110 protein-coding genes (1 of these 110 cut by a window edge) are annotated in these 110,071 nt (G+C 71.3%); 40 read left to right on the top strand and 70 right to left on the bottom strand.

The window, feature by feature from the left end; all coding sequences use genetic code 11:
• Nucleotides 1-84: 84 nt before the first annotated feature.
• From ACZ6JY_RS22845 to ACZ6JY_RS22865, 5 genes are all read right to left on the bottom strand, one after another.
• Nucleotides 85-831 (bottom strand): hypothetical protein, encoded by a 747-nt coding sequence (locus ACZ6JY_RS22845; protein WP_469198212.1) that lies wholly within the window; start codon nt 829-831, stop codon nt 85-87.
• Nucleotides 828-1,169, bottom strand: coding sequence for a PadR family transcriptional regulator (locus ACZ6JY_RS22850; protein WP_447036646.1), 342 nt, complete (start codon nt 1,167-1,169; stop codon nt 828-830). Before ACZ6JY_RS22850 ends, ACZ6JY_RS22845 begins: the two co-directional genes overlap by 4 nt.
• Before the next feature lie 15 nt (nt 1,170-1,184).
• A complete protein-coding gene (locus ACZ6JY_RS22855; protein WP_469198214.1) occupies nt 1,185-1,919 on the bottom strand; it encodes a CPBP family intramembrane glutamic endopeptidase in 735 nt (244 codons plus the stop codon).
• A gap of 138 nt (nt 1,920-2,057) precedes the next feature.
• Nucleotides 2,058-2,900 carry an HAD family acid phosphatase gene (locus tag ACZ6JY_RS22860; RefSeq protein ID WP_469198216.1) on the bottom strand — a complete coding sequence of 281 codons (843 nt, stop codon included), beginning with the start codon at nt 2,898-2,900 and terminating at the stop codon, nt 2,058-2,060.
• A 162-nt stretch (nt 2,901-3,062) separates the two neighbouring features.
• Nucleotides 3,063-3,650 (bottom strand): TIGR03086 family metal-binding protein, encoded by a 588-nt coding sequence (locus tag ACZ6JY_RS22865; RefSeq protein WP_469198218.1) that lies wholly within the window; start codon nt 3,648-3,650, stop codon nt 3,063-3,065.
• A 153-nt stretch (nt 3,651-3,803) separates the two neighbouring features.
• Between ACZ6JY_RS22865 and ACZ6JY_RS22870 the strand changes: the two genes are divergently transcribed.
• Nucleotides 3,804-5,012 carry an MFS transporter gene (locus ACZ6JY_RS22870; RefSeq protein WP_469198220.1) on the top strand — a complete coding sequence of 403 codons (1,209 nt, stop codon included), beginning with the start codon at nt 3,804-3,806 and terminating at the stop codon, nt 5,010-5,012.
• Here ACZ6JY_RS22870 and ACZ6JY_RS22875 read toward each other — a convergent pair.
• From ACZ6JY_RS22875 to ACZ6JY_RS22885, 3 genes are all read right to left on the bottom strand, one after another.
• Nucleotides 4,987-6,360, bottom strand: a complete 1,374-nt coding sequence (locus tag ACZ6JY_RS22875) for a S28 family serine protease (protein WP_469198222.1) — start codon at nt 6,358-6,360, stop codon at nt 4,987-4,989. The two genes, ACZ6JY_RS22870 and ACZ6JY_RS22875, sit on opposite strands and share 26 nt — an antisense overlap.
• 62 nt (nt 6,361-6,422) lie before the next feature.
• Nucleotides 6,423-7,583 (bottom strand): hypothetical protein, encoded by a 1,161-nt coding sequence (locus ACZ6JY_RS22880; protein ID WP_469198224.1) that lies wholly within the window; start codon nt 7,581-7,583, stop codon nt 6,423-6,425.
• Entirely contained in the window at nt 7,580-8,560 is a 981-nt protein-coding gene (locus ACZ6JY_RS22885) for a 5-dehydro-4-deoxyglucarate dehydratase (RefSeq protein WP_469198226.1), read from the bottom strand. The genes ACZ6JY_RS22880 and ACZ6JY_RS22885 overlap by 4 nt, the downstream gene beginning before the upstream one ends.
• 232 nt (nt 8,561-8,792) lie before the next feature.
• Here ACZ6JY_RS22885 and ACZ6JY_RS22890 point away from each other — a divergent pair, with 232 nt between their 5' ends.
• The 8 genes from ACZ6JY_RS22890 (at nt 8,793) to ACZ6JY_RS22925 (ending at nt 16,420) form a co-directional block, all read left to right on the top strand.
• Complete coding sequence (locus ACZ6JY_RS22890; protein ID WP_469198228.1) at nt 8,793-9,602, top strand: NAD-dependent epimerase/dehydratase family protein; 810 nt, start codon at nt 8,793-8,795, stop codon at nt 9,600-9,602.
• A gap of 229 nt (nt 9,603-9,831) precedes the next feature.
• The gene (locus tag ACZ6JY_RS22895; RefSeq protein WP_469198230.1) at nt 9,832-10,602 is read left to right on the top strand and encodes a DeoR/GlpR family DNA-binding transcription regulator; all 771 of its coding nucleotides are present in this window, start codon (nt 9,832-9,834) and stop codon (nt 10,600-10,602) included.
• Nucleotides 10,603-10,702: 100 nt separating this feature from the next.
• Nucleotides 10,703-12,067, top strand: coding sequence for an ABC transporter substrate-binding protein (locus ACZ6JY_RS22900; RefSeq protein WP_469198232.1), 1,365 nt, complete (start codon nt 10,703-10,705; stop codon nt 12,065-12,067).
• Complete coding sequence (locus ACZ6JY_RS22905; RefSeq protein ID WP_469198234.1) at nt 12,064-13,014, top strand: carbohydrate ABC transporter permease; 951 nt, start codon at nt 12,064-12,066, stop codon at nt 13,012-13,014. Before ACZ6JY_RS22900 ends, ACZ6JY_RS22905 begins: the two co-directional genes overlap by 4 nt.
• Nucleotides 13,014-13,880, top strand: coding sequence for a carbohydrate ABC transporter permease (locus tag ACZ6JY_RS22910; protein WP_469198236.1), 867 nt, complete (start codon nt 13,014-13,016; stop codon nt 13,878-13,880). The genes ACZ6JY_RS22905 and ACZ6JY_RS22910 overlap by 1 nt, the downstream gene beginning before the upstream one ends.
• The gene (locus ACZ6JY_RS22915) at nt 13,877-14,866 is read left to right on the top strand and encodes a zinc-dependent alcohol dehydrogenase family protein (RefSeq protein WP_469198238.1); all 990 of its coding nucleotides are present in this window, start codon (nt 13,877-13,879) and stop codon (nt 14,864-14,866) included. Before ACZ6JY_RS22910 ends, ACZ6JY_RS22915 begins: the two co-directional genes overlap by 4 nt.
• A 42-nt stretch (nt 14,867-14,908) precedes the next feature.
• Nucleotides 14,909-15,130, top strand: coding sequence for a hypothetical protein (locus ACZ6JY_RS22920; protein ID WP_469198240.1), 222 nt, complete (start codon nt 14,909-14,911; stop codon nt 15,128-15,130).
• Between the two features lie 75 nt (nt 15,131-15,205).
• The gene (locus ACZ6JY_RS22925) at nt 15,206-16,420 is read left to right on the top strand and encodes a TerD family protein (RefSeq protein WP_469198242.1); all 1,215 of its coding nucleotides are present in this window, start codon (nt 15,206-15,208) and stop codon (nt 16,418-16,420) included.
• Between the two features lie 101 nt (nt 16,421-16,521).
• Here the strand turns inward: ACZ6JY_RS22925 and ACZ6JY_RS22930 are convergent, their stop codons facing one another.
• Together ACZ6JY_RS22930 and ACZ6JY_RS22935 are read right to left on the bottom strand one after the other, a co-directional pair.
• Nucleotides 16,522-16,749: a CarD family transcriptional regulator gene (locus tag ACZ6JY_RS22930; RefSeq protein WP_062771760.1), complete on the bottom strand. Its 228-nt coding sequence runs from the start codon at nt 16,747-16,749 to the stop codon at nt 16,522-16,524.
• 205 nt (nt 16,750-16,954) lie between these two features.
• Nucleotides 16,955-18,415 carry an alkaline phosphatase PhoX gene (locus ACZ6JY_RS22935; RefSeq protein ID WP_469198244.1) on the bottom strand — a complete coding sequence of 487 codons (1,461 nt, stop codon included), beginning with the start codon at nt 18,413-18,415 and terminating at the stop codon, nt 16,955-16,957.
• A gap of 269 nt (nt 18,416-18,684) precedes the next feature.
• Between ACZ6JY_RS22935 and ACZ6JY_RS22940 the strand changes: the two genes are divergently transcribed.
• The 3 genes from ACZ6JY_RS22940 to ACZ6JY_RS22950 all read left to right on the top strand — a co-directional run bounded on the left by ACZ6JY_RS22940 (nt 18,685) and on the right by ACZ6JY_RS22950 (nt 20,594).
• Entirely contained in the window at nt 18,685-18,882 is a 198-nt protein-coding gene (locus ACZ6JY_RS22940; RefSeq protein ID WP_469198246.1) for a hypothetical protein, read from the top strand.
• Between the two features lie 68 nt (nt 18,883-18,950).
• Nucleotides 18,951-20,117, top strand: coding sequence for a chymotrypsin family serine protease (locus ACZ6JY_RS22945; protein WP_469198248.1), 1,167 nt, complete (start codon nt 18,951-18,953; stop codon nt 20,115-20,117).
• A gap of 27 nt (nt 20,118-20,144) precedes the next feature.
• Entirely contained in the window at nt 20,145-20,594 is a 450-nt protein-coding gene (locus tag ACZ6JY_RS22950; protein WP_469198250.1) for a hypothetical protein, read from the top strand.
• A gap of 59 nt (nt 20,595-20,653) precedes the next feature.
• Here ACZ6JY_RS22950 and ACZ6JY_RS22955 read toward each other — a convergent pair whose 3' ends face one another.
• Nucleotides 20,654-22,105: a hypothetical protein gene (locus ACZ6JY_RS22955; RefSeq protein ID WP_469198252.1), complete on the bottom strand. Its 1,452-nt coding sequence runs from the start codon at nt 22,103-22,105 to the stop codon at nt 20,654-20,656.
• A 220-nt stretch (nt 22,106-22,325) separates the two neighbouring features.
• On the opposite strand from ACZ6JY_RS22955, the gene ACZ6JY_RS22960 reads away from it, so the two are divergent.
• On the top strand, nt 22,326-24,179 hold the full coding sequence (locus ACZ6JY_RS22960; RefSeq protein WP_469198254.1) for an endonuclease/exonuclease/phosphatase family protein: 1,854 nt from the start codon (nt 22,326-22,328) through the stop codon (nt 24,177-24,179).
• A gap of 21 nt (nt 24,180-24,200) precedes the next feature.
• Here the strand turns inward: ACZ6JY_RS22960 and ACZ6JY_RS22965 are convergent, their stop codons facing one another.
• From ACZ6JY_RS22965 to ACZ6JY_RS22990, 6 genes are all read right to left on the bottom strand, one after another.
• The gene (locus ACZ6JY_RS22965) at nt 24,201-24,959 is read right to left on the bottom strand and encodes an SRPBCC family protein (protein WP_469198256.1); all 759 of its coding nucleotides are present in this window, start codon (nt 24,957-24,959) and stop codon (nt 24,201-24,203) included.
• Nucleotides 24,960-25,057: 98 nt separating this feature from the next.
• Entirely contained in the window at nt 25,058-25,795 is a 738-nt protein-coding gene (locus ACZ6JY_RS22970; protein WP_469198258.1) for an antibiotic biosynthesis monooxygenase, read from the bottom strand.
• 99 nt (nt 25,796-25,894) lie between these two features.
• A complete protein-coding gene (locus ACZ6JY_RS22975; RefSeq protein ID WP_469198260.1) occupies nt 25,895-26,695 on the bottom strand; it encodes an SGNH/GDSL hydrolase family protein in 801 nt (266 codons plus the stop codon).
• A gap of 137 nt (nt 26,696-26,832) precedes the next feature.
• Complete coding sequence (locus ACZ6JY_RS22980) at nt 26,833-27,099, bottom strand: DUF4235 domain-containing protein (RefSeq protein ID WP_447036670.1); 267 nt, start codon at nt 27,097-27,099, stop codon at nt 26,833-26,835.
• Nucleotides 27,096-27,719, bottom strand: coding sequence for a DUF3618 domain-containing protein (locus ACZ6JY_RS22985; RefSeq protein WP_469198262.1), 624 nt, complete (start codon nt 27,717-27,719; stop codon nt 27,096-27,098). Before ACZ6JY_RS22985 ends, ACZ6JY_RS22980 begins: the two co-directional genes overlap by 4 nt.
• Nucleotides 27,716-28,138, bottom strand: a complete 423-nt coding sequence (locus ACZ6JY_RS22990; RefSeq protein ID WP_469198264.1) for a phage holin family protein — start codon at nt 28,136-28,138, stop codon at nt 27,716-27,718. The genes ACZ6JY_RS22985 and ACZ6JY_RS22990 overlap by 4 nt, the downstream gene beginning before the upstream one ends.
• Nucleotides 28,139-28,296: 158 nt before the next feature.
• On the opposite strand from ACZ6JY_RS22990, the gene dapA reads away from it, so the two are divergent.
• Entirely contained in the window at nt 28,297-29,241 is a 945-nt protein-coding gene (dapA, locus tag ACZ6JY_RS22995) for a 4-hydroxy-tetrahydrodipicolinate synthase (RefSeq protein WP_469198266.1), read from the top strand.
• Here dapA and ACZ6JY_RS23000 read toward each other — a convergent pair.
• The 5 genes from ACZ6JY_RS23000 to ACZ6JY_RS23020 all read right to left on the bottom strand — a co-directional run bounded on the left by ACZ6JY_RS23000 (nt 29,181) and on the right by ACZ6JY_RS23020 (nt 33,319).
• Entirely contained in the window at nt 29,181-30,413 is a 1,233-nt protein-coding gene (locus tag ACZ6JY_RS23000; protein ID WP_469198268.1) for a YncE family protein, read from the bottom strand. The two genes, dapA and ACZ6JY_RS23000, sit on opposite strands and share 61 nt — an antisense overlap.
• On the bottom strand, nt 30,410-30,973 hold the full coding sequence (locus ACZ6JY_RS23005; RefSeq protein WP_469198769.1) for a SigE family RNA polymerase sigma factor: 564 nt from the start codon (nt 30,971-30,973) through the stop codon (nt 30,410-30,412). Before ACZ6JY_RS23005 ends, ACZ6JY_RS23000 begins: the two co-directional genes overlap by 4 nt.
• Before the next feature lie 205 nt (nt 30,974-31,178).
• Entirely contained in the window at nt 31,179-32,168 is a 990-nt protein-coding gene (dapD, locus tag ACZ6JY_RS23010; protein WP_469198270.1) for a 2,3,4,5-tetrahydropyridine-2,6-dicarboxylate N-succinyltransferase, read from the bottom strand.
• Between the two features lie 285 nt (nt 32,169-32,453).
• Nucleotides 32,454-32,999, bottom strand: a complete 546-nt coding sequence (locus ACZ6JY_RS23015; RefSeq protein WP_469198272.1) for a TetR/AcrR family transcriptional regulator — start codon at nt 32,997-32,999, stop codon at nt 32,454-32,456.
• On the bottom strand, nt 32,999-33,319 hold the full coding sequence (locus ACZ6JY_RS23020; protein WP_469198274.1) for a DMT family transporter: 321 nt from the start codon (nt 33,317-33,319) through the stop codon (nt 32,999-33,001). Before ACZ6JY_RS23020 ends, ACZ6JY_RS23015 begins: the two co-directional genes overlap by 1 nt.
• 366 nt (nt 33,320-33,685) lie before the next feature.
• On the opposite strand from ACZ6JY_RS23020, the gene ACZ6JY_RS23025 reads away from it, so the two are divergent.
• Entirely contained in the window at nt 33,686-34,594 is a 909-nt protein-coding gene (locus tag ACZ6JY_RS23025; protein WP_469198275.1) for a DUF7847 domain-containing protein, read from the top strand.
• Between the two features lie 112 nt (nt 34,595-34,706).
• Here ACZ6JY_RS23025 and ACZ6JY_RS23030 read toward each other — a convergent pair whose 3' ends face one another.
• From ACZ6JY_RS23030 to ACZ6JY_RS23065, 8 genes are all read right to left on the bottom strand, one after another.
• Complete coding sequence (locus ACZ6JY_RS23030; RefSeq protein WP_363247051.1) at nt 34,707-35,054, bottom strand: metal-sulfur cluster assembly factor; 348 nt, start codon at nt 35,052-35,054, stop codon at nt 34,707-34,709.
• Entirely contained in the window at nt 35,051-35,524 is a 474-nt protein-coding gene (gene sufU, locus ACZ6JY_RS23035) for a Fe-S cluster assembly sulfur transfer protein SufU (RefSeq protein ID WP_469198278.1), read from the bottom strand. The genes ACZ6JY_RS23030 and sufU overlap by 4 nt, the downstream gene beginning before the upstream one ends.
• A 15-nt stretch (nt 35,525-35,539) precedes the next feature.
• Nucleotides 35,540-36,808, bottom strand: a complete 1,269-nt coding sequence (locus tag ACZ6JY_RS23040) for a cysteine desulfurase (protein ID WP_469198280.1) — start codon at nt 36,806-36,808, stop codon at nt 35,540-35,542.
• On the bottom strand, nt 36,805-37,569 hold the full coding sequence (gene sufC, locus ACZ6JY_RS23045) for a Fe-S cluster assembly ATPase SufC (protein ID WP_469198282.1): 765 nt from the start codon (nt 37,567-37,569) through the stop codon (nt 36,805-36,807). Before sufC ends, ACZ6JY_RS23040 begins: the two co-directional genes overlap by 4 nt.
• Before the next feature lie 5 nt (nt 37,570-37,574).
• Nucleotides 37,575-37,907 carry a non-heme iron oxygenase ferredoxin subunit gene (locus ACZ6JY_RS23050; protein WP_469198284.1) on the bottom strand — a complete coding sequence of 111 codons (333 nt, stop codon included), beginning with the start codon at nt 37,905-37,907 and terminating at the stop codon, nt 37,575-37,577.
• On the bottom strand, nt 37,904-39,085 hold the full coding sequence (sufD, locus tag ACZ6JY_RS23055; protein WP_469198286.1) for a Fe-S cluster assembly protein SufD: 1,182 nt from the start codon (nt 39,083-39,085) through the stop codon (nt 37,904-37,906). The genes ACZ6JY_RS23050 and sufD overlap by 4 nt, the downstream gene beginning before the upstream one ends.
• A gap of 63 nt (nt 39,086-39,148) precedes the next feature.
• Nucleotides 39,149-40,570 carry a Fe-S cluster assembly protein SufB gene (gene sufB, locus ACZ6JY_RS23060; protein WP_469198288.1) on the bottom strand — a complete coding sequence of 474 codons (1,422 nt, stop codon included), beginning with the start codon at nt 40,568-40,570 and terminating at the stop codon, nt 39,149-39,151.
• A complete protein-coding gene (locus ACZ6JY_RS23065; RefSeq protein ID WP_469198290.1) occupies nt 40,567-41,307 on the bottom strand; it encodes a helix-turn-helix transcriptional regulator in 741 nt (246 codons plus the stop codon). Before ACZ6JY_RS23065 ends, sufB begins: the two co-directional genes overlap by 4 nt.
• Nucleotides 41,308-41,524: 217 nt before the next feature.
• On the opposite strand from ACZ6JY_RS23065, the gene ACZ6JY_RS23070 reads away from it, so the two are divergent.
• The 3 genes from ACZ6JY_RS23070 to ACZ6JY_RS23080 all read left to right on the top strand — a co-directional run bounded on the left by ACZ6JY_RS23070 (nt 41,525) and on the right by ACZ6JY_RS23080 (nt 44,352).
• A complete protein-coding gene (locus ACZ6JY_RS23070; protein ID WP_469198292.1) occupies nt 41,525-42,448 on the top strand; it encodes an ABC transporter ATP-binding protein in 924 nt (307 codons plus the stop codon).
• Nucleotides 42,445-43,215, top strand: a complete 771-nt coding sequence (locus ACZ6JY_RS23075; protein ID WP_469198294.1) for an ABC transporter permease — start codon at nt 42,445-42,447, stop codon at nt 43,213-43,215. The genes ACZ6JY_RS23070 and ACZ6JY_RS23075 overlap by 4 nt, the downstream gene beginning before the upstream one ends.
• 114 nt (nt 43,216-43,329) lie before the next feature.
• Nucleotides 43,330-44,352, top strand: a complete 1,023-nt coding sequence (locus tag ACZ6JY_RS23080) for a COX15/CtaA family protein (RefSeq protein WP_469198296.1) — start codon at nt 43,330-43,332, stop codon at nt 44,350-44,352.
• Here ACZ6JY_RS23080 and ACZ6JY_RS23085 read toward each other — a convergent pair.
• The 3 genes from ACZ6JY_RS23085 to ACZ6JY_RS23095 form a co-directional block, all read right to left on the bottom strand.
• Nucleotides 44,349-45,440 carry an amidohydrolase family protein gene (locus ACZ6JY_RS23085; RefSeq protein ID WP_469198298.1) on the bottom strand — a complete coding sequence of 364 codons (1,092 nt, stop codon included), beginning with the start codon at nt 45,438-45,440 and terminating at the stop codon, nt 44,349-44,351. The two genes, ACZ6JY_RS23080 and ACZ6JY_RS23085, sit on opposite strands and share 4 nt — an antisense overlap.
• Nucleotides 45,441-45,647: 207 nt before the next feature.
• Nucleotides 45,648-45,995, bottom strand: a complete 348-nt coding sequence (locus ACZ6JY_RS23090; RefSeq protein WP_469198300.1) for a hypothetical protein — start codon at nt 45,993-45,995, stop codon at nt 45,648-45,650.
• 95 nt (nt 45,996-46,090) lie between these two features.
• Complete coding sequence (locus ACZ6JY_RS23095) at nt 46,091-47,044, bottom strand: heme o synthase (protein ID WP_469198771.1); 954 nt, start codon at nt 47,042-47,044, stop codon at nt 46,091-46,093.
• Between the two features lie 418 nt (nt 47,045-47,462).
• On the opposite strand from ACZ6JY_RS23095, the gene tkt reads away from it, so the two are divergent.
• Genes tkt through pgl form a run of 5 tightly spaced genes read left to right on the top strand, consistent with a single transcriptional unit; the run spans nt 47,463 to nt 54,041 of the window.
• Entirely contained in the window at nt 47,463-49,550 is a 2,088-nt protein-coding gene (tkt, locus tag ACZ6JY_RS23100; protein WP_469198302.1) for a transketolase, read from the top strand.
• A gap of 35 nt (nt 49,551-49,585) precedes the next feature.
• Nucleotides 49,586-50,704, top strand: coding sequence for a transaldolase (gene tal, locus ACZ6JY_RS23105; protein WP_469198304.1), 1,119 nt, complete (start codon nt 49,586-49,588; stop codon nt 50,702-50,704).
• 6 nt (nt 50,705-50,710) lie between these two features.
• Complete coding sequence (gene zwf, locus ACZ6JY_RS23110) at nt 50,711-52,234, top strand: glucose-6-phosphate dehydrogenase (protein WP_469198306.1); 1,524 nt, start codon at nt 50,711-50,713, stop codon at nt 52,232-52,234.
• Nucleotides 52,231-53,280 (top strand): glucose-6-phosphate dehydrogenase assembly protein OpcA, encoded by a 1,050-nt coding sequence (gene opcA / locus ACZ6JY_RS23115; protein WP_469198308.1) that lies wholly within the window; start codon nt 52,231-52,233, stop codon nt 53,278-53,280. Before zwf ends, opcA begins: the two co-directional genes overlap by 4 nt.
• A complete protein-coding gene (pgl, locus tag ACZ6JY_RS23120) occupies nt 53,277-54,041 on the top strand; it encodes a 6-phosphogluconolactonase (RefSeq protein ID WP_469198310.1) in 765 nt (254 codons plus the stop codon). The genes opcA and pgl overlap by 4 nt, the downstream gene beginning before the upstream one ends.
• A 42-nt stretch (nt 54,042-54,083) precedes the next feature.
• Here pgl and ACZ6JY_RS23125 read toward each other — a convergent pair whose 3' ends face one another.
• The 14 genes from ACZ6JY_RS23125 to ACZ6JY_RS23190 form a co-directional block, all read right to left on the bottom strand.
• Nucleotides 54,084-54,368, bottom strand: a complete 285-nt coding sequence (locus ACZ6JY_RS23125; protein WP_469198773.1) for a DUF2087 domain-containing protein — start codon at nt 54,366-54,368, stop codon at nt 54,084-54,086.
• Between the two features lie 294 nt (nt 54,369-54,662).
• Nucleotides 54,663-56,315 carry a glucose-6-phosphate isomerase gene (gene pgi / locus ACZ6JY_RS23130; protein WP_469198312.1) on the bottom strand — a complete coding sequence of 551 codons (1,653 nt, stop codon included), beginning with the start codon at nt 56,313-56,315 and terminating at the stop codon, nt 54,663-54,665.
• A 168-nt stretch (nt 56,316-56,483) separates the two neighbouring features.
• Nucleotides 56,484-56,819 carry an RNA polymerase-binding protein RbpA gene (locus ACZ6JY_RS23135; protein ID WP_003957010.1) on the bottom strand — a complete coding sequence of 112 codons (336 nt, stop codon included), beginning with the start codon at nt 56,817-56,819 and terminating at the stop codon, nt 56,484-56,486.
• 159 nt (nt 56,820-56,978) lie between these two features.
• Nucleotides 56,979-57,209 (bottom strand): preprotein translocase subunit SecG, encoded by a 231-nt coding sequence (gene secG / locus ACZ6JY_RS23140; protein WP_030784160.1) that lies wholly within the window; start codon nt 57,207-57,209, stop codon nt 56,979-56,981.
• Nucleotides 57,210-57,332: 123 nt separating this feature from the next.
• The gene (gene tpiA, locus ACZ6JY_RS23145; RefSeq protein WP_469198314.1) at nt 57,333-58,109 is read right to left on the bottom strand and encodes a triose-phosphate isomerase; all 777 of its coding nucleotides are present in this window, start codon (nt 58,107-58,109) and stop codon (nt 57,333-57,335) included.
• Between the two features lie 6 nt (nt 58,110-58,115).
• Nucleotides 58,116-59,327, bottom strand: a complete 1,212-nt coding sequence (locus ACZ6JY_RS23150; protein ID WP_469198316.1) for a phosphoglycerate kinase — start codon at nt 59,325-59,327, stop codon at nt 58,116-58,118.
• A gap of 100 nt (nt 59,328-59,427) precedes the next feature.
• Complete coding sequence (gene gap, locus ACZ6JY_RS23155) at nt 59,428-60,438, bottom strand: type I glyceraldehyde-3-phosphate dehydrogenase (RefSeq protein WP_469198318.1); 1,011 nt, start codon at nt 60,436-60,438, stop codon at nt 59,428-59,430.
• 189 nt (nt 60,439-60,627) lie between these two features.
• Nucleotides 60,628-63,588, bottom strand: coding sequence for a M14 family metallopeptidase (locus ACZ6JY_RS23160; RefSeq protein ID WP_469198320.1), 2,961 nt, complete (start codon nt 63,586-63,588; stop codon nt 60,628-60,630).
• A gap of 251 nt (nt 63,589-63,839) precedes the next feature.
• Nucleotides 63,840-64,829: a DNA-binding protein WhiA gene (gene whiA, locus ACZ6JY_RS23165; RefSeq protein ID WP_447036702.1), complete on the bottom strand. Its 990-nt coding sequence runs from the start codon at nt 64,827-64,829 to the stop codon at nt 63,840-63,842.
• Entirely contained in the window at nt 64,820-65,842 is a 1,023-nt protein-coding gene (locus tag ACZ6JY_RS23170) for a gluconeogenesis factor YvcK family protein (protein WP_469198322.1), read from the bottom strand. The genes whiA and ACZ6JY_RS23170 overlap by 10 nt, the downstream gene beginning before the upstream one ends.
• Entirely contained in the window at nt 65,839-66,774 is a 936-nt protein-coding gene (rapZ, locus tag ACZ6JY_RS23175; RefSeq protein WP_469198324.1) for an RNase adapter RapZ, read from the bottom strand. Before rapZ ends, ACZ6JY_RS23170 begins: the two co-directional genes overlap by 4 nt.
• Complete coding sequence (gene uvrC / locus ACZ6JY_RS23180) at nt 66,771-68,921, bottom strand: excinuclease ABC subunit UvrC (RefSeq protein ID WP_469198326.1); 2,151 nt, start codon at nt 68,919-68,921, stop codon at nt 66,771-66,773. The genes rapZ and uvrC overlap by 4 nt, the downstream gene beginning before the upstream one ends.
• Nucleotides 68,922-68,993: 72 nt before the next feature.
• Nucleotides 68,994-69,827: a hypothetical protein gene (locus ACZ6JY_RS23185; protein WP_469198776.1), complete on the bottom strand. Its 834-nt coding sequence runs from the start codon at nt 69,825-69,827 to the stop codon at nt 68,994-68,996.
• A 5-nt stretch (nt 69,828-69,832) separates the two neighbouring features.
• Nucleotides 69,833-70,459 carry a papain-like cysteine protease family protein gene (locus tag ACZ6JY_RS23190; RefSeq protein WP_469198328.1) on the bottom strand — a complete coding sequence of 209 codons (627 nt, stop codon included), beginning with the start codon at nt 70,457-70,459 and terminating at the stop codon, nt 69,833-69,835.
• Between the two features lie 229 nt (nt 70,460-70,688).
• On the opposite strand from ACZ6JY_RS23190, the gene ACZ6JY_RS23195 reads away from it, so the two are divergent.
• Nucleotides 70,689-71,672 carry a hypothetical protein gene (locus tag ACZ6JY_RS23195; protein WP_469198330.1) on the top strand — a complete coding sequence of 328 codons (984 nt, stop codon included), beginning with the start codon at nt 70,689-70,691 and terminating at the stop codon, nt 71,670-71,672.
• Between the two features lie 37 nt (nt 71,673-71,709).
• Here the strand turns inward: ACZ6JY_RS23195 and ACZ6JY_RS23200 are convergent, their stop codons facing one another.
• On the bottom strand, nt 71,710-72,132 hold the full coding sequence (locus ACZ6JY_RS23200) for a Rieske (2Fe-2S) protein (protein ID WP_469198332.1): 423 nt from the start codon (nt 72,130-72,132) through the stop codon (nt 71,710-71,712).
• Nucleotides 72,133-72,333: 201 nt separating this feature from the next.
• On the opposite strand from ACZ6JY_RS23200, the gene ACZ6JY_RS23205 reads away from it, so the two are divergent.
• Nucleotides 72,334-73,263, top strand: coding sequence for a carbohydrate kinase family protein (locus tag ACZ6JY_RS23205; RefSeq protein ID WP_469198334.1), 930 nt, complete (start codon nt 72,334-72,336; stop codon nt 73,261-73,263).
• A gap of 1 nt (nt 73,264) precedes the next feature.
• Here ACZ6JY_RS23205 and ACZ6JY_RS23210 read toward each other — a convergent pair whose 3' ends face one another.
• The gene (locus ACZ6JY_RS23210; protein WP_469198336.1) at nt 73,265-74,122 is read right to left on the bottom strand and encodes a helix-turn-helix transcriptional regulator; all 858 of its coding nucleotides are present in this window, start codon (nt 74,120-74,122) and stop codon (nt 73,265-73,267) included.
• Between the two features lie 101 nt (nt 74,123-74,223).
• Here ACZ6JY_RS23210 and ACZ6JY_RS23215 point away from each other — a divergent pair, with 101 nt between their 5' ends.
• Entirely contained in the window at nt 74,224-74,808 is a 585-nt protein-coding gene (locus ACZ6JY_RS23215) for a YceI family protein (RefSeq protein ID WP_469198337.1), read from the top strand.
• Between the two features lie 8 nt (nt 74,809-74,816).
• Here the strand turns inward: ACZ6JY_RS23215 and ACZ6JY_RS23220 are convergent, their stop codons facing one another.
• Nucleotides 74,817-75,584, bottom strand: coding sequence for a crotonase/enoyl-CoA hydratase family protein (locus ACZ6JY_RS23220; RefSeq protein WP_469198339.1), 768 nt, complete (start codon nt 75,582-75,584; stop codon nt 74,817-74,819).
• 201 nt (nt 75,585-75,785) lie between these two features.
• Nucleotides 75,786-78,863, bottom strand: coding sequence for an excinuclease ABC subunit UvrA (gene uvrA / locus ACZ6JY_RS23225; RefSeq protein ID WP_469198341.1), 3,078 nt, complete (start codon nt 78,861-78,863; stop codon nt 75,786-75,788).
• Between the two features lie 228 nt (nt 78,864-79,091).
• Here uvrA and ACZ6JY_RS23230 point away from each other — a divergent pair, with 228 nt between their 5' ends.
• Nucleotides 79,092-79,775: a maleylpyruvate isomerase family mycothiol-dependent enzyme gene (locus ACZ6JY_RS23230; RefSeq protein WP_469198343.1), complete on the top strand. Its 684-nt coding sequence runs from the start codon at nt 79,092-79,094 to the stop codon at nt 79,773-79,775.
• Nucleotides 79,776-79,785: 10 nt separating this feature from the next.
• Nucleotides 79,786-80,442: an MBL fold metallo-hydrolase gene (locus ACZ6JY_RS23235; RefSeq protein ID WP_469198345.1), complete on the top strand. Its 657-nt coding sequence runs from the start codon at nt 79,786-79,788 to the stop codon at nt 80,440-80,442.
• A gap of 58 nt (nt 80,443-80,500) precedes the next feature.
• Here the strand turns inward: ACZ6JY_RS23235 and aroQ are convergent, their stop codons facing one another.
• Complete coding sequence (aroQ, locus tag ACZ6JY_RS23240) at nt 80,501-80,974, bottom strand: type II 3-dehydroquinate dehydratase (RefSeq protein WP_469198347.1); 474 nt, start codon at nt 80,972-80,974, stop codon at nt 80,501-80,503.
• A gap of 76 nt (nt 80,975-81,050) precedes the next feature.
• Between aroQ and ACZ6JY_RS23245 the strand changes: the two genes are divergently transcribed.
• Nucleotides 81,051-82,109 (top strand): S66 family peptidase, encoded by a 1,059-nt coding sequence (locus tag ACZ6JY_RS23245; RefSeq protein WP_469198349.1) that lies wholly within the window; start codon nt 81,051-81,053, stop codon nt 82,107-82,109.
• Nucleotide 82,110: 1 nt separating this feature from the next.
• On the opposite strand, the gene ACZ6JY_RS23250 is transcribed toward ACZ6JY_RS23245, so the two are convergent.
• The 6 genes from ACZ6JY_RS23250 to ACZ6JY_RS23275 all read right to left on the bottom strand — a co-directional run bounded on the left by ACZ6JY_RS23250 (nt 82,111) and on the right by ACZ6JY_RS23275 (nt 90,427).
• The gene (locus ACZ6JY_RS23250) at nt 82,111-83,211 is read right to left on the bottom strand and encodes a calcium:cation antiporter (protein WP_469198351.1); all 1,101 of its coding nucleotides are present in this window, start codon (nt 83,209-83,211) and stop codon (nt 82,111-82,113) included.
• Nucleotides 83,212-83,255: 44 nt separating this feature from the next.
• Nucleotides 83,256-84,263: a TerC family protein gene (locus tag ACZ6JY_RS23255; RefSeq protein WP_469198353.1), complete on the bottom strand. Its 1,008-nt coding sequence runs from the start codon at nt 84,261-84,263 to the stop codon at nt 83,256-83,258.
• A 291-nt stretch (nt 84,264-84,554) separates the two neighbouring features.
• Nucleotides 84,555-86,483: a TerD family protein gene (locus ACZ6JY_RS23260; RefSeq protein ID WP_469198355.1), complete on the bottom strand. Its 1,929-nt coding sequence runs from the start codon at nt 86,481-86,483 to the stop codon at nt 84,555-84,557.
• Nucleotides 86,484-86,579: 96 nt separating this feature from the next.
• Nucleotides 86,580-87,158 carry a TerD family protein gene (locus ACZ6JY_RS23265; RefSeq protein WP_469198357.1) on the bottom strand — a complete coding sequence of 193 codons (579 nt, stop codon included), beginning with the start codon at nt 87,156-87,158 and terminating at the stop codon, nt 86,580-86,582.
• A 165-nt stretch (nt 87,159-87,323) separates the two neighbouring features.
• Nucleotides 87,324-89,471, bottom strand: a complete 2,148-nt coding sequence (gene uvrB / locus ACZ6JY_RS23270; protein WP_469198359.1) for an excinuclease ABC subunit UvrB — start codon at nt 89,469-89,471, stop codon at nt 87,324-87,326.
• An 86-nt stretch (nt 89,472-89,557) separates the two neighbouring features.
• Nucleotides 89,558-90,427 carry an MHYT domain-containing protein gene (locus ACZ6JY_RS23275; RefSeq protein ID WP_469198361.1) on the bottom strand — a complete coding sequence of 290 codons (870 nt, stop codon included), beginning with the start codon at nt 90,425-90,427 and terminating at the stop codon, nt 89,558-89,560.
• 274 nt (nt 90,428-90,701) lie between these two features.
• On the opposite strand from ACZ6JY_RS23275, the gene ACZ6JY_RS23280 reads away from it, so the two are divergent.
• The 3 genes from ACZ6JY_RS23280 to ACZ6JY_RS23290 all read left to right on the top strand — a co-directional run bounded on the left by ACZ6JY_RS23280 (nt 90,702) and on the right by ACZ6JY_RS23290 (nt 93,648).
• Complete coding sequence (locus tag ACZ6JY_RS23280; protein WP_469198363.1) at nt 90,702-91,637, top strand: glycerophosphodiester phosphodiesterase; 936 nt, start codon at nt 90,702-90,704, stop codon at nt 91,635-91,637.
• Between the two features lie 39 nt (nt 91,638-91,676).
• The gene (locus tag ACZ6JY_RS23285; protein WP_469198365.1) at nt 91,677-92,231 is read left to right on the top strand and encodes a methylated-DNA--[protein]-cysteine S-methyltransferase; all 555 of its coding nucleotides are present in this window, start codon (nt 91,677-91,679) and stop codon (nt 92,229-92,231) included.
• 154 nt (nt 92,232-92,385) lie between these two features.
• The gene (locus ACZ6JY_RS23290) at nt 92,386-93,648 is read left to right on the top strand and encodes an MFS transporter (RefSeq protein WP_469198367.1); all 1,263 of its coding nucleotides are present in this window, start codon (nt 92,386-92,388) and stop codon (nt 93,646-93,648) included.
• A gap of 111 nt (nt 93,649-93,759) precedes the next feature.
• On the opposite strand, the gene ACZ6JY_RS23295 is transcribed toward ACZ6JY_RS23290, so the two are convergent.
• A complete protein-coding gene (locus ACZ6JY_RS23295) occupies nt 93,760-94,125 on the bottom strand; it encodes a cupin domain-containing protein (RefSeq protein ID WP_469198370.1) in 366 nt (121 codons plus the stop codon).
• 144 nt (nt 94,126-94,269) lie between these two features.
• Here ACZ6JY_RS23295 and corA point away from each other — a divergent pair, with 144 nt between their 5' ends.
• On the top strand, nt 94,270-95,415 hold the full coding sequence (corA, locus tag ACZ6JY_RS23300; protein WP_469198372.1) for a magnesium/cobalt transporter CorA: 1,146 nt from the start codon (nt 94,270-94,272) through the stop codon (nt 95,413-95,415).
• Nucleotides 95,416-95,448: 33 nt separating this feature from the next.
• On the opposite strand, the gene ACZ6JY_RS23305 is transcribed toward corA, so the two are convergent.
• Nucleotides 95,449-95,868 (bottom strand): CBS domain-containing protein, encoded by a 420-nt coding sequence (locus ACZ6JY_RS23305; protein ID WP_469198374.1) that lies wholly within the window; start codon nt 95,866-95,868, stop codon nt 95,449-95,451.
• 64 nt (nt 95,869-95,932) lie between these two features.
• Nucleotides 95,933-96,601 carry a nucleoside/nucleotide kinase family protein gene (locus tag ACZ6JY_RS23310; RefSeq protein WP_469198376.1) on the bottom strand — a complete coding sequence of 223 codons (669 nt, stop codon included), beginning with the start codon at nt 96,599-96,601 and terminating at the stop codon, nt 95,933-95,935.
• A gap of 72 nt (nt 96,602-96,673) precedes the next feature.
• Here ACZ6JY_RS23310 and ACZ6JY_RS23315 point away from each other — a divergent pair, with 72 nt between their 5' ends.
• Together ACZ6JY_RS23315 and ACZ6JY_RS23320 are read left to right on the top strand one after the other, a co-directional pair.
• Nucleotides 96,674-97,381, top strand: a complete 708-nt coding sequence (locus ACZ6JY_RS23315; protein ID WP_469198378.1) for a DUF2293 domain-containing protein — start codon at nt 96,674-96,676, stop codon at nt 97,379-97,381.
• A 284-nt stretch (nt 97,382-97,665) separates the two neighbouring features.
• Nucleotides 97,666-98,145: an anthrone oxygenase family protein gene (locus ACZ6JY_RS23320; RefSeq protein ID WP_469198380.1), complete on the top strand. Its 480-nt coding sequence runs from the start codon at nt 97,666-97,668 to the stop codon at nt 98,143-98,145.
• A gap of 90 nt (nt 98,146-98,235) precedes the next feature.
• On the opposite strand, the gene ACZ6JY_RS23325 is transcribed toward ACZ6JY_RS23320, so the two are convergent.
• The 3 genes from ACZ6JY_RS23325 to ACZ6JY_RS23335 all read right to left on the bottom strand — a co-directional run bounded on the left by ACZ6JY_RS23325 (nt 98,236) and on the right by ACZ6JY_RS23335 (nt 100,272).
• Nucleotides 98,236-99,033, bottom strand: coding sequence for an SAM-dependent methyltransferase (locus tag ACZ6JY_RS23325; protein WP_469198382.1), 798 nt, complete (start codon nt 99,031-99,033; stop codon nt 98,236-98,238).
• A gap of 68 nt (nt 99,034-99,101) precedes the next feature.
• Nucleotides 99,102-99,317, bottom strand: coding sequence for a DUF397 domain-containing protein (locus ACZ6JY_RS23330; protein WP_447041915.1), 216 nt, complete (start codon nt 99,315-99,317; stop codon nt 99,102-99,104).
• Between the two features lie 94 nt (nt 99,318-99,411).
• Nucleotides 99,412-100,272, bottom strand: a complete 861-nt coding sequence (locus ACZ6JY_RS23335) for a helix-turn-helix domain-containing protein (RefSeq protein WP_469198383.1) — start codon at nt 100,270-100,272, stop codon at nt 99,412-99,414.
• A 158-nt stretch (nt 100,273-100,430) separates the two neighbouring features.
• Here ACZ6JY_RS23335 and ACZ6JY_RS23340 point away from each other — a divergent pair, with 158 nt between their 5' ends.
• Together ACZ6JY_RS23340 and ACZ6JY_RS23345 are read left to right on the top strand one after the other, a co-directional pair.
• On the top strand, nt 100,431-100,928 hold the full coding sequence (locus ACZ6JY_RS23340; protein ID WP_469198384.1) for an ATP-binding protein: 498 nt from the start codon (nt 100,431-100,433) through the stop codon (nt 100,926-100,928).
• Between the two features lie 116 nt (nt 100,929-101,044).
• Entirely contained in the window at nt 101,045-101,464 is a 420-nt protein-coding gene (locus tag ACZ6JY_RS23345; RefSeq protein ID WP_469198385.1) for a hypothetical protein, read from the top strand.
• Nucleotides 101,465-101,545: 81 nt separating this feature from the next.
• Here the strand turns inward: ACZ6JY_RS23345 and ACZ6JY_RS23350 are convergent, their stop codons facing one another.
• The 4 genes from ACZ6JY_RS23350 to ACZ6JY_RS23365 all read right to left on the bottom strand — a co-directional run bounded on the left by ACZ6JY_RS23350 (nt 101,546) and on the right by ACZ6JY_RS23365 (nt 105,224).
• On the bottom strand, nt 101,546-101,743 hold the full coding sequence (locus ACZ6JY_RS23350; protein ID WP_469198386.1) for a hypothetical protein: 198 nt from the start codon (nt 101,741-101,743) through the stop codon (nt 101,546-101,548).
• Between the two features lie 182 nt (nt 101,744-101,925).
• On the bottom strand, nt 101,926-102,609 hold the full coding sequence (locus ACZ6JY_RS23355) for a DUF899 domain-containing protein (RefSeq protein WP_469198388.1): 684 nt from the start codon (nt 102,607-102,609) through the stop codon (nt 101,926-101,928).
• Nucleotides 102,610-102,710: 101 nt separating this feature from the next.
• Entirely contained in the window at nt 102,711-104,132 is a 1,422-nt protein-coding gene (locus ACZ6JY_RS23360) for an amidohydrolase (protein WP_469198389.1), read from the bottom strand.
• A gap of 18 nt (nt 104,133-104,150) precedes the next feature.
• Complete coding sequence (locus ACZ6JY_RS23365; RefSeq protein WP_469198390.1) at nt 104,151-105,224, bottom strand: phosphatidylinositol-specific phospholipase C domain-containing protein; 1,074 nt, start codon at nt 105,222-105,224, stop codon at nt 104,151-104,153.
• A 405-nt stretch (nt 105,225-105,629) separates the two neighbouring features.
• On the opposite strand from ACZ6JY_RS23365, the gene ACZ6JY_RS23370 reads away from it, so the two are divergent.
• From ACZ6JY_RS23370 to ACZ6JY_RS23380, 3 genes are all read left to right on the top strand, one after another.
• Nucleotides 105,630-106,196: a 2'-5' RNA ligase family protein gene (locus ACZ6JY_RS23370; RefSeq protein ID WP_469198778.1), complete on the top strand. Its 567-nt coding sequence runs from the start codon at nt 105,630-105,632 to the stop codon at nt 106,194-106,196.
• Between the two features lie 140 nt (nt 106,197-106,336).
• Nucleotides 106,337-106,813, top strand: coding sequence for a DUF3574 domain-containing protein (locus tag ACZ6JY_RS23375; protein ID WP_469198391.1), 477 nt, complete (start codon nt 106,337-106,339; stop codon nt 106,811-106,813).
• Between the two features lie 59 nt (nt 106,814-106,872).
• Nucleotides 106,873-107,526 carry a DUF4291 domain-containing protein gene (locus tag ACZ6JY_RS23380; RefSeq protein WP_469198392.1) on the top strand — a complete coding sequence of 218 codons (654 nt, stop codon included), beginning with the start codon at nt 106,873-106,875 and terminating at the stop codon, nt 107,524-107,526.
• A 25-nt stretch (nt 107,527-107,551) separates the two neighbouring features.
• On the opposite strand, the gene ACZ6JY_RS23385 is transcribed toward ACZ6JY_RS23380, so the two are convergent.
• Entirely contained in the window at nt 107,552-109,051 is a 1,500-nt protein-coding gene (locus ACZ6JY_RS23385) for an SWIM zinc finger family protein (protein WP_469198393.1), read from the bottom strand.
• Nucleotides 109,048-110,071 carry the final stretch of a DEAD/DEAH box helicase gene (locus ACZ6JY_RS23390; protein WP_469198394.1) on the bottom strand. Its footprint extends 2,039 nt past the window's final position, so 1,024 of the gene's 3,063 nt are visible here — the last part of the coding sequence; the start codon falls outside the window, past its right edge — the gene reads right to left on this strand; it ends in the stop codon at nt 109,048-109,050. The genes ACZ6JY_RS23385 and ACZ6JY_RS23390 overlap by 4 nt, the downstream gene beginning before the upstream one ends.

A 110,071-nucleotide genomic window follows, 5' to 3' on the forward strand; every position in this document is an offset into this window, starting at 1 on the left:
GCAGAGGAGGAGGAGGGGAAAAAATGCCGGAAAAAACGGGAAGATCCCTGGCCTCCCCCCGGGACTTTCGTGCAGCGCCCCCCCCTACGACCTCCGCCCGCGGCAGAGCTGGAGGCCCCAGGCCGCCGCGGCACCTGCGAGGCCGCCCGTCACGAACCCCAGGCCGCTGGTCGCGTCACCGGCGTCCACGGCCACCGCGACGCCCGCCACGACCAGCGCGGCGGCGAGCACGGCGAGGAGCGCGTAGAACTTCCGGCTGAAGAAGCTGGACCGCTCCGGTACCGGCGGCGGGCACTCGACCCGCGCCGCGGGCCCGAGGCTCGCCGCGCGGGGCCGCTTGAAGTAGGCGTAGACCACCCAGTTCCCGCAGGCCTCCCAGCCGTCGGGGGCGAGCCGCTCGTCGAGGCCCTCGCGGCCACGGGTGACCAGCTCGCGCCGGTACTCCCAGCGCTGCGGCTGCGCCAGGTCGCGTTGGCTCACGAAACGTCCGACGGCGTCGACGCGCTGCACCTCCCAGCCCTCGTCGCCGAAGCGGTTCAGGAGCTGTTCGTCGACGTAGGTGTCGGCGGTCCAGCGCCAGGTCTCCACCTCGTCGCCCGGAGCAGCCGGTGCCCGCACCCCCGTGGCGGGCACCAGCTGCCGGGCGAACTCCTCCGCCGGGCCGAACTCGGCCTCCGCGTCCTCGGCGCCGGACTCCGCCAGGTGCGCCTCAAGGTCCATGACGGTCGCCTCGACGCGGTCGGCGGGCAGGCCCTGCGCCAGCAGCCGCTCGGCGAGGTCGAGGAGGTAACCGTCCCGCTGGTGGCGGGCGTTCACTTCTGCCGCGCTCATCGTGTCTCCACTCCTGCCTTGGCGAGGACTTCGCGTACGGAGGTGTCGAAGGCGAGCCAGAGCCCGCCCTGCTCACCGAGGGTCGCGCGGCCCTCATCGGTGAGCCGGTAGTAGCGCCGCCCCGGCCCCTTCTCCGTGGCCCGGAACTCCGCGTCGACCAGGCCCGCTTCCTCCAGGCGGTTCAGGACGGGGTAGAGCGTGCCGCCCTTGATCTGGCCGAAGCCGGCGGCGCCGAGGAGTTTGGCAATCTCGTAGCCGTAGCTCTCGCCGTCGGTGAGGGCGGCGAGCACGAGGAGGTCGAGCACTCCCTTGAACCAGCTGGCTCGGCGGTCGGTCACGTGGGTCTGCCTTTCTCAGGCGGCGGCCGCGGCGAGCGGCTTGTCCGGCGCGGGAAGCGTCAGGTCGCGTACGGCGAGGACGACGTGCACGGCGACGGGGAGCAGGAGGCTGTCGGTCGCGAGGTAGAGGCCGGTGAGGAGCGCCCCGAAGACGGCGAAGACGAGGACGCCCTGGCGGCCCTGGTAGAACCCGGCGGCCGCGTGGACGACGACGGAGAGGGCCGCCGCCGCGTAGAGGTCCAGGCCGAGGGCGCCCACGCCGAAGGCGATCAGGAGGCCCCGGTAGACCAGTTCGGCGCAGACGCCGTCGGTGACGGCCACGGCGACGGCGAGCCGGCGCTCCTCGGCGGTGCGCGGCAGCATCGCCTCGATGGCGGCGCGTCCCGGCACGTTCTTGCCCTGCCTGGCGAGCTGGTGGAAGTTGCGCGCCGACGCCACGGCGATCGCGGTGACGAGGAGGATCCCGGTCACCACGTACGCGGGCCGCTCCGGTGCCACGAGGCCGAAGTCGGCGGCGCTCGCGCCCGGTGACAGGAGCAGTGCGCCGACGGCGAGCGCGGCGAACGTCCACCACAGGGCGAGCGAGAGGCCGAAGTAGCGGACCAGCGCGCGGGGTTCGGTGTCCCTGCGCCGGGCCAGCGAGCCGTACATCCGCCGGCCCGCCCACGGCTCGCCCAGCAGCAGGTATCCGGTGAGCGCGGCCGTGACAGCCGTCGATGCGGCCGAGAAGTCCGGCGAAATGGTGGTCATGGGTTCCCCCTACCCTGAGCGTCTGAGCTACCTAGACCGTATGGCGATCTAGTCAGGATTGCAACCTATCTCGCTACGCCGACTCCTCGGCCGATTCCCCGGCCGCTCCCCCCGGCCGCTCCCCGGCCGATTCCCGGGCTAGCCGACGAAGTACGTCGGGTTCGGCAGCTTGTACGTCTTGTCCGCGTAGCCGCCCGCGAGGTCGGAGACCTGGTCGCCGAAGCTGCCGACGATGTCGTAGCCGGTGGACTCGATGTGCTTGCGGGTGCCCTCCTTGAACTGGACGGTGGTGCAGTTCCAGGCGGCGGCCGTGGCGCAGTTCTTCAGGTACGACGGCGGGTTCTTCTTGTCCTTGGTGTAGACGTGCGCGCGGTCCAGGCGCGTGTCGTAGCCCGCCCTGGCGAGGTTGGTGACGGCGCCCTCGCGCTGCGTCTCGGCCAGGCCGGTGAGGAAGAAGACCTCCACGCCCTGGCTCTTGGCGTACTTCACGAGCTCCGGCATGCCGAAGACCGCGGGCCGCTTGGCGGCCTTGACGTAGGCGTCCCAGGTGTCGTTGTCGTACGTGTAGTTGGCCGACTTCTCGTAGTCGAAGCTGAGCAGCGCGGTGTCGTCGACGTCGAGGACGATCGCGGGCTTCTTGCCGTGGCCGCCATGGCCGCCATGGCCGCCATCGCCGTCGTGGCCGTCGTGGCCGTGGTGGGCCTTGTGGGCGGCCTTCTTGATGTCCTTCTTGGCCTTGGCCTGGATGCGGGCCAGGTCCTTGGCGTAGGGGCTGTCGGGCGAGGACTTCCACATGCCGTCGGCGCCCTTGGTCGCGCCGTAGTAGGCGTCGATCTCGCCGACCAGGAGACCTATGTTGTGCGGCTCCTTGGTGGGGCGGTGCTCGGCCTGGTCGGCACTGGCGGCGCCGGTGGCGTAGAGGGCGGCGCCGGCGACGGTGCATGCGGTGGCCAGGCCGGCCACGCGTAGGGTCTTGCGCATTCGTTGCGTCTCCGCATCAGGTGATCGGGCAGGTCAAGGCTTGTCTACGCGCATCAACCAGGGTGTGGGGAGGGCCAGGCGGGACCCTTTACCCGATCCATACCCGGCACGGGGAAGCCCTTGCCCTTCGCTCCCGCCTCGCCCCGCCCCGCCCCGCCGCCGTCAGCCGCCCGCGGTCCACCCCGGGTCACGGCCGCTCAGCCCGATGACCTGATCCAGCAGGGGCGCGTCCTGCGGCACGGGCACCGGCCGCCCGAACGGGCCGTCCCCGCCCCCGCCCGCGGCGGGCGCCAGGAACGCCCGCGCGCCCTCCAGGCTCGCCTCGTCGGGCGCGTACTCCTGGCCGGTGGCGCGCGCCAGGTCCCAGCCGTGCACGACCAGTTCGTCGAGGACGACCAGGGCCGCGACCTCGCCCGGCAGGTCGACGCCGCCCGCGCGGGTCATGCCCTGCCGGGCCGCCGGGTCGCGCCACGCCTCGACGACGGCGTCCAGCGCCTTCGGCAGCTCGCCGCGCCAGCCGGGGCCGATGTCCGGCACGACGCTGCCGGGATCCCTGTCCAGCTCCGGCCGGAAGTCCTTCCGGGCGGCCAGCTCGAAGGCCTGGGCGAGGCCGATCAGATGCCCGAGGAGGTTGCGTACGGTGAACTCGGGGCAGGGCGTGGGCGCCGCGAGCTGGTCGTCGCCGACGCGTTCGGCCACGCGGGCCACCAGGCGGGCCTGCGGGCCGAGGTCGAAGGTGTCGTCGGTCATGGTGCCTCCAGATGTCTTCGAGGCGGGTGCCTCTGAGGCGGCGGCCTCAGTACGTCTCCCCGGTAGACCCGCCGCGCGCCCGTAACTCATCGCCCGCCGCTAGGGAATCCGCCCGATCCCGCGGCGGGGGCCTTAGAACCACCATGACCAGGCATGACATCGACGACGATCGGGCGCGTCCTGCGGGACCGCAACGCGGCGCTCTACCTGGGCGCGGTGGTGGTGTCCGGCTTCGGGAGCACCGCGCTGTGGCTGGTCTCCGGCATCTGGGTCAAGGAGCTGACCGGCTCCGACGGCCTGGCCGCGCTCTGCCAGTTCGCGCTCTGGGCGCCCACCCTCATCGGCCCGCTGCTGGGCACGCTCGCCGACCGCACGCGCCGCAGACCGCTGCTCGTGGCCGCCAACCTCGCGCTCGGCGCGCTGCTCCTCTCCCTGTTCGCCGTCGACACCGCGGGACGGCTGTGGATCCTCTTCGCGGTGCTCCTCGTCTACGGGGCGTGCGGCGTCGTCACCGACGCGGCGGAGGCGGCCCTGGTCCCGGCGGCCGTCGGCAAGGAGCTGCTCGGCGACTTCAACGGCCTGCGGATGTCGGCCAACGAAGGCATGAAGCTGGTGGCGCCCCTCGCGGGCGCGGGCCTCTTCGCCGCGTACGGCGGGCCCCGGGTGGCGCTCCTGGACGCCGTCACGTTCGCGCTCGCCGCGGGGATGTACGCGCTGCTGCGGGTCCGCGAGGCCGCGCCGGTCACCGAGCGCACATCACTGCGGGCGAGGACCGCCGAGGGGGCCCGGTACCTGTGGGGCGACGAACGGCTGCGGCCCCTCGTCGTGGCGGGCGGCCTGACGATGCTGACCTCGGGCGTGAGCGGCGCGGCGGTCTACGCCATCGTGGAGGGGCTCGGCCACGCGCCCGCGTACACGGGGGTGCTGTACGTCGTGCAGGGCGCGGGGTCCGTCGCGGTGGGCGTGGCGTCGGGCGCCCTGATGCGGCGCTTCGGCGGGCGGCGGTTCGGCGGCGCGGGCATCGCGCTGACCGGCGCCGGCCTGGTGCTGAGCGCGCTGCCGAGCGACGCGGCGGTCCTCGCGGGCAGCTTCGCGAACGGTGTCGGGCTGCCCTGCGTGCTGATCGCGGGGCTCACGGCCGTGCAGCGGGAGACGCCGGACGCGCTGCTCGGCCGGGTTGCGGCGACCGCCAATACCCTGATGTTCGCGCCGACCGCGCTCGGCATCGCGGCGGGGGCGGCGCTGGTGGAGAGCGTCGACCTCCAGGTGCTCCTCGCGCTGCTCGCGGGGGCGCGGCTGCTGATCGCCGCGCCCCTGCTGCGCCCGGCCCGGAGGGTCACTTCACGTCGGCCCACCGCTTGATCGTCGCGACGGCCTTCGACTGCTGCGGCTCGGGCAGCTTGGCGATCGACGCGCCGTGGTTGGCGCCCGGCACCTCGTAGCGGTAGGAGTCGTGGCGGCTGGGGGCGAAGCGCTCGGCGCTCCAGGGGTCGTTCTGGCCGTAGATGAACATCATGCGCTGTCCGCGCTTCTTCACCCAGCGGTCGACGTCGGCGATGGTCTTGTTGTTGTACGTGCCGCGCATGTCGGCGGGCAGCACCGAGTTGGGCTGGTAGACGTCCGGGTGGTGGCGGACGTCCTTGAGGTGCTTGAACTTCAGGTCGGCCCAGCCGAGCTGGGTCGCGGCCTGGTGGTAGTACGGTCCCGATCCGTTGGTGCCGAGCTCCTGGTCGCGGTAGACGCTGAAGCCGTGCTCCTTCGACCAGTCGTACAGCTCGTCGTCGGTGGCCTTCTTCGCGTCGGGGACGGTCGGGCAGTCGGCCGCGGTGCCGCTCTGCCAGAAGTTCCACACCTGGTCGAGCACCGCGAACTCATAGGCGCGGTCGGTGGTGCCGAGAGTCTTGTCGAAGGTGCTGCCCTCGGCCTTCGCCTCCTTCTCGAACCGGGGGAGCAGGTCGGCGCGGCGTACGAGCATCTCACGCTGCACGGCGTTCAGGGCGGCCCGGCACTCCTTGGTGCCGACCGTCTCGAAGAAGCGCTCGTATCCGCTGTCGTCGTGGTTGTTGGCGTCGTTGGGCGCGACGAAGGCCACGACGGCGTCGAGGTCCTCCGGGTAGAACCGCTCGTGGTAGGTGGCCGTCATGCCGCCCTTGCTGGCGCCGGTGCCCAGCCACTTGCCCTTCTCGACCGTGCGCAGGGCGCGGGTCAGGCGGTGCTCGTCGGCGGCTTCCTGCTGGACGGTCATCTTGGACCAGTCGTCGCCCGCGGCGCCCTTGGGCCGCGACTCGCCGAAGTAGCGGTGCTCGACGCTGACCTGGTTGGCGTCGATCAGCCTGGTGAGGGAGGCGGTGCCGCCCGCGAGGGTGTAACCGCCGGTGTAGAGCACGGTCGGCTTGGCGGTGGACTTGTGCCAGAGCGTGGCGCGCTGCGTGAAGGTGGCGCCGTGGGGCCTGCGGTGGTCGACGGGCTGGCGGTACGTCAGCGTGTAGAGGGGGTAGCCCTCTCTGTCCTTGACGGAGACGACCTTCATGCCGGGCAGCTTCTCGAGCCGGGCCTTGATGTCGGCCGTGTCGGCCGCCGTGTGTCCTGTCGGACCGGCCGCCCGCGCCGCCGTCGACGCTTGTGCGGTGGCGGGCGCCGCGCCGGCCAGCACGGCGGCACCCGCCATCAGTCCGGCACAGGCCAGCGCGGATATCCCCTTGTTGCGCACCTTGTCTCCCTTGTCCCCGTGGTACTGGAGCGACCGTTGTGGTGCGCGGATCGTATCGGCGATCACTCCAGGCGCGACAGGGCTTCCGCGACCAGCGTGAGGTCGCTGTCCGAAGCCAGTCCCGCGTGGTAGAGCCGCAGTTCGGTGGCGCCGTGCTCGGCGGCCCGTGCCGCGTCGGCGGCGAGGGCCGCGGGGCTGCCGCCCATCCCGGCGACGACGGGGAAGTTGGCGGCGAGGACGCCCCCGCCGTGGCCCCCGAAGGGCGTGAGCAGCTCGGGCCCGCCCCCGCAGGGCACGACCACGCCGTCCGCCACGCCGAGGATGTGCTCCGGGTCGACGCCCGCGTTCGCCCCGCAGTGGTACGAGACGGGGTCCGCGTGCAGCAGCACCTGAAAGCCCGGGGGGGCCGCCGCGCGGACCGCCTCGACCGCCGCCTCCTGGAGCGTGCGGGCCGTCTCGTCGCGCCACGCGCGCGTGGCCGCCGCCCGGTCCGCCCCGAGGAGCTTCTCGACCCCCGCCCAGCCCGGGTCCTCGCCCGCGCCCTGCCAGACGGGCTCAAGGGCGTCCCGCACGGTGGCCGCCAGCGCGTCCGGATCGAGGCCCGCTCCCCCGTACCCCGCCCGGCAGGAGCCGCAGAAGCACAGGGACATCAGGTACTGGCCCGCCTCGCCGAGCCCGACGCCCGCGGTCTTGTCATGGGCGTGCAGATGCGCGAGGCCGTACCAGCCGCACGACTCCAGCTCGGTGCCGCGTGCGCCGGGGCGCGCGGCGGCCTCGGCGGCGAGGTCGACGAGGTACGCGCGCGTGGCGGGCTGCGCGATGCAGGGCGCCCAGGGGTAGTGGTCCCCGTAGGCGTTGACGACGGAGGTGTCGGGGTGGTCGTCGCCGAGGCGGGAGCTGTGGGCGAGGACGACCCAGCTGTGGACGTCGATCCCGGCGGCGTCCAGGGCTTCGGTGGCCTGTCCGTAGGCGTCGCCCCACGCCCAGTCCCCCGCCTCGTACGGCCGGAGCCGCCGCCCTTGCCAGCGCTCGCCCGGCGGGTAGAGCACGGCGGCGTGCGCGGCCGTGACGATGCGGTGGCGGGGGTGGCGCGGGGTCAGCGCGCGCGTGGAGTGGTAGGCGGCGGCGAGGGTGACCTGCCGGATGCCGAGGTCGGCGATGCGGCCGGGGGCCCCGGGGTCGCCGACGACGTCCCAGGGGTAGAGGAACGCGGCGGCCTTCACGCGTCGCCCCGGCGCGCGTCCCGGCCCGGCAGCTCGTCGCCGAGCAGCGCCCGGCCGCGCTCGACGAGTTCGGCGAGGCGCTTGACGTGTTCGGCTGCGGGTTCGTTCAGCGGCGGGCGCACCCCGCCGACGTCGAGACCGCTGAGCCGCACGCCCGCCTTGACGAGGGAGACGGCGTAGCCGCGGCCGAGGGCGCGCAGCTCGACGAAGGGCCGGTAGAAGCCGTCGACGAGGCGGTTCACGGTGGCGTCGCCCTCGGCCGTCCGGGCATTGAGCGCCCGATGGAAGGCGAGCGCGATGTCGGGAGCGAAGCAGAACACGGCCGACGAGTAGAGGCTGACGCCGATGCCGCGGTAGGCGAGGCCGGTCAGCTCGGCGGTCGGCAGGCCGTTGAAGTACAGGAAGTCGCCGGGCACCTCGCTGCGGACGGCGCTGACGGTGCGCTGCATCAGGTCCATGTCGCCGAGGCCGTCCTTGAAGCCGATGACGCCCTCGGCGCGGGCGAGTTCGACGACCGTCTCCGGGGTGAGGACGGCGTTGTCGCGCTGGTAGACGATGACGTCGAGGGAGGTGGCCGCGGCGAGCTCGGTGTAGTGCCGGATCAGCCCCTCCTGTCCGGCGACCACGAGGTAGGGCGGCATGGCGAGCAGCCCGTCGGCGCCCGCGTCCTCGGCCAGGCGCGCGTACCGCACGGCGAGGGCCGTGCCGTATCCGGCGCCCGCGACGACCGGCACCCGGCCCGCCGTCTCCTCGACGGCGGCGGCGACGCAGCTCTGGAACTCCTCGGGGGTCAGGGCGTGGAACTCGCCCGTGCCGCAGCAGGCGAAGACGGCCGCCGCGCCGGCGTCGATGCCCGCGCGCACATGGGCGCGGAAGGTCTCCAGGTCGATGGAGCCGTCCGGCCCGTAGGCGGTGACGGGGAAGAACAACGGCCCGCTGGGAACGCGGAGTCGGGAAGCGAGAGGGGCTGACGTCACGGGCTCTCCCTAGCGTGCACGTTTCTGATTGATGTCTATATCTCTGAACGCGACCACGCTAAGGCGCCCTCTCGGCCCTGGTCAAGCGGATCGACCGTGCACAGAGGAGCGGATTCCCCGCCTCCGCGCGACACTTGACGCGACGCCATCGAGATCCTTAGCGTGTCCACGGATGTGAATTCTGTACGCGAATGAGTACGCGCCCGCGCACGGCCGCCCGAGGAGATCCCGCATGCCCGCTTCCCGCACCGTCCTGCTGACCGGCGCCGCCGGAGGCCTCGGCACCCTGATGCGCGGGCTGCTCCCGGCCTACGGCCACGATCTGCGCCTGCTGGACGTGCGCGGCCTCGACGGCACGCCCGGCGCGATCACCGCCGACCTCGCCGACAGGGACGCGCTGCGCGAGGCCGTGCGCGGCGTCGACGCGGTCCTGCACTTCGCGGGCATCTCCCTGGAGTCCACCTTCGAGAAGATCCTCAGGGCCAACATCGAGGGGACGTACAACCTCTACGAGGCGGCCCGTGAGGAGGGCGTGCGGCGGATCGTCTTCGCCTCCTCCAACCACGCGGTGGGCTTCACGCCGCGCCCCGAGGGCGACGACCCGCTCATCCCGCTCGACACCCCGCGCCGCCCCGACACCTTCTACGGCCTGTCCAAGTCCTTCGGCGAGGACCTCGCCCAGTTCTACTGGGACAAGCACGGCATCGAGACCGTCTCGGTCCGCATCGGCTCGTGCTTCCCGGAGCCGACGAGCGTGCGGATGCTCTCGGTCTGGATGAGCCCGGGCGACGGCGCGCGGCTCTTCCACGCGGCGCTCACCGCCGAGGACGTCGGGCACACCGTGGTCTACGGCTCCTCCGCCAACACCCGCCTGTGGTGGGACCTCTCCTCCGCCCGCGCGCTCGGCTACGAACCGCAGGACGACTCCGAGCAGTACGCGGAGAAGCTCATCGCCGAGCAGGGCGAGCTCGACCCCGCCAACCCCGATCACGCCCATCTCGGTGGCCCCTTCTGCACCGACCCGCCGGTCTGGCCGTACTGAACCGACGGCGGCACGGGAAGACCCGGGCCCGAACGGGCGGCAAGCGGGCGCCCCGGGCCCGCCGTACGGGCACGAACGGCGCCCGTACCCCAGGCCAACGCCGCGTGATCCGGGCACATACGGGCAGCATCACGCCCGCTTGGCACCTTCTCTCGTTCATGCGGGCGCTGTAGAACTTCCCCCAAGGCCCGAACGGGCACAGCGAGACCAGGGGAAGCAGGTGGCGCCGATGACCGCGGAGGAGCGTCAGCGGCGGATCGTCAGCGCGGCACGGACCTCCGGCTCCGTCGACGTGACGGAGCTCGCCGCCCGGCTGGGCGTCGCGAAGGAGACCGTCCGCCGCGACCTGCGCGCCCTGGAGGACCACGGCCTGGTCCGCCGCACCCATGGCGGCGCCTATCCCGTGGAGAGCGCGGGTTTCGAGACCACCCTCGCCTTCCGCACGACCATGCACGTCCCCGAGAAGCGGCGCATCGCCGCCGCCGCGGCCGACCTGCTCGGGGACGCCGAGACCGTCTTCGTGGACGAGGGCTTCACGCCCCAGCTCATCGCCGAGGCGCTGCCCGACGTGGCGGGCGGGCGCCCGCTGACCGTGGTCACCGCCTCGCTGGCCACGGCGGGCGCCCTCGCCGAGGCCGAGAACATCGCCGTACTGCTGCTCGGCGGCCGGGTCCGCCCGGGCACCCTCGCCACCGTCGACCACTGGACGACGCGCATGCTGGCCGGCTTCGTCATCGACCTGGCGTACATCGGCGCCAACGGCATCTCGCGCGAGCACGGCCTGACGACGCCCGACCCCGCGGTGAGCGAGGTGAAGGCGCAGGCCATCAGGGCATCGAGGCGCACCGTGTTCACGGGCGTGCACACCAAGTTCGGGGCGACGAGCTTCTGCCGGTTCGCCGGCATCGGCGACCTCGAAGCGATCGTCACCAGCAGCCGCCTGCCGGCCTCCGAAGCCCACCGCTACTCCCTCCTCGGACCGCAGGTTTTGCGCGTCTGACGGCCGCCCCTCCCCATCCCCGTACGGCCGCACTGGGCCACCGCACACCCCGACGCGCCCGAAAACCCCCGATATGACCCCTCTACGTCCAGGAGCACTCATGCGAACCCCGAGCCGACGGAGGTCGCGCGCGCTCGCCGCTGCCGCCGCAGGGACGCTGCTCGCCCCGCTGCTCACCGGCTGCTGGGCCGGCGCGGGCGGGACCGGTTCAGGCGACTCCCTCAACGTCCTGATGGTGAACAACCCGCAGATGGTGGAGTTGCGCAAGCTCACCGCCGCCCACTTCACCAAGGAGACGGGCATCAAGGTGAACTTCACCGTTCTGCCCGAGAACGACGTCCGCGACAAGATCAGCCAGGACTTCGCCAACCAGGCGGGCCAGTACGACATCGCCACCCTCAGCAACTACGAGATACCCATCTACGCGAAGAACGGCTGGCTCCACGAGGTCGGTTCCTACGCGCGCAAGGACACCGCGTACGACGAGAAGGACATCCTGGCGCCGATGCGCCAGTCCCTCACCGGAGAGGACGGCAAGCTCTACGGACAGCCCTTCTACGGGGAGTCGTCCTTCCTGATGTACCGCAAGGACGTCTTCGAGAAGGCCGGCCTGACCATGCCCGAACACCCCACCTGGCAGCAGGTGGCCGATCTCGCCGCGAAGGTGGACGGCGAGGAGCCGGGCATGAAGGGCATCTGTCTGCGCGGCCTGCCCGGCTGGGGCGAGGTCATGGCGCCCCTGACCACCGTCGTGAACACCTTCGGCGGCACCTGGTTCGAGAAGGACTGGAAGGCCCGCCTGGACTCCCCCGAGTTCGAGAAGGCGACCCGCTTCTACGTGGACCTCGTGCGCGAGCACGGCGAGTCGGGCGCCGCCCAGTCCGGATACGCCGAGTGCCTCAACAACCTCACCCAGGGCAAGACCGCCATGTGGTACGACGCGACGGCCGCCGCCGGGTCCCTCGAATCCGCCAAGTCACCGGTCAAGGGAAAGATCGGCTACGTCTCCGCCCCGGTGGCGAGGACCGAGAACTCCGGCTGGCTCTACACCTGGGCCTGGGGCATGCAGAAGGCCTCGCGCAACCCGGACAAGGCGTGGAAGTTCATCTCCTGGGCCTCCGGCAAGGAGTACGAGAAGCTCGTCGGCGAGAAGATCGGCTGGTCGAACGTCCCCGCGGGCAAGCGCGCCTCGACCTACGCGAACCCCGCCTACCGCAAGGAAGCCGGCGCCTTCCAGGACGTCACCCGCGCCGCCATCGAAGGAGCCAGGCCCCGCGACCCCGGCGTACAGCCGCGGCCCGCGCCCGGCATCCAGTTCGTCGGCATCCCCGAGTTCACCGACCTGGGCACCAAGGTCTCCCAGGAGATCAGCGCGGCCATCGCCGGACGCCAGTCCGTCGCTTCGGCCCTGGAGAAGTCACAGGAGCTCGCCGAGAAGATCTCCGAGGAGTACGAGGGACGATGACCGCCACCGCGAGCACCACCACCGTGCGGCACACGCGCGTGCCCGCCGCGAAGACACCCCCGTCGGGCCGGCTGCGCGCCTGGGCGACCAGGGCGCCCCTGCTCCCCGCCCTCATCTTCATGATCGCCGTGACCCAGCTGCCCTTCGTGGCGACCCTGGTGATCTCCTTCTTCGACTGGAACGCCCTCTACCCCGACGCCCGCAGCTTCGCCGGGTTCGCGAACTACACCGAGGTCCTCACCGACCCCGACCTGCGCAAGTCCGTGCTGACCACGATCCTGCTCACCGCCTCGGTCGTGCTGGCCAGCCTGGTCATCGGCCTCGGCCTCGCGCTGCTGCTCGACCGGAGGTTCAAGGGGCGCGGGTTCGTCCGTACGCTGCTCATCGCGCCGTTCCTGCTGGTCCCCGTGGCCGCCGCGCTGCTGTGGAAGCACGTGCTCTACAACCCCGAGTACGGCCTCTTCAACGGCCTGCTGCGCTGGGTGGGCGGTGACTCCGCGGCGCAGCCCGACTGGATCTCCAACACCCCGCTGCTGGCGATCGAGGCCTCCCTGGTGTGGCAGTGGACGCCCTTCATGATGCTGATCCTCCTCGCCGGGCTCCAGAGCCGTGACAGCGAGCTGATCGAGGCGGCCCGCATGGACGGGGCGAGCGACTGGCAGGTCTTCCGCCATCTGACCCTGCCGCACCTGCGCCGCTACCTCGAACTGGGCGCGCTGCTCGGCTCGATCTACATCGTGCAGAACTTCGACGCCGTCTTCACCATCACCTCGGGCGGTCTCGGCACCGCCAACCTGCCCTACACCGTCTACCAGAGCTTCTACCAGGCGCACGAGAACGGCCTGGCCTCCGCGGCCGGGGTACTCGTCGTCATCGGCTCGCTGATCATCGCGACCTTCGCGCTGCGGGTCGTCTCGTCCCTGTTCCGTGAGGAGGCGTCCCGCTGATGGCCGCTGTTACGGCGAAGACCGCCACCGAGGCGAAGGCCCGCCCACGCGCGCGTGGGTCCCTGATCGGCCTGGCCGCCTGGGTCGCCGGCACCCTGTTCTTCCTGCCCATCGCCTGGATGGCGCTGACCTCCTTCCACTCGGAGGAGGACGCCGCCACCAACCCGCCCTCGCTCGCCGCCTCGCTCACCCTGGACGGCTACCGCGAATTCTTCGGGGCGGGCGGCGGCGCGAGCCCCTGGCCCTCCCTCATCAACTCCACGGTGGCCTCGCTCGCCTCGACGCTGCTCGTGCTGGTGCTGGCCCTGCCCGCCGCGTACGCCCTGTCGATCAGGCCCGTGAAGAAGTGGACGGACGTTCTCTTCTTCTTCCTCTCCACCAAGATGCTGCCGGTCGTGGCGGGTCTCCTGCCGATCTACCTGTTCGCCAAGAACACCGACTTCCTCGACAACATCTGGCTGCTCGTCATCCTCTACACCTCGATGAACCTGCCGATCGCGGTGTGGATGATGCAGTCCTTCCTCGCCGAGGTGCCGAAGGCCATCATCGAGGCCGCCCAGATCGACGGGGCACGGCTGCCCACCATCCTCGCGCGCGTGGTGGCGCCCATCGCGCTGCCCGGCATCGCCGCGACCTCGCTGATCTGCTTCATCTTCAGCTGGAACGAACTGCTCTTCGCCCGGGTGCTCACGGGCGTCGTCGCCCAGACCGCGCCCGTCTTCCTGACCGGCTTCATCACCAGCCAGGGCCTGTTCCTGGCGAAGGTGTGCGCCGCGTCGCTCGTGATCTCCCTGCCGGTGCTCGCCGCGGGGTTCGCCGCCCAGGACAAGCTGGTCCAGGGTCTGTCGTTGGGAGCTGTGAAATGAAGGCCGCGATCGTCGAGTCGGTGGGCAAGGTCGTCGTCGGCGAGGTGCCCGACCCGACGCCGGGCCCCCGCGAGGTCGTCGTGGAGGTCGCCGCGTGCGGCCTGTGCGGCACCGACCTGCACATCAAGCAGGGTGAGTTCGCCCCGACCCTGCCCGTGGTGCCGGGCCACGAGTTCGCCGGCACCGTCGTCGCCCTCGGCGGCGACGTGCGCGGACTCGCCGTCGGCGACCGGGTCGCGGTGGACCCCTCGCTGCACTGCCACGAGTGCCGCTTCTGCCGGGTGGGGCGCGGCAACATGTGCGAGCGCTGGGCCGCGATCGGGGTGACCACCGCGGGCGGCGCCGCCCAGTACGCCAAGGCGCCCGCCGCCAACTGCGTGCGCCTGCCCGACCATGTGCGCACCCAGGACGCCGCCCTCATCGAGCCGCTGTCCTGCGCGGTGCGCGGCTACGACGTGCTGCGCTCGCAGCTCGCCTCGCACGTGCTGATCTACGGCTCGGGCACGATGGGCCTGATGATGCTGGAGCTGGCCAAGCGGACCGGCGCGGCAAGCGTCGACGTGGTCGACCTCAACCCCGAGCGGCTCGCGACGGCGAAGCGGCTCGGCGTCTCGGCGTCGGCGGCCGGGGCCGACGAACTCGACCGGCCCGGCGGCTGGGACGTGGTGATCGACGCGACGGGCAACGCGGCCGCCATCCAGGACGGCCTCGGCCGGGTCGCGAAGGCGGGCACGTTCCTCCAGTTCGGTGTCGCGGACTACGCCACGCGGGTGGAGATCGACCCGTACCGCATCTACAACCAGGAGATCACCATCACCGGGTCGATGGCGGTCCTGCACAGCTACGAGCGGGCCGCCGAGCTGTTCGCGGCGGGCGTCCTCGACCCGGAGGTGTTCATCAGCGACCGGTTGCCGCTGGACGACTACCCCCGGGCGCTCGACCAGTTCGCCGCCGGGGTCGGCCGGAAGATCGTCGTCGTGCCGTAATCCGGTGTCGCGCGGGCGTGGCCGGGGTCTACGCTCCCGGCCATGCCGAGACCTCAGGGATTCTCCTACGCCCGACGCCCCGACGGAAGCGTCACCATCACGCACGGTGGGCGCGGAGCGGGGACGCTGCGCGGCGCCCGCGCCGAGCGGTTCCTCGCCGAGGTCGAGGGCGGCGACCCGCAGCTCGTGATGGCCCGCTGGACGGGCAACTACAAGCACGGCAACGAACGGACGGCGCGCGACCACCCGCGCAACCGCGGCTGAGGCATGTGCGGCCTCCCGGAAAAAACCTGCCGCGGGTAAGGGAACGGCAAAGCGGGGTCGTTCGTTACCCCATGCATGACAGCTATGACCCCCGGCTCGAACATCCCCCTGACCGCCGCCCGCGTGGCGGTGGACGTCGCCGCCCCGGTGCGGCTCGACGTATCGGGCCTGCTGCTCACCGCCGACGGCAAGGTGCGCTCCGACGACGACTTCATCTTCTTCAACCAGCCCTCGGGCCCCGGTGTGACGTATCAGTCGGGCGGCGGCTCCACTCCCGACAAGATCATCGTGGACACGGCGGCCGTGCCGGCCGGTATCGAGAAGATCGTCGTGACCGCGAGTCCGGACGCCGCGGGAGCGACCTTCCAGGGCGTCGAGCCCACCGCGACCGTCCGCAACGCGGACGACGGCTCCGTGCTCGCCACGTTCACACCGCCGAAGCTCGGCACCGAGACCGCCCTGGTGATCGTCGAGGTCTACCTGCGCAATGGCGCGTGGAAGGCCCGCGCGGTCGGCCAGGGGTACTCCAACGGCCTCGCGGGCATCGCGACGGACTTCGGCGTCTCGGTCGAGGAGCCCGCCGCTCCGACGCCCGCCCCGGCTCCCGCGCCTGCCGCGGCGGCCCCCATGGCGCCGCCGGTGGGCCAGCCGGTGCAGGGACCGCCCCCGCCGGCCGCGGCTCCGGCCGCCGCCGCGCCCGCGCCCGGCGCCGGGAAGATCAACCTCGACAAGGGCCGGGTCAACCTCCAGAAGAACCAGACGGTGTCCCTGGTCAAGGGCGGCAAGCCGCTGCTCTCGCAGGTCAAGATGGGCCTCGGCTGGGAGCCCGCGTTCCGCGGCAAGGACATCGACCTCGACGCCTCCGTCATCGCGTACGGCCCGCAGCGCAACCACGTCGACAGCTGCTATTTCGGCAAGCTGTCGATCGTGAAGGGCGCGATCAAGCACTCGGGCGACAACCTCACGGGTGAGGGCGGCGGTGACGACGAGGTGATCGTCGTCGACCTCGGCCGTCTCCCCCAGGACGTCACGGGCCTGGTCTTCACGGTGAACTCGTTCTCCGGCCAGAAGTTCACCGAGGTCGCCAAGGCCTACTGCCGCCTGATCGACGCGGCCTCCGGCGAGGAGCTGGTCCGCTTCGACCTGACCAACGCCGAGGCGCAGACGGGCGTCATGATGGCGAAGCTGATCAAGCAGTTCACCGGCGAGTGGGAAATGACCGCGATGGGGCAGTTCGTCAAGTCGCGCACGGTCCGCGGCATGGTGAAGCCGGCGGCGCAGTCGCTCTGAGCAAGCGCCGCGCACGGCGGACGAGAGGGCAGACGAAAGGGGCGGCGGGCCGCGCGACGCGGCTCGCCGCCCCTTCGGCGGGTCAGGAGCGATTCAGCGGATCAGAGCTTGGCCAGCTTGGGATAGGGGCTCAGGAACCGTCCCTGACGGCCCGCGAAGTCGATGACGACCGCTTCCTCCCCCTCGACACCGACGATCCTCCCGAGGCCGTACTGGTCGTGGGAGACACGGTCACCCACGGCGAACTGCTCTACGGGTGGGGCGGGCGGTGCGGGCACGTTGAAGGGACTGTTCGGCAGATGGCGGCGCGAGCCGGCGGGCCTCGTCATGTTTGCAGTATGCGCCCCCGGACGCCCGCCGCACCATGCTCCGACCTCACACCGCCCTCACATCGGTATGGAACAGACACACAAACCGCAGCCGAAACGCCACGCCCAGCGCCCCTGTAAATCACCCTAAAGGGGTACTCCCGTGACGTTCCGGCCCCGGATATCGACGCCACGTGACCGTTATGTCACCTACGGCCAGAAGGCCCTAGTGCCGCTGCCGCTTCCAGGGACCCGTGATCGCCAGCAGGATTCCGGGCGTCTGGATGCTGGCGTAGAGGGTCCTGCCGTCGGGCGAGAACGTGACGCCCGTGAACTCGCTGTACGACGGGTCGTCCTCGGTGCCGGCGTTGAGTTCGTTGCGCGCGATGGGGTACGTGCGCCCGCGCTCGGTCGCGCCGAAGAGGTGCTGGATGCCGTCGCCGTCCTCGGCGATGACCAGACCGCCGTACGGCGAGACGGTGATGTTGTCGGGGCCGTCGAAGGCGCCGTCCTTGTCCGGGTCGGGGTTCACGCCGAGCAGCACCTTCAGGGTGAGGGTGCGGCGGCCGGGGTGGTAGAACCACACCTGTCCGTCGTGCTGGGCGGGGCTCTCGCCGCGGGCGAAGGAGGAGACGATGTAGACGCCGCCGTCGCCCCACCACATGCCTTCGAGCTTGCGGGCGCGCGTGATGTCGCCGTCGTCGAACTGCTCGCGCACCGGCACGGTCCGCGCGTCACGGTCGGGGACCTCCACCCAGTCCACGCCGTACACCGTGCCGGTCCTGGTGGCGCGCGAGAGGTCGTCGACGAAGCGGCCGCCGGAGTCGTAGCACTTGGGCGCCTTCAGGACACCCGCGTCGTCGGCGAGGCCGCGCAGCCTGCCGCGGCCGTGCTCGAAGCCGTGCGGCGGGGTCCAGCGGTAGAGCAGGCCGTTCGGGCCCGAGGCGTCCTCGGTGAGGTAGGCGTGGCCGCGCCGGGGGTCGATGACGACGGCCTCGTGGGCGTAGCGGCCGAAGGCCTTGATCGGCTTGGGGTGACGCCCGGCGCGCCGGTCCTGGGGGTCGACCTCGAAGACGTAGCCGTGGTCCTTGGTCATGCCGTTCTGGCCGGCCTTGTCCTCGGTCTCCTCGCAGGTGAGCCAGGTGCCCCAGGGGGTGCTGCCGCCCGCGCAGTTCGTGGCGGTGCCCGCGATGCCCACCCATTCGGCCACGTGGCCGTCGCGCCGGATCTCGACGACCGTGCAGCCGCCGGCCGCGGCCGGGTCGTAGACGAGCCCCTCGGTGAGCGGGACGGGGTGCTTCCACTTGGTGCGGGCGCCGCCGAGCTCGTGGTTGTTGACGAGGTAGGTGGTGCCGCGCGGGCCGCGGAAGGCGGCGGTGCCGTCGTGGTTGGAGGGCGTGAACTCGCCGCTCTCCAGCTTGGTGCGCCCGCTGTACGTGAGGACGCGGTACGAGAATCCGGCGGGCAGCGCGAGCAGCCCCTCGGGGTCGGGGATGAGCGGGCCGTAGCCGGGGCCGTGGTGGCCGTGGCCGCGGGACCCGTCCTCGCCCGTGACACCGGCCTCCTCGGTCTCGGAGGCGGCGAGCGCGCCGGGCGCGGTGGCGAGCGCGCCGACGCTGCCGGCCAGGACGACCCCCGCCCCGGTGATCGCGGAGCGTCTGGTGAGATCCCTGTGGGTGAGCGGCATGGTTACTCCTGGGTGCAGGCGCGAAGCGCGAGGGGCCTGGCTGCTGTAGCGGAAACGGTCGCTCCCGCTTCTGAACGGCGGTTTAACGGCGCACGACCGCGGAGGGCCACCTTCGGTGAACCTGGTCCTGGACCGGCAATCGGCGCGGCACACCTTGACCCGGGCGGTCCCTGGCAATAGACAGCACGTACGTGCAACCGCAGCACCCACGCGGGGAGGCGGGCCGAGTGGACGCACATCAGGCGCGCAGCCTCCATGAGGACCGGCTCATGAAGCTGGCCAATGTCACCGGCGTCGGCACAGGACGGGACGAACACTCGGGCCAGGACGTGATCGTCGTCTTTGTCACCCACCGAGTGCCCCGTGAGCGGCTCCGCGACGAAGACGTGGTTCCGGACGTGCTGGAAGGTGTCCCCGTGAGCGTGCTCGCCATCGGCGAGGTCGACGCGCAGAGCGGCGGCACGTAGCGGGGAGCGGCACCTGAGCGCGCCCCCGGAACCCTCACCCTGCATCCAAGGTGAAGAGGTGGTCTGGCGTGGAAAGCCAGCCCGAACTGATGCGAGGACCCACCGGCGGTCAGCTGAGCGACAGCTCCCGTCAGCAGGCGGTCTCCGACTTCCTGCGGCCCCAGCAGCCGCTCGCCAACGTCGTCGGCTTCGGCCACGGCGTGAAGTGGACGAGCGGCCGGCCCACCGGCGAACCCGCCGTCCTGATCTTCGTCACCCAGAAGGTCCCGGACTCCATGCTGCCCGAGCGGGACGTCGTCCCGAGCCGGATGGACGACGGCACCCCGACCGATGTCGTCGCGGTCGGCCACATCGCGGCACAGCGCAGGCAGAGCAGGCCGGGCGGTCGCCGGGCCGAGGACCGCGCCCCGGTGGCGTACGGCCCCGACGGCGGCGTCAGCGAGCAGCTCTCGGGCCTCGGCCAGCCGCAGCTGGAGGAGCTCGGGGGGCTCGGCGCGTTCGAGCCGCAGCTCCTGAAGCGCCGGATGCGCCCGTGCCCCTCCGGTTTCTCGGTCGGCAACGTCCGGGTGACCGCGGGCACGCTCGGCAGCGTGGTCTACGACTTCCTGCCCGGCGCCTCCGTCGATCCGCCGGGCTCCGGGCTCGGCGTCCCGGCGAAGTTCTACGTCCTCTCCAACAACCACGTCCTTGCCGACTCCAACCGGGCGCAGCTCGGCAGCGCGATCGTGCAGCCGGGCGTCTTCGACGGCGGCCAGGACCCGGCGGACCGCATCGCGGTCCTCGAACGGTTCATCACCATCCAGTTCGCCCCGCAGATCCCGCTGGAGCGGCACAACAACGTCGTGGACGCGGCGCTCGGCTCGGTCGACTTCCAGGACGCGACGCGTGAGCAGTACTTCAGCGGTGCGCCGCGCGCCTGGCGGCGCAAGGCGAACGTGGCCGTCGGCGACCTGGTGAAGAAGACCGGGCGTACGACGAACATCAGCTTCGGCCGGATCATGGCGGTCGACGCGACCATCGACGTCAACTACGGCACGGCGGGCACCGCCCGCTTCAAGGACCAGATCCTGACGACGAACATCTCCGCGGGCGGCGACTCCGGTTCGCTGGTCACCTCGCAGGACGACGTCGCGGTGGGCCTGCTCTTCGCCGGGTCGTCGACCGTGACCGTGGTCAACCACATCGAGAACGTCCGCGCGCTGCTGCGCGTGGAGATCGCCGAGCTGCTGGCCTGACGGTCAGGACTGGAAGGAGGATTTCCCATGACCACACAGGCACGCGGGGAGAAGGGCCGGTCGCGGACGGAGCGCCGCTTCCACAATCCGCAGGGCGCCGAGGTCAAGACGCGCGACGAGGCGTTCGCCTCGCGGATCGCCGACGTGTCGGCGCAGGACCTGTCGACGGGGTGCAGGCTGACGCTCCACAGCGGCCAGGTCACCTTCGCCATCGAGGTGAAGTACAACCCCAACACCTATCCGCACGTGGTGACCGGCGGGCAGATCACCGCCGGCATCTGCGGCGCGCCGTGGGACATCACGGGCGGCACGGTCGGCGAGACGCTCCGCCTGGACGCCAAGCGCGCCGGTCAGGGCAGCTGTGCCTCGACGATCACGATCGTGGGCGAGTACCAGAACCCTCCGGCCTACCGGGGGACCTACGGTTTCGACGGGGCGACGTCGTCCTTCAAGCACACGACGCGGTACGAGTGCTGACGCCCGCGGCACGGTGAGCGGACGCCGGGCGGGCCCTGCTGTGCGGGGCCCGCTCCGGTCTACAGCCCCTGCTGCGACCTGGCCTTGAAGGCCGCCTTGCGGGCCTCCTTCGCCACCTTCTTGTCCGGGTGCAGGCGGCCCATCGCCTCCAGGACGTCCGCCGTGGCGGGGTGCTCCACGCGCCACGCCGTGGCGAAGAAGCCGCTGTGCTGCTGCGCGAGGCCCTCGACCAGGCCCTGGAGCTCGTCGGAGTTGCCCTCGGCCGCGAGCTGCGCGGCCAGGGTGTCGATGGTCAGCCAGAAGATGAGCGCCTCCGAGGGCGCGGGCACGTCCGCGGCCCCGTGCTCGGTCAGCCAGACCCTGGCGAGCCCTCCGAGCTCGGCGTCGTCGAGCACCTCGCGCAGCGCGGGCTCGGCCTCGCCGCCGACCAGGGAGAGTGCCTGCTGGCAGCGGAGCCGCCGCAGCGGCGCGTTCTCGTCGCCGCCGCGGGCCGCGGCGAGCAGCTCCCGTGCCGCGTCCAGCGGTTCGTGCCGGGCGAGCCACTGCACGATCTCGGCCTGCGCGGCGCCCTGCGGGAAGCCGGAGGTGCCTTCGAGGAGCGCGTCGGCGCCCTTGTCCGCGAGGTCGCCGACGGCGGGCGCGTCGACGCCGGCCTCCAGCATGCGGGCCCGGACGCCGTACAGGCCGAGCGGGGTGAGCCGGACCATGCCGTAGCGGGAGACGTCCTCGTCGTCGACGGGGGCGGGCTCCTCCGCGTCGTCGATCTCGGCCATGAGGGCCTCGTCCACCGGCTGGTACTCGACGAGGCCGAGCGGTTCGAAGAGCCGGAACTGGTCGTCGAGCTTCATCATGGCGTCCGACACCTGCTCCAGGACGTCGTCCGTGGGTTCGCCCATGTCGTCGGGGACGATCATCGAGGCGGCGAGCGCGGGCAGCGGCACCGGTCCCTCCCCGCCCGCGGCGTCGCCCACGGTGAGCAGGTAGAGGTTGCCGAGGACCCCGTCGAGGAAGTCGGCCTCGGCCTGCGGGTCCCAGCCGAGCTCGGCGAAGTCGACCTCGCCGTTCTCCTCCAGGACGTCGAGAAGGTTGTCCATGTCGGGCACGGTGGCGTCCGCGTACACAGTGTCCAGGGCGCCGAGCCAGACGGCGAGGACGTCCTGCGGACTGCCCCCGGAGAGCACCGCGAGGTCCTCGCCCTGGGTGACGGTGCCCTCCGCGCCCTCCTCCTCGGCGTCCGTGACGTCGATCAGCCCGGTGTCCACGGCGATCCGCCAGGCCTCGCTGGCGTGCGCGGCGGCGTCCGGGTCGTCGGCCGCGAGGCCGAGTTCGGCGGCGGCCGCGGGGAGCTGGGCGTCGACGAGCTCACCGCCCGCGCCGACCCGGGTCCCGGGCCCCGCCCAGCGGGCGAGCCTCACGGCGCGGGAGAGCAGCGGGGTGGCGAGCGCGGCCCGCGCGAGCTCCGCTTCGGAGTGCAGCAGCACCGGCGGCAGGGTGGCGGGGCTTACGGACATCGGCTGGTTCTCCTCCGGAGGTACGGGCTCTGCAGTGCGCAAGCCTAGACGGATTTGGCACCATGCCGCCCGGTTCATGTCCCCGTCAGGAAACGTACAGCGCGGGAACACCCGTACAACCTTGACAACTCCCCTGGTCAGGCAAGAGATTGACGCGCGTAGAGCACCCGGTCGGCCCTGTGCCGCAGCTTCGTTCCTCCACCCTCATCCGGAGTCCCAGATGCCTCACATATCGACGCCCCGCCTTCCGAGATCCGCCGCCGTCAGCGCCGTGCTCGCCACTGCCCTGGCGGCCGGCCTGCTCGCCGTCACCTCGTCCGCGGCCGTTGCCGACGCGGTCCGCATCCATGACATCCAGGGCGACACCCGTACGTCGCCCCTGGCGGGGCAGCAGGTCAGCGACGTGTCCGGCATCGTCACCGGCGTGCGCGGCTACGGCTCCAAGGGCTTTTGGATCCAGTCCCCCGACGGCACGGCGGACGGCGACGCGGCCACCAGCGAGGGCGTCTTCGTCTTCACCGGCTCGGCGGCGCCCACGGTCGAGCCGGGCGACGCGGTACGGGTCTCGGGGACGGTCGGGGAGTACGTGCCCGGGGGCACCGGCTCCGGCAACCAGTCCCTGACGCAGATCACCAGGCCGACGGTGACCGTGGAGTCCTCCGGCAACGCCCTGCCCGCGCCGGCAACGATCACCGCCAAGTCCGTGCCCGACCGCTACGCGCCCGCCGGTGACCCCGCGCGGGGCGGCAGCATCAACGCGCTGCCCCTGCGGCCCAGCCGTTACGCCCTGGACCGGTACGAGTCCCTGGAGGGCATGAACGTACGGATCGGCAGCTCGCGCGTGGTCGGCGCGACCGACCGGTACAACGAGCTGTGGGTGACGGTGAAGCCGCACGAGAACGCCAACCGGCGCGGCGGCACCGTCTACGGCTCCTACTCCGCGCAGAACGGCGGCCGGCTCCAGATCCAGCAGCTCGCCCCGGTCTCCGAGCGGCCCTTCCCGAAGGCGGACGTGGGGGACGTCCTGCGCGGCACCACCGAAGGCCCGCTGGACTTCAACCAGTTCGGCGGCTACACCCTGACCGCCCGTGAGCTGGGCGACGTCCGGGACAGCGGCCTGGAGCGGGAGAAGACGCGCAAGCAGGGCAAGGGCGAGCTCGCGGTCGCCACGTACAACGTCGAGAACCTCGACCCGACCGACCCGCAGACGAAGTTCGACGCGCTCGCGGGGGCCGTCGTCGAGAACCTCGCGTCGCCCGACATCGTCGCCCTGGAGGAGATCCAGGACGACAACGGCGCCAAGAACGACGGCACCGTGTCGGCGGAGACGACCCTGAGGAAGTTCACGGACGCGATCGTCGCCGCGGGCGGGCCGCGCTACGCCTGGCGCTCCATCGACCCGGAGAACAACAAGGACGGCGGCGAGCCCGGCGGCAACATCCGTCAGGTCTTCCTCTACAACCCCGCGCGCGTCTCGTTCACCGAGCGCTCCGGCGGCGACGCGACGACGCCCACCGAGGCCGTACGGGAGAAGGGCCGCGCCGCGCTGACCCGCTCCCCGGGCCGCGTCGACCCGCAGAACGCGGCGTGGACGAACAGCCGCAAGCCGCTGGCCGGTGAGTTCGTCTTCCGGGGCCGCACGGTCTTCGTGATCGCCAACCACTTCGCGTCCAAGGGCGGCGACGAGGGGCTCACCTCGCACCACCAGCCGCCGCGGCGCTCGTCGGAGGAGCAGCGGCTGCTCCAGGCGCGGGCCGTGAACGGCTTCGTGAAGGACATCCGCGAGGCGCAGCGGAACGCGGACGTCGTCGTGCTCGGCGACATCAACGACTTCGAGTTCTCGGGCACCACCGAGGCCCTCACCGACGGCGGCGCCCTGCGTCCGGCCGTCGAGTCGCTGCCGAGGAGCGAGCGGTACTCGTACGTCTACCAGGGCAACGCGCAGGTCCTCGACCAGATCCTGACGAGCCCCGGCGTCGGGAACCGCTTCAGCTACGACAGTGTGCACATCAACGCGGAGTTCGCCGAGCAGAACAGCGACCACGACCCGCAGGTGCTGCGCTTCCGCCCGTAGGCCGCCCGGGGCGGGGCCGGCTCAGCCGTAGAGGTGGTGCAGCCAGTCCTGCCAGGCCAGTTCGGTGCGCTTGGCGTCGGCGTGCGCCCCGAAGTCGTGGACGCTCAGCGCGACCGGCGCGCCGAAGTGGTTGCGGCCGAAGAAGCGGTGCATGGTGTCGTCCGTCCGCAGCCCGATGAAGTACCGACTGCGGAAGTCGATTACGCAGTTCAGCTCCTCGCCCGGTCCCCCGGCGCGGACCCGGGCGCCTTCGGTCGCGTCGTCGGGGATGCCGAGCGCCCGGGCGAGGCGGACGAAGGCGTCGGGGGCGCGTGACGCGGGCGGGCCGTTGAGGCCGGAGTAGACGGCCTGGCGGTCCACGAAGTGCGCCAGGTACTGGGCCAGGGTGTGCAGGTGGAAGTCGGTGTGCTTGACGGCGCCGTCGTACTGGCTGTCCCAGTCGCCGGTGAAGACGCCGCTGTGCACATGGCGCAGCCGGCAGCGGCGGCCGCCGTCGCGGGGCTCGATGGTGTGGTCGACCTGGTCCAGGCTCTGGCCCGGCACCGCGTCCGGGTCCTCGACCCGGGCGGTCAGGCGGTGGGGCGGGTCCCAGCGGACGACGGTCCCGCCGTGCGGGGCGCTGCCGCCCTCGCACGGCTCGTAGAGCATGGGCCGGAGCCAGCCGCCGGTGCCGGTGGTGAGCGCGGCCCAGACCTGCGCCGGGGAGCCCTCGACCTCGAACTCCCGGGCGATCTCGAACTCCTTGCCGGTGCCGGACCTGCCGGTTCCGCTGCCGCTCATGCCGACTCCCTGGGGTGGAGTCTCCACCGTCCCGCCGCCGTCTGGGCCTGTCCAGGCGGGTGCGGCGGTCGGCGGCGGGGCGAGCGGGGAAACTACGCTCAGCTCGGTAGGAAGCCGTAGGCGAACCGGTGGCGGGAGACCGCGTCGTCCTGGACGACGCCGGGGAACTCCCGCACCCTTCGCCACTCGGGTGTGGGTGATCCGATCCCTTCGCCGGCCGCGGCGAGCGCGTCGGCGTGGGCCTGCTCGCTCTCCCACTCGGCGTAGTTGATCACCGTTGCACCGTCGGTGCTGACGTGGAAGTGGGCACCGAGCAGCCCCGGCCTCTCGACCGGATCGCCGCCGAGGGCGTCCAGGACGCCGTCCACCCAGGCGCGGGCACGGCCGGGGTCGGGGGCGTCGAAGTCGACCCGCACGGTCACGATCGCGCCGGGCTCGCGCCGCGCCCGGTGGTCACCGGGCCCGCTGCGGTACAGCCGCGTCCTGGTCAGTCCGAGGCGCTCGATGCCCGGCACGGCCGCGTCGATGTCGGCGTTCCGCGCGTCCCTGCCGTTCCCTGAGTGCGCGAAGAACTCCCCGTAGGCCTCCTCGTCCCGCCACTGCGAGTAGTGCATGACCGTGGAGCCGTCCGAGCCCGCGTACACGTTGTACGAGAGGAGCCCCGGGTGCGGCCACGGGCGGCTCTCCCAGGCCCGCGCGATGGCGATCAACGTGTCCCGCTGCCGCTCGGGCGAGCCGGTGCGCCAGGTGCTGACGAAGGTGAGGCCCACGTCGGCGCGGGCGGGGTCGGGGTGGGTGCCGGTGCTGAGGGTCTGGGGTGTGCTGGTCGCAGACATGGCTGTCGTCCGTCCGTCGGCTTCGGTGGGCGCGAGTGCCGGGCCCTGCGGGGCCGGCGCCTCGTACGCACCACGTTCCGACCTCAAGCGCGCTTCAGGTCAAGCCTTTTCGTGATCCGGCGCGGACACCTCGGCGAGATCGGGGCGCTTGGGCACCCGGCCGTCCCCCGATGAGCGGCCGCGCAGGCGCCGCCACAGCCACGGGCCCATGAACCCCGCGAGCCAGCGGGCCTCGCCCGTGACCTCGCCGAGGACGGACATGGGCGGCAGCGGCGGCAGTGTCCCGCGCCAGCCCTCGTGCCCCGGCACGCCGAGCGCGTCCGCCATCCCGGCGGCGATGCGGGCGTGGCCCAGCGGGCTCGCGTGCAGGCGGTCGCCGCTCCAGAGCCGTGGGTCGGTGGTGACGCGGTGCGGGAACGTGTCGAGCACGACCACGCCGTGCCGGTCGGCGGCCGCCCTGATCCGGGCGTTGAGTTCGAGGACGCGGGGCAGCGCCCGGCGGGCGAGGGGCACGATCCGCCCGATGTCGGGGAAGGTCACGGTGGCCACCCGCGCGCCCGCCCCGGTGAGTTCGGTGAACATCTCCTCGATGTCGGCGGCGATCCGCGCGGCGTCGAAGCCGGGGCGCACCAGGTCGTTCATGCCCGCCATGACGGTCACCAGGTCCGGTTTCAGCGCGAGGGCGGGCCCGAGCTGCTCCGCCTTGATGCGCGCCGTCAGCCGGCCGCGCACGGCGAGGTTGGCGTAACCGAAGTCCGGCCGCCCCTCGGCGAGGATCTCGGCGAGCCGATCGGCCCACCCCCGGTACCCCAGGGCGTCGTCACCGTCTCCGACGCCCTCGGTCTGGCTGTCGCCGATCGCCACGTAGCGCGTATAGGGATGCGGTTCCGCAAAGCTCATGGCCCGAGCTTCCTCCGCGCCTCCGGCCCCGTCAACGCGGCCTCGCACACACCACGGACGGCCGCGCCCCGCCCGGGGACACGGCCGTCCGACGGCTCAGCGGGGCCGACTGTCCCATCCGGCCCGGCTGCTCGCGCTCAGCCCGGCCAGCGGCCGGTGACGCGGCGCACGCCGACCGCGCCGCCGCGGTCCACCGCCGCCTTGACCACCGCGAAGATCGCGCCCTGCAAGGCCGCAGCGGCGAGGATCTCGCCCCAGGCGCGGTCCTCGTCGTGGGCGTCCGGGGCGTCGTCCTGGCCGGCCACCGCCTTCCAGGCGCGGTCGAACAGCGCGCTGGCGAGCATGCCGCCGAGCAGGCCGAAGCCCATGCCGAGCGGCTTGTAGAGGATCTTCGTCTTGCTCATCGGCGGCCGGCCTTCCCGCGGCGGCGCAGTGCCATCCAGACGATCAGCGCCCCCGCGCCCGCCGCGGCGAGCTTCCCCGGGTGGCGGCCGCCGGTGCGGACGACGTTGTCCGCGGCGGTCCTGACCGGCTCGGGCGCGTTCTCCCGCACCCGGCGCGCGGTCTCGGCGACCTTCTGCTCGGCCTGCGTCACGGCGGGGCTCTCCTCCGCCCGCGCCTTGACGCCGAGCACGGCCTCCTTCGCCAGGGCAGCCCCTTGGACGGCCTTGCCCTTCGCCAAGGCGGCACCATCGGCAGCCTTGCCCTTCGCCAGGGCGGCACTCTCGGCAGCCTTGCCCTTGGCCAGGGCGGCGCCCTCGGCGGCCTGGCCCTTCTCGTCCGACGCCTTGTCCTTGACGCGTGCCGCCTGCTCCGTGACCTTCTCCCGCACCTGCGCCGCCGTTCCTCGTACCTGGCCCTTGACCACGTCCGCCCGGTGCCGGGCGCGGGCCTTCACATCCGTCTTCGCGGCCAGTTCCTCGACGGTCTCGCCGAGCTGTCCGCGGGTCTCCTCGATCTGCCGGCGCAACTCGTCCGGCCCCTTCGCACCCGTGTTCTTCGGGCCCTCGGGCGTCTTCGTCATCGGTGCGCCCTCTCCTTGATCTCCTCGACGTCCGCCTTGACGCTGTCCATCGCCCCCTGCGGCGTGGGCGGAACCGCGCGGGCCAGCTGCCCGCGTCCCAGCACCGCGAGTACCCCGGCCACGGCGAAGAGCACGCCGGTGACGATCAGGGCGGAGGCCCACACGGGCAGCGCGAGCGAGAGCGCCGCGACGGCCGTGGCCGCCAGGGCCATGAGCCCGACGTACGAGACCGCGCCGGCCGCTCCGAGGAGCCCGCCGCCGCGCCCCGCGCGTTTGCCCTTCTCCGTCAGTTCCTGCCCGGCGAGCCGCATCTCCTGCCGTACGAGGTCCGAGAGCTGTGTGGTGGCCCGCTCGATGAGCTCTCCCACCGAGTGCTGTGCCTGCTCGTGCGCCGGCCGCTCGTCCATGGTCCCGGTCACGTGTGCCGCCTCCCTTCTGGGCTGGGGGCCCGGGTACCCGGGCCGCGCCCGGCTATCCCCGGTCGCCCAGCACCGCTCCGCACCTCGTAGCATTACTGTCATTCACCTCGTAGAAGAATTAAGTGGAGCTTCAGCGTCGGCGGGCCGAGACTTGCCGCATGACCGCCTCAGCGACCACTCGCGCCCCCGCTCCCTTCGGCCGCGCCCTCTGCGCGATGATCACGCCCTTCACGCAGACCGGCGCCCTCGACCTCGACGGCGCTCAGCGGCTGGCCGCTCACCTGGTGGCCGAGGGCTGCGAGGGTCTCGTCCTGTCCGGCACGACCGGCGAGGCGCCGACCACGACGACCGCCGAGAAGTCCGCCCTGATCCGCGCCGTCACCGAGGCGGTCGGCGACCGCGCCCGGATCGTCGCAGGCGTCGGCAGCAACGACACCCGGCGGACGGTGGAACAGGCCCTGGCGGCCGAGAAGGCGGGCGCGCACGGCCTGCTGGTGGTCACGCCGTACTACAGCCTGCCCCCGCAGGACGCCGTGGCGGCGCACTTCCGCACGGTCGCGGACGCCTGCGGGCTGCCGGCCCTGCTCTACGACATCCCCGGCCGCACGGGCACCCGTATCGACCCCGAGACGGTCCTGCGCCTCGCGGACCATCCGCGGATCGTCGGCGTGAAGGACTGCGCGTACGACATCCTCGGCAGCCAGAAGGTCATCGCCCGGACGGACCTGGCGTACTACGCGGGCTGCGACGAGTACAGCCTGGCGCTGTACGCGGTGGGCGGGGCGGGGTGCGTCAGCACGGTGGCCAACGCGATCCCCGCGCATGTACGGGCGGTCCTCGACGCGTACGACGCGGGCGACACGGCGGCCGCGCGCGAAGGCCAGCTCGCGGCCACCGGGCTCATCGAGCTGATGATGGCCGCGGGCCTGCCCGGCACGGTCACCGCGAAGGCCCTGCTCACCGAGCTCGGCCTCCCCGCGGGCCCGGTGCGGCCACCGCTGCTGCCCGCGTCCCGCGCGGTGACCGAGGGGCTGCTCGCGGCCTACCGGGCGGCGAAGACCGGGTACCAGCGCCCTGCCGAGCCGAAGTCCGGCGACCGGTAGCCGCTCAGCGGGACGGTCTTCCCGCTCCCGATGGTGACGAGGACGAGGCGCTGCCGGTACTCGTTCGAGCCGGAGGCGATGTCCCAGGCGATGAGCCGCTTCTCGTCGGCCCAGGCGACGAGTTGCTGGCCGGGCACCTTGGCGACGCGCTTGCCGGTGACGGAGTCGATGATCTCGGACGCCGTGGTCCTGGAACTGCCCACGAAGCCGCCATCGGCGAGTTTCCCGCTCGGCGAGAGGCCGGCCGTGTCCATCCAGTGCAGATGCCGCTCCTTCGCGGGAGTGCTCCTCTCACGGCCGCCGAAGTCGTAGTACTGCTGGTGGGGCGCCGACGTGAGGCCCGACCAGAGCAGGCTGCCGTCCCGGCTGAAGGCGAAGTCCTGACGGGTGTTGATGCTCGCCGGGCCGAGCTTGACGGCCTTCGTCTTCACCGCGCTCCAGGCGGAGTCGCCCGACGCCGCGTCGATCACGTAGAAACCGGTCCTGCTGGGAGTGGCGGGGCCGGGTTCCTTGCCCTCGCCGTCGGACATGGGATTGTCCATGTCGAACCGGTCCGGGTTCTCCCCGTACGTCGTCACCGCCAGCTTCGTGCCGTCCGGCGAGAACTCGACGCCGCCGGCCCCGCGAGGCGTCTCGATCCACCGTTCGACCTTGCCCGTGACCATGTCGAGGAGACCGACCCGCCGGGCGGGCAGCTCGCGTTCGAGGACGGCCGCGGTGCGCATGCCCGGCGCTACGGCCAGCACGGACCACCGGGTGTCCTTCTTGTAGGTGCCGGTCTTCTGGTCGAGCAGCCGGTAGGTGCGGGTGTTGATCTCGACGCCCTTGCCCTGCGGCACGCGCTTGGCGGTGCTGTAGGCGGCGAGCGCCATGTCACCCGCCGCGATCAGTTCGCGTGGCGGCGTCTGTCCGGGGTGCGCGACGACGTCGCCGGCCCGCAGCTCGCTGGCGGTCCGCGTCTCCTGCCGCCCGGCATCCGCGTCGAGGCCCGGCACCGCCACCGCCACGACGGTGGCCGCCGCGACGGCGAGCGAGGCGCCCGCGATCGTACGGTTCCTGCGGCGCCGCCGCGCGGCGAGCACCCGGCCGGCGAAGTCCCCCGGCAGGGGGCCGCCCTGCTCGGCCTGCTCCTTCAGCGACTCGCGCACCAGCTCTTCCACGTTCACGGTCATACCTCCATGGGCGAGAAGTCGGTGGAGTGCGGACGGGTGCCGGTGTCCGGCCCGTCCGGCCCGTCCAGCCGCGCCAGTTCGGGGGCGAGGCTCCTGAGCCGGGCGAGGGAGCGGTGCGTGGTGCTGCGCACGGTGCCGACGGTGCAGCCGAGAAGCCGGGCGACCTCCGCCTCCGGCAGGTCCTCGAAGTAGCGCAGGACCAGCACGGTCCGCTGGCGCGCGGTCAGTTTGGCGAGCGCGCCGCGCAGCACGATCCGCAGCTCGGCGGCGGACGTGCCGTTCTCGGCCGACGGGCTCTCGGGCGGCTCGGCGACGGCCAGTTCGCGGCGGGGCCACTTCAGCCGCCACCGGCTCACCTGCTGGCGGTACAGGATCCGCCGTACGTACGCCTCCGGCTCGTCGATCCGACGCCACCGGCCCGCCGCCTTGACGAGGGCGTTCTGGAGCAGGTCCTCCGCCGCGTGCCGGTCGCCGCCGCTGAGCAGCACGGCGGTCTTCAGCAGGGCCGACGATCGGGTCTCCACGAACTCCCGGAAGCTGTTCTGCTCTTCGGCATCCATCGTCACCTTCGCTCCCTGGTGGGCCTGTTGCCCTCCCGCACAGGTGAGGACGGGTCCGGACGCTCCCCGCTATGCCTGCCCGCGGAGAAATATCCGCCGGGCGTCCGCCGGGCAAGAGAAAGAGCGGCCACCTCTCAGGGTGGCCGCTCCGGTGAAGCGAGCGGGGTCCGGCGCGCGGCGGGGAAGCCGGGCCGTTCCGCGTGCGTCAGTTGTGGCTGTGCAGGATGTCGTTCAGGCCGCCCCAGACCGCGTTGTTCGGGCGGGCCTCGACCGTGCCCGTGACCGAGTTGCGGCGGAAGAGGATGTTCGAGGCGCCGGAGATCTCGCGGGCCTTGACGATCTGTCCGTCGGGCATCGTCACGCGGGTGCCCGCGGTGACGTAGAGGCCGGCTTCGACGACGCACTCGTCGCCCAGCGCGATGCCGACGCCCGCCTCCGCGCCGATGAGGCAGCGCTCGCCGATGACGATGCGGACGTTGCCGCCGCCGGAGAGGGTGCCCATGGTGGAGGCGCCGCCGCCGATGTCGGAGCCGTCGCCGATGACGACACCGGCGGAGATGCGGCCCTCGATCATCGAGGTGCCGAGGGTGCCCGCGTTGAAGTTCACGAAGCCCTCGTGCATGACCGTGGTGCCCTCGGCGAGGTGCGCGCCGAGCCGGACGCGGTCGGCGTCGGCGATGCGGACGCCCTTCGGCGCGACGTAGTCCGTCATGCGCGGGAACTTGTCGACGGACGTCACGGCGAGGTGCAGGCCCTCGGCGCGGGCGTTGAGCCGTACCTTCTCGACGTCGTCCACGGCGACCGGGCCGAGCGAGGTCCAGGCGACGTTGGCGAGGAAGCCGAACTGTCCGTCGAGGTTCACGCCGTGCGGCCTGACCAGGCGGTGGCTGAGCAGGTGCAGGCGCAGGTAGACGTCGTGGGCGTCCAGCGGCTTGTCGTCCAGGGACACGATGACCGTACGTACGGCGACGATCTCCACGCCACGGCGGGCGTCGGGGCCGATGGCCTTGGCGGCGCCCTCGCCGAGCAGCTCCACGGCGCGCTCGGCGGTCAGCCGCTCGCTGCCGGCCGGGCCGGCCTCGGCGACGAGCTCGGGCGCGGGGAACCAGGTGTCGAGGACGGTGCCGTCGGCGGCGATGGTGGCAAGGCCTGCGGCGACGGCGCCGGTGGTACGAGTAGCAGTCGTGTCGGTCATGGGTGAAACCTAACCGGAGCGGCGCCGCGCGGGCGAACCGGTCTCATGCTCCGAGCCGGGAAGCCGTCACCCCCGGCGGGATCAGCCTCCCGGCGGAACCAGACGCCCAGCGGGAGCAGCCTCCCAGCGGGATCGCCCGCCCGGCGCGAGCGGCCTCCCAGCGGGAGCACCCGCTCGGCAGGATCGACCGCCCGGAGGGATCAGCCTCCCGGCGCGAGCAGCCTCCCTGCGGAACCAGACGCCCAGCCGGAGCAGCCGCCCAGCTGGATCGCCCTCCCGGCGGGATCAGCCGCCCGGCGCGAGGAGCCGGTTCAGCATCTCTCGCGCGTACGCCTCGTCGTACGGTGTGTCCGTCAGCAGCACCTGGAGGCAGATGCCGTCCATCAGGGCGACCAGCGCCCGCGCCGTGACCGGATCGACGCGTCCCGCGAGCTCGTCGCCGATGCCCTGGCACCACTCGGCGGCCACCGGCCGCAGCGCGGGCCTGCGCAGGGCGGCGAGATACAGCTCGTACTCCAGCTCGACGCCCGCGCGCTCCCCGGCCAGCCACTCGCCGAGCAGCGCGGCGAGCTCACCCGCGAGGTCGGCCCGCGGGTCCTCGAAGGCGCCGCTGGCGACGACCGCCTTGGCGAAGCCCTCGTTGGCCTGGCGCAGGGCGGCCACGAGCAGTTCGTCCAGCGTCTTGAAGTGGTACGTCGTCGAGCCCAGCGGCACGTCCGCCTCGGCCGCCACCGAGCGGTGGCTGAGCCCGCCGATCCCCTTCGCGCCGGTCACCCTGATCGCGGCGTCGATGATCCGCTGCCGGCGCTCGGGGTCGTAGCGACGGGGCATCAGTGGGAACCTCCCAGGTTGAGCACGACGACGCCGGCGATCACCAGCGCGATGCCGGCCACCTTGACCGCACTGGTGCTCTCCCCCAGGAACAGCATGCCGATCCCGGCGACGGCCGCCGTCCCGATGCCCGCCCAGATCGCGTACGCGGTGCCCACGGACAGCGTCTTCAGGGTCTGCGCGAGCAGCGTGAACGCCACCAGATACGCCGCGACCGTGATCAGTGACGGCCACAGCCTGCTGAACCCCTCGCTGTACTTCATGGCCGTGGTCCCGGCCACCTCCGCCGCGATGGCCGCGGCCAGCAGTGCGTATCCCATGCGTACGAGTGTACATAACGTTGCGTACGGGCGTACGCAACGGCGGCGGACCTGTGGCTCGACGCGGAGGCGCGGGGGGCTAAGGTGACGCGATCACTGTGGGGGGACCACAGGGGCGTGAGACACACATGGAGCACGGACGCGATGCCGGACACCTCGGGGTGGGGACCTCAGCAGCCACAGCCGCCATACGGAGGTCCGCCCGTCGCACCGCCGCCCCCGCCCGGCTGGGGGCCGGCAGGGTGGGGGCCGGCAGGGTGGGGGCCGGCAGGGTGGGGGCCGCCCCCGCCGCCTCCGCCGAAGCCGGGGGTCATACCGCTCGCCCCGCTCGACGTCGGCGACATCCTCGGCGGCACCTTCGCCACGATGCGGCGCTACGCCAAGCCGCTGTTCGGCACGGCCGCCTCGGCGTACGGGGTCCTGGCCGCGGTCATGACGGGCGCCCTGCTCCTCGCGTACGCGGCCACCCGCGACGACCTCCGCGCGCTGTCCGCGGCGGACGCCGACTTCTCCTGGGAGCACGGCCGGCCGCTGCTGCTGGCGTTCGGCGCGGTCTGGCTGACGGGCCTGCTGGCCAGCCTCGCCGTGAACTCCTTCATCCAGGCGGCCTGCGCGGCGACCCTGCACGAGGCGGTCATCGGCCGCCGCGCGACGTTCGGCGCGGTGTGGCGCAGGGCCTGGTCGCGCACCCCCGCGGTGACGGCCGTGACGGTGCTGCTCGCGCTGATCCTGCTGCTGCCGGTGGTGGCGTTCGCCCTGCTCCTCTTCGGCTTCTTCGTGTCGGTGCGGACCGACTCCCTCGCCCCCGTCCTGCTGCTCCTCCTGCTCTTCTTCCTCGTGATCCCGCTGGCGGCGTGGCTGTACGTCCTGTTCGCGTTCGCGCCCGCCACGGCGGTCCTGGAGTCGGCGGGCCCGCTGACCGCGCTGCGCCGCTCGGCCCGGCTGGTGCGCGGCGCGTGGTGGCGGACGTTCGGCCTCTCGCTGCTCGCCGGGGGCATGGTGATGGCGGTGTCCATGCTGTTCCGCGTCCCGATGAGCTTCCTGGCCCCGGCGCCGCCGGAGCCGGACCCGGGCGGTTCCGCCGCCGAGATCTTCTTCGACGTACTCCGCTCCCAGTTCCCGCTCGCCCTGGTCGGCCTGGTCGGCACGCTCCTCGCCCAACTGCTGGCCACCGTCTTCCTGCCCCTGGTGACCGCCCTTCTCTACATCGACCGCCGCATCCGCAAGGAGGGCCTGGCCCACGCGCTGGCGGAGGCCTCCCCGGACGGGCGGTGACACCGCCGGCCCCCGGCACGACGAAGGTACGACGCAGGTACGACGAAGGGCCCCCCGCGCCATGGCGCGGGGGGCCCTTCCGGCGGAATCGACCGCCGTCGTCACATGAGCCTCAGACGTTGAACCCGAGCGCGCGAAGCTGCTCGCGGCCGTCGTCCGTGATCTTGTCCGGGCCCCACGGCGGCATCCAGACCCAGTTGATCCGGAGCTCGTTGACGATCCCCTCGGTGGCGGACTTCGCCTGGTCCTCGATGACGTCCGTCAGCGGGCAGGCCGCCGAGGTCAGCGTCATGTCGATCGTCGCGATGTTCGCGTCGTCGATGTGCACGCCGTAGATCAGTCCGAGGTTGACGACGTCGATGCCCAGCTCGGGGTCGACGACGTCGTACAGCGCCTCGCGGACCTCTTCCTCCGAAGCGGGCTTCGTCGTCAGGGTCTCCTGCGTACCGTTCTCGCTCATGCCGTCTTCCTTTCAGCGGCCCCGTCGGTGTCTCCCAGTGCCTGGGCGGTCGCGTCCTTCCAAGCCATCCAGCTCAGCAGGGCGCACTTCACCCGCGCCGGGTACTTCGAGACCCCGGCGAACGCGACGGCGTCCTCCAGGACCTCCTCCATCGCGTCGTCCGGCTCCAGCTTGCCCTTGGACTGCATCAGCTCCAGGAACACGCCCTGGATCTTCTGCGCCTCGTCGAGCTCCTTGCCGACCAGGAGGTCGTTCAGGACGGATGCGCTGGCCTGGCTGATGGAGCAGCCCTGGCCCTCGTACGACACGTCGGCGATCGTCGATCCGTCGTACTTCACACGCAGGGTGATCTCGTCACCGCAGGTCGGATTGACATGGTGCACCTCGGCGTCGCCATCGCGCAGACCACGCCCGTGCGGGTGCTTGTAGTGGTCCAGGATGACTTCCTGGTACATCGAATCAAGCTTCACGTCCCAGCCAGCCCCTCAGCCGAAAAAGTTCCGTACGTGCTCCAGGCCGTCGACGAGAGCGTCGATCTCCCCGGGCGTGGAGTACAGATAGAACGACGCTCGCGTGGTCGCAGGAATTCCGTAACGGAGGCAGACGGGGCGGGCGCAGTGGTGACCCACGCGGACCGCGATGCCTTCCTCGTCCAGAACCTGGCCCACGTCGTGCGGGTGGATGTCGCCGAGCGTGAAGGAGATCGCGGCGCCGCGGTCCTCGGCCGACGCCGGGCCGATGATCCGGAGGTCGGGGACCTCCAGGAGCCGCTTGACCGCGTACTCGGTGATCGCGTGCTCATGAGCGGCGATCTTGTCCATGCCGATGGCCGAGAGGTAGTCCACGGCCGCGCCCAGGCCCACGGCCTGGGAGACCGGCGGCGTGCCGGCCTCGAACTTGTGCGGCGCGGGGGCGTACGTCGACGAGTTCATCGACACGGTCTCGATCATCTCGCCGCCGCCGAGGAAGGGCGGCAGGTCCTCCAGGAGCTCCTGCCGTCCCCACAGGACGCCGATGCCGGTCGGGCCGCACATCTTGTGGCCGGTGAAGGCCACGAAGTCGGCCTGGAGCGCCTGCACGTCCAGCGGCATGTGCGGGGCGGCCTGCGAGGCGTCGATCAGCACCAGGGCGCCGACCTCCTGCGCACGGCGCACGATCGCCTCGACCGGGTTGTGCGTGCCCAGGATGTTCGAGACCAGGACGAAGGAGACGATCTTCGTCTTCTCCGTGATGATCTCGTTCATGTTCGACAGGTCGAGCCGGCCGTCGTCCGTGAGACCGAACCACTTCAGCTTCGCGCCCGTGCGCTGCGAGAGCAGCTGCCACGGCACGATGTTGGAGTGGTGCTCCATCTCCGTGATGACGATCTCGGTCTCGTGGTCCACGCGGTAGGGCTCATCGGCCCAGCCGAGCATGTTGGCCACGAGGTTGAGCGACTCCGAGGCGTTCTTGGTGAAGATCACCTCGTCGCGGCTCGGCGCGTTGATGAACGCCGCGACCTTGTCACGGGCGCCCTCGTACAGCGCCGTGGCCTCCTCCGCGAGGACGTGCACGCCGCGGTGGACGTTGGCGTTGTGCTTCTCGTAGTACTCGTTGAGTACGTCGAGCACCTGGCGCGGCGTCTGGGACGTCGCCGCGTTGTCCAGGTAGACGAGCTTCTTGCCGTCGTGGATCGTGCGATCCAGGATCGGGAAGTCCTTGCGGATCGCCTCGGTGTCGAGGAGGCCGGAGAGCCCCTGGTGGGCCGCTGTCACGCTGATACGCCACCCTTCGTGTACTTCTCGTAGCCCTCGGCCTCAAGAGTGTCGGCCAGCTCGGGGCCGCCGGACTCGACGATCCTGCCCGCCGAGAAGACGTGCACGAAGTCGGGCTTGATGTAGCGCAGGATGCGCGTGTAGTGCGTGATCAGCAGGGTGCCGACCTCACCGGTCTCACGGACGCGGTTGACGCCGTCCGAGACCTGGCGCAGGGCGTCGACGTCCAGGCCGGAGTCGGTCTCGTCGAGGATCGCGATCTTCGGCTTGAGGAGCTCCATCTGGAGGATCTCGTGGCGCTTCTTCTCGCCGCCGGAGAAGCCCTCGTTCACGTTGCGCTCGGCGAAGGCGGGGTCCATCTGGAGCTGCTCCATCGCGGACTTGACCTCCTTCACCCAGGTGCGCAGCTTGGGGGCCTCGCCGCGGAGCGCCGTCGCCGACGTACGCAGGAAGTTGGAGACCGAGACGCCGGGGACCTCGACCGGGTACTGCATGGCCAGGAACATGCCGGCGCGGGCACGCTCGTCGACGGACATCTCCAGGACGTCCTCGCCGTCGAGGGTGACGGTGCCCTGCGTGATCGTGTACTTGGGGTGACCCGCGATGGAGTAGGCGAGCGTCGACTTGCCGGAGCCGTTCGGGCCCATGATGGCGTGGGTCTCGCCCTGCTTCACGGTCAGGTCGACGCCCTTGAGGATCTCCTTCGTGGCGTTGTCGGCCTCGACGGTGACGTGCAGGTCGTGGATTTCAAGCGTTGCCATGTGCCTCAGGACTCCTGGGTGACGGAGACGAGCACATCGTCCCCTTCGATCTTTACGGGGTATACGGGGACGGGGCGCGTCGCGGGAAGGCCGGACGGCTTGCCGGTGCGGAGGTCGAAGCTGGAGCCGTGCAGCCAGCACTCGATCTGGCAGTCCTCCACCTCGCCCTCGGAGAGGGAGACGTTCGCGTGCGAGCAGATGTCGTGGATCGCGAACACCTCGCCCTCGGTGTGGACGACCGAGACCGGCGTGCCGTCGAGTTCCACCCGCTTCGGGGTGTCCTCCTCCAGCTCGCTCAGCCCACAGGCCCGAACGAACCGGGCTTGGTCGGTGGTCATACGGCCGACGCCTCCAGCTCCTCTTCGATCTTCGCGATGAGGCGCTCCTCGACGTCCGGCAGACCGATCTGCTGGACGAGCTCGGCGAAGAAGCCGCGGACGACCAGGCGGCGGGCCTCGTCCTCCGGGATGCCGCGCGACTGGAGGTAGAAGAGCTGCTCGTCGTCGAAGCGGCCGGTCGCCGAGGCGTGGCCCGCGCCGACGATCTCGCCGGTCTCGATCTCGAGGTTCGGCACCGAGTCGACGCGGGCGCCGTCGGTCAGCACGAGGTTGCGGTTCATCTCGTACGTGTCCGTGCCCTCGGCGGCGGCCTCGATGAGGACGTCGCCGATCCACACCGCGTGGGCGTCGTCGCCCTGGAGCGCGCCCTTGTAGACGGCGTTGGACTTGCAGTGCGGGGTGTTGTGGTCGACCAGGAGGCGGTGCTCCTGGTGCTGGCCCGCGTCCGTGATGTACAGGCCGAAGAGCTCGGCCTCGCCGCCGGTGCCCGCGTAGTGGACACGCGGGTGCAGGCGGACCAGGTCGCCGCCGAAGGTGACGACCACGGACTTGAAGGAGGCGTCGCGGCCGACCAGCGCGTTGTGCTGGGCGACGTGCACCGCCGTGTCGTCCCAGTCCTGGACGGAGACGACGGTGAGCTTGGCGCCGTCGCCGACGACGAAGTCGACGTTGGCGGCGAGCACGGCGTCACCGGTGTGGTCGATGACGACGAGGGCCTCGGCGAACGCGCCGAGCTCGATCACCTGGTGGGCGAAGGCGGTGCCGCCCTCGCCGTGCACGGCGATACGGATGGGCTCGGTGAGGACCGTCTCCTTGGGGACGGTCACGACCGAGGCCTTCTCGAAGGACGAGTACGCCTGGGCGGCGACGCGGTCGACGGGCTTGCCCGCCCTGCCGACGCGCGCGTCGTCCCGGCCGACGGTCTCCTGGGTGACGCCCTCGGGGGCGCTCACCTCGACGCGGATGCCGCCGTCGGCGACCGCGGTGCCGTCGTGCAGACCTCGCAGGCGCTCCAGCGGCGTGAACCGCCACTCCTCCTCGCGGCCGTGGGGGACCGGGAAGTCCGCCACGTCGTAGGACGGGGGCGCGCTCATGCGGGTGGCGACGGTGGACTCGGCGGCCACCGCGATGGATCCGGCGGTCGTCGACCCGACCGGGATATTCTGAGCCTCAGCCATGGCTGTCGTCGTGCTCTCTCTCTGCGTAAGGAAACTGCTCGCTGCTACGGGGCGCGGCCGGTCTTAACCGACCGAGCCCTCCATCTGCAGCTCGATCAGCCGGTTCAGCTCCAGGGCGTACTCCATCGGGAGCTCCTTGGCGATCGGCTCGACGAAGCCGCGCACGATCATCGCCATGGCCTCGAACTCCGTCATGCCGCGGCTCATCAGGTAGAAGAGCTGGTCGTCGGAGACCTTGGAGACCGTCGCCTCGTGACCCATCGACACGTCGTCCTCGCGGACGTCGACGTAGGGGTAGGTGTCCGAGCGGGAGATCGTGTCCACGAGCAGCGCGTCACAGAGCACGTTCGACTTCGAGCCGTGGGCGCCCTCACCGATCTCGACGAGGCCGCGGTACGACGTACGACCGCCGCCGCGCGCCACCGACTTGGAGACGATGTTGGAGGACGTGTTCGGCGCCATGTGGACCATCTTGGAGCCGGCGTCCTGGTGCTGGCCCTCGCCCGCGAAGGCGATGGACAGGGTCTCGCCCTTGGCGTGCTCGCCCATGAGGTAGACGGCGGGGTACTTCATCGTCACCTTGGAGCCGATGTTGCCGTCGATCCACTCCATGGTCGCGCCCTCGTACGCCACGGCGCGCTTGGTGACCAGGTTGTAGACGTTGTTCGACCAGTTCTGGATCGTCGTGTAGCGGCAGCGGCCGCCCTTCTTGACGATGATCTCGACGACGGCGGAGTGCAGCGAGTCCGACTTGTAGATCGGCGCGGTGCAGCCCTCGACGTAGTGCACGTAGGCACCCTCGTCGACGATGATCAGGGTCCGCTCGAACTGGCCCATGTTCTCCGTGTTGATGCGGAAGTAGGCCTGGAGCGGGATCTCGACGTGCACGCCCTTCGGCACGTAGATGAACGAGCCGCCGGACCACACCGCGGAGTTCAGCGACGCGAACTTGTTGTCGCCGACCGGGATGACGGTGCCGAAGTACTCCTTGAAGAGCTCCGGGTGCTCCTTCAGCGCGGTGTCGGTGTCCATGAAGATGACACCCTGCGCCTCGAGCTCCTCGTTGATCTGGTGGTAGACGACCTCGGACTCGTACTGCGCCGCGACACCGGCGACGAGGCGCTGCTTCTCCGCCTCGGGGATGCCGAGCTTGTCGTACGTGCTCTTGATGTCCTCGGGCAGGTCCTCCCAGGACTGTGCCTGCTTCTCCGTGGACCGCACGAAGTACTTGATGTTGTCGAAGTCGATGCCCGACAGGTCCGAGCCCCAGTTGGGCATGGGCTTCTTGTCGAAGAGCCGCAGGCCCTTCAGGCGCAGCTTCGTCATCCACTCGGGCTCGGACTTCTTCTGCGAGATGTCCTTGACGACGTCCTCGTTGATGCCGCGCTTGGCAGAGGCACCGGCGGTGTCGGAGTCGGCCCAGCCGTATTCGTACGTGCCCAGACCATCGAGTTCGGGGTGGGCAGTCTCCGTGGGGAGCGTCATGCGGGGTTCCTCCCGGCCGTGCGTGCTGATGCTGAATTGGTGGTCTGTGCTGTCTGGGGGGTGCTGCCGCCGCTGCGCGGGATGAACGTCGTGCAGACGCCGTCTCCGTGGGCGATGGTGGCGAGGCGCTGCACGTGCGTGCCCAGGAGCTCGGAGAACATCTCCGTCTCCGCCTCGCACAGCTGCGGGAACTGCTCGGCGACGTGGGCGACCGGGCAGTGGTGCTGGCAGAGCTGCTCTCCGACCGGCGCGGTGCGCGCCGTAGCAGCGTACCCGTCGGTGGTCAACGCCTTCGCCAGAGCCTCGGTGCGCCGTTCGGGTGGCGCCGCGTCGATCGCCTGCCTGTACGTATCGGCCTGGGCGGCGATCCGTGCCTTCGCGAACGCGACCACCGCTTCCTCGCCGTGGTGCTCGGTGATCCACCGCAGGGCGTCCGCGGCCAGCTTGTCGTACGACTGGTCGAAGGCGTCGCGGCCGCAGTCGGTCAGGGCGAACACCTTGGCGGGCCTGCCACGGGTCCGCGCGCCGTAGACCCGCTGCTCGCGGGGCTCGACGACATTCTCATGGGCGAGTGTGTCGAGGTGCCTGCGGACGGCCGCCTGGGTGAGGCCGAGGCGCTTCGCGAGGTCGGCGACGGTGGAGGGGCCATGGTCCAGGATGGACCGCGCGACCCGGTTGCGCGTGGAGCGCTCCCCGGTCACGAGTTCCTCCTGCGGAGCCTCGCCAACGTTTTTCACAACGCCATTGTTGCGTAATTCCTCAGACCCTGACAACCCGCGCCGCGATCACCTCCCGGTGCGCTGCGTCACTTAGGTTCACCTAAGCTGACCTGCGGAAATGATCACGGGGGGCGCGCCGGGGCAGGCGGGAGCGGGGGTCGGCCCTCCCGGGCGCGGCCATCCGGTTCCGCCCCGCGCGCCCGGGAGGCCTCCGGCGTCCCTAGACTGGCTCACCATGCGAAACGAGCCCGTCGTCCAGATCCAGGGTCTGGTCAAGCGGTACGGAAACAAGACCGCGGTCGACGGTCTCGACCTCACGGCAGGGGCGGGCATCACCGCCGTCCTCGGCCCCAACGGCGCGGGCAAGACCACCACGATCGAGACCTGCGAGGGCTACCGGAGACCGGACTCCGGCACCGTCCGGGTGCTCGGCCTCGACCCCGTCCGCGAGGCCGACGCGCTGCGGCCCCGCATCGGCGTGATGCTCCAGTCCGGCGGCGTCTACTCCGGCGCCCGCGCGGACGAGATGCTGCGCCATGTCGCCAAGCTCCATGCCGAACCACTGGATGTGGCCGACCTCATCGAGCGCCTCGGCCTCGGGAGCTGCGGCCGCACCACCTACCGGCGGCTCTCCGGCGGCCAGCAGCAGCGGCTCGCGCTCGCGATGGCCGTGGTCGGCAGGCCCGATCTGGTCTTCCTCGACGAGCCGACCGCCGGCCTGGACCCGCAGGCCCGCCGGGCCACCTGGGACCTCGTACGCGACCTGCGCCGCGACGGCGTCGGCGTCATCCTCACCACGCACCACATGGACGAGGCCGAGGAGCTCGCCGACGACGTCGCCGTCATCGACGCGGGCAAGGTCATCGCCCAGGGCAGCCCCGACGAGCTGTGCCGCGGCGGCGCCGAGAACACCCTGCGCTTCACCGGCCGCCCCGGCCTCGACGTCGCCTCGCTGCTCAAGGCGCTGCCACCGGACTCGGCGGCGGCCGAGCTCACGCCGGGCGCCTACCGCGTCAGCGGCACGGTCGACCCGCAGCTCCTGGCCACGGTCACGTCGTGGTGCGCCCAGCACGGAGTCATGCCGGACCGGATCGCGGTCGAACGCCACACCCTGGAAGACGTCTTCCTGGAGCTCACGGGTAAGGAGCTGCGCGGATGAGCGCCGCCGGTACGTATACGCCGAAGGCGGGCGCCGCCCCGCTCCCCCGCATGATCGCCGCCCAGGCCATGCTGGAGACGAAGATGCTGCTCCGCAACGGCGAGCAGCTCCTCCTCACGGTCGTCATCCCCACGCTCCTGCTCGTGCTCTTCAGCGCGGTCGACATCGTCGACACCGGAGAGGGCGAGGCCGTGGACTTCCTCGCGCCCGGCATCCTCGCGCTCGCCGTCCTGTCCACCGCCTTCACCGGGCAGGCCATCGCGACGGGCTTCGAGCGCCGCTACGGCGTGCTCAAGCGGCTCGGCGCCTCGCCACTGCCCCGCTGGGGCCTGATGGCGGCGAAGACCCTGTCGGTCCTGGTCACCGAGGTCCTTCAGATCGTGCTGCTCACGGCCATCGCCTTCGCGCTCGGCTGGTCGCCGCACGGCAACCCGCTCTCCGTACTGCTCCTCCTGGTGCTCGGCACGGCGGCGTTCTCCGGGCTCGGCCTGCTGATGGCGGGCACCCTCAAGGCCGAGGCGACGCTGGCCGCGGCGAACCTCGTCTTCCTGCTCCTGCTGGTCGGCGGCGGCGTCATCGTGCCGCTGGACAAGTTCCCCGACGCGGCGCAGACGCTGCTGGGCCTGCTGCCCGTCTCGGCGCTCTCGGACGGGCTGCGCGACGTGCTCCAGCACGGCGCGGGCCTGCCGTGGGGCGACCTCGGCATCCTGGCGGTGTGGGCGGTGCTCGGGCTCGGCGCGGCGGCGAAGTTCTTCCGCTGGGAGTAGGAGCGACGCCACGGCCCGGCGCCACGGCCCGACGTCACCGGCCCGGCGTAACCGGCGTCACAGAAGCACCGCATACGTCCCCCTCGTGAAGCCGTGCACAAGCGGCCCCCTACGATGGGACCCGTGCCAAACGTGACCCGAGCCGACGTCGCTCAAGCCGCGCGGAACCCGCTCGCCTACATCGCCGAGCGCTGGACTCCCACTCAGCGGACCGTCCAGCGGGCGGCCTTCCTCTCGCTCGCCATGACGGTCGTGATCGTCGTGACCGGCGGCGCCGTCCGCCTGACCGGCTCGGGGCTCGGCTGCCCGACCTGGCCCAAGTGCACGGACGACTCCCTGACGGCGACCCACGAGATGGGCTTCCACGGGGCCATCGAGTTCGGCAACCGCATGCTGACGTACGTGCTGTGCGCGGCCGTCGGCTGGGCGATCATCGCGGCCCGCTCCCAGAAGCCGATGCGGCGCAGCCTCACCCTGCTCGGCTGGGCCCAGTTCTGGCTGGTCATGGGCAATGCCGTGCTCGGCGGCATCGTGGTCCTCGTCGGCCTGAACCCCTACACCGTCGCCGCGCACTTCCTGCTCTCCAGCGCCCTGATCGCGGTCGCCGTCACGATGTGGCAGCGCACCCGTGAGGGCGACGCCGAGCCGCGCCCGCTGGTCGGCAGGGCCGTGGCACAGCTCGTATGGGTCCTGGTCACGGCCTCGGCGCTGCTGATCGCGGTGGGCACGGTCGTGACCGGCGCGGGACCGCACGCCGGCGACTCCAGCGACGTGCCGCGGATGAACCTTGCCCCCGTCGGGCTCGACTGGGAGGGCGTCACCAAGCTGCACGCGGTCCTGGCCTGGATCGTGGTGACGCTGGCGTTCGCCCTCTGGTTCGTCCTCAAGGCGGTCGACGCGCCGCCCGGCCCGCTGGCCCGCACCCGTGACCTGTTCCTGATCCTCCTCGCGCAGGGCGCCATCGGCTACGTCCAGTACTTCACGGACCTGCCGGAGGTCCTGGTCGGCCTGCACATGTTCGGCTCGTGCCTGGTGTGGATCGCCGTGATGCGCGTGCTCCTCTCCCTGCGTGAGCGCCCGGCCGCCACGGCCGAGGTACCCGCCCCGAAGGACGACGCGCAGCTCTCGGCGGTCTAGGCGGCCTCCGGGAGGCCGTAGACGCGGCGGGCGTTGCCCGCCGCGAGGAGGCCAGCGACGCGCTGGGCGTCGGTGAATGACCAGGCCCCCTCCGCGACCCAGGTCCCGAGGACCGTGCCGAGCGCCTCACGGAAGAGGTGCGCCCCCACGACGTGCAGCTCGGGCAGGCCGTGCGCGCCGCTGGAGAACAGCAGCTTGCCGAAGGGCGCGAGTTCGAGGATCTCCGCCAGTACGGCCGCCGCCCGCGCCCCGGTGCGCACGAGCGCGGGGCCGAGGTCGGCGTAGACGTGCGGGAAGACCGCCGCGAGGTGTGCGGCGCTGCGGTGGTACGGATAGCCGTGCAGCAGTACGAGGTCGGTGCCGAGCCCCGCGGTGGCCCGCGCGAAGTCCCCGAAGTACGTCCCCGGGTCCCCCGCCCCCGCGTGTAGCTGGAGCGGCAGCCCCGAATCCACCGCGATCCAGAGCAGATGCCGCAGCAGGACGGGATCGGCGAGCTCCCCGCCCACCTGCCGCCTCCCCAGCCAGCGCTCCACCGCACCCCGCACCTCGCCGGGACCCGGCGGCCGTGCCGTCAGGGCGAGCGGGTGGCGCACCCCCGCGACCGAGGTGAAGGCGACGGCGCCCGCGGCCGCGGCGTGCACGGACTGGGCGAGGTTAGCGAGGAAGGAGTCGGCGGTGCCCGAGGTGTCCGCGACCTGCTCGGCAAGGAGCTCCAGGCGGACGATCTCGTGGGCCTCGGCATCGCCGGCGGAGGCCATCTCGCCGGGCCCCGTGAGATCCCCCGGCAGCCCGGTGTCGACGAGGTACGTGGTGATGCCGCTGCCCCGCAGCAGGCGCCGCCCCGACTCCAGGACGCCCAGATCGCGGCGCCTGGCCAGATAGCGGACCGGCGGGCAGTGCGGATCGAGGCCGAGCAGCGGCGGGCACAGGCGGCGCACCGCGAAGCCGGTCTGGGTGTCGAAGAAGGTGGTGCCGGGGGCGGGCGGTCCCCCGCCCCGGCCGAGGTGGGTCTCGAACGTGCCGAGGCCCAGCTCCGTACGGAGGACGCCATGGCAGTACTGGTCCACCAGGGACGGCGTTTCGATCATGCGGACTCCCGAGGACTCCCGCTGAATGGACCTGGCTCGTACCGGTCCTAACGGGTGACCCCGGCGTCTGGTGTTGCCTTTATCCGGCCACTGCGTGCCGAACAGAGACGCGAAACAGTCCCCCGGAGGGCGACCTCAGCCGTTCCCGCGCTGCTCAGCCGCCCGGGGCCCGTCCGTTCGGTGCCCCTCGCCCGATCGGGGCATGCCTCACTTGTTCTTCGGTCCGCCGACCTGGATCCCGGCCATGCGCGTCCATTCGTAGGGACCGGTCTCCACCTTCGCGGCGAATTCCCCGTCGAAGTCCTCGTGGACGGTGATCCCGGCCTTCTCCACGGCGCTCTGCGCCACGGCGTAGGTCGGCGCCACCAGGTCGCCCCAGCCGCCGTCCTCGCCGACCAGGACGATGCGGGTGCCCTCGTGCCCGATGTAGGCGAGCTGCCCCTCGGCCCCGCCGTGCGCCTGCGCGAAGGCGCCGATCTCCTTGGCGAGCTTGGCCGCCCGGCGCTCGGCCCTGGCCGCCTTCTTGCTGTCCTCAACCTGCTCGGTCTCTGCCATGAGCAGGATGCTACCGACGGGTAGATCAACGCGCGACGGGCGGGGCGCGTGGTGTACGACACCACACGCCCCGCCCGTCGAGAACAGCGGGGGACTCAGCGCAGGAAGGGGTCCACGGCCACCGCGACGAAGAGCAGCGACACATAGGTGATGGACCAGTGGAAGAGCCGCATCTCCTTGAGCTTGCCGCCCGTGGCCTCCGACTTGGCGCGGTTCTGGAGCCCGTGCGCCTCCCAGAGCCACCAGCCGCCGGTCACCAGCGCCACCACGGTGTAGAACCACCCGGTGTAGCCGAGGGGCTGGAGGAGCAGGGAGACCGCGACCATGACCCAGCTGTAGAGGACGATCTGGCGGGCGACCACCTTGTTGGAGGCGATGACCGGCAGCATCGGCACGCCGACGCGCGCGTAGTCCTCCTTCACCTTCATGGACAGCGGCCAGTAGTGCGGCGGCGTCCAGAAGAACATGACCAGGAAGAGGACGATCGGCGCCCACGACATGGAGTTGGTGACCGAGGACCAGCCGATCAGGACCGGCAGACAGCCCGCGATGCCGCCCCAGACGATGTTCTGCGAGGTGCGCCGCTTGAGGATCATCGTGTAGACGATCACGTAGAAGAGGAGCGCGCCGAGCGAGAGCCAGGCGGAGAGCCAGTTCACGGCGAGGCCGAAGAGCAGCGTCGAGACGACCGCGAGGCCGATGCCGAAGACCAGGCACTCGCGCGGGCTCACCATGCCGGTGACCAGTGGCCGCTGCGACGTCCGGTCCATCAGGGCGTCGATGTCGCGGTCGATGTACATGTTGAGCGCGTTCGCGCCCCCTGCCGAGAGATACCCGCCCACGCAGGTCACGAGGACCAGCCACAGGTCGGGCACGCCCTGCTCGGCGAGGAACATCACCGGAACGGTGGTGATGAGGAGGAGTTCGATGATCCGCGGCTTGGTCAGAGCCACGAACGCCTTGACACGGGCCCCGAACGGCCGATGGCTCGGGCTAAGTTCCGTCCCGGAAACCCCCGCTGGACGGGATTCAACGGCCGTCACGCACACCCCTGACAGAGACATCCCAGCGGGCCGACCAGCACTTCTGACATGAAGATCCGGTAAAGACCCGCGCGTACCACGCCACTGTAGACGTTGCCCATACTTCGCTCTTCGCGGGGGTGGGGTCGTGTTGACCGCCGCACCCGGGGGTACCGGATGTCCGCCGGGCAGTCACGTGAGCGGTATCCGCTGTCCTTTGAGCGGACACATGAGCGATACGGAGAGCCCTTTGAGCGGTCACATGAGCGCTTGTGTATTCACATGGCGAATCGGCGCTTATTCCTTTCAGGAGGCGGATACCCGGTTGTCCCGGCAGTCTGGAATGAGTCGAAAAAATGCACGCCTTAGCAGCGGTAGGCTCGACTACGGCCGGTGAGATCGACATCGCCGGCATTCGACATGTGGAGAGGAGCCCTGACTCAGGGTGAGCACCAAGCCGACCACCACAGACCTCGAGTGGACCGAACTGGACCAGCGAGCCGTTGACACCGCTCGCGTCCTGGCCATGGATTCCGTACAGAAGGTCGGCAACGGCCATCCCGGTACGGCCATGAGCCTCGCGCCCGCCGCGTACACGCTTTTCCAGAAGGTGATGCGGCACGACCCGGCGGACGCCGACTGGACCGGCCGCGACCGGTTCGTCCTCTCCGCGGGCCACTCGTCACTGACCCTTTACACCCAGCTCTACCTGGCCGGCTTCGGCCTGGAGCTCGACGACCTCAAGGCGTTCCGCACCTGGGGCTCGAAGACTCCGGGCCACCCGGAGTACGGGCACACGACGGGTGTGGAGACGACGACGGGCCCGCTGGGCCAGGGCGTCGCCAACGCCGTGGGCATGGCGATGGCCGCCCGCTACGAGCGCGGCCTGTTCGACCCGGAGGCGGCCCCCGGCACCTCCCCGTTCGACCACTTCATCTACGCCATCGCCGGTGACGGCTGCCTCCAGGAGGGCATCTCCGCGGAGGCGTCCTCGATGGCCGGGCACCAGAAGCTCGGCAATCTGGTCCTGCTGTGGGACGACAACCACATCTCGATCGAGGGCGACACGGAGACCGCGGTCTCCGAGGACACCGTCAAGCGCTACGAGGCCTACGGCTGGCACGTCCAGCGCGTGGAGCCCAAGGAGAACGGCGACCTCGACCCGGCCGCCCTCTACGCCGCGATCCAGGCCGCCAAGGCCGAGACCGAGCGTCCCTCCTTCATCGCGATGCGCTCGATCATCGCCTGGCCGGCCCCGAACGCGCAGAACACCGAGGCCGCCCACGGCTCGGCGCTCGGCGACGACGAGGTGGCCGCCACCAAGCGCGTCCTCGGCTTCGACCCGGAGCAGTCCTTCGAGGTCTCCGACGAGGTCATCGCGCACACCCGCAAGGCCCTGGACCGCGGCACCGAGGCCAAGGCCCAGTGGGAGAAGGGCTTCGCCGCCTGGCGCTCCGCCAACTCCGAGCGCGCCGCCGAATTCGACCGCGTCGCCAAGGGCGAGCTGCCCGCAGGCTGGGAGGAGAAGCTCCCGGAGTTCGAGGCCGGCAAGGCCGTCGCCACCCGCGCCGCCTCCGGCAAGATCCTCCAGGCGCTCGGCGGGGTCATTCCCGAGCTGTGGGGCGGCTCCGCCGACCTCGCGGGCTCGAACAACACGACGATCGACAAGACGTCGTCGTTCCTGCCCACGGGCAACCCGCTGCCCGGCGCCGACCCGTACGGCCGTACGGTCCACTTCGGCATCCGCGAGCACTCCATGGCCGCGGAGATGAACGGCATCGCGCTGCACGGCAACACCCGCATCTACGGCGGCACCTTCCTGGTGTTCTCCGACTACATGCGCAACGCCGTCCGCCTGTCCGCGCTGATGCACCTCCCGGTGACGTACGTGTGGACGCACGACTCCATCGGTCTCGGCGAGGACGGCCCGACGCACCAGCCGGTCGAGCACCTGGCCTCGCTGCGCGCCATCCCGGGCCTGAACGTGGTCCGTCCCGCCGACGCCAACGAGACCGTCATCGCCTGGCGCGAGATCCTCCGGCGCTACACCAAGGAGTTCGGCGTGGGCGCCCCGCACGGCCTCGCGCTGACCCGCCAGGGCGTGCCGACGTACGAGCACAACGAGGACGCCGCCAAGGGCGGCTACGTCCTCTTCGACGCCGAGGGCGGCGAGCCGGAGGTCATCCTCATCGGCACCGGCTCCGAGGTGCAGCTCGCCGTCGAGGCGCGCGAGCAGCTCCAGGCCGCGGGCGTCCCGACGCGGGTCGTCTCGATGCCGTCGGTCGAGTGGTTCGACGAGCAGGACCAGGGTTACCGCGACAGCGTGCTGCCGCCCTCGGTGAAGGCGCGCGTGGCGGTCGAGGCGGGCATCGGCCTGACCTGGCACCGCTTCGTCGGCGACGCCGGCCGCATCGTGTCCCTGGAGCACTTCGGCGCCTCCGCGGACGCGAAGGTGCTTTTCCGTGAGTTCGGGTTCACCGCCGACAAGGTGGCCGAGGCGGCGCGGGAATCGATCGCCGCCGCTCAGCGCTGACGCCCATATACGACCAAGTAGGAGATGTAATTTCCATGACAGACGCACTCAAGCGCCTCTCCGAAGAAGGCGTCGCGATCTGGCTGGACGACCTGTCGCGCAAGCGGATCACGTCCGGCAACCTCGCCGAGCTGATCGACCAGCAGCACGTCGTGGGCGTCACGACCAACCCCTCGATCTTCCAGAAGGCCATCTCGCAGGGCGACGGTTACGACCAGCAGCTCTCCGACCTCGCGGCCCGTGAGGTCACCGTCGAGGAAGCCATCCGGATGATCACGACGGCGGACGTCCGTGACGCCGCCGACATCCTGCGCCCCGTCTTCGACGCGACGGGCGGCCAGGACGGCCGTGTGTCGATCGAGGTCGACCCGCGCCTGGCGCACAACACCAAGGCGACGACCGCCGAGGCCAAGCAGCTCGCCTGGCTGGTGGACCGGCCGAACGCGCTCATCAAGATCCCGGCCACCGAGGCGGGCATCCCGGCGATCACCGAGGTCATCGGCCTCGGCATCAGCGTCAACGTCACGCTGATCTTCTCGCTCGAGCGCTACCGCATGGTCATGGACGCGTACCTGGCAGGCCTGGAGAAGGCCAAGGAGCGCGGCCTGGACCTCTCGAAGATCCACTCGGTGGCGTCCTTCTTCGTGTCCCGCGTGGACACCGAGATCGACAAGCGCCTGGACGGCATCGGCACGGACGAGGCCAAGTCCCTCAAGGGCAAGGCCGCGCTCGCCAACGCCCGTCTCGCCTACGAGGCGTACGAGGAGGTCTTCTCCTCCGACCGCTTCGCCGCGCTCGACAAGGCGCAGGCCAACAAGCAGCGTCCGCTGTGGGCCTCGACCGGCGTGAAGGACCCGGCGTACAAGGACACCCTGTACGTCGACGACCTGGTCGCGCCCAACACGGTGAACACCATGCCGGAGGCGACCCTGGAGGCCACCGCCGACCACGGTTCGATCACCGGAAACACCATCGCGGGCACCTACGACCAGGCTCGGTCGGAGATCGCCGCGGTGGAGAAGCTCGGCATCTCGTACGACGAGGTCGTGCAGCTGCTCGAGGAGGAGGGTGTCGACAAGTTCGAGGCCTCCTGGACCGACCTGCTCAAGTCGACCGAGGCCGAGCTCAAGCGCCTCGCTCCTTCGAAGGGCTGACCCACTTTGTCAAGCAGCAATCCGCTGCGTGACGCCGCAGACCGACGGCTCCCGCGTATCGCGGGGCCGTCGGGCCTGGTCATTTTTGGCGTCACGGGCGATTTGTCCCGTAAAAAGTTGATGCCCGCCGTCTACGACCTCGCCAACCGGGGTCTCCTGCCGCCGGGCTTCTCGCTCATCGGCTTCGCCCGCCGCGACTGGGAGGACGAGGACTTCGCCCAGGTCGTCCACGACGCGGTCAAGCAGCACGCGCGTACGCCGTTCCGCGAGGAGGTCTGGCAGCAGCTCATCCAGGGGATGCGCTTCGTCCAGGGCAACTTCGACGACGACGAGGCGTTCGAGCAGCTCAAGGCCACCATCCAGGAGCTGGACAAGGCCCAGGGCACGGGCGGCAACTTCGCCTTCTACCTCTCGGTGCCCCCGAAGTTCTTCCCGCAGGTCGTCCAGCAGCTCAAGAAGCACGACCTCGCCGACGCGCCCCAGGGTGCCTGGCGCCGCGCCGTCATCGAGAAGCCGTTCGGCCACGACCTGACCTCGGCCCGCGAGCTGAACGCGATCGTGCACGAGGTGTTCGATCCGGACCAGGTGTTCCGGATCGACCACTACCTCGGCAAGGAGACCGTCCAGAACATCCTGGCGCTGCGCTTCGCCAACCAGATGTTCGAGCCGATCTGGAACCGGTCGTACGTGGACCACATCCAGATCACGATGGCCGAGGACATCGGCATCGGCGGCCGCGCCGGCTACTACGACGGCATCGGCGCCGCCCGTGACGTCATCCAGAACCACCTGCTCCAGCTCATGGCGCTGACCGCGATGGAGGAGCCCGCCTCCTTCGAGGCGGACGCCCTGGTCGCCGAGAAGGCGAAGGTCCTCGGCGCCGTGCGGCTGCCCAAGAACCTGGGCGAGAGCACGGTCCGCGGCCAGTACGCCGCCGGGTGGCAGGGCGGCGAGAAGGCCGTCGGCTACCTCCAGGAAGAGGGCATCGACCCCAAGTCGAAGACCGACACCTACGCGGCCGTCAAGCTGGAGGTGGACAACCGCCGCTGGGCGGGCGTGCCCTTCTACCTGCGTACGGGCAAGCGCCTGGGCCGCCGCGTCACCGAGATCGCGGTCGTCTTCCAGCGCGCGCCCCACTCCCCCTTCGACCACACCGCGACCGAGGAGCTCGGGCACAACGCGATCGTCATCCGCGTCCAGCCCGACGAGGGCATCACGGTCCGCTTCGGCTCCAAGGTGCCCGGCACCTCCATGGAGATCCGGGACGTCTCGATGGACTTCGCGTACGGCGAGTCCTTCACCGAGTCGAGCCCGGAGGCGTACGAGCGCCTGATCCTGGACGTCCTGCTCGGCGACGCCAACCTCTTCCCGCGCACGGAGGAGGTCGAGCTGTCCTGGAACATCCTCGACCCGATCGAGCAGTACTGGGACAAGCACGGCAAGCCCGCGCAGTACCCGGCAGGCACCTGGGGCCCGACCGAGGCGGACGAAATGCTCGCACGAGACGGACGGAGCTGGCGTCGGCCATGAAGATCGACCTTACGGACACCACGTCCAGCAAGATCAACAAGGCGCTCGTGCAGGGCCGCAGGGCGATCGGCACACCGGCCGTCGGCATGGTCCTCACCCTCGTCATCGTCACCGACGAGGAGAACGCCTACGACTCACTGAAGGCGGCCAACGACGCGTCCCGCGAGCACCCCTCGCGGACCCTCGTGGTCATCAAGCGCGCCGCGCGCTCGCCCCGGGACCGCACCACCTCGCGCCTGGACGCCGAGGTCCGCGTCGGCGTCGAGGCGGGCACCGGCGAGACGGTGGTCCTGCGGCTGTACGGCGAGGTCATCGACCACGCCCAGTCGGTGGTGCTCCCGCTGCTGCTCCCCGACGCCCCCGTGGTCGTCTGGTGGCCGGTGAACGCCCCGCTGGACCCCGCCAACGACCCGCTCGGCGCCCTCGCCCAGCGGCGCGTCACGGACACGTACGCGGCCGAGGAGCCGATCGCGGAGCTGACCGCGCGCGCCGAGGCCTACCACCCCGGCGACACCGACCTGTCGTGGACCCGCATCACCCCGTGGCGCTCGATGCTGGCCGCGGCCCTGGACCAGATCGCCTGCAAGGTGCAGTCGGTGCAGGTGGACGGCGAGGAGTTCAACCCGAGCTGTGAGCTGCTCGCCATGTGGCTCGCGGACCGCCTCGACGTACCCGTGAAGCGCGCGCTCTCGCCGGGCCCCGGCCTGACCGGGGTGCGGATGGAGACCGACTGCGGTCCCATCGTGCTCGACCGGGCCGACGGCTCCCTCGCCACGCTCCACATCGAGGGCCAGCCCAACCGCGCGGTGGCGCTCAAGCGCCGCGAGACGGCGGAGCTGATCGCCGAGGAGCTGCGCCGCCTCGACCCGGACGACACCTACGCGTCGGCCCTGAAGTACGGCGTCGAGCGCCTGGGCAAGCCGTCGGAACCGGTCACGGAGACCGCCCCCGACAGGGGCGCGGAGCAGGGCGGCGGCGACGAGGCGGCCGGGGCCAAGAAGACGCCGGCCAAGAAGGCACCCGCGAAGAAGGCGGCCGCCAAGTGACCGCGGCGCCTCAACTGGTCGTCCACCGCGACAAGGAACTGATGGCGCAGGCCGCCGCGGCCCGCCTCATCACGACAGTCGTCGACGCGCAGTCCGCCAAGGGCCACGCGTCGGTGGTCCTCACCGGCGGCCGCAACGGCAACGGCCTGCTCGCGGCCCTCGGCACCTCCCCCGCGCGGGACGCGGTCGACTGGTCGCGGCTCGACCTGTGGTGGGGCGACGAGCGGTTCCTGCCGGACGGCGACCCGGAGCGCAACTACACCCAGGCGCGCGAGGCCCTGCTCGACGCGGTGCCCCTCAACCCGGCCCGCGTCCACCCGATGCCGGCGTCGGACGGTCCCTACGAGGCGGACGCAGCGGCCGAGATCTACGCCGCGGAGCTCGCCGCCGCGGCGGGCCCCGAGGACCACGGCTCGGTGCCGGCCTTCGACGTCCTGATGCTCGGCGTCGGCCCCGACACGCACGTCGCCTCGCTCTTCCCCGAGCTCCCGGCGGTGCGTGAGACGGAGCGCATGGTCGTCGGCGTGCACGACGCGCCGAAGCCGCCGCCGACCCGTATCTCGCTCACGCTCCCGGCAATCCGGGCCGCGCGCGAGGTGTGGCTGCTCGCCGCGGGCGAGGACAAGGCAGAGGCCGCGGCCATCGCCCTGTCGGGGGCCGACGAGGTGCGGGCCCCCGCGGCCGGCGCCCGCGGCAGCTCCCGCACCCTGTGGCTGCTCGACGAGGCGGCTGCCTCGAAGCTGCCCGCCGGGCTGTACTAGCCGATACGCGAAGAGGGCCCCGCACCGTCCGGTGCGGGGCCCTCAGGCGTTGGCGAAGGTGGCGCGGCGGTAGCTGCTGCCGTCCTGTTCGCGGACGAGGAGGCCGTCGGTGACGCAGTACCGCCGGAGCGCGGCGGTGTCGTCGTGCACCGTACGGAAGGCGTCGTTGACCTCGCCCTCGCTGTAGGCGCGGTCGGTGTCGAAGAGGGTGTCCGTGAGGTGGACCAGGAGCTCGTGGCGCACCACGGGGCGCACGGGGATGGCGGTCAGGCGGCCGTGCGAGAAGAAGCCGGTCAGCCGGCGCGGCACGCCGGGGTGGGTGTCCACCGGTCCGGGCACCCGCCGGAAGACGGCGGGGTCGGCCCGCAGCGACCCGTCGGACTGCCGCTCCACGAGCCCGGCGGAGAGGAGCCGTCCCAGATGCTTGCGGGCGGTGGCGGAGTCCGCCTCGCGCGGCGGCAGGTCGTCCAGGACGATGCGCGCGTACAGCCTCAGTCTCTCGGGGTCGGCGAGCGCGGCGTGCAGCTGGTCCATGCGGGGGTCCCTCCCGGCGGGTGACAGAGCTGAAGCAGTGTCACCCGCCGGGCCGGACGCCCGCATCCCATTAACACCTGGTGAGACTCAACGGCCGCGCAGTGTGCGGTACTTGGCGACCAGGGCCGTGGTCGAGCCGTCCAGGTCCGGCACCTCGGCGCCCTCGGTCAGCGCGGGCTCGACGCGCTTGGCGAGGACCTTGCCGAGCTCGACGCCCCACTGGTCGAAGGAGTCGATGTCCCACACGGCGCCCTGGACGAAGACCTTGTGTTCGTAGAGCGCGATGAGCTGGCCGAGGACCGAGGGGGTCAGCTCCTTGGCGAGGATCGTCGTGGTCGGGTGGTTGCCCTTGAACGTCTTGTGCGGGACCAGTTCATCGGCGACGCCCTCGGCGCGCACCTCCTCGGGCGTCTTGCCGAACGCCAGCGCCTGGGTCTGCGCGAAGAAGTTGGCCATCAGCAGGTCGTGCTGGGCGGCCAGGCCGGGGGCCAGGTCCGCGACCGGCTCGGCGAAGCCGATGAAGTCCGCGGGGATCAGCTTCGTGCCCTGGTGGATGAGCTGGTAGTAGGCGTGCTGTCCGTTGGTGCCCGGGGTGCCCCAGACGACCGGGCCCGTCTGCCAGTCGACCTCCTTGCCGTCCCGCCCGACGTACTTGCCGTTCGACTCCATGTCGAGCTGCTGGAGGTACGCGGTGAACTTGGAGAGGTAGTGCGAGTACGGCAGGACCGCGTGCGACTGCGCGTCGTGGAAGTTGCCGTACCAGATGCCCAACAGGCCCAGCAGGAGCGGCACGTTGGACTCGGGGGGCGCCGCGCGGAAGTGCTTGTCGACGAGGTGGAAACCGTCGAGCATCTCGCGGAAGCGGTCGGGGCCGATGGCGATCATCAGCGAGAGGCCGATGGCCGAGTCGAAGGAGTAGCGCCCGCCGACCCAGTCCCAGAACTCGAACATGTTGTCCGTGTCGATGCCGAAGTCGGAGACCTTCCCGGCGTTGGTCGACAGGGCCACGAAGTGCTTGGCGACGGCTTCCGGCGAGGCCTTCAGCTCGGTGAGCAGCCAGTCGCGCGCGGAGGTGGCGTTGGTGATCGTCTCGATGGTGGTGAACGTCTTCGAGGCGATGATGAAGAGCGTCTCCGCGGCGTCCAGGTCCCGCACGGCCTCGTGCAGGTCGGCGCCGTCCACGTTCGACACGAAGCGGACGGTGAGGCCGCGGTCGGTGAAGGAGCGCAGCGCCTCGTACGCCATCGCGGGGCCGAGGTCGGAGCCGCCGATGCCGACGTTGACGATGTTCTTGATGCGCTTGCCGGTGTGACCGGTCCACTCCCCCGAGCGGATCTTCTCCGAGAAGGCGCTCATCCGGTCGAGGACGGCGTGCACCTCGGGCACCACGTTGTCGCCGTCGACCCGGACGACCGTGTCGCTCGGCGAGCGCAGCGCGGTGTGCAGGACGGCGCGGTCCTCGGTGGTGTTGATCTTCTCGCCGCGGAACATGGCGTCCCGCAGCCCGAAGACGTCCGTGGCGGCGGCGAGCTCGCGCAGCAGGCGCAGCGTCTCGTCGGTGACGAGGTGCTTGGAGTAGTCGATGTGCAGGTCGCCGACCTGGAGCGTGTACGACGTGCCGCGCGCCGGATCGGCGGCGAACAGGTCACGCAGCTGCACCTCCCCGAGCTGCTCGCGGTGGGCGGCGAGCGCCGCCCACTCGGGCGTCTGATTGAGCCTGGCGCGGCTTTCTGCGTTCATCTCGGACTTCAGCCTTCTCTCGTACCCACGTACGTACCTTGCCCCGCTGCACTTCCCAACTTAATCGATCAGCGGTCGGTATGAGATATCTGAAGACGTCTGTCCGCACACGTACCGAAACAGGAAACCGGCCGGACACCTTCTCGGTGTCCGGCCGGTAGCCAAGTCTCAGATCTCGCCCCGCAGTTTGGCGAGTGCCTCCGCGAGGATCGCCTCGCCGTCCGCGTCGCTGCGCCGCTCACGCACATACGCCAGATGCGTCTTGTACGGCTCGGTGCGCGGCGGGTCCGGCGGGTTGTCCCGGTCCTGGCCCGCCGGGAAGCCGCAGCGGGGGCAGTCCCACGTGTCGGGGACCTGCGCGTCGCTCGCGAAGCTGGGCTGTGTCTCGTGTCCGTTGGAGCACCAGAAGGAGATGCGCAGTCGCGGCGCGGACTCACCGCGCTCGGCCTCGCCCATCGGCCCCGCCCCGACCCGACTTCCACGGATCGCGTTGCCACTTGCCACGGTCGTAACTCCCTGCGTGATGGTGCTGCTGCGGGCGCCTCAGTTTACGTAAGGCCCAACGCGCGTCCAGTGTGCGGAGTTACACCCCCACCCCGGACGCAAGCCCCATGATAAGCCGCGCAGGCGGGCGTGCACCGGACAAGCGACCAGTGGCTGGCGTCAGTTGTTCGCCTTCATCAGCAGACCCAGCGCGACAATGCACGCGAACCACAGCAGACCGACCACGACCGTGATGCGGTCGAGGTTGCGCTCGGCGACGGAGGAGCCGCCGACGGAGGACTGCATGCCGCCACCGAACATGTCGGAGAGACCGCCGCCCTTGCCCTTGTGCATCAGCACCAGCAACATCATCAGAGCGCTGAAGACGATCAGGGCGATCGAGAACCCCATAACCACGGCTGGACCAACTTCCTCGGATCTGAATCGACTCTGTATCGACGACGGGGGCCGGGCCTCGGATCACGAGGCGGCCCGGCCCCCGCAAGGGTACGACGTATTGCCGCTACCGCATACTCACTGCTCGCCGAAGCGGACGATCTTGACGAACTCCTCGGGGTCCAGCGCGGCGCCGCCCACCAGCGCGCCGTCGACGTCGGCCTGCGCCATGATCTCCGCGACGTTCTTCGCCTTGACGGAGCCGCCGTACTGGATGCGCACCTTGTCGGCGAGCTCCTGCGAGTACAGCTCGGCGAGACGGCCGCGGATCGCGCCGCAGACCTCCTGCGCGTCCTCGGGGGTGGCGACCTCGCCGGTGCCGATCGCCCAGACGGGCTCGTAGGCGATGACGATGTTCTCGGCCTGCTCGGCGGGGATGTCCTTCAGGCCGCCGTCGAGCTGGGTCAGCGTGTACTGGACCTGCTGACCGGCCTTGCGGATGTCCAGGCCCTCGCCGACGCAGAGGATCGGGGTCAGGCCGTGCTTGAACGCGGCCTTCACCTTGGCGTTGCAGATCTGGTCGGTCTCGTCGTGGTACTGGCGGCGCTCGGAGTGGCCCACGGCGACGTAGGTGCACTTCAGCTTGGCCAGCATCGGGCCCGAGATCTCGCCGGTGTAGGCGCCGGAGTCCTGCGCCGAGATGTCCTGGGCACCGTACTTGATCTTGAGCTTGTCGCCGTCGACCAGCGTCTGCACGGAGCGCAGATCGGTGAAGGGCGGCAGGACGGCGACCTCGCAGGCCTCGTAGTCCTTGTCCGCCAGGGCGAAGGCGAGCTTCTGCACGTGGGCGATGGCCTCGAGGTGGTTGAGGTTCATCTTCCAGTTGCCCGCCATCAGCGGAGTGCGCGTAGTCATCAGGTGTCAGTTCTCCAGTGCCGCGAGGCCGGGGAGCGTCTTGCCCTCGAGGTACTCGAGGGAGGCGCCGCCACCGGTGGAAATGTGGCCGAATGCGTTCTCGTCGAAGCCCAGCGTGCGCACGGCCGCGGCGCTGTCGCCGCCGCCGACGACCGTGAAGGCCGGGGAGTCGAGGAGCGCCTGGGCGACCGCCTTGGTGCCCTCGGCGTAGTCGGGGTGCTCGAAGACGCCCATCGGGCCGTTCCAGAAGACGGTGGCCGTGTCGGAGAGCTTCGAGGCGTAGAGCTTACGGGTCTCGGGGCCGATGTCGAGACCCTCCTGGTCGGCCGGGATGGCGTCCGCGGCGACCGTCGTGGGGTTGGCCGGGGCCTTGGTCTTGAGGTCCGGGAACTCCGGCGAGACCAGCACGTCGACGGGGAGGACGAACTCGACGCCCTTGTCCTCGGCGCGCTTCAGGTACTCCTTCACCGCCGGGATCTGGTCCTCCTGGAGGAGGGAGATGCCGACCTCGTGACCCTGGGCCTTGAGGAAGGTGTACGCCATGCCGCCGCCGATGAGGATGCGGTCGGCCTTCTCCAGGAGGTGGTCGATCACGCCGAGCTTGTCGGAGACCTTGGCGCCGCCGAGTGCCACGGCGTAGGGCCGCTTGACGTCGTCGGTGAGCTTCTTCAGGACGCCGACCTCGGTGGCGATGAGGTAGCCGGCGTAGTGCGGCAGGCGGGCCGGCAGGTCGAAGACGGAGGCGTGCTTGCGGTGCACCGCGCCGAAGCCGTCGCCCACGTAGACATCGGCGAGGGCGGCGAGCTTGTCGGCGAACTCGCCGCGCTCCGCGTCGTCCTTGCTGGTCTCGCCCGCGTTGAAGCGGAGGTTCTCGATGACGGCGACCTGGCCCGGCTGGAGCCCGTCCACCGCGTCGTGCGCGGCCGGGCCGACGGTGTCCTGCGCGAAGGCGACCGGCGCGCCGAGGAGTTCGCCGAGCCGCTCGGCGGCGGGCAGCAGCGAGAAGGCGGGGTCCGGGGCGCCCTTGGGACGGCCCAGGTGAGAGGCCACGACGACCTTGGCGCCCGCGTCGGCGAGGGCCTTGACCGTCGGCAGGACGGCGCGGATGCGGCCGTCGTCGGTGATGGTGCCGTCGGCGAGCGGCACGTTGAGGTCGGCGCGGACGAAGACCCGCTTGCCTTCGACCCCTTCGGCGAGAAGTGCGTCGATCGTCTTCACTACTGGACTCCTTGGGAGGGCTGACACGCGACAGGGCCCGTCCGGCGCATCATTGCGCGGGACGAACCCTGTGCTCACATCGGGGTGCCTGCTCTGGCTGTTAGAGCTGGCCGCCGACGAAGACCGTGAGGTCGACCAGACGGTTGGAGTAGCCCCACTCGTTGTCGTACCAGCCGAGGATCTTCACCGACGTACCCTCCTGGACCATGGTCATCAGGGAGTCGAAGGTGCAGGAGGCCGGGTCGCTGACGATGTCCGAGGACACGATCGGGTCCTCGGTGTAGGTCAGGTAGCCCTTGAGGTCGCCATCGTCGGCGGCCTTCTTGAACGCGGCGTTGACCTCGTCCTTGGTGACCTCGCGGGAGACCTCGACGACCAGGTCGGTGGCCGAACCGGTCGGGACCGGGACGCGCATCGAGACGCCGTCGAGCTTGCCCTTGAGCTGCGGCAGGACCAGGGCGGTGGCCTTCGCGGCACCCGTCGTGGTGGGGATGATGTTCTCGGCGGCGGCACGCGCGCGACGCAGGTCCTTGTGCGGGAAGTCAAGGATGCGCTGGTCGTTGGTGTACGCGTGGATCGTCGTCATCAGGCCCTTGACGACGCCGAAGTTCTCGTCGAGAACCTTCGCCATCGGCGCCACACAGTTGGTGGTGCAGGACGCGTTGGAGATGACGTGGTGGTTCGCCGGGTCGTACTTGTCCTGGTTGACGCCCATCACGATGGTGATGTCCTCGTCCTTGGCCGGAGCCGAGATGAGGACCTTCTTGGCGCCGCCGGCGATGTGCTTCTCGGCGTCCGCCTTCTTCGTGAAGATGCCCGTGGACTCGATCACGATGTCGACGCCGAGGTCACCCCACGGGATGTCGGCGGGGTTGCGCTCGGACAGCACCTTGATGGTGTGGCCGTCGACGGTGATGGTGTCCTCGGTGTGCGACACCTCGGCCTTGAGGCGGCCCAGGATGGTGTCGTACTTCAGAAGGTGCGCGGTGGTCGCGGTGTCACCCAGGTCGTTGACAGCCACGACTTCGATGTCCGCACCCTGCTCGAGCAGCGCGCGGAAGTAGTTGCGACCGATGCGGCCAAAGCCGTTGATGCCTACGCGGATCGTCACGAAACCGATCTCCTCGTTGGTACGCCGGTTTTAGACGCCGGCGAGTTGTATGGGATGTCCCCGACCGCCTCCGACCCTACCTCTCCGAGGCCTCTGAAGTGACATTGAGAGAGGCCGTAAGCGGCACAAAGGCCCATACCCCCGAGTAGGGGTACGGGCCTCCGGGACCTTGGTCCCGATTACTGAGCGTCAGCCGCGCAGATGTGCCAGGGCAGCGCCCATAAGAGCGGCCCTTTCGGCGTTTCCGGGTACGTGCTCGAACCCGAAGCCGAGCAGCACGCTGTCACGCGCTGTGACGGCCGCGTGGGGCTGGTAGAGCTCCCCGGTGCGCGCCCAGTCGCCTGTGATATTGGGGCTCCCGGCCGGGGCCGGCGAGGTGGCCCAGGAGCCGAGCGAGGTCTCGAAGCCCTCGGTCTCCGTGGCGGTGCCGCCGACGACCAGCCGGGCGTCGTCGGCGAAGAGTCCGCGGCCGCCGCTGGAGGGGTCGGTGACGGCGCTCAGGGAGACCTCGACCTTCTTGCCCGCGTAGGGGCTCAGGTCGAAGGCGACGGGCTTGAAGCCGCTGGAGGACCCGGTGAAGCTGTTCCACTGCCCGCTCGTCCCGGAGGCCGTGCAGGCGTCGGCGCCCACGGTCAGGTAGTGGCGCAGGAACGGGTGGAGGTTGGCGAGGAACCCGGCCTCGCACTCGGCGGGCACGGCCGCGGAGGAGTTGCCGTTCTTGTCCGGCAGCGTGGTCCAGTCGTCGCCGCCGGCGGTGCGCGCTTCGAGCACCCCGTGGTCGTACCCGGCCTCCAGGTTCCAGTTGAGGGCGAACCGCAGCTCCGGGGCGTCGGCGGCCGTGACGCCGGTCAGGTCGAGGGTGCGGGTGAGCCGCTTGTAGTCCTGGTCGGCGTGGGTGGCGGAGGCCATGCCCTGGCCCTCGAAGGGCGCGTACGGGTTGGTGAGGCCGGGGTAGGAGCCGGCCGCGGCGCTCTTGAACCGCGGGAACTCCTTGGCGGGCAGGTTGTCGGAGGTGACGGTGAAGCGGCCCGCCTTGTCGAGGGGGTTGCCCTCGGCGGCGCCGAGCGGGGTCTTCGCCTTCGCGAGGGCGCCGGCGCCCTCGAAGCCGGTCACGCCGGGCGCGGAGAGCCGCTCGTAGGCGCCCAGGTAGTACTGCGCGAAGTCGTCGGAGCGTGCCTCGCCCAGGTCGACGGCGGCGCCGGTCCGCTCACCGGCCTCGACGAGCTTGCCGCCCTCGTTGAGGTAGGAGCGCAGGGCGAGCTGGGTGGGGGCGCCGGGGACGGGGTCGCCGGTGTAGTGGACGACCGCGGAGAAGTGCGACAGGACGCCGAGCGGGTGCGGGACCCCCTGCTTCGCGACGTCCCAGACGGCGGCGGTGCGGCCGTTGGCCTTCACGGCGTCGACGTACTTGCGCGTCTGGGCGGCCGGCGCGCCTTCCTCGGCGACGACGAGGACGCTCGCCTTCGGGCGTTCGGCGACGGTGTACGTGAAGTGCTCGCTGTGGGTGCGGCCCTTCTTGGCGCGGCCGGTGAACCACACCTCCACCTTGTCGCCCACGCGCGCGTCCTCGACCTCGGCGCGGTACTGGTCGAAGTAGAGGTTGTCCTCGCCGCCGTACGTCTCGCCGCCCTTCCAGGCCCTGAGGTCCTCGTCGTGGGTGCGGCCACCGTTGATCCGGTAGTTCAGTTCCTTGTCGCGCACCGACTTGCGGGCGGTGACGGCGACCTCCTGGTCGCCCCCGCGCGCGTACGACGTGGAGAAGGAGTCGGCGGTGAAGTCCGGGGCCTCGATGTCGGTGACGGAGACCGGCTGGTCGGGGTGGAGGGCCGTCTCGGCGACGGCGAGCGCGAACGGGACGTTCTTGGCGAACTCCTGCTGGATCAGCTTCTCGTCGTCGGGGAAGGTGAAGATGGACGCGCAGTCCTGGGGCTTCCAGGCGTCGTCGGGGTCGACGTTCGAGGCGGTCTGGCAGGTGGACATCTCCGGCGTGAACATCGCCATGCCGTTGATGTTGCCCGCGTGGCCGTCGGCCTCGCCGTTGGTGGTGTAGAGCTCGGAGGAGACCTGCGGGTGGTAGCCGGGGACCGCGGGCTTCTCCGGGGTGCCGTTCAGCGCCCGGTAGAGCACGTCGTCCGGGGTCGGCGTGGCGACCTGCCAGCCCACTCCGTAGAGGAGCAGTTCGGCCGCGGAGTGGTAGTTGATCCCGTACGTGAAGCCGATGCGCTTCTGGAAGCGGTCGATCGCCTTGGTCTCGGGCTCGGACATCGGGCCCGTGCCGCGGTAGGTCTCGGACGAGGGCTCGGGGGACGAGCCCTCGTTGTCGTAGCCCCACTTGTAGGCGAAGTTCCGGTTGAGGTCGACGCCGTCGCCCGGCGCGGTCTTGCCGTCGCCGTCGATGTCGCGCAGGTTCTTGCGCCACTGGCGCTCGCCGTCGGCGGCGTGCGTGTAGTCGTAGCCGTCGGGGTTGGCGGAGAGCACGAACCACAGCTCGGTGGAGTTCACGAGCTTGGTGATGCGCTTGTCCTTGCCGTAGCCGTCCACGTAGTGGTGCATCAGGCGGCGGGTCATCTCGGGGGTGATCCACTCGCGTGCGTGCTGGTTGGACATGTACAGCGTGGACGGCTTGGAGCCGTCCTTGGACTTCTTGGCGTTCTTGGAGAGCTTCAGGGCGAGGATGTCCTTGCCCTGAATCGTCTTGCCGATGGAGACGACCTTGGTGATGCCGGGGTTCTCCTGGCCGGTCCTGACGATCTCCTCCTTGAGGCCGCCCTTTCCGCTGTACGGGCGGTAGACGCCGTCCCCCGCGGCCTCGACGCGCTTCTCGGCGGCCGCCGAGATCTTGTGCTCGCTGAGCTCGACGCCCTGGCGCTCGACGGCCTTCGCCTGCCCCTCGGTCAGATAGACCTCGACGCGCTTCGTGCCCTTCTCGGAAGCCTCGCTCGCGAGTTCGTGGGCGTCCTGCCCGGCCTTCACGAGAATCGGTATCTGTTTCTCGGTGACCTCGGCCTGGTAGACCTTCACGGCCGCCGGGTCGTCGGCGTCCGGGATCTTGTCGGCTCCGCTCGCCTGGGCCTGTGGTGCGGCGGCGAGACCGCCTATGAGCAGTGCGCTCGCTGCGAGGATCGATCTCGCGCTCGCTCTTCGTCTCATGAGCCCCCCTTGCGGTTGTCCGGCACTGACGTGCCGGATGCCAGGCTCGTGACAGTGCATGATCATGTCAATACGGCGGGTAGAGGTGGGTGCCACGGGAAACGGAAGCCGCCGGTGCCCTGTGAGGCACCGGCGGCTCGTGTGACGTATGGGGCGCGGGCCGACCGCTCAGACGTACGGGGCGCGGGCGTCGGACCGCTCAGACGTACGAGGCGCGCGCGCCGGACCGCTCAGACGTACGAGGCGGTTGTTCAGACCGCCATGTTGTCGGCGAGGTCATCGGCCAGGTTGGACTCCGTGCCCGGGATGCCCAGGTCCTGGGCCCGCTTGTCGGCCATCGCGAGCAGACGGCGGATACGGCCCGCCACGGCGTCCTTGGTCAGCGGCGGCTCGGCGAGCGCGCCCAGCTCCTCCAGGGAGGCCTGCTTGTGCTCCATGCGCAGCCGGCCCGCGGCGGCCAGGTGCTCAGGCACCTCGTCGGCGAGGATCTCCAGGGCGCGCTGCACCCGGGCGCCCGCGGCGACGGCCGCGCGCGCCGAACGGCGCAGGTTCGCGTCGTCGAAGTTGGCCAGGCGGTTGGCGGTGGCGCGCACCTCGCGCCGCATCCGCCGCTCCTCCCAGGCGAGGACCGACTCGTGTGCCCCGAGGCGGGTGAGCAGCGCGCCGATCGCGTCCCCGTCACGCACGACGACCCGGTCCACGCCCCGGACCTCGCGCGCCTTGCTGGAGATCTGGAGTCTGCGCGCGGCGCCGACCAGGGCGAGAGCGGCCTCCGGTCCCGGGCAGGTCACCTCCAGGGACGAGGAACGCCCCGGCTCGGTGAGCGAGCCGTGCGCGAGGAACGCCCCGCGCCAGGCCGCCTCCGCGTCGCAGGTGGCCCCCGAGACCACCTGCGGCGGCAGACCCCGGATGGGACGGCCGCGGCCGTCCACGAGGCCCGTCTGGCGGGCGAGCTGATCGCCGCCCGCGACCACCCGGACGACGTAACGCGAACCGCGCCGCAGACCGCCGGGAGCCATCACGATCAGTTCCGAGCTGTGCCCGAAGATCTCCAGGATGTCCCGCTTCAGGCGTCGTGCCGCCATCGCGGTGTCCAGCTCCGCCTCGATCACGATGCGGCCGCTCACCAGGTGAAGGCCGCCCGCGAACCGCAGGATCGCCGAGACCTCCGCCTTCCTGCAGCAGGTCCGGGTGACGGGGAGCCGGGAGATCTCGTCCTTCACCGCTGCCGTCATCGCCATGGGCCGATCCTTCCATGCATCCGAAAAATACGGTCGTACGCGGTTGCCAGGAGCTCCGGATCGTGCCTCGGAGTTCCGTCGGGCCGGGCCACCGGCGCCAGCTCGACCGTGGCGCCGAACCGTTTCGCGGCATCGGTGAGTGACTCACGGTCGGGCACGGCGGCCTCGTCGGCCAGCACCACGTCCAGGGCGAGTTTAGGGGCGTGTCGGGCCAAAACCTCCAAATGACGCTGCGGAGAGAACCCATCGGTTTCTCCCGGTTGCGGCGCGAGGTTGAGCGAGAGGACCCTGCGGGCCTTCGTCTCGGTGAGCGCGTCGAGCAGTTCCGGCACCAGGAGGTGCGGGATCACGGAGGAGAACCAGGAGCCGGGGCCGAGCACCACCCAGTCCGCGTCGAGGACGGCGGCGACCGCCTCGGGGACGGCCGGCGGGTCGCTCGGCACCACGTGCACGGACTGGACCTCGCCCGGGGTGAGCGCCACCGTGGCCTGGCCGCGGACGGTGTCGATGTCCTCAGGGCGCGCCGGATCGTGCCCCTTGACCAGGGCCTGGAGCTCCAGCGGCACGGCCGACATGGGCAGGACGCGGCCCTGCGCGCCGAGCAGGCGTCCCACCAGGTCCAGGGCCTGGACGTGGTCGCCGAGCTGCTCCCACAGGGCGACGATCAGGAGATTGCCGACCGCGTGCTCGTGCAGGTCGCCCTTGGACTGGAAGCGGTGCTGGATGACGCGGGCCCAGGTCTGGCCCCAGTCGTCGTCGCCGCAGAGCGCCGCGAGCGCCTTGCGCAGGTCACCGGGGGGCAGCACGCCCAGCTCGTCGCGGAGGCGGCCGCTGGAGCCGCCGTCGTCGGCGACCGTGACGACGGCGGTGAGGTCTCCGGCCCCGGTGATGCGGCGCAGCGCGGCGAGCGAGGCGGACAGGCCCATGCCCCCGCCGAGCGCGACCACCTTCGGCTGGGTGCCCCGCTTGCGGCCCAGACGGCTCAGGCGGACGGTCCGGCGGGTCGGCTTCACTCGCGCCCCATGTCCCGGTGGACCATGACGGTCTCCACGCCCTCGGACGCCAGGCGCGCCGCGAGCTTCTCCGACATGGCGACGGAGCGGTGCTTGCCGCCCGTACAGCCGACGGCGATCGTCACGTACCGCTTGCCCTCGCGGCGGTAGCCCGCGGCGATGAGCTGGAGCATCTCCGCGTACCTGTCGAGGAACTCCTTGGCGCCCGGCTGGTTGAAGACGTACGCCGCCACCTCCTCGTTCAGTCCGGTGTACTGGCGCAGCTCCGGCACCCAGTGGGGGTTGGGCAGGAAGCGCATGTCCACGACCAGGTCCGCGTCGACCGGCAGGCCGTACTTGTAGCCGAAGGACATGACGGTGGCCCGCAGCTCGGGCTCCTCCTCGCCCGCGAACGAGGCGTCCATCTTCGCGCGCAGCTCGTGCACGTTCAGGCTGGAGGTGTCGATGACCAGGTCGGCGTCGCCGCGCAGCTCGCGCAGCAGGTCGCGCTCGGCCGCGATGCCGTCCACGATGCGGCCGTCGCCCTGGAGGGGGTGCGGACGGCGGACCGACTCGAAGCGGCGGACCAGGGCGTCGTCGGAGGACTCAAGGAAGACGATGCGCCGCGTGACGTTCTTGGACTCCAGCTCGGCCAGGGACTCGCGCAAATTGTCGAAGAAGCGCCTGCCGCGTACGTCGACGACCACCGCGATGCGTGCCACGTTGCCCTGCGAGCGGGCGCCGAGCTCCACCATCGTGGGGATCAGCGCGGGCGGCAGGTTGTCGACGACGAACCAGCCGAGGTCCTCCAGGCACTTGGCCGCCGTGCTGCGTCCGGCACCCGACATGCCGGAGATGATCACCAGCTCGGGGATCGCCGCTTCGGGGACTCCGGGCGTCTCGATGGGCGCTCCCGCACTCACTTGCTCTCCACCTTCGTCGTGCTCGCTCATGTCTGTTGCCCCCGTCGTTCCTCGGTGAAGCCCGTGGTCACGGGCTCCCCACTCTCTTCAACGCTCTCCTCACCGCGGGAAGTGCCCGCGGCGGGGAGCTCCTGATTCTCGGCCACCGGAGCGGCTTCCGCGGGGAGCTCCGCGGTTTCCTCGTCCTCCAGGATCTCGCCGGTCGTCATGTTGACCGCGGGGGCGGGGGGTGCCGCCTGGGCGAGGGCCACCGCGATGGCCTCGGCCGTCTTGCGGCCCACCCCGGGGACCTCGCAGATCTGGTCGATCGTCGCCGCGCGGAGCCGCTTCACGGAACCGAAGTGCTTGATCACGGTCTGCTTGCGGGCGTCGCCCAGGCCCCGCACCTCGTCCAGCGGCCCCGCCTTGAAGCGCTTGGCCCGCTTGGTCCGCTGGTAGGTGATGGCGAAGCGGTGCGCCTCGTCACGTACGCGCTGCAGCAGATAGAGCCCCTCGCTGGTGCGCGGCAGGATCACCGGGTCGTCCTCGTCAGGGACCCAGACCTCCTCCAGGCGCTTGGCCAGGCCGCAGACCGCGATGTCGTCGATGCCGAGCTCGTCGAGGGCGCGCTTGGCTGCGGCGACCTGCGGCTGGCCGCCGTCGACCACGACGAGCTGCGGCGGATACGCGAACCGCTTGGGCCGCCCGTCCTCCTCGGTCAGGCCCGGGACGCCGTTGTCGCCGTTGTCACCGTTGGCGGCGTTGTCGGCGTCCTCGGGGGACCACTCCCCCGTCCGCTCCTTGTCGAAGAGGTAGCGCTTGAAACGGCGGGTGATCACCTCGTGCATGGAGCGGACGTCGTCCTGCCCCTCGAAGCCCTTGATCTGGAAGCGGCGGTACTCGCTCTTCCTGGCGAGACCGTCCTCGAAGACCACCATCGAGGCCACGACGTCGTCGCCCTGGAGATGCGAGATGTCGTAGCACTCGATGCGCAGCGGGGCGCTGTCCAGCTCCAGGGCGGCGGCGATCTCCTCCAGGGCGCGGGAGCGCGTGGTGAGGTCGGAGGCGCGCTTGGTCTTGTGCAGGACGAGGGACTGCTGCGCGTTCCGCGCGACGGTCTCCATGAGGGCCTTCTTGTCGCCGCGCTGCGGGATGCGCAGCGAGACGTTGGCCCCGCGGCGCTCCGTCAGCCACTCCTGCACCGGCTCCAGGGGGTCGGGCAGCGCGGGGACGAGCACCTCCTTGGGCACAGCGTCGCCGGTCTCCTCGCCGTAGAGCTGCTGGAGGGCGTGCTCGACTAGGTCACCGCTGGTGACCGCCTCCACCTTGTCGGTGACCCAGCCGCGCTGGCCGCGCACCCGGCCGCCGCGGACGTGGAAGATCTGGACGGCCGCCTCCAGCTCGTCCTCGGCGAGGGCGATGAGGTCGGCGTCGGTGGCGTCGGCGAGCACGACGGCGCTCTTCTCCATCGCCTTCTTGAGCGCCTCTATGTCGTCGCGCAGCCGCGCCGCCTTCTCGTACTCCATGTCCTCGGCGGCGTCCGCCATCTGCCGCTCCAGGCGGCGGATGTAGGTGCCCGTGCGGCCCGCCATGAAGTCGCAGAAGTCCTCGGCCAGCTCCCGGTGGGCCTCGGGGGTGACGCGCTCCACGCAGGGCGCCGAGCACTTGCCGATGTAGCCGAGCAGGCAGGGGCGGCCGGTGCGGGCGGCGTTCTTGAACACGCCGGCGGAGCAGGTGCGGACCGGGAAGGCGCGCAGGAGCAGGTCCACGGTGTCGCGGATCGCCCAGGCGTGGCCGTAGGGACCGAAGTACCGCACGCCCTTCTTCTTGTGGCCTCGCATCACCTGGACCCGCGGGAACTGTTCGTTCATCGTCACCGCGAGGTAGGGGTAGCTCTTGTCGTCGCGGTACTTGACGTTGAACCGGGGGTCGAACTCCTTGATCCAGGAGTACTCCAGCTGGAGCGCCTCGACCTCGTTGTTGACCACGGTCCACTCGACGGAGGCCGCGGTCGTGACCATGGAGCGCGTACGCGGATGGAGGCCCGCCAGGTCCTGGAAGTAGCTCGCCAGGCGCTGGCGCAGGCTCTTGGCCTTCCCGACATAGATCACCCGGCGGTGCTCGTCGCGGAATTTGTAGACCCCCGGGGCGTCGGGGATCTGTCCCGGCTTGGGGCGGTAGCTGGAAGGGTCGGCCATGACGGACAGCCTACTGGCGGCCACCGACAGACCGGCCGCCCCGGGCCATGGGCCGGGGCGGCCGCGAACCCCTCAGCCGCGCCGGTGCCCCCGGCGCCGCAGGGCCGCCACCGAGAGGCCGAGCGCGAGCAGCGCACCGGCTCCGGCGGCCGAGGAAGCCACCGTCATGGGCGTCCCGGAGGACTCGGAGGCCTGCTCCTGGCCGCCCGTCCGGCCGGTCTTCTCCTCGTAGCCGCCCGCCTTGCCGGACTTCGCGTACGCCGAGCCCGGCAGCTTGTCGCCGTACGCCTTGTGGACGCGCTCGCGGTAGGCGGTGAGCGAGGTGCCTTCGGCGCCCACGGCACGTACCGCGTCCTTGTCGAGCGGCAGCACGCGCGCGTGGCCCCGCACGTCACCCTGGACGTACCAGGCGTTGATCTGCGGCTCGTGGAAGACGGTGCCTCCGGGGAGCTTGTCGGCGCCCACGCGCGCGTAGCGCGTCTCGTCGTCCCCGGTGGCGATGTTCACCACCTGCCACGAGCGGCCCCGCTCGACGGTCCAGAGGGAGGCCTTCTGGCCGTCGGATGAGACGGCCTTGCTGGCGAGGAACTCCAGGCGGGCGACCGGTGCCCCCTTCTCGCCCGCGACGAACTCCGGGGAGAGGTAGTACACGGGCACGGCCTTGCCCTCGACCCGCGGGTCGGCCGCGGCCTTGGTCACCGCCCCTTCGCGGGCGAAGAACCGGGAGAGCGTGTCGAGGGTCCCCGGCGTCTCCGCGGCCTTGTGCGCGGCGGCACGGGAGGCCGCGGAGGGGGCGGGCGGACCGGAGTCCGCGGAGGCCGCGGGGGCCGTGAGGCCGAGCAGCAGCGTGGCGGCCGAACCGGCGAGCGCGGTCTTGGCCAGGCGGCGGGGAAGGCGGCGGGTCATCGCGGTCACGCCCCTATCCGGTAGAGCGAGTGGGTCCAGGAGAAGGTGTTGTTGTCGACGTACCAGGCGTGCGACGCCCAGTTGTAGCGGTCGCTGGAGGGCCAGGGGTCGCCCCAGTAGACCCAGCTGCTGGCGTCGTCGTAGCCGTAGAGGACGTGCATGTGGCCGCCGCCGTTGGACCACTGGATGCGGGTCTCCATCGGGCGGCCCGCGTTGATCTCGGACTGCACGGTGGAGTAGCGGAGCCAGCCGGTGACGTACGAGCCGGGGCTGATGCCCGCCCAGCGCAGGCCGGTCTGCACGTTGCCGAGGGTGGCCTGGTTGTTGGGGCACTCGGTGTTCTGGCTGCGCCCGAAGGCGGCGTTGCAGAACTGGTTCTGGCTGTAGTTGCGGCCCATGTAGGCCGCGATGGTGTTGCCGCCCGCGGCCCAGCACCAGTTGGTCTTCTGCTGCGCCTGCATGGTGATGTTCAGGCGCTTGGTGGCCAGGGCGGAGGAGTCGGCGGAGGTGACGGGGGCGGGGGCCGCCGTGGCGGTCGCCGTGGGAACGGTGAACAGGGCCGCCGCGACGACGGCGAGGGCGCTGAGGCCCCTGCGTCTGCCGCTGCTGCTCCTGCTGTGGGGTGGGCGCATCGCGTTCCTCCCGGGTGGGGTGTGAGGAGTGGAGGAGCGCGTCCGGACGCTGCGATTGAGCATCGAGTGTTGTCCGATGCAGGTCAACACGCTTCAATGCGAAATCACCTGGGCCGTGAACGGCGGGCGTACGGGTGTGAACGAAAGCCTTGCGCCGACCTGCTGGTCCGCTCCGACCGGCGCGAACGCCCGGCCGGCAGGTGTGAACGTTCACAGAAGGAGCACGACTTTGCGGCACGGAACACAGCTCGCGAAGAGCGCGTCCGCGGCGGACACGGCACGGCCACCGGACGACGACCCGGCGGACCTCACGGCCGCCCTGCGCACCGGCCCCTTCCACGCCGCGCTGCGTGCCGCGATCGCCGCGCGCGGGCTGCCCCTGCAGCGCATACGGCACCATCTGGCGCAGCAGGGCATCAACGTCGGGGTGACCAGCCTCAGCTACTGGCAGCAGGGCGTGCGCCGCCCGCAGCGCGCCGAGTCGCTGCGTGCCGTACGCGCCCTGGAGGAGATCCTTCAGCTCCCCGGGGAGTCACTGGTCCGGCTGCTCGCCCGGCCTGCCGAGCACATCGAGGGAGAACGGCCCACCGCCCGTTCGTACCGCTCCCTGGTGGAGGCGTCGGACGTGCTGCGCACGCTCCTCGCCGAGCTCGGCCTCCCCTCCGACGGGGGCCTGCACACCATCGGCCACCATGAGCGGGTGCGGATCGGCGCGCACCGCGAGATGACGGGGCGCGAGTCGCAGCACATCGTGCGCGCCCACCGGGACGGCGTCGACCGCTACGTGGCCATCTACCACGGCGACTCCGGCTGCGCCCCCGACCGGGTGCGCGTGCACGCCCTGGAGAACTGCCGCACGGGCCGGGTGCGCTGGCACCGGAGCACGGGGGTCCTCGTCGCGGAGCTGCTCTTCGACGCGCGGCTGCGGGCGGGCGACACGCATCTGTTCGGCTACGGGTTCGAGGACGGCACGGCGGGCGCGGCCACCGAGTATCTGCGCGGCTTCCCCTTCGCGGGCGGCCAGTACGCGCTCCAGGTCCGCTTCGACGACCAGGCCCTGCCCGTACGCTGCCACCGCTTCACCCAGCACTCGGCCGGCGCCCCGCGCGGCGGCCGGCAGGAACTGACGCTGAGCGGCAGCCACCGGTCGGTGCATCTGGTGGAGCCGCGGGTACGGGCGGGGCTGCTCGGCATCGCCTGGGACTGGGAGTGACCGGCCGTCCCGCGCGCGGGACGGTCCAGCCGCGAATTCAGGCCTCCGGGCCCGCGACGAGTCTGCCGTTCTCCACCTTCACCGGCAGCTCGGGCAGCGGTGTGACCGCGGGCTCGTGCAGCACCTTGCCGTTGGTGGCGTCGAACTGGCTTCCGTGGCACTGGCAGATGAGCTTGTGCCCCTCCAGCTTGTTGATCGGACACCGCGCGTGCGTGCAGATCGAGCTGTACGCCGTGTACTCGTCCTCGGAGATCCGGCTGACGACCACCTTCTTGTCCGTGTACAGCTTCGAGGCGCCGACCTTCACATCGTCGGCCGCGCCCAGGTCCACCGGCGCGGTCGGCGCCGAGCGGTTCGACCCGCCCTCGCCCGACGAGCAGGCGGTGAGCCCGAGCCCGACGGCCGGGGCGAGAGCGGCGGCCCGCAGCACGGTGCGGCGGGCGGGGGGCATGCCGGACATGGCGTCTCCACAGGTCAGGGGCATCGGTGACGGATCAGACCATACCGGTGCGGGACGCCGCGACCGGGTCGGGCGCGAGCGTGCCCGAGTGCTGCCCGCCTGCCGACGCGGGGCCGCGCACGGCCTAGCCTGTGCGGGACGCCGGGCCGGCGTGCCGCGCGGCCCGAGCCCAGCCAAGGCAGCGCCCGGAAGGAACCGCCCGTGATCGTCGTCGCCGGAGAGGCCCTGATCGACCTCGTGCCGCAGGAGGCGGGCCGCGCCCCTGACGGCCGCGCGGTCCTGCCCGACCTCGCGCCGCGCCTCGGCGGCGGCCCGTACAACACCGCGGTGGCGCTCGGCCGCCTCGGCTCCCCCGTCGCGTTCTGCTCGCGCCTCTCGCGGGACGCCTTCGGCGAGGCGCTGCTCGACGGGCTGCGGGCGGCCGGGGTCGGGATCTCGTACGTGCAGCGCGGCCCGGAGCCGACGACGCTCGCCGTGGCCTCGATCGGCGAGGACGGCTCCGCCGGGTACTCCTTCTACGTCGAGGGCACGGCCGACCGGCTGTTCACCGCCCCCGGGCGGCTCCCCGACGGCGTACGGGCCATGTCGTTCGGCACCTGCTCGCTGGTCCTTGAGCCGGGCGCGAGCGCGTACGAGGAGCTGCTGCGGCACGCGGCGGCGAGCGGGGTGTTCACGGCGCTCGACCCCAACGTACGGGCCGCGCTCATCCCCGACGCCGACGCCTACCGCGCGCGGTTCACGGGCTGGCTGCCCTCGGTCACGCTGCTCAAGCTGTCGCGGGAGGACGCCGACTGGCTGGGCGGCACCCCGCGGGAGTGGCTGGCCCAGGGGCCCGCGGCCGTGGTGGTCACGCGCGGCGGCGACGGCCTCTCCCTGTACACGCGGGACGGCGTGGAGCTGGACGTGCCCGGCGAGCGGGTCGACGTGGTGGACACGATCGGCGCGGGCGACACGGTCAACGCGGCGCTCCTGCACGGCCTCGCCGAACGGGACGCGCTCTCGGCGGACGCCCTGCGCGGCCTGGCGACCGAGGGCTGGGAGGCCGTCCTGCGCTTCGCGGCCCGCGCGGCGGCGATCACCTGCTCCCGGGCCGGCGCGGAGCCGCCGTACGCGAAGGAACTCGGCCGGTAGCTTAGCCGTTGACGGCGTGCAGACCGCCGGGTCTGCGGCCGTTGAGCCGGTCGAGGGCGGCCGAGGTGGCGTCGTCGGCGGGGACGTAGACGGTCAGGCGCTGCGGATCGGCGTCGGGCAGCGAGAGCGTCTCGTACGACAGCCGCAGCCCGCCCGCCTCGGGGTGGGTGAACCGTTCGACGCCGGTGCGCCGGGGCAGCACGGGCACGCCCGCGAGGCGGTCGCTGAAGGGGGCGCCCGCCACGACCGTCAGCTCGTCGGTGAACCCGCCGACGTGCGGATCGTCGAGCGTGGACTCCGTCTTGAGGTGGCCGACCAGGCCGTCGGCGACGCGGTCCCAGTCGGGGTAGGCGGCGCGGGCCCGCTCGTCGGTGAAGACGAACCGGGCGAGGTTCGGCCGCTCCCCGTCCAGCACACCGAGGGGTTCGGCGATCCGCCGGTAGCCCGTGGTGCACGCGAGGATGTCGGCGAGGCGGTTGAGCAGCACGGCCGGCGCGGGCTCCAGGCTGTCCAGGATGGCGCGCACGGTGGGGCGGACCGAGTCCGCGGGTGGCACGGCCGCCGGGCAGCACGGGTCGCCGTCGCCCAGCTGTTTCTGCAGACGGCGCAGGTGGAAGCGTTCCTCGACGGTCAGCCGCAGCGTGTCGGCGAGCGCGCCGAGCACCTGCGGGGAGGGGTGGCGGTCCCTGCCCTGTTCGAGCCGGGTCAGGTATTCGACGCTGATTCCGGCGAGGGTCGCGACCTCGGAGCGGCGCAGGCCCGGTGTGCGGCGACGGACGCCGGAGGGCAGCCCGACCTCGACGGGGGTCACTGCTTCCCTGCGCGCGCGGAGGAAGGCGCCGAGGTCGTTGTCGCTCACGGTCCGAACGTAGCAGCGGACGTGGTGTTCCATCGTGGCCCTGTCACTACCAGTCTCGGCTCGGCCTTCCTCACGTGCCCGGCCCGTCGCAAGGTGGGCGCATGACTCCTGAGACGACCGACACGACCGTTGCCGCCACCTCCGCGCCCGCTCTGCCGCTGGCCGCCGGGGTCTGGGACATCGAGCCCTTCCACTCCGCCGTGAACTTCTCCATCCGCCACCTCGGCATCTCCAAGGTGCGGGGCCGCTTCACCGACGTACAGGCCGAGTTGGTGGTGGGCGAGCGCGCCGAGGACTCCTCGGTGACCGCCACCATCGCCATCGCCTCGATCGACACGGGCAACAAGGACCGGGACGCGCACGTGCTCGCCTCGGATCTGCTCGACGTCGGGAAGCGGCCGACGCTGGCCTTCCGCTCGACGCGCATCCACGGCTCGGACGAGGAGTGGACGATGGAGGGCGAGCTGACCATCGGCGACGTGACCAGGCCGGTCACGCTGGCCGTGGAGTTCGGCGGCGTCGAGGCCTTCCCCGGCAGCGAGCGCAGGCACGCCGGGTTCGAGGCCTCCGGCGAGATCCGCCGCAGCGAGTTCGGGCTCGACTTCGCGCCGGGTCTGCTCGGCGAGGTGGTGAAGATCCAGCTCGACATGCAGTTCCTGGAGCCCGTCGCGGGGCAGGAAGGCTGACCCGCGGCTCAGGCGGGTTCCGTGAACGCCCCGTGCCGTCCCTCTCCCGCGGCGAACCGTGCCGCGCCCTGCGCCGCCTCGCCCAGGGAGCGCAGGCCGTGCCGCAGCTCCCCCGCCATGGCGTCGGATTCGGACAGGCCGCCCTGTTCCAGGGCGGAGAGCCGGTCGTGGCGCAGGCAGGTCTGCGGGAAGGCGGCGATCTCGGCGGCGAGCCGCTCCGCCGCGGCGCGCGCGGTGCCGGGCGGGACGGTGCGGTTGACCAGGCCCATGCCGAGCGCCTCCGCCGCGCCGACGGGGCGGCCCGTGAGGATCAGGTCCATGGCGCGGCTCTCCCCGATGAGGCGGGGCAGCCGTACCGTCCCGCCGTCGATGAGGGGAACCCCCCAGCGACGGCAGAACACCCCGAGTACGGCGTCCTCCTCGGCGACCCGCAGGTCACACCAGAGGGCGAGTTCGAGGCCGCCCGCGACCGCGTGTCCCGAGACCGCGGCGATCACCGGCTTGGACAGGCGCATCCGGGTGGGGCCCATGGGGCCGTCGCCGTCCTCCGTCACTCCGTTGCCCTCGGGCGTGCCGATGGCCTTGAGGTCCGCGCCCGCGCAGAAGGTGCCGCCCTCGCCCCAGAGCACGGCGACGGCGGCACCGGGGTCGGCGTCGAAGGCGCGGAAGGCGTCGGCGAGGGCACGGGCGGTGGGCCCGTCGACGGCGTTCCGCACGGCGGGACGGGAGAGCACCACGGTGGTGACGGGGCCTTCACGTTCGATGCGTACCGGCATGGGGGCCAGCGGACCATGACCGGAGCCGCCGGACAAGGGGAACGGGGGCCGGCGGCGGCTCAGGCTTCGCCCTGCGGCCGGGCGCTCCTGGAACACGTACGTCCCGTCCACGGGGCGTCGTACGTACGAAGAAAGCGCCCCGCCCCTGGGTGAGGGGCGAGGCGCTTCGGTCTGCGTCTGCGCCTGCGCGGAACCTTGGCGTCAGGCCTTGCGGGCCCGCGTCGCCTTCTTCGGGGCGGCGGCCTTCTTGCCGGCCACCGCCGTCTTCTTCGGGGCTGCCGTCTTCGCCGGGGCCGCGGCCTTCTTGGCGGCGCCCGTCCTGGCCGTGGCCGTCTTCTTGGCCGGGGCCGTCGCGGCGGCCGCCACCTTCTTGGTGGTGGCCTTCTTCGCCTTCGCGGCGGGCTTGCGGCCCTGCGAAGGCGCCGCGTCGCTGATGCGGTCCGCCGAGATGATCTCCCGCAGGAACTTGCCGGTGTGGCTGGCCGGCACCCCCGCGACCTCCTCCGGCGTGCCCTCGGCGACGACCAGACCGCCGCCGTTGCCGCCCTCGGGGCCCATGTCGACGACCCAGTCCGCGGTCTTGATGACGTCGAGGTTGTGCTCGATGACGATGACCGTGTTGCCCTTGTCGACCAGACCGGAGAGGACCGTGATCAGCTTGCTGATGTCCTCGAAGTGCAGACCGGTGGTCGGCTCGTCCAAGACGTACACCGTCCGGCCCGTCGAGCGCTTCTGCAACTCGGAGGCGAGCTTCACGCGCTGGGCCTCGCCTCCGGAGAGGGTGGGCGCCGACTGGCCGAGGCGGACGTACCCGAGGCCGACGTCGTGGAGCGTCCTCAGGTGCCGGGCGATGGCGGGCACGGCCTCGAAGAAGCCGAGCGCCTCCTCGATCGGCATGTCGAGGACCTCGGCGATGGACTTGCCCTTGTAGTGCACGTCCAGCGTCTCGCGGTTGTAGCGCGCGCCGTGGCAGACCTCGCACGGGACGTAGACGTCCGGCAGGAAGTTCATCTCGATCTTGATGGTGCCGTCGCCGGAGCAGTTCTCGCAGCGCCCGCCCTTGACGTTGAAGGAGAAGCGGCCCGGGAGATAGCCCCGCACCTTCGCCTCCGTGGTCTCCGCGAAGAGCCTGCGGACGTGGTCGAAGACTCCGGTGTACGTCGCCGGGTTCGACCGAGGGGTGCGGCCGATGGGCGACTGGTCGACGTGCACGACCTTGTCGACGAGGTCGTCGCCCGCCACGCGCGTGTGGCGGCCGGGGACGGACTTCGCGCCGTTCAGCTCGCGGGCCAGGTGTGTGTACAGGATGTCGTTGACCAGCGTGGACTTGCCGGAGCCCGAGACACCCGTGACGGCCGTGAGGACGCCGAGCGGGAAGGACACGTCGATGTCCTGGAGGTTGTTCTCCCGGGCGCCGTGCACCGTGAGCTGCCGGCCGGGGACGGCCGGGCGGCGCAGGTCAGGCACCGGGATGGCCCTCTTGCCCGAGAGGTACTGCCCGGTGATCGACTTGTCGTTGGCCAGCAGCTCCTTCAGGGAACCGCTGTGCACGACCTTTCCGCCGTGCTCGCCCGCGCCGGGGCCGATGTCGACGATCCAGTCGGCCACCTTGATCGTGTCCTCGTCGTGCTCGACGACGATGAGCGTGTTGCCCATGTCGCGCAGGCGTACGAGCGTCTCGATCAGCCGGTGGTTGTCGCGCTGGTGGAGGCCGATGGACGGCTCGTCGAGGACGTAGAGCACGCCGACGAGGCCGGAGCCGATCTGCGTGGCCAGGCGGATGCGCTGGGCCTCGCCTCCGGAGAGGGTGCCCGCGGCGCGGTTCAGCGAGAGGTAGTCGAGGCCGACGTCGACCAGGAAGCGCAGCCGCTCATTGACCTCCTTGAGGACACGCTCGGCGATCTTCTTGTCGCGGGCGCCCAGCTTCAGCTCGCCGAGGAAGTCCGCGCAGTCGCTGATGGACATCGCGGCGACCTCGGCGATGGACTTGCCCATCACCGAGACGGCGAGCACGATCGGCTTGAGGCGCGTGCCCTCACAGGTGGGGCAGGGCACCTCGCGCATGTAGCCCTCGAAGCGCTCGCGGCTGGAGTCGCTCTCGGCCTCGCTGTGGCGCCGCTTGACGAAGGGGACGGCCCCTTCGAAGGCGGTGGTGTAGGCCCGCTCGCGGCCGTACCGGTTGCGGTAGCGCACCTCGATCTGGGTCTTGTGGCCGTGAAGGAGGGCCTTCTTGGCGCGCTGCGGGAGTCCGGCCCAGGGCATGTCGGTGGCGAAGCCGAGGGCGTCGGAGAGCGCGTTCACCAGCCGGGCGAAGTAGTCCTTGGTGTGCCCGTGCGACCAGGGGTGGATGGCGCCCTCGTCGAGCGACTTGTCCTCGTCGGGGACGATCAGCTCCGGGTCGACCTCCATGCGCGTGCCGATGCCGGTGCAGTCGGGGCAGGCGCCGAAGGGCGAGTTGAAGGAGAAGGAGCGGGGCTCCAGCTCCTCGAAGGAGAGGTCGTCGTACGTGCAGTAGAGGTGCTCGGAGTACATGCGCTCGCGCTCGGGGTCGTCCTCAGGGAGGTCGACGAAGTCGAGCACGACCATGCCCGAGGAGAGGCCGAGGGCGGTCTCCACGGAGTCGGTCAGGCGGCGCTTGGCGGAGTCCTTCACCGTGAGGCGGTCGACGACGACCTCGATGGTGTGCTTCTCCTGCTTCTTCAGCGTGGGCGGCTCGGAGAGCTGGATCGTCTCGCCGTCCACCCGCGCGCGGGAATACCCCTTCGTCTGGAGGTCGGCGAAGAGGTCGACGAACTCGCCCTTGCGCTCGCGCACCAGCGGCGAGAGGACCTGGAAGCGGCTTCCCTCGGGCAGTTCGAGGACCTTGTCCACGATGGCCTGCGGCGACTGCCGGGCGATCGGCCGGCCGCACTCGGGGCAGTGCGGCTTGCCGATGCGCGCGAAGAGCAGGCGCAGGTAGTCATAGACCTCGGTGATGGTGCCGACCGTCGAGCGCGGGTTGCGCGAGGTCGACTTCTGGTCGATGGAGACCGCCGGGGAGAGACCCTCGATGAAGTCGACGTCGGGCTTGTCCATCTGGCCGAGGAACTGCCGGGCGTACGAGGAGAGGGACTCGACGTACCGCCGCTGGCCCTCGGCGAAGATCGTGTCGAACGCGAGCGAGGACTTGCCCGACCCGGAGAGTCCGGTGAACACGATGAGGGAGTCACGCGGGAGGTCGAGCGAGACGTTCTTGAGATTGTGCTCGCGCGCGCCACGGACGATGAGACGGTCGGCCACGCCGGTCCGCACCTTTCTTGGGAGAAGTGACAGGGGTGGAACCCCCGTCTTTCACAGAGTAGGGCGAGCCACTGACAACGCCGGGCCGCTTCCCTGGTTCCACGTACACAACAAGCCGGGACCTACAAGAATGCCCGATGCCGCCTTCGACCATATCGCACGCACATTCGATTAGCGCTGTATCCAGGAGCCTTCACCCGGACGTGTGACCCAGCTATCGTCAGGGACATGATTGATCATGTGCGCGACCTGGCGTCTGTACGTGACGCGACCGACCGACTGCTCAGCGCAGCGTCGAAACTGAACAACGATTCGACCGCCGAGCCGTCACGGCTCCCGGGCTGGACCCGCGGCCATGTCCTCGCCCACCTCGCGCGGAACGCGGACGCCCTGGTCAACGTCCTCGCGGGACGGCCCATGTACGAGAGCGCGCAGCAGCGCGACACCGACATCGAGCGCGACGCCCCGCGGCCGCTGTCCGAGCAGCTCGACGACGTCCGCGAGTCCATGGCCCGCTTCGAGGCGCAGGCCGCGCTCCCCGCCGACTGGTCCCGCACCATCACCATGCGCAACGGAGTCACCGACTCCGCGTCCCGGGTCCCGTTCCGCCGCTGGGGCGAGGTGGAGCTGCACCACGTGGACCTCGGCATCGGGTACGAGCTGGAGGACCTGCCCGCGGAGTTCGTGCGGCGCGAGACCGCCTTCCTCACCGCACGCTTCGCGGGCAACCCCGACGTCCCGCCCACCCGCGTCACGGACGGCACGCACGCGTGGAGCACGGGCAGGGAGGGCTCACCCGAAGTCACCGTCTCCGGGTCGGCGCCCGACGTGGTCGGCTGGCTCGCCGGCCGCCGTGACGGCTCCGCCCTGACGGCCGAAGGGGGCCTCCTTCCCCCTCTGCCGCCGCTATAGGGTGACGCACATGACGTACAGCGGAGCGGTGAAGGTCGGCGGACCCGCGGATGTGCACGAACTGCCGGACCTGATGATCTCGAAGGTCGCGGTCGGGCCGATGGACAACAACGCCTATCTGCTGCGCTGCCGGGCCACCGGCGAGCAGCTCCTGATCGACGCGGCGAACGACGCCGGGACGTTGCTGACCCTGATCGGTGACGACGGCATCGCGTCCGTCGTCACCACGCACCAGCACGGCGACCACTGGCAGGCGCTGGCGGCCGTCGTCGAGGCGACCGGCGCGCGGACGTACGCGGGCCGCGCGGACGCCGCGGGCATCCCGGTGCCGACGGACGTCCCCGTCGACGACGGCGACACGATCCGCGTGGGCAGGGTCGAGCTCACCGCCCGCCACCTGGTGGGCCACACGCCGGGCTCGATCGCGCTGGTCTACGACGACCCGCACGGCCACGCGCACGTCTTCACCGGCGACTGCCTCTTCCCGGGCGGCGTCGGCAACACGCAGAACGACCCGGCGGCCTTCGCGAGCCTCCTCGGCGACGTCGAGACGAAGATCTTCGGGACGCTGTCCGACGAGACCTGGGTCTACCCCGGCCACGGCAGCGACACGACGTTGGGCGCCGAGCGACCGCACCTCGGCGAGTGGCGCGCCCGCGGCTGGTGAACCGGGGCGGCGCGCGGCCTGCGAACCGGGGCGGCGCCGGTCTCCGTGGAGGTGAGCGTCACGCCTTCGCGGAGACCAGCGCCGCCACCCGCTGCACCGCGAACGCGTACCCCTGGACTCCGCATCCCGCGATGACGCCGTCGGCGCGCTGCGACACATAGCTGTGGTGCCGGAAGGGCTCGCGCTGGTGGATGTTGGAGATGTGCACCTCCACCACGGGCAGGCCGTCGCAGGTGTTGAGCGCGTCCAGGATCGCCACCGAGGTGTGGGAGTAGGCCGCAGGGTTGATGACGATCCCCGCGTGCTGCTCGCGCGCCTCGTGGATCCAGTCGATCAGCTCGCCCTCGTGGTTGCTCTGCCGCAGGTCCACGGTGCCGCCGTGGGCCGCCGCCGCCTCGGCGCACAGGGCCTCGACGTCCGCGAGGGTGTCGGTGCCGTAGATCTCGGGCTGCCGGCGTCCGAGGAGGTTCAGGTTCGGACCGTTCAGGATCATGATCGGCGCGGTGGCGAGGCTGCGGGTACTGAGGGTCATGCAGGAGGTCTATCACGCCTCCCGCGCGCCGGAACCCGGGTGCCCCTGACACCCGTACGGCTCTATTCTGCTCGCCATGATCGCCAAAGCCGCCGGACCCTCTTACCCGCCCAAGCCCTCCCCCGGTGACCGCGTCGCCGTGATCTCCCCGTCCAGCGGCCTCCCGGGCCTCTTCCCGCTCCCCTTCGAGCTGGGCCTGCGACGCCTCAGGGACGACTTCGGCCTGGAACCGGTCGAGTACCCCGCGACGCGGAAGATGGGCTCGACGCCCCGTGAGCGGGCCGACGACATCCACGCGGCGTTCGCCGATCCGGCCATCAAGGCCGTCATCGCGAGCATCGGCGGCGACGACCAGATCACCGTACTGCCGTACCTGGACCGGGAGTTGATCCGCGCCAACCCGAAGCCGTTCTTCGGGTTCAGCGACAACACCAACCTGCTCGCCTTCCTCTGGCAGTGCGGCGTGGTCGGGTACCACGGCTCGTCCGTCATGTGCGAGCTCGGCCGCCCCGGCGCGATGGCGCCCCTGACCGCCGAGTCGCTGCGCGCCGCCCTCTTCACCTCCGGGCCCCACGAACTGCGCCCCGCCGAGCGCTTCCGCGACGTCGACGTGCCGTGGGACGACGCCGCGGCGCTCGCCGTGGAGCCCCCGACCGAGCCGGGCGGCGGCTGGTACTGGCACCGGCCCGAGCGCGTCGTCGAAGGGCGGTCCTGGGGCGGTGAGCCGGAGATCCTCTCCTGGCTCCTGATGACGGACCGGGAGATCGCCGGGGACCTGTCGGCGTACGACGGCTGCGTGCTGTTCCTGGAGACCTCCGAGGAACTCATCGGCGCCGAACAGGTGTTCCGCATCCTGCGCAACATGGGCGAGCGCGGGCTGCTGCGCCGCTTCCCTGCCCTGCTCATGGGGCGGCCCAAGACCTGGTCCTTCGCCCGCCCGCTGGACGCGGACGCGAAGGCGGCACACGCGCGTGAGCAGCGCGCGGCCGTGCTGCGGGCGCTCGACACGTACGCGCCGGAGACCATGGCGGTCTTCGACGTGGACCTCGGGCACACCGATCCCCAACTGGTGATCCCTTACGGGGGCACCGTACGGGTGGACGGTCCGCAGCGACGGATCACGGTCACCTACTGACCTACGGGGTGATCGCCAGCTCCAGATACGCCGCGAACAGCACCAGGTGGACGCCGCCCTGCAACGGTGTGGCGCGCCCCGGCACGACGGTGAGCGTGCCGACGATCACGGTGAGGACGAGCAGGATCATATGGGTCGCGCTCAGGCCGAGCACCAGCGGTCCGGAGAGCCATACGGAGGCGACCGCGACGGCGGGGATGGTCAGCCCGATGCTGGCCATCGCCGAGCCGAGGGCAAGGTTCAGGCTGGTCTGCACGCGGTCCCTGCGGGTGGCGCGCACGGCCGCGATCGTCTCGGGGAGCAGGACGAGCAGGGCGATGATCACGCCGACGACGGCATGCGGCATGCCGGCACTCGCCACCCCCGACTCGATCGTCGGCGACACGCCTTTGGCGAGGCCCACGACGCCGACCAGGGCCAGCGCGAGCAGTCCGAGGCTGGTCAGGGCCTGACGTGAGGAGGGGACCTCGGCGTGGGCATCGGCGTCGATGACCTCGCCCCGCTTGGTCAGGGGCAGGAAGTAGTCGCGGTGCCGCACGGTCTGGGTGGAGACGAACAGTCCGTACAGGGTGAGCGAGGCGATCGCGGCGAAGGTGAGCTGGCTGGTCGAGAACTCCGGGCCCTGCTTGGTGGTGGTGAAGGCCGGCAGGACCAGGCAGAGCGTGGCCAGGGTGGCGACGGTCGCGAGGGCCGCGCCGGTGCCCTCGGGGTTGAAGACGGCGACGCGGTGGCGGAGCGCCCCGACCAGGAGGCAGAGTCCGACGATGCCGTTGCAGGTGATCATCACCGCGGCGAAGACGGTGTCGCGGGCCAGGGTGGAGCTCTTGTCGCCGCCGTCAGCCATGAGGGTGACGATGAGCGCCACCTCGATGATGGTCACCGCGATGGCGAGGACCAGCGAGCCGAAGGGTTCGCCGACGCGGTGGGCGATCACCTCGGCGTGGTGGACGGCGGAGAGCACCGCTCCCGCGAGGATCAGCGTCACCACGGCGACGACGATGCCGGGCAGGTCGCGGCCCCAGGTGAGGACGAGGAGGACGACGGCGAGGAAGGGGACCACCGTCGTCCACTGCATGCCGAGCGCCCGGAGCCGAGTGACCATGACTCGATGCTGCCCCGGGCGCTTGGGTGCCGCTACTCGGTCCCCTACTTGCTGCCGGCGGTCGTGGTCTCGGTCGACTCCTCCGCCGACTCCTCCGCCGCCTGCTTCTCAGCCTGCTTCTTGGAGGCGATGAGACTGGTGATCGTGGTGATCACCAGGACACCGCAGATCACCGAGAGCGAGACCGGGATGGAGATCTCGGGGACGTGCACCCCGGACTCGTGCAGGGCGTGCAGCACGAGCTTCACGCCGATGAAGCCGAGGATCACCGAGAGGCCGTAGCTCAGGTGGACCAGCTTCCTGAGCAGTCCGCCGATGAGGAAGTAGAGCTGCCGCAGGCCCATGAGCGCGAAGGCGTTGGCCGTGAAGACGATGTACGGGTCCTGGGTGAGGCCGAAGATCGCGGGGATGGAGTCCATCGCGAAGAGCACGTCGGTGGTGCCGATGGCGAGCATGACGACCATGAGAGGCGTCATGATCTTCTTGCCGTTCTTCTTGATGAACAGCTTCGTGCCCTCGTACCGGTCCGAGACGCCGAACCTCTTCTCGACGGACTTCAGGAGGCGGTTCTCCTCCCAGTCCTCTTCTTCCTCGTCGGCACGGGCCTCCTGGATGAGCTTCCAGGCGGTGTAGATCAAGAACGCGCCGAAGATGTAGAAGACCCACGAGAAGTTGGCGATGACCGCGGCGCCGGCGGCGATGAATATCGCGCGCAGGACCAGGGCTATCAGCACTCCGAACAGCAGCACCCGCTGCTGGAGGTGGGACGGCACCGAGAACTTCGCCATGATCAGGATGAAGACGAAGAGGTTGTCCACGGACAGGGACTTCTCGGTGATGAAGCCCGCGAAGAACTCACCGGACGCCTGGCTCTCGCCCGCGACCAGCAGGCCGAGGCCGAAGATCGCCGCGAGGGCGATCCAGACGACCGTCCAGGTTCCGGCTTCCTTGATCGACACGTCATGGGGCTTGCGCCCGATGAAGAAGTCGACTGCGATCAGGGCACACAGACCAAGAATGGTCAGCGTCCACAGGGTCATTGAAACGTCCACTGCGCCTCCGGCGTCGTACGGCTACTGATCAGCGTCGTCGCTGCCGGAGGTCTCTTCCACCCGATCGGTCTGTGCCGTGAGTCGGGCCGACGCCCCGGGACCGATGGCGGTCCGTATTGACGGGTACGTCGCAGCCGGGAGTACTCCCCTCCGCGGCTTCCAGAGTACGGGAAACACCAAGGGTTGGTAAAGGAGATGGCAAACGAGAATCAAAAGACCTGTTCAGCGGGTGGATAAAGTCGCTTTGACGCCATGGCGCGACGGGGCACCGACGGATCCGGAAGCCGTGGTTCAGCGGCCGCCGTCGCGCCGGGCCGCCGCGATCCGGTCGAGGAGCTGCCGCAGGACGTCGCTGCCCGGCGGGAAGGACGGCGGGTCGTACGTCCACGTGTGACCGACCCACGGGTCCGCGAGGTGGTCGTCCGGGACCGGGGTGAGCCGCAGCAGCGCCCGCCAGAGGGGGTCGAGCAGCGGGCCGTACTCGGCGGCGTCCTCGCGGTCCGCGACCATCATGAGGTGCACGCCGACGGCCGGGCCCTCGTCCGCGAGGTAGCGGAGCCGGGTCACCGCGCGGTCGTCGAAGCCGTGCGGGAAGTCGTTGACGATCAGGAGCTGCTCGGCGACGTCGAGGTCCGGGGGCAGCGCGTCGGCGGCTCCGCCGCGCACCGCCATCTGCACCAGGTCCACGCGCTGGGTGAGCCCGGCGAGCACCTCCGAGACCCCGGCGGCCCCGGAGGCCGGTGGTCCGGCCAGGACGCCCGCCGACACCAGCGGGGCGAACGCGCCGGCCGCCGAACCCGCCGCGTCGATCACATGCACGGAGAACTCACCCGCCGGATAGACCGCGAGCAGCCGCGCGGCGTGCGCCACGGCAGTGTCGACGGCGAGCCGGCGCAGCTCGGCCGAGTCCGTGAAGGTGTTGGTCAGGGCCTTGCCGCTGTCGATCCACAGGCCGCGCTCCAGGGGCAGCCTGACCAGCATCGGGATGCGCAGGTCGATGCGCTCGGGGAGGTGGAGGTCGCCGAGGCGGAGTGCCATCGGGATCTCCATGGGCGCGCGATAGGCGTGCCAGACGGGGTTGCTCCAGGCCGCGAACGCCAGGGGCAGGGCGGGCTCGACGACGTCGGCCTCGGCGGCGAGCTGGGCGAGATCGCGGTCGAGGGCGGCCCTGGCCTGGCCGGTGAGGTCGGCGTGCTTGGCGCGCGCGGTGTCGCGGGCCGCGTCACCGGCGCCGCCGATGCGGCTGCGCGGGTCGGAGAGGACCTTGTCGAGCTCCTGCTCCATGCGGGAGTCGGCGAAGTCGACTGCGCTGCGGTACGCCGCCGTGGTGCGGGCCAGGTCTTCGAACATGCCCCACACCTGGTTGTAGAGCCGCTCCTCCATCGACCACCCGGTGGCGTCCCCCGCGACGGGCCGCGCGGCCTGGCCGGGCTGGGCCGCGGGCGCCGCGGGTGGCGGCGGCGGGGGCGCGGTGGTCCGGCGTCCGGGGTGGGTGTAGTCGACGGGGCCGCCGCCCGGCTGCCGTGGGCCGGGGGCGGGCTGCCCCTGCGGGCCCGCGGCCGGCGCGGCGGCGTCCTCCGGCGGCGTGGGAGCGGACGGGGCGGGCGGGGCCGTGCGCACCCGCGTGCCGTCGGCGGGGCGCGGCGGCGGCACGGCGACGGAACGGGCCAGGCCCCGGGCCACCGCGTCCTCGATGGCGCCCGCCAGCTCGTGGGCCTCGGGCAGGCCCTGGTCGGTGAGCATGTCGGCGAGCCCGCCCGCGTACCCCTGGCCGACGGCCCTGACCTTCCAGGCGTCCTGGCGGCGGTAGAGCTCGAGGGCGACGACGGCGGACTCGGTGTCCAGGTCGGTGATGGTGTAGCTGGCCGCCTCCGCGCCGTCGAGTCCGGTGACCGCGACGAAGGGTGCGGCGAGGCCGCGGAAGCTGACCGGTCCCCCGGCACCGACGGGCAGCGCGAGCAGGACGTTGACCCGGTGGACCGTGTCCGGCAGGGCGCCGAGGTCCACGGCGAGGCGGTGGTCGGCCGCCGCCTGCTGGGACACCTCGAGCCCCGGCAGGGTGGGCGAGCCCGGATGGGCCACCCATTCCACGCCGCGGACCCTGCCCTGGTCGTCGCCGAGCGTGGCCCCCGCCACGATCGGCTCACCGGCCGAGACGCGGATCTCCAGACGGGTCCAGGGAAGCGGGTGGTTCTGCCCCCGCACCAGCTCGGCCGTCATCGCTTCGTTCCCCCTAGAAGGGCCCCCGTCGAGCCCTCGTGCTCATGCGTACCGACGTACCAATGTGTGTGCGGACGTGCTGTCGTGCCGCCGTGCTTACAGGTGCGGCAGGATCGACGGCATCAGGTCCTGGAAGGTGCGGCCGTTGGCCGGGTTGCCGATGGCCGTCATCTGCCAGCCCGGGCCCGCCCGGTGGACCTTCGCCATGATCTGGGCGGTGTACTGGCCGCCGCCGTCGAGGGTGTAGCGCGCGAGCTCCTGGCCGTTGGTCTCGTCGACCAGGCGGCAGAACGCGTTCTGCACCTCCTGGAAGGTCTGGCCGGTGAAGGAGTTCACCGTGAAGACGATCTGGTCGATGTGGACGGGAACCCGCTGCAGGTCGACGAGGATCGCCTCGTCGTCGCCGCCCTGGCCCACGCCGCCGACGAGGTTGTCCCCGGTGTGCCGCACCGAGCCGTCGTCGCTGACCAGGTGACGGAAGAAGACCACGTCCACCGGCTGCTTGTCCGCGAAGAGGACCGCCGAGGCGTCCAGGTCGACCTCGCGGGTACGGGAGCCGAACAGGCCCCGGCGCGGAGCCGCCTGCCACCCGAGTCCCATGCGCACCGCGGACAGGGCGCCCCCGTCGTCCTTCTGCAGGTTGATGGCCTGACCCTTGGTCATGTTGACCGTCACGCGCTGTCCTCTCTCGAACTGCCTGGGCAACCGCCTTCTGCGGCTGCCCAGCACCCTATGCAGCGCCATCTGCGGAGCAGCAGCGCGGGCCGTACTTTGTGGCGGTCTTGCAACAGACCAGCCAGTACGCCGGATTCCCCTTCCCCAGCCCCCCGGAGGGGCCACCTATGCCTGGCCCGCCTCCCTCATCTGCCGCAGCTCCTTCTTCATCTCCGACACCTCGTCGCGCAGCCGCGCGGCGATCTCGAACTGCAGGTCGGCGGCGGCCGCGCGCATGCGTGCGGTCATCTCCTCGATCTGCTCGGCCAGTTCGGCCGCGGGGCGGTCGGTCGCGACGGCCCGGCCCTTCTTGGCCTTGCCGGACGCGGCGGCCTTGCCTGCCGTGGCCGCCTCACCGCCGAGCGCGGGCACCGGGGCCTTGGCGCCCTTGCCCGCCTTGGGCTTGCGGTACTCCGAGCCGAGGAGCTGCTCGGTGTCGACCTCTTCGCGGGCGATCTGCGACACGATGTCGTTGATCTTCTTGCGGAGGGGCTGCGGGTCGATGCCCCTCTCCTTGTTGTACGCGACCTGCTTCTCCCGGCGGCGGTTGGTCTCGTCGATGGCCTTCTCCATCGCCGGGGTGATCTTGTCGGCGTACATGTGGACCTGGCCCGAGACGTTGCGCGCCGCGCGGCCGATGGTCTGGATCAGGGAGGTTCCCGAGCGCAGGAAGCCCTCCTTGTCGGCGTCGAGGATCGCCACCAGGGAGACCTCTGGCAGGTCGAGGCCCTCGCGCAGGAGGTTGATGCCGACCAGGACGTCGTACTCACCGGCCCGCAGCTCGCGCAGGAGCTCCACGCGGCGCAGCGTGTCGACGTCGCTGTGCAGATAGCGGACCTGGATGCCGAGCTCCAGGAAGTAGTCGGTGAGGTCCTCGGCCATCTTCTTGGTCAGGGTGGTGACCAGGACGCGCTCGTCCTTCTCGGTGCGCATGCGGATCTCGTGCACGAGGTCGTCGATCTGGCCCTCGGTGGGCTTGACGACGACCTCGGGGTCGACGAGGCCGGTGGGGCGGATGATCTGCTCGACATAGCCGTCGCCGCGCGAGAGCTCGTACTTGCCCGGGGTCGCCGAGAGGTAGACCGTCTGACCGACGCGGCCGAGGAATTCCTCCCACTTCAGGGGGCGGTTGTCCAGGGCGGAGGGCAGCCGGAAGCCGTGGTCCACGAGGGTGCGCTTGCGGGAGGCGTCGCCCTCGTACATCGCGCCGATCTGCGGGACGGTGACGTGCGACTCGTCCAGGACGAGGAGGAAGTCCTCCGGGAAGTAGTCCAGGAGCGTGTTGGGGGCGGTGCCGGGCTCGCGGTCGTCGAAGTGCATGGAGTAGTTCTCGACGCCGGAGCAGGAACCGATCTGGCGGAGCATCTCCAGGTCGTACGTGGTGCGCATGCGAAGGCGCTGGGCCTCCAGCATCTTGCCCTGCTTCTCCAGCTCGGCGAGGCGCTCGGTGAGCTCCTTCTCGATGCCGGTGACGGCCTTCTCCAGGCGCTCGGGGCCCGCCACGTAGTGCGAGGCGGGGAAGATGTAGAGGTGGTCGTCGTCGCTGATGACCTCGCCGGTGAGCGGGTGGAGGGTGGAGAGCGCCTCGATCTCGTCACCGAACATCTCGATGCGGACCGCGAGCTCCTCGTACACCGGGAAGATCTCGATGGTGTCGCCGCGGACGCGGAAGGTGCCGCGGGTGAACGCCAGGTCGTTGCGCGTGTACTGGATGTCGACGAAGCGGCGCAGGAGCTGGTCGCGGTCGATCTCGTCGCCGACCTTCAGCGGCACCATGCGGTCCACGTACTCCTGCGGGGTGCCGAGGCCGTAGATGCAGGAGACGGAGGCGACGACGACCACGTCCCGGCGGGTCAGCAGGGAGTTCGTCGCCGAGTGGCGCAGCCGCTCGACCTCCTCGTTGACCGAGGAGTCCTTCTCGATGTAGGTGTCCGACTGCGGGACATACGCCTCGGGTTGGTAGTAGTCGTAGTACGAGACGAAGTACTCGACTGCGTTGTTCGGCAGGAGCTCGCGGAATTCGTTCGCCAGCTGGGCGGCCAGTGTCTTGTTCGGCGCCATCACGAGGGTGGGGCGCTGGAGCTTCTCGATCATCCACGCGGTGGTGGCCGACTTGCCGGTGCCGGTCGCGCCGAGGAGGACCACGTCCTTCTCACCCGCGCGGATACGACGGTCGAGCTCGGCGATGGCCGTCGGCTGGTCGCCACTGGGCTGGTACGGACTGACGACCTCGAAAGGTGCCACCGTGCGTTCGATCTTGGATACGGGCCGCATGGAATCCACCGTACGACCCCGCACTGACAACCGGGCCGGATCAGCCGGTCGGCGGTGGCTCGCTCACCGGTCCAAGGTGGCGCTCCTCACCTGTTCTGCGGGGAGCGGGAGCCGGGCCGCCGGCGGGGACCGCGACGGGGGCCGGGCACGTGCCGGTCGCCCGAGCGCGGGACCGGGTAGGGCCGGCGGGCCCCGCCGACGCCAAGGGCCCGGGCCTCCTGCTGGCCGCCCATGACCATCAGCGGGTCGAACATCACGATCACACCCGCGAGGAGCAGGAAGGCGAGCGGTCCGATCATCATCGGCGCGAGGATCTCGGCGGACGAGTCACCGGCCGGCAAGGCGTCCGAGTCGTGGAGGTGGACGCTGAGGGCCGCCATCCCGGTGTAGTGCATTCCGGTGACGGCCAGGCCCATGACCAGGCTCGCGCCCAGACTCCACAGGAAACCTTTGACCTGCGCGGCCGCCCAGAGTGCCGCGGTGGCGGCGACCATGGCGATCACCACGGACGCGGCGACGGTGAGGGTGTTGTACTCGAGCGTCCCGCGTAGACGCATACCGGCCATTCCCAGGTAGTGCATCGAAGCGACCCCGAGGCCCGTGATCGTCCCGCCGGTGAACAGCGCCGTGCCGGTCGCGCCCCGATAGCCGACAATGAAGATGCCGACGCCGACCATGATGATGGCGACGGCCAGGCTGGCGAAGGTCAGCGCCTTGTCGTAGCGGATCGGTGCCTCCTCGACGGAGAAACCCATCATCGCCACGAAGTGCATGGTCCAGATGCCTGAACCGATGGCGGCCGATCCGAGTGCGAGCCAGCCGGGGCGCCAGGAGTGCGCCACGAGGAGCGATCTGGTCGTACAGCGCAGCCCGAGTGCTCCTCCGAGGCAGGCCATGACATAGGCCACCACCGGTGTGACGACTCCGTAGCTGAACCCGTCGACCGTGCCCTGCATGCGAGGTAGCCCTTCCGCCTGTTGCGTCCAAATGACCCGTCACGTGCCGTACGCCCCCGCCCGCGGCCACCTGAAAGGCCGTCGGCTGAGGCAGAGAGTAAGGCTCCCGCCGGAACGCACGAACGATTTTCCGGCAAAGAATTCCGCCACTCGCGCGCGGGGGGCCCTTGCTCCGGATGCTCCGTTCAGCCTGTGGCCATCCTGCACCTGTCTCCCGTTGGCCCTTGACTGTCACTCTCGACCGGTCCGCGATCTCACGACGCGAGGAGTACTTGTGTACACACGCGCTGCCGCCACCACTGTCGCCGCTCTCATGGGAGCCGGTGCGCTGGTCCTTCCCGCCACCACCGCAGCCGCCGACACCCCGTCGGCGTCGAGTGCCGCCGGGACCCCGTCGACGTCGAGTGCCGCCAAGCCCGGCAGGCCGCTGGTGGTCGCCCACCGCGGCGCCTCGGCCTACGCCCCCGAGAACACCTTCGCCGCGATAGACAAGGCGCGGGACATGGGGTTCACCTGGGTCGAGAACGACGTCCAGCGGACCAAGGACGGCGAGCTCGTGATCATGCACGACGACACCCTGAAGCGGACGACCGACGTGGAGCAGCGGTTCCCCGGCCGTGCCCCCTGGAAGGTCGCGGACTTCACGGCGGCGGAGATCGCCGAGCTGGACGCCGGGAGCTGGTTCAGCCCGAAGTACGCGGGTCAGCGGGTGCCGACCCTGGAGCAGTACATGAAGCGGGTCTCGCACAACCAGCAGAGCCTCGTCTTCGAGTTCAAGAAGCCCGAGCTCTACCCGGGCATCGAGAAGCAGGGCCTGCGCGTGCTGCGCGAGACGGGCTGGCTCGACAAGCAGCACGTCAAGAAGAAGCTGGTCATCCAGAGCTTCAGCGCCGACAGCGTGAAGACCGTGCACAAGCTGCGGCCCGACGTGAAGACCGGCTTCCTCGGCACGCCCGCCGTCGCGGACCTGCCCGAGTACGCCGAGTTCTCCGACCAGATAAACGCCACCCACACCTCGATCTCGGCGGATTACGTCGACTCGATCCACGCGCTCAAGGGGCCGCACAAGAAGCGCCTCGAGATCTTCACGTGGACGGTCAACGACGGCCCGAACGCGGTGCGTGCCGCGGGCTTCGGCGTGGACGGCATCATCACGAACGCGCCCGACGTCGTCCACAAGGCGGTGCGCAAGGGAGCGCGCAAGGGCTGACGCCCGGTCGTTGTCAGTGGCCGGTCGTACGGTGGTCGCATGGACGCCAATGTGCAGGGACGGGGCCCGCTCGTGTGGGCCGTCGTCGGCAGCGACATCGGGCCGCTGCTGCTGGCCGCGACCGCCGGGGGGCTGGTCACCGTGGCTTTCCACGCCACCGACGCGGTGCGTGACAGGACCCTGGACCGGCTCGGCTCCCGCCTGGGCGCCGAGCCGGTCCACGCACCGGATTCCCCCCTGCTCGCCGAGTCGATACGTCAGTTCGCGGCGTATTTCTCCGGCGAGCGGCACGTCTTCGAGCTGCCGCTGGACTGGTCGCTGAGCTCGGGTTTCAACCGCCAGGTGCTGCGCGAGCTCGCCTCCGGCGTGCCGTACGGCTCGGTCGTGGGCTATGGCGACCTCGCCGGCCGGGTGGGCAGCCCTGGAGCCGCCCAGGCCGTCGGCATCGCGATGGGCTCCAATCCGCTGCCGGTCGTGGTGCCGTGCCACCGCGTGGTGGAGAGCGACGGCGGCATAGGCGGCTTCGGCGGCGGCCTGGAGACAAAGCGGCGGCTCCTCGCCCTGGAGGGGGTGCTCCCGCAGCCCATGTTCTGAGCCCGCGGAGACCGCCACCCGGCGCTCCGGAGACCGTCACCCCGCGCTCGGGAGGCCGTCGCCCGGCGCCGCAGAGGCCGTCGCTCGGCGGTGTCGGAGCCGGGCGCCCACCCATTCCGTCTCCGGCGTACGAGCCTCCTGGCACACTGCGTCAGTGACTACGCCCGTCGACGCTCCTGACATACCCGCGCCAGAGGCGCTGCCCGCGCTGCGCCGCCGTACGACGGCCGTGCTGATCGCCAGCCAGATACTGGGCGGGCTCGGTGTGCCGATCGGTATCGCGCTGGCCCCGGTGCTCGCCACCGAGGTGAGCGGCTCGGAGGCGTTCTCGGGGCTCGCACCCACCGCTTCGGTGGCCGGCACGGCCCTGCTCTCGCTGCCGCTCGCCGCGCTGATGACGGCTCGCGGACGGCGTCCGGGCCTTGTCCTCGCCTATGTGATCGGCGCGGTCGGAGCGGGGCTCGTGGTGCTCGCCTCGGTCGTCGGGAGCTTCCCGCTGCTGCTGGTCGGCATGGCGGCCTTCGGCGCGGGGTCATCGGCCAACCTGCAGGCCCGTTTCGCCGCGGCCGACCTCGCCGAGCCGGACCGGCGTGGCCGCGCCATCTCGCACGTCATCTGGGCCACCACCATCGGCTCGGTGCTCGGCCCCAACATCGCCGCGCCGACGAGCAGGCTCTTCGCCGGGACAGCCGTCCCCGAGCAGGCCGGGCCCTTTCTCTTCGCCGCGGGGATCTTCGCGATCGCCGCGCTGGTGGTGGCGGTACTGCTGCGGCCCGATCCGCTGCTCACCGCCCGCGCCCTGGCCCCGCGGGAGGACGAGAGCCCGCAGAGCGGGTCGCTGCGGGCCGGCGTGGCCGCGGTGGCCGCGTCGCCCATGGCCCGCCTCGCGCTGGTGACGGTCGCCGCGTCGCACACCGTGATGGTCTCGATCATGGTGATGACGCCGGTCGACCTCGGACACCACGGGGCGAGCCTGCAACTGGTCGGCCTGGTCATCAGCGGTCACATCGCGGGCATGTACGCATTCGCGCCGGTGCTCGGCTGGCTCGCCGACCGGTTCGGCCGCCTCTCCGTCATCGGTCTTGCGGTCGGGCTCCTGGCCTTCGCCGCGCTGCTCGCCGGTACGGCGGGGCCGAGCCACGGCCAGACCGCCGCCGGGCTCTTCGTGCTCGGCCTCGGCTGGTCCGCGGGTCTCGTCGCCGGCTCCGCGCTGCTCACCGACTCGGTGCCCCAGCCCGCGAGGGCCGCGGTGCAGGGCCTCTCGGACCTGACGATGAACACGGCGGCGGGCATCGGCGGGGCGGTGGCGGGCCTGATCGTCGCGCAGGCCGGCTACGGCTGGCTCAACCTCGCCGGCGTCCTCGTACTGCTGCCGCTCGCCGCGCTCGCCGTCCGCAGGGCGGTCAAGAAGGCCTGAGGCGCCTTCGAGTGGCCCTTGGAGGGCCTTCGCGGGGGTCAGAGAGCCTTAGGCCTCCGCAGAGGTCAGAGAAAGCCCTGGAGCTGTCGCGGAGCTCAAGGGAGCGTGATCTCAAGGGAGCGTGATGTGGTACGCCTTGCGCAGCGTCTCGTGGACGGTCCAGGTCGTACGGTCGCCCTCGCGCAGCACGGCGGCGTCGCCGGGTCCGATCTCCAGCGTGGCACCGCCCTCGACCACGACGGTGGCCCGGCCGCTGACGACCACGAAGAGCTCGTCGGCCTCGGTGTCGGTGACGACGCCGGGCGTGATCTGCCAGATGCCGCGCACCTGCTTGCCGTCGGCGGACTCCCACAGCACCTTGCCGGTCACCACCGGGTCGCCGGAGACGATCTGCGCCGGGTCGAGCGGTTCGGCCACCAGCTCGACGTCCGGGATGTGCACGGCGAAAGAGGGAACAGTTTGATCATTCGTGGTCATGGCCGGTCACCCTAACCGGGCGCATGGGCTCCGTCAGGAGTGAGCGTCAACTGGAGCGGAATATTCCGTTCCCACAGGGCTCGGCGGAAAGCCGGAGTTGGCTGGCAGACTGGCACATCTCGTCATCAGCGCTAGGAGCCCCACATGTCGATGGCCGGCAACCTCCGGAAAGTCGGAGGCCTGGGCAGGGTCGGCAGCCTGCGGAAGGTCCGCGGTCTGCGGAGAGTGGCACGCCTCGGCCGCCGTGACGCACGCGTCGATCTGAGCCACCCCGCCCGGTCCCCGCTGGGTTCCTCGGTGGTCAACTGCGTGACGTACAGAGAAGGCGTGCGCCAGTCCCCCGCACGCGATCTGGTCGAGTCGGTGGAGCGGATCCGCAAGTCCGACGACGGCTTCGTCTGGCTGGGGCTGCACGAACCCACCGAGGAGGAGTTCGCCGGCATCGCCGATCTCTTCGATCTCCACCCGCTCGCCGTGGAGGACGCCGTCCACGCGCACCAGCGCCCGAAGGTGGAGCGGTACGACCACACGCTCTTCGCCGTCTTCAAGACCGTCTGCTATGTGGAGCACACCGAACTGACCGCCACCAGCGAGGTGGTCGACACCGGCGAGATCATGCTCTTCGTGGGCCGCGACTTCGTCATCACGGTCCGGCACGGCAGGCACGGCTCGCTCGGTCCGCTCCGCGAGGCCCTGGAGGCGGCTCCCGAGCAGCTCGCCCAGGGGCCCGCGGCCGTCCTGCACGCGATCGCGGACCAGGTCGTGGACGACTATCTCGCGGTCACGAACGCCGCGCAGTCGGACATCGACCAGGTGGAGTCGGACGTGTTCGCCCCGGACGGGGCGCGGGTCGACCCCGGTCGGATATACCAGCTCAAGCGCGAACTGCTCGAACTGAAGCGCGCCGTGGTGCCGCTCGGCCGCCCGCTCCAGATACTCGCCACCCAGCCCATGCGGGTCATCGCCCCGGACATACAGGCGTACTTCCGGGACGTCGACGACCACCTGAAGCGGGTCACCGAGCAGATCGCCGCCTTCGACGAGCTGCTGAACTCGATTCTTCAGGCCCACTTGGCGCAGGTGACCGTCGCGCAGAACGAGGACATGCGGAAGATCACCGCCTGGGCGGCGGTCGTCGCGGTGCCCACGATGGTCTGCGGCATGTACGGGATGAACTTCGACCATATGCCGGAGCTGCACTGGCAGTACGGGTATCCGTTGGTGATGGGCCTGATAGCGGCGGCGTGCACCGCGCTCTACCGCGGCTTCCGGCGCAACGGCTGGCTGTAGGCGGAGAGGTGGCCGCCGGGGGCACGTGCCGGCTCAGCCCTTGGCGTACACGCTCTCGACCCAGGCCGCGAGCTGCTCGTCGCTGAGGTGCTTGGCCAGGTCGGCCTCGCTGATCATGCCGACGAGCCGCTTGTCCTCGATCACCGGCAGGCGACGGATCTGGTGGCCCCGCATCTCGTACAGGACCTCGTCGACGTCGGCGCCCGCGTCGATCCAGCGCGGCGTGCCCTTGGCGAGGTCGCCCGCGGTGATCCGTGACGGGTCGTGGCCCAGGGCCACGCAGCCCACCACGATGTCGCGGTCGGTGAGGATGCCGCAGAGCCGCTCGTTCTCGTCGGCGATGGGCAGCGCGCCCACATCGAGTTGGCGCATCAACTGGGCGGCACGGTCCAGGGTCTCGTGCCGGGGGATCCATTGGGCTCCCCGGTGCATCATGTCCGCGGCGGTTGTCATCGCTACCTCCCGTGGCCGGGCAGTGTCCGGAGCGGTGCGAGCGCACCACTGGTCCCGGTGCCTCTCATTCTCGTGGCCGCTTCCACGGCACGCATCCGGGCCAGCCGCTCCACGCCGGGTGCCGTGGGTCGTCCGCCCGTACCACCACGTCGGCCGCGGCCGCGGGGTCCGTCTCCGCCTCGTACCGCTCGAAGGCCGGAAGCGTCCAGCGCTCCGCCTCCGGTGTGCGCCGTCGCAGGGCGCCCGGTGAGAGGCGTACGTGCACACTCAGATCGAAGGGGAACCAGTGGCCGAGCAGCAGCGGGCCGTGCAGCAGGAGCAGGCCACCGGGCGGCAGTCGCACATACGGGCTGCGCGTCGCGCGGTCGGTCGCCGGGTCCCAGAGGTCGGGCAGCACCCGTCCCGTCCCGCCCGGGTCGAGCGGCCCGAAGACCTCACGCCACAGCGCGCCGGTGTCGAACCAGCCGCTGTGGTAGGCGTCCACGTCCTCGTGGCCGTACTCGAAGCGCAGCGAGGCCGGCCGCAGGAACCCCTCCGTGCCGACGACGAGCGCGGTCCTGCCGTGCAGCCGCAGCGCGTCGCCCACCCGCCGCGCCAGCTCGCCGGTCCCGGCCGCGGGCGCCCCGTCCACGGCGACGCGCGGCCAGCGGCTGCCGTCGGCCGTCTCCACGTCGAGCAGACGGTCGGCGAGGGTGTCGGCAAGCCGCTCCCAGGTGATCGGTTCGAGGCGCACGGGCCCATGATGCCGCCCGGCGCGTGGGCGCGGCGGCGGGGGCGGGTGCGTGGTTCGGGGAAGGAGAGGGGTATGGCGAGCCCACCTGCCGGCCTCGTGGCCTTCCAGCCCCTGACACGACGGTACTGCGCGGAGTGCCGCTCGGGGCCGCTGCCCCTGCTCACCCTCGAAGGCGGCGAGCCGCGCTGCCTGGACTGCGCCGACCTCGGACACCTCGTCTATCTGCCGCGCGGCGACACGGCTCTCACGCGGCGGGCCCGCGAGGGCAGTGGCCTCTCCGCGGTGGTCGTCCGCTTCCACCGCCGCCGGGCGCGTTATGAACGGCAGGGCACCCTCGTCGAGGAGGCCGCGCTCGTCCGCGCGGAGGAGCGCTGCCTCGCCGACGCGGAGGCGCGGGCACGGCGCAGGGCGAGGGACGCGGTGCGGCGGGCCGCGGAGGACGTGCGGTTCACCGCGGCCTTCGCCGAGGAGATAGGGCGGCTCTTCCCCGGCTGTCCGGCGGAGCGGGCCCGGGAGATAGCCGCCCACGCGTCGTTGCGGGGCAGCGGCAGGGTGGGGCGCAGCGCGGCGGGGCGGGCGCTGTCGCGGGCCGCGGTGACGGCGGCGGTCATCGCGGCGGTACGGCACACGGCCACGCCGTACGACCGGCTGCTGATGAGCGGCGTCCCCCGCGGTGAGGCCCGACGCCGCATCGCCCCCACGGTGGAGACGACGCTACGGAGCTGGCGGACCGCCCCTGACCGAGCCCCTGACCGAGCCCCTGACCAAGCCACGGGCTGAGCCACCGACTGAGCCGCGGACCGAGCCACGGGCTGCGACACGAGGAAAGCCACGGGCTGAGCCACGAGCTGCCGAAGCCGCCCGGAGCCGACCCGAGCCGGACACCGCGCGGGCCCCCGCTCAAGGCGCCCCCGCCAGAAGACGTCCGCGTATGCCCCCGCGAGGCCCACGTATGGCGAATGCGCGCGCCGCGCAATTGACTTGTCGTGAGGCGGACCACCGTGCAGGATCACTCGCGCGGCCCGCCTCTCCACGTAACGGCCCTCATCACTCCGGGAGTTGCCATGATCGACGGACCGTACTTCGTCCTCGCCGTACTCGGGGCGCTGGCCTGCGGTCTCACCGCCGGAGCCTTCGCCGCGTTCTCGACCTTCGTGATGAAGGGCCTGGCCGCGCTGCCCCCGGCCCAGGGCATCGCCGCGATGAACGCCATCAACGTCACCGCGGTCAACCCCTGGTTCATGGCCGTGTTCCTCGGGGCCGCGGGGCTCTGCCTCGTGCTCGCCGTCGTGACGTTCGTGCTCTGGCCCGACGAGGGCACCGCCGAACTGCTGATCGGCTGCGCGCTGTTCCTGGTGGGCTGTTTCGGGGTGACCGTCGCGGCGAACGTCCCGCGCAACGACGCCCTCTCCAAGGTCGACCCGGAGAGCGAGGAGGGCGCCGCGTACTGGCGTACGTACGTCCGTGAGTGGACCGCGTGGAACCACGTCCGGACCGTGGCTGCGCTGGCCGCGACGGCGTCCATCATCCTGGCGCTGACCTGAGCCCCGCCCCGCCCCGCCCCGCCACAACACTCCGCCCCGCCACGCCCCACCAGGCCCTCCCAGGCGGAGGGCTCAATCAAGGCTCAGGGCTCAGGGCTTGCGAGCCACCGCGCCATACCCCGGAACCGGCCCGTCCGCCGGGTCCGTCACCCGCTCGCCGAGCTCCGGCTTCCACTGGTCGATGACCGCGACCCCGGGGTCCACCAGCTCGTACCCCTCGAAGAACCGGGCCACGTCCGCGCGCGAACGCAGCGCGAGCGTCATGCCGCGCGCCTTGTACAGCTCACCGGCCTGCTCCGCCGTGCCCGGCGTGAAGTCGCCCGTGCCGTGCGACAGCATGAGGTGGCTGCCCGAGGGCAGGACGCTCATCATGCGGTCCACGAGCTCGTACGCGCCGTCCTCGTCCGAGATGAAGTGCAGCAGCGCGACGAGCGACAGGGCGACGGGCTCGTCGAAGTCCAGTACCCGGGCGGCCTCTTCGATGATCTTCTCCGGCCGGCGGAAGTCCGCCTGGAGGTACTCCGTGACGCCCTGTGGCGTCGAGCGCAGCAGGGCCTCGGCGTGGGCGAGGACGATCGGGTCGTTGTCGCAGTAGACGACGCGCGCATCGGGGGCGATCCCCTGGGCGATCTGGTGGAGGTTCGGCTCCGTCGGTATGCCGGTGCCGATGTCGAGGAACTGCCGCACCCCCTGGCCCGCGAGCCAGCGCGTGGCGCGCTGCATGAACGCGCGGTTGTTGCGCGCCATGGTCAGCACACGCCCGTCCATGGCGACGAGCTGCCGGCCCATCTCCTCGTCCACCGGGTAGTTGTCCTTGCCGCCCAGGAACCAGTCGTACATCCGTGCGGGGTGCGGCTTGCTGGTGTCGATGTACGACGCGTCGGTCATGACAGCTCCACAGGGTCAGGGCAGGAAAGCAAGAAGTCAGAAACGGGAGGATGCAGGAGAGCGGGAAGTCAGGAAAGCAGGAAGTCGGCCTCGCCCGCCTTGGCTCCCTGGATGAACGCGTTGATCTCGCCGTACGTGTAGATGAGCGCGGGACCGTCCGGGTCGGCGGACTGGCGCACCGCGACCCTGCCGTCGGCCAGCTTCATGGCCTCCAGGCAGTTGCCGCCGTTGCCGCCGCTCCACGGCTTGTGCCAGCCGTCGTTGCCGAGGTCGCGCGCGGGCATGCCGTTGTAGATGCGGGAATCGGTGCGCGAGTCGTCGCGGCCGCCGGGTGAACGCGGACCGGCGGGGCGCGTTCCGGCTCGATGTCGGTCCATTTCACAGCTCCTTGCGGACGTCCAGGAGGAAGTCCTTCGTGCGTTGTGCCGTGGCGGCCTGCGCCGCCATGCGGTCCATGACCTCCAGGTGGGTGGCCACCTCGGTGCGCGCGTCCAGGTAGACGGCGCCGGTCAGGTACTCGCTGTAGACCATGTCGGGCAGCTCCGCCATGGCGAAGCGGAAGATCACGAACGGTCCGTACGTTCCGGGGTGCGGGCCCGCCGCGAACGGCGCGACCTGCAGCGTGACATGGGGCAGCTCGGTGGCTTCGAGCAGCCGGTCGAGCTGATCGCGCATCACCTCGGGTTCGCCCACGGGTCTGCGCAGCGCGGTCTCGTCCATCACCACCCAGAGCCGGGGCGCGTCCTCGCGGGTCAGCAGCGACTGGCGCTCCATGCGCAGCGCCACGTACCGCTCGATGTCCGTCGGCCGGGTCTGCCCTATGGCCCCGGACCGCATCACTCCGCGGGCGTACTCCTCGGTCTGGAGCAGGCCGGGCACGAAGTGCGGTTCGTAGGACCTGATGAGGCTGGCCGCGCCCTCCAGGCTGACGTACATGCTGAACCAGCCCGGCAGGATGTCGTGGAACCGCTGCCACCAGCCGGGCTTGTTGGCCTCCTCGGCGAGCGTCACGAAGGCCTCGGCCTCGTCGTCGGTGACGCCGTACGCCTTGAGGAGGAGCTGGAGATACGGGATCTTCAGCGCGACCTCGGCCGTCTCCATGCGGCGGACGGTGGCGGGGGCGACGCGCAGGATCTTCGCGGCCTCCTCGCGCTTCAGGCCCGCGCCCTCGCGCAGGTCCTGAAGGCGACGACCGAGAACGACCTGCCCGACGGTCGGCGCGGACCGCGGTTCGCTCACGTCTTCTACCTCCACCTGACTCCGCGCTGTGACAACGCACACCGCACCGCGAGCTGTTGCGAGCAGTGTGCCATGCGCCCTCTCAGGCGACCACGCCACTGTGCACTTTTCAGAGTGGGTCTTGCCAAGGTGTTCTGGGCGGGGCGATAGTGGATGGCGTGACTCCGCCCGCGCCGTTAGGAACCGAAGCCGCCGAAGGCCGTCTTGGCGTTCTCGCCGAGGCCCGGCCCAAGGACGCCGCCGAGGTCTGCGTCAGTTTCGTGCTCGCCCCGCATCCGGGCTCCGTCGCGCAAGCCAGAAGGCTGATGCGCGCGCAGTTCGGTGTCTGGGCCGTGCGTGACGAGGACGCCTGCGAAGCGGCGGCTCTCATCCTCTCCGAGTTGGTCACCAATGCCGTGGTGCACACCGCGAGCCGGCGGATCATCTGCGAGCTGTGCGCGCAGTCGGAGAAGCTGCGAATAACCGTGCGTGACGAAGGGTGCGGTTCAGGCATGCCGCGCCCCGTGCACCGGGGGATGGACGAGGAGCACGGGAGGGGATTGCTTCTCGTCGATGCGGTGAGCAGCGCGTGGGGTGTCCACGACGCGGGGCCCGGCAGCGGGCGGACGGTGTGGGCGGAGTTGCGACGGGTGACGGAAGCGACGGGGTGGACGTAGGCCGGTCGCGAGGGCGCCGACGGGGACCGACGGCGGCGGCGAGCACGGAGAACGGGTGAGTCGAGCGTGGCAGTGACGCGGGCGGGAGGCGTGTGAGCGCGGGTACGGTGCGGCCGTTGGATCTGAGCACGCTGGTCGGGCTCTCCCGGCAGAGGACGCGAGCCGGGGCCCCGGCGCCGGCGCCCCTCCGGCTCGACCTGCCGGAGGGAATGAACCAACCGCTCGGCTGCGACGCCGTGGCGGTGCCCGCGGGGTTCGGCCCCCGGCTGATGGACCGCCTGCCACGCGTGGGATGCGTGTACGAGGACGGGCCGCGCTGGTGGTGGATCGTGCCCGCGGACTCCGACGTCGCCATGGAGTGGCCCGCGGCGGTCGCCTATTCGGCGGGTGCGGTGGTCAGGGACGCGGGACGCCGCCGGCCGGTACTGATCAACCGCCCGAAGGACGACGTCCCCTACACCCCGCCGATCCCGCTGTATCTGGCCCTGTGCGGCGAGACGGGGACGACCCCGGGATGGTCACGGGCCTGGCTGTAGGGAACCCCGGCCCTGGCTGTAGGGAATCCCGGAGCCCCGGAACCCCGGTGGGTCACAGGCCCGTCCGAGCCAGGAGTCACGTCACGCCGCCACCGCGGCGGCGACCTCCGGCTCGCACACGAGTTCGCGCACGACCACCAGGAAGGCGTCCGACGCCAGGTCCATCACGACCTCCGCGCGCTGTCCTTCGTCCCGGCGGGCCCGCGCGAACTCCTCCGCGGGCCACGATCCGCGCGGTCCGCCTGCCGGAAACCGCTCCAACACCGTACGTCCGTTCATCATGGTTCCTGTCCCCCCGTGCCGTTCCGTGCGCGGACCGAAGGTCTCGGTGCCGCGTCTCCTGACAGGGAGAACGCGCGCAGCACCCCGCAGGGCTCGCGATGTGACCGAACCGCAACGGAGTTGGGCCATATCCCAGGGTTCTCCCGGGGTTCTCCCGGGTTCCCCGGGGCTGCCGGAGCTCAGTCCTCGTACTCGTCGTGGTACCGCACCCGCGCGCTGCCCGCAGGCGCCCCGAACACGGACGCACGGCCGCCGGGCCGCTCCCACTCCTCCTGCCGGCCGAGCGCCGTGAGGTCGAGGATGCTGCCGGTGGAGCCGATGCCGTCGAGACCCCTGGCGAACGTGGCGTACGTGTGGAAGACGCGGTCGCCGGTGCGCAGGAAGCAGTTGATCGCGGGCACGTCGCGGGGCTCCTCGTCGAAGGAGGCCTTGAAGTCGTGGTTGAAGTCGCCGCCGTTGGTCGAGAACCAGGGCACCGTCCAGCCCATGCGGGCCTTGAAGGCGAGCAGCCTGGTGAACGGCGCGCGGGAGACGGCGACGAAGTTGGTGGAACGGGCCCGCAGATGCGCGAGGTGCCCGATCTGGTCGAGGAAGGCGGAGCAGCTCCGGCAGCCCGCCTCCCACTCGGGCGCGAACATGAAGTGGTAGACGACGAGCTGGTCGCGGCCGTCGAACAGGTCGAGCAGCGTGGCCTTCCCGTCGGAGCCGTCGAAGTAGTACTCCTTGTCGACCTCCACCATCGGCAGCCCGCGCCGGTCGGCGTTGAGCGCGTCGCGCGCACGGGTGGCCGCCTTCTCCTTGGCCAGTAACTCCTCCCGCGCGACGAGCCACTCCTCACGCGTGACGATGTCCGGAAGTCCCATGGTCTGTCTCCTCCACCCTTCGGGCGCGTACCTCGGCGAAGGGTGGACCGGCCCGGCCCACGGAACTCATCGCTCGCGCCCGGAGAAATTCCGGAGAAGCCTCAGCCCTCGTACTCCTGGATACGTTTCCCGTGGCTGCGGTCGACGAGTCCGGGCAGCAGCGCGCTCAACTCCCCCACGACGTTCGGCACGTCGACGGTGAGCAGTTCACCGTCGCGCATCAGCACGCGGCCGTCCACGATCGTGTCGCGCACGTCGGCGGAGCGCGCGCTGTGCACGAGGGTGGCGGCGAGATCGTGGACGGGCTGCGTGTGCGGACCAGACAGGTTTACGAGGATGATGTCGGCCCGCAGCCCTTCGGCGAGCCTCCCCACCTCCCGCCCGAGGCCGACAGCACTCGCGCTCTGCAGTGTGGCGTGGTCGAGGGCCTGGCGGGCGGTGAGCCAGGCCGGGTCCCGCTCCGTGTGCTTCTGGACGAGGGCGGTGAGCGCCATGGACTCCCACACGTCGAGGGTGTTGTTGGACGCGGCACCGTCCGTGGCCAGGCCGACCGGGATCCCGGCCTCGCGCAGCGCCCGCACGGGCGTCGTGTCCCAGCCGAACTTCATGTAGCCGCGGGGCGCGGACGCCACGGCGGCACGTCCGCCGGCGCGGCGCAGCACGGGCAGGTCACGGGCGGTGTCGAGGCCGGTGGCGTGGGCGATGAGGAGGTCCACGTCCTCGCCGAGGAGCCCGGCACGCTCCAGTGCCTCGATGGGGGTGTGGCCGTGCCGGGCCAGGCTGTTGGCGGTCTGCTCGCGGTTCTCGGCGGCGTGGATGTGGACCGGCAGACCGTGCTGCCGGGCGAGTTCGGCGGTGGCCGCGAGGTCGGCGTCGTCGACGGTGTAAGGGGCGTGCGGGGCGAGGCAGGTGGTGACGCGCCCGCCGGCCGTACCGCGCCGCCGCAGCGCGAAGTCGAGGGAAGCGGCCCTGCCCTCGGGCCCCTGCGAGGTGAAGAAGGCCTGGCCGAGCAGGGCGCGCAGACCGCTCTCCTCGGTGACGGCGGCCACCGTGTCCATGGCGAAATAGTGGTCGGCGAAGGTGGTGACACCGCCGCGGATCATCTCGGCGCAGGCGAGGCGGGCCCCGAGCTCGATCACGCGCTCGGTCAGATTGCTCTCGACGGGCCAGATCCAGTCGTTGAACCACTCGTGGGCCGGCAGGTCCTCGGCGAGGCCGCGCAGGGCCACCATCGGCGTGTGCGTATGGCAGTTGATGAGCCCTGGCATGGCCACGCAGCCGCGCCCGTCGATGTGGTCGGCCGCCGCGAGGCCGGCCACGGCCTCGGCGCCGCCCGCGGCTCTCTCGGAGGTGACGGAGGCGATCCGTCCGTGCGTCACGACGATGACGGCGTCCTCGACGAAGACGACGTCCCCTCGGGAGCCGTGGGTCAGGGCCGTGCAGCCGGTGATGATCAGGTCGGCGGGCTGCGTGCGGTCTGACGTGGTCGTTCCGGGAGGGCCCGGCGCGGGCGGCGGCGTCATCTCTTCACGGTAGTGGAGCTAGCCGCGCGGGAGGACGGTCGAGAGGACGCCCGGCAGCGGATACCAGTCCGCCGACACGATGCTCGCGTGCCGCCGCGCGAGCAGCGCGACCCGCTCGGTGGCCTGGGCCTCGGTCGGCCGGGTGCCGTCGATGGCGGGGGCGACGTTGTGCGCGTCGGTCATGACGACCAGGTATCGGCGGTCGGCGTACCACTTGGTGTCGATGGTGCCGCCCGCGTACTTCGACGCGTCCCCGTCGAAGAGCACGAACCACGGCCGGATCGACGCGTCCGCGTACCGCCCGCGCGGGTCGCCCGCCTCGGCGCCGAGCACGGCGGGGAAGGCGGCGGCGTCGCCGAGGCGGCCGGCCGCGGCGAGGTCGCGCAGATGGGTCGCGTACTCGCGGTCGGTCCACAGGGTGTCTGCGGGGTTGCCCTGCTCGACGGTGCCGGGTATCAGTTCGACGATGAACTTCCCCGCCAGGTCGGCACGGTCCGGCCAGCCCTTGGCCCGTACGGCGTCGTCCAGTGTGGCGTGTCCGGCGGCCATCTGACCCGGCCGGTGGACGGCGTCACCGAGCGCGCTCGTGAGCAGGGCGTCGAGATCGGCGGGCCCGCGCCCGCGCTTGCCGAGGAACCCGTCCTTCAGCTCCATCTTGAGCACGATGGGCCGGTGCCCCGGGTGGGCGTCGTGCCAGCTGCGGATGTCCCGCAGACAGCCCGCGAGGCTCTGGTTGCGGGACTTGGTGCGCAGCTCGGCCGCGCTCCGCGCGTTCTCGCAGTTGTTGTCGTTGCCCAGCGGATTGCTGTGGGAGACACGCCAGCCGCTGCCGAACGCGTTGGTCCACACGTCCAGCTCCAGCATGGCGGCGCCGGAGTCGAGGGCGTCGGCGAAGTAGGGGTACTTCGCCTTCTCGTACGCGTTGTGCACGCCGACGCCGGTGGTCGCGGAGTAGGCGGCCGCGGCGGCGCGGGCGGCTGCGCCTCGCGGTGCGGGGTCGTTGTCGACGGCGGCCGAGGCCCCGCCCCCACTCCACGCTCCCCACGCCAGCACGGCCCCCGCCACCAGTCCCACGGCTCCCCTGCGCACCATCCCGTACACCGTCCCCTCACGTCTCCGCTCCGGCCAAGTCACGGGAAACGTAGGGGAGTCGAGTGACGCAGGGAAGACGGCGTGGTGGATGGGGTGTGGCCGCTGGGGCGGGGCCGGCGGAATGTCCGTGACAGGATGGTTTTCGGCGAGCCGGACTTGCGGCTCCTTGGAGCCGGGGTGTGAGGGGCTGTGGGGACGAGGGTGGCCTCGACGGCGCTACGGGTGGGCGCAGGACCGGTCGTACGCGGCTCCGCACCGGTCGTACGTGGCTCCGCACCCGCCGGGCCGAGGCCGGACCCGCTCCCTGGGCCTGAGCCGGCGGTCGACGAACAGCCTGACCCCGGCTGGCCCGACCTCCCCGGCGACACGGTCCTGACGATCCGCGTCCCCAAGGCGGACGCCTTGATGAGGGCCGGTTTCCCGGCGCACGTCACGGTGCTCTACCCGTTCCTGAACGAGTCGCGCTTCGCGGTGCCAGGGCCGAGGCAGGCGCGGGCGGAGTCGCCGGTGCCGCCGGAGCCGAGGTCCAGGCCTATGTCCAGGTCCGGGTCCGGGCCCGCGTCCACGTCCAGGTCGATCCACGCGGAGTTGACGGAGCTTTTCGCGGCGCACGCCCCCTTCACCCTCACGTTCACGCGGTTCCGCCGCTATCCGGGTGTTCTCTACCTCCCCCCGGCCCCCGAAGCCCCCCTCCGCGCGCTCACCGAGGCCCTCACCACCCGCTGGCCCGAGGCCGTCCCCTACCGCGGGATCTTCGATCCGCCCCTGGCCCCCCATCTGACCCTCGCGAACCACGAGGGCCCGGAGACGTACGAGGCGGCCTACGACGCCCTGGAGCGCGAACTCGCCCCTCACCTGCCGCTGGTCAGCCACGTGGACTCCGTCGACCTTCTCGTGACGGACGGCCCGGGCGAGGGCTGGCGGAAGCTCAGGACATACCGACTGGGTGAGGCGGGCAGGAATCCGGCCTGATGCCGGGACGGGACCGGGGCGGAACGGCCGAGCGGCGCGTGTCCGTCGCGACGTGCCGGCGTTAGGGATCTGCGGCTTCTGCCCGGGCAGCCGGGCGGAAGCCGGCGCCCGTATTTCGCCTCCCCTGAAGGGACCGCCCCGTGGCTCTCACCCTCCCGCGTACCTCCGGCAACCGGTTCGCCGTGGCCGTCGCCGCGACCGCTGTGCTGTGTGTCGGCGCGCCCGCCGCGTACGCCTCGTTGGACGGCGGCGAAGGACCGTCCACGACCGCCACGGTCCAGCGCGGCAAGCCGTACGCCGAGACCCGTCTCCTCTTCGGCACCGAACGGCCGGACGGCGGGCCCGCGGTGACCGACAAGCAGTTCATGGCCTTCATCGACAAGGAGGTCACACCCGGTTTCCCCGACGGGCTGACCATCCAGGACGGGCGCGGGCAGTGGCGCGACTCCAACGGCAGGATCGAGCGGGAGCGCTCGTACGAACTGATCCTGCTGTATCCGGTCGGTGAGACGCGCGAGCGGGACGTGCGGATCGAGGAGATCCGCAGCGACTACGAGAAGGCGTTCGCGCAGGATTCGGTGGCGCGTCTCGACGAGCGGACGCGGGTCGACTTCTGAGGAGGGTTCCTCCCGAGAATTCGGTGGCGCGGCGGCGGTGCCGCCAGCACGCTGGCCCCATGAAAGCCCAGCACGCCGACAGCACCGCCACGACCGTCGCGACCGCCACGTCCACCGAACCGCCCACGCCGAGCCACCAGATCCGCGCCCTGCACACGGATTCGACGATCACGGTCTACCAGGCGTACGCCCCCGGACTCGGTGTCCCCGCGGCCCGCGACGGCCGTTTCCCCGCGGCCTGGAAACGGGACCGCATGACGTGGATCAAGCCGTCGTTCCTCTGGATGATGTACCGCTGCGGCTGGGCCACGAAGGAAGGGCAGCAGACCGTGCTGGCCGTCGAGATCACCCGCGAGGGTTTCGACTGGGCACTGCGGCACGCGTGCCTGTCCCACTACGCGCGCGGCCCGCATCCCGACGAAGCCGCCTGGAAGCGTGCCCTGCGGCAGTCCCCCGCGCGGGTCCAGTGGGACCCCGAGCGGGACCTCCACCTCAACGCCCTGCCCCACCGCTCGCTCCAGCTCGGCCTGGCGGGCGACGCGTCCCGCCGCTACGCGGACGAGTGGACCGTCTCCATCACGGACGTCACCGGACTGGCGCGGGACGTCCACGCCCTCGTACGCGCCGGAGACCTCTCGGCGGCCGCGGGGCTGCTCCCCGCCGAGCGGCCGTATCCGGCGGGCGATGCCGAACTGGCCCATCTGCGGGCGTGACCGGGCGGCGGCCACGGCCAGGCCGTCATCCACTGAGAACCGCCGTCAACGCGCCCACCACGTCCTCGTCCGCCTCTCCGTCCGGCCACCAGTCGTCCGCTCCCGGCTCGCTCTGGTACGGGTACCAGCGGCCGTCTCTGCCGAAGCGGATCTGGAGGGTGCCCTCCGCGTTCGTGAGGCGGTTCCGGTGGATCGTCATGCGGGGGAGGTCCGCCGCCGCGAGGGCGCCACGGGCTCGGTCGAAGGGGCCCGCCGGGGGGTCCCAGGGGGATTCGAGGACCGTCAGGCCCTCCTCGCCGCCCTGGCGCCAGGCCGCCGCCGCGCGGGAGAGGTCGGCGGGGGTGCGGCCCACCGAGCGGGCCAGCTCCGCGAACTGGCGGCTGAAGGTCCTGCGGCCCGTCAGCCCCGGGTGCGAGGCCGCAAGACGGACCGCGTCGTGCCAGGGGGACGCCGCCGTGAACGGGTCCACGCCCGCGGTGAGGAACGCGTGGGCCCGTGCCGCCGCGTCCGTGATCAGGAACTCCAGGGACGCGGGATCCGGGGCACCCGGCAAGGACGGCAGGACCGGGGGCTCACCCGGGTGCGCCGGGGGCGCCAACGGGGGCGGCAGGGGGCGGCGGACGTCCTTGGCGAGGACGTCCCGGGCCGGCGTTCCGGGCAGCCGCGGTGCCTGTCCGGCGCAGGGGCCGGGAGGCTCGGGCTCGGTCGGCTGGGCGGGGGCGGGGCTCTCGACCGGGGGCTTCGCCGGTTCTACGGGCTCCACGGGCTCCACCGGCGCGGGCTCCACCGGCTCCGCAGGGGTGTTCCCCGGAGGCGGGGCGACAGCCTGTTCAACAGGCCGGTCGCCGGGCGCGGCGTCGCCCGCGGGCAGCCGCGCGACCTGCTGCTCCGCCGCCGAGGCCCGCGCGTTGCGGTGGGCCAGTTCGTCCAGGACGTCGGACTCCTCGCCGCCGCGCAGGAGCAGCAGGACGAAGGGGTCGGCGTCCAGGAGGCGGGCCGTCTGGTAGGCCAGGGCCGCCGCGTGTTTGCAGGGGTGACCGCGGTCCGGGCAGGTGCAGGAAGGGGACAGTTCGCGGGCGCCCGGCAGAAGGGGGACGTCCGCGCGGTCCGCCGCGTCCGCCAGGGCGTGCGGCATGTCCTTGTCCAGGAGGGCCGCGATGTGCGCGGGGTCGGCCGTCACCGCGTCCAGGAAGCGGTCCCAGTGTTCGGGCGGCATCGTGCGCAGGCGGATCTCCGCGCGGTAGGGGCGGGGGCGGCTGCCGTGGACGTAGGCGACGATGCGGCCCGGCGCGACGGTGATGGTGTCGACCGCCCCGTCACGGGCATACGTCCGGCCGCGCGTCAGGCGGCCCTGGTCGAGGGCGCTCGCCTCCAGCGCGTCGATCCAGGCGTTGCCCCACCAGGTCGCGGCGAACGGTGCCTCAGGGTCGGGGTGCGGCGGCAGGGCGGGGAAGACGCGGCCGCTGCCCATGCGGCTCGTCTCGCTCATTCCGCTGGCCCAGCCCAGGCCGCCACGGCGCTTCACGCCGTCCTCCGCAGCGCGACCAGGTCCGCAAGGTCCGCGTCGGACAGCTCCGTGAGGGCGGACTCGCCGCCCTCGCCGAGCACCGCGTCCGCCAACGCCTGCTTCGCGGCGAGCAGTTCGGCGATGCGGTCCTCCACCGTGCCCTCGGTGATGAGGCGGTGCACCTGGACGGGCTGGGTTTGGCCGATGCGGTAGGCGCGGTCGGTGGCCTGCTCCTCCACCGCCGGGTTCCACCAGCGGTCGTAGTGGATGACGTGGCCCGCCCGCGTGAGGTTCAGGCCCGTGCCCGCCGCCTTCAGGGACAGGAGGAAGACCGGGACCTCGCCCGACTGGAAGCGGTCCACCATCTCCTCCCGCCGCGCGACCGGCGTGCCGCCGTGCAGGAGTTGCGTGCCGACGCCTCTGGCGGAGAGGTGGGCCTCCAGGAGCCGCGCCATCTCCACGTACTGCGTGAAGATCAGGACGGCGCCCGCGCTCTCCGACTCCGTGAGGATCGTGTCCAGGAGTTCGTCGAGGAGCTCCAGCTTGCCCGACCTCGGTCTGCCGGTACGTGTGGTGAGCGCGCCGTCCTTCAGATACTGCGCCGGGTGGTTGCAGATCTGCTTCAGCGCCATCAGCAGCTTCATCACGAGGCCGCGCCGCGCGATGCCCTTCGACGCCTCGATGCGGGCCAGCGTCTCGCGGACCACCGCCTCGTAGAGCGAGATCTGTTCGCGGGTGAGCGTGACCGGGTGGTCCGTCTCCGTCTTCGGGGGCAGCTCGGGGGCGATGCCCGGGTCGGACTTCTTGCGGCGGAGGAGGAAGGGGCGGACCAGGCGGGCCAGGCGGACCATCGCCTCGTCGTTCTCGGCGTTCTCACCGCCCTCCACCAGGCGCGCGTGCCGGGCGCGGAACGCCTTGAGGGGGCCGAGCAGCCCGGGTGTCGTCCAGTCCAGGAGGGCCCAGAGCTCGGAGAGGTTGTTCTCCACGGGGGTGCCGGTGAGGGCGACGCGGGCCGGGGAGGGGATGGTGCGCAGCGCC

This window comes from Streptomyces sp. NPDC046335 (assembly GCF_055587985.1).

Bases quoted from the DNA above. Each gene is read 5' to 3' on its own strand.
- ACZ6JY_RS22845 (WP_469198212.1), bottom strand. From the start codon at position 831: ATGAGCGCGGCAGAAGTGAACGCCCGCCACCAGCGGGACGGTTACCTC.
- ACZ6JY_RS22855 (WP_469198214.1), bottom strand. From the start codon at position 1,919: ATGACCACCATTTCGCCGGACTTCTCGGCCGCATCGACGGCTGTCACG.
- ACZ6JY_RS22860 (WP_469198216.1), bottom strand. From the start codon at position 2,900: ATGCGCAAGACCCTACGCGTGGCCGGCCTGGCCACCGCATGCACCGTC.
- ACZ6JY_RS22865 (WP_469198218.1), bottom strand. From the start codon at position 3,650: ATGACCGACGACACCTTCGACCTCGGCCCGCAGGCCCGCCTGGTGGCC.
- ACZ6JY_RS22870 (WP_469198220.1), top strand. From the start codon at position 3,804: ATGACATCGACGACGATCGGGCGCGTCCTGCGGGACCGCAACGCGGCG.
- ACZ6JY_RS22890 (WP_469198228.1), top strand. From the start codon at position 8,793: ATGCCCGCTTCCCGCACCGTCCTGCTGACCGGCGCCGCCGGAGGCCTC.
- ACZ6JY_RS22895 (WP_469198230.1), top strand. From the start codon at position 9,832: ATGACCGCGGAGGAGCGTCAGCGGCGGATCGTCAGCGCGGCACGGACC.
- ACZ6JY_RS22900 (WP_469198232.1), top strand. From the start codon at position 10,703: ATGCGAACCCCGAGCCGACGGAGGTCGCGCGCGCTCGCCGCTGCCGCC.
- ACZ6JY_RS22905 (WP_469198234.1), top strand. From the start codon at position 12,064: ATGACCGCCACCGCGAGCACCACCACCGTGCGGCACACGCGCGTGCCC.
- ACZ6JY_RS22910 (WP_469198236.1), top strand. From the start codon at position 13,014: ATGGCCGCTGTTACGGCGAAGACCGCCACCGAGGCGAAGGCCCGCCCA.
- ACZ6JY_RS22915 (WP_469198238.1), top strand. From the start codon at position 13,877: ATGAAGGCCGCGATCGTCGAGTCGGTGGGCAAGGTCGTCGTCGGCGAG.
- ACZ6JY_RS22920 (WP_469198240.1), top strand. From the start codon at position 14,909: ATGCCGAGACCTCAGGGATTCTCCTACGCCCGACGCCCCGACGGAAGC.
- ACZ6JY_RS22925 (WP_469198242.1), top strand. From the start codon at position 15,206: ATGACAGCTATGACCCCCGGCTCGAACATCCCCCTGACCGCCGCCCGC.
- ACZ6JY_RS22930 (WP_062771760.1), bottom strand. From the start codon at position 16,749: ATGACGAGGCCCGCCGGCTCGCGCCGCCATCTGCCGAACAGTCCCTTC.
- ACZ6JY_RS22935 (WP_469198244.1), bottom strand. From the start codon at position 18,415: ATGCCGCTCACCCACAGGGATCTCACCAGACGCTCCGCGATCACCGGG.
- ACZ6JY_RS22940 (WP_469198246.1), top strand. From the start codon at position 18,685: ATGAAGCTGGCCAATGTCACCGGCGTCGGCACAGGACGGGACGAACAC.
- ACZ6JY_RS22950 (WP_469198250.1), top strand. From the start codon at position 20,145: ATGACCACACAGGCACGCGGGGAGAAGGGCCGGTCGCGGACGGAGCGC.
- ACZ6JY_RS22955 (WP_469198252.1), bottom strand. From the start codon at position 22,105: ATGTCCGTAAGCCCCGCCACCCTGCCGCCGGTGCTGCTGCACTCCGAA.
- ACZ6JY_RS22960 (WP_469198254.1), top strand. From the start codon at position 22,326: ATGCCTCACATATCGACGCCCCGCCTTCCGAGATCCGCCGCCGTCAGC.
- ACZ6JY_RS22965 (WP_469198256.1), bottom strand. From the start codon at position 24,959: ATGAGCGGCAGCGGAACCGGCAGGTCCGGCACCGGCAAGGAGTTCGAG.
- ACZ6JY_RS22970 (WP_469198258.1), bottom strand. From the start codon at position 25,795: ATGTCTGCGACCAGCACACCCCAGACCCTCAGCACCGGCACCCACCCC.
- ACZ6JY_RS22975 (WP_469198260.1), bottom strand. From the start codon at position 26,695: ATGAGCTTTGCGGAACCGCATCCCTATACGCGCTACGTGGCGATCGGC.
- ACZ6JY_RS22980 (WP_447036670.1), bottom strand. From the start codon at position 27,099: ATGAGCAAGACGAAGATCCTCTACAAGCCGCTCGGCATGGGCTTCGGC.
- ACZ6JY_RS22985 (WP_469198262.1), bottom strand. From the start codon at position 27,719: ATGACGAAGACGCCCGAGGGCCCGAAGAACACGGGTGCGAAGGGGCCG.
- dapA (WP_469198266.1), top strand. From the start codon at position 28,297: ATGACCGCCTCAGCGACCACTCGCGCCCCCGCTCCCTTCGGCCGCGCC.
- ACZ6JY_RS23000 (WP_469198268.1), bottom strand. From the start codon at position 30,413: ATGACCGTGAACGTGGAAGAGCTGGTGCGCGAGTCGCTGAAGGAGCAG.
- ACZ6JY_RS23005 (WP_469198769.1), bottom strand. From the start codon at position 30,973: ATGGATGCCGAAGAGCAGAACAGCTTCCGGGAGTTCGTGGAGACCCGA.
- dapD (WP_469198270.1), bottom strand. From the start codon at position 32,168: ATGACCGACACGACTGCTACTCGTACCACCGGCGCCGTCGCCGCAGGC.
- ACZ6JY_RS23015 (WP_469198272.1), bottom strand. From the start codon at position 32,999: ATGCCCCGTCGCTACGACCCCGAGCGCCGGCAGCGGATCATCGACGCC.
- ACZ6JY_RS23020 (WP_469198274.1), bottom strand. From the start codon at position 33,319: ATGGGATACGCACTGCTGGCCGCGGCCATCGCGGCGGAGGTGGCCGGG.
- ACZ6JY_RS23025 (WP_469198275.1), top strand. From the start codon at position 33,686: ATGCGGCGCTACGCCAAGCCGCTGTTCGGCACGGCCGCCTCGGCGTAC.
- ACZ6JY_RS23030 (WP_363247051.1), bottom strand. From the start codon at position 35,054: ATGAGCGAGAACGGTACGCAGGAGACCCTGACGACGAAGCCCGCTTCG.
- sufC (WP_469198282.1), bottom strand. From the start codon at position 37,569: ATGGCAACGCTTGAAATCCACGACCTGCACGTCACCGTCGAGGCCGAC.
- ACZ6JY_RS23050 (WP_469198284.1), bottom strand. From the start codon at position 37,907: ATGACCACCGACCAAGCCCGGTTCGTTCGGGCCTGTGGGCTGAGCGAG.
- sufD (WP_469198286.1), bottom strand. From the start codon at position 39,085: ATGGCTGAGGCTCAGAATATCCCGGTCGGGTCGACGACCGCCGGATCC.
- sufB (WP_469198288.1), bottom strand. From the start codon at position 40,570: ATGACGCTCCCCACGGAGACTGCCCACCCCGAACTCGATGGTCTGGGC.
- ACZ6JY_RS23070 (WP_469198292.1), top strand. From the start codon at position 41,525: ATGCGAAACGAGCCCGTCGTCCAGATCCAGGGTCTGGTCAAGCGGTAC.
- ACZ6JY_RS23075 (WP_469198294.1), top strand. From the start codon at position 42,445: ATGAGCGCCGCCGGTACGTATACGCCGAAGGCGGGCGCCGCCCCGCTC.
- ACZ6JY_RS23080 (WP_469198296.1), top strand. From the start codon at position 43,330: ATGGGACCCGTGCCAAACGTGACCCGAGCCGACGTCGCTCAAGCCGCG.
- ACZ6JY_RS23085 (WP_469198298.1), bottom strand. From the start codon at position 45,440: ATGATCGAAACGCCGTCCCTGGTGGACCAGTACTGCCATGGCGTCCTC.
- ACZ6JY_RS23090 (WP_469198300.1), bottom strand. From the start codon at position 45,995: ATGGCAGAGACCGAGCAGGTTGAGGACAGCAAGAAGGCGGCCAGGGCC.
- tal (WP_469198304.1), top strand. From the start codon at position 49,586: ATGACAGACGCACTCAAGCGCCTCTCCGAAGAAGGCGTCGCGATCTGG.
- opcA (WP_469198308.1), top strand. From the start codon at position 52,231: ATGAAGATCGACCTTACGGACACCACGTCCAGCAAGATCAACAAGGCG.
- pgi (WP_469198312.1), bottom strand. From the start codon at position 56,315: ATGAACGCAGAAAGCCGCGCCAGGCTCAATCAGACGCCCGAGTGGGCG.
- secG (WP_030784160.1), bottom strand. From the start codon at position 57,209: ATGGGGTTCTCGATCGCCCTGATCGTCTTCAGCGCTCTGATGATGTTG.
- tpiA (WP_469198314.1), bottom strand. From the start codon at position 58,109: ATGACTACGCGCACTCCGCTGATGGCGGGCAACTGGAAGATGAACCTC.
- ACZ6JY_RS23160 (WP_469198320.1), bottom strand. From the start codon at position 63,588: ATGAGACGAAGAGCGAGCGCGAGATCGATCCTCGCAGCGAGCGCACTG.
- whiA (WP_447036702.1), bottom strand. From the start codon at position 64,829: ATGGCGATGACGGCAGCGGTGAAGGACGAGATCTCCCGGCTCCCCGTC.
- rapZ (WP_469198324.1), bottom strand. From the start codon at position 66,774: ATGAGCGAGCACGACGAAGGTGGAGAGCAAGTGAGTGCGGGAGCGCCC.
- uvrC (WP_469198326.1), bottom strand. From the start codon at position 68,921: ATGGCCGACCCTTCCAGCTACCGCCCCAAGCCGGGACAGATCCCCGAC.
- ACZ6JY_RS23185 (WP_469198776.1), bottom strand. From the start codon at position 69,827: ATGACCCGCCGCCTTCCCCGCCGCCTGGCCAAGACCGCGCTCGCCGGT.
- ACZ6JY_RS23190 (WP_469198328.1), bottom strand. From the start codon at position 70,459: ATGCGCCCACCCCACAGCAGGAGCAGCAGCGGCAGACGCAGGGGCCTC.
- ACZ6JY_RS23200 (WP_469198332.1), bottom strand. From the start codon at position 72,132: ATGTCCGGCATGCCCCCCGCCCGCCGCACCGTGCTGCGGGCCGCCGCT.
- ACZ6JY_RS23215 (WP_469198337.1), top strand. From the start codon at position 74,224: ATGACTCCTGAGACGACCGACACGACCGTTGCCGCCACCTCCGCGCCC.
- ACZ6JY_RS23220 (WP_469198339.1), bottom strand. From the start codon at position 75,584: ATGCCGGTACGCATCGAACGTGAAGGCCCCGTCACCACCGTGGTGCTC.
- ACZ6JY_RS23230 (WP_469198343.1), top strand. From the start codon at position 79,092: ATGATTGATCATGTGCGCGACCTGGCGTCTGTACGTGACGCGACCGAC.
- ACZ6JY_RS23235 (WP_469198345.1), top strand. From the start codon at position 79,786: ATGACGTACAGCGGAGCGGTGAAGGTCGGCGGACCCGCGGATGTGCAC.
- aroQ (WP_469198347.1), bottom strand. From the start codon at position 80,974: ATGACCCTCAGTACCCGCAGCCTCGCCACCGCGCCGATCATGATCCTG.
- ACZ6JY_RS23245 (WP_469198349.1), top strand. From the start codon at position 81,051: ATGATCGCCAAAGCCGCCGGACCCTCTTACCCGCCCAAGCCCTCCCCC.
- ACZ6JY_RS23250 (WP_469198351.1), bottom strand. From the start codon at position 83,211: ATGGTCACTCGGCTCCGGGCGCTCGGCATGCAGTGGACGACGGTGGTC.
- ACZ6JY_RS23260 (WP_469198355.1), bottom strand. From the start codon at position 86,483: ATGACGGCCGAGCTGGTGCGGGGGCAGAACCACCCGCTTCCCTGGACC.
- uvrB (WP_469198359.1), bottom strand. From the start codon at position 89,471: ATGCGGCCCGTATCCAAGATCGAACGCACGGTGGCACCTTTCGAGGTC.
- ACZ6JY_RS23275 (WP_469198361.1), bottom strand. From the start codon at position 90,427: ATGCAGGGCACGGTCGACGGGTTCAGCTACGGAGTCGTCACACCGGTG.
- ACZ6JY_RS23285 (WP_469198365.1), top strand. From the start codon at position 91,677: ATGGACGCCAATGTGCAGGGACGGGGCCCGCTCGTGTGGGCCGTCGTC.
- ACZ6JY_RS23295 (WP_469198370.1), bottom strand. From the start codon at position 94,125: ATGACCACGAATGATCAAACTGTTCCCTCTTTCGCCGTGCACATCCCG.
- corA (WP_469198372.1), top strand. From the start codon at position 94,270: ATGTCGATGGCCGGCAACCTCCGGAAAGTCGGAGGCCTGGGCAGGGTC.
- ACZ6JY_RS23305 (WP_469198374.1), bottom strand. From the start codon at position 95,868: ATGACAACCGCCGCGGACATGATGCACCGGGGAGCCCAATGGATCCCC.
- ACZ6JY_RS23315 (WP_469198378.1), top strand. From the start codon at position 96,674: ATGGCGAGCCCACCTGCCGGCCTCGTGGCCTTCCAGCCCCTGACACGA.
- ACZ6JY_RS23320 (WP_469198380.1), top strand. From the start codon at position 97,666: ATGATCGACGGACCGTACTTCGTCCTCGCCGTACTCGGGGCGCTGGCC.
- ACZ6JY_RS23325 (WP_469198382.1), bottom strand. From the start codon at position 99,033: ATGACCGACGCGTCGTACATCGACACCAGCAAGCCGCACCCCGCACGG.
- ACZ6JY_RS23330 (WP_447041915.1), bottom strand. From the start codon at position 99,317: ATGCCCGCGCGCGACCTCGGCAACGACGGCTGGCACAAGCCGTGGAGC.
- ACZ6JY_RS23350 (WP_469198386.1), bottom strand. From the start codon at position 101,743: ATGAACGGACGTACGGTGTTGGAGCGGTTTCCGGCAGGCGGACCGCGC.
- ACZ6JY_RS23355 (WP_469198388.1), bottom strand. From the start codon at position 102,609: ATGGGACTTCCGGACATCGTCACGCGTGAGGAGTGGCTCGTCGCGCGG.
- ACZ6JY_RS23360 (WP_469198389.1), bottom strand. From the start codon at position 104,132: ATGACGCCGCCGCCCGCGCCGGGCCCTCCCGGAACGACCACGTCAGAC.
- ACZ6JY_RS23365 (WP_469198390.1), bottom strand. From the start codon at position 105,224: ATGGTGCGCAGGGGAGCCGTGGGACTGGTGGCGGGGGCCGTGCTGGCG.
- ACZ6JY_RS23370 (WP_469198778.1), top strand. From the start codon at position 105,630: ATGAGGGCCGGTTTCCCGGCGCACGTCACGGTGCTCTACCCGTTCCTG.
- ACZ6JY_RS23380 (WP_469198392.1), top strand. From the start codon at position 106,873: ATGAAAGCCCAGCACGCCGACAGCACCGCCACGACCGTCGCGACCGCC.